At 68.9% G+C, this 114,440-nt stretch carries 101 protein-coding genes (2 of these 101 running past the window's edge); 45 read left to right on the top strand and 56 right to left on the bottom strand.

From position 1 onward, the window contains the following. The 12 genes from E5S66_RS05545 to E5S66_RS05495 form a co-directional block, all read right to left on the bottom strand. Positions 1-1,127, bottom strand: the 5' portion of a protein-coding gene (locus E5S66_RS05545; protein ID WP_138348249.1) for an FAD-dependent oxidoreductase. The gene continues 373 nt to the left of window position 1, outside the view; 1,127 of the gene's 1,500 nt are visible here — the first part of the coding sequence; its start codon is at positions 1,125-1,127; the stop codon falls past the left edge of the window. Positions 1,128-1,157: 30 nt separating this feature from the next. Next, complete coding sequence (gene ku / locus E5S66_RS05540; protein WP_138348247.1) at positions 1,158-2,090, bottom strand: non-homologous end joining protein Ku; 933 nt, start codon at positions 2,088-2,090, stop codon at positions 1,158-1,160. Between the two features lie 14 nt (positions 2,091-2,104). Beyond that, positions 2,105-3,088, bottom strand: a complete 984-nt coding sequence (locus E5S66_RS05535; RefSeq protein WP_138348245.1) for an SDR family oxidoreductase — start codon at positions 3,086-3,088, stop codon at positions 2,105-2,107. A 71-nt stretch (positions 3,089-3,159) separates the two neighbouring features. Beyond that, complete coding sequence (locus E5S66_RS05530) at positions 3,160-3,552, bottom strand: low affinity iron permease family protein (protein ID WP_138348243.1); 393 nt, start codon at positions 3,550-3,552, stop codon at positions 3,160-3,162. A 22-nt stretch (positions 3,553-3,574) separates the two neighbouring features. Further along, the gene (locus E5S66_RS05525; RefSeq protein ID WP_138348241.1) at positions 3,575-4,159 is read right to left on the bottom strand and encodes an RES family NAD+ phosphorylase; all 585 of its coding nucleotides are present in this window, start codon (positions 4,157-4,159) and stop codon (positions 3,575-3,577) included. 34 nt (positions 4,160-4,193) lie between these two features. Next, positions 4,194-4,388: a hypothetical protein gene (locus E5S66_RS05520; protein WP_028838897.1), complete on the bottom strand. Its 195-nt coding sequence runs from the start codon at positions 4,386-4,388 to the stop codon at positions 4,194-4,196. 183 nt (positions 4,389-4,571) lie between these two features. After that, entirely contained in the window at positions 4,572-5,813 is a 1,242-nt protein-coding gene (locus E5S66_RS05515) for a BON domain-containing protein (RefSeq protein WP_138348239.1), read from the bottom strand. Between the two features lie 156 nt (positions 5,814-5,969). Continuing rightward, positions 5,970-6,137: a hypothetical protein gene (locus E5S66_RS13555; RefSeq protein ID WP_171033481.1), complete on the bottom strand. Its 168-nt coding sequence runs from the start codon at positions 6,135-6,137 to the stop codon at positions 5,970-5,972. A gap of 47 nt (positions 6,138-6,184) precedes the next feature. Next, positions 6,185-7,528, bottom strand: coding sequence for a sigma-54-dependent transcriptional regulator (locus tag E5S66_RS05510; protein ID WP_171033480.1), 1,344 nt, complete (start codon positions 7,526-7,528; stop codon positions 6,185-6,187). Between the two features lie 167 nt (positions 7,529-7,695). After that, complete coding sequence (locus tag E5S66_RS05505) at positions 7,696-8,064, bottom strand: ANTAR domain-containing protein (RefSeq protein ID WP_138348235.1); 369 nt, start codon at positions 8,062-8,064, stop codon at positions 7,696-7,698. A 228-nt stretch (positions 8,065-8,292) separates the two neighbouring features. Beyond that, on the bottom strand, positions 8,293-10,812 hold the full coding sequence (ligD, locus tag E5S66_RS05500; RefSeq protein WP_138348233.1) for a DNA ligase D: 2,520 nt from the start codon (positions 10,810-10,812) through the stop codon (positions 8,293-8,295). A gap of 10 nt (positions 10,813-10,822) precedes the next feature. Further along, the gene (locus E5S66_RS05495; protein WP_138348231.1) at positions 10,823-11,425 is read right to left on the bottom strand and encodes a hypothetical protein; all 603 of its coding nucleotides are present in this window, start codon (positions 11,423-11,425) and stop codon (positions 10,823-10,825) included. A 322-nt stretch (positions 11,426-11,747) separates the two neighbouring features. Here E5S66_RS05495 and E5S66_RS05490 point away from each other — a divergent pair, with 322 nt between their 5' ends. Both E5S66_RS05490 and E5S66_RS05485 read left to right on the top strand, forming a co-directional pair. Next, complete coding sequence (locus tag E5S66_RS05490; protein WP_138348229.1) at positions 11,748-12,179, top strand: CBS domain-containing protein; 432 nt, start codon at positions 11,748-11,750, stop codon at positions 12,177-12,179. Positions 12,180-12,298: 119 nt separating this feature from the next. Then, on the top strand, positions 12,299-13,102 hold the full coding sequence (locus E5S66_RS05485) for an alpha/beta hydrolase family protein (RefSeq protein ID WP_138348227.1): 804 nt from the start codon (positions 12,299-12,301) through the stop codon (positions 13,100-13,102). Between the two features lie 20 nt (positions 13,103-13,122). On the opposite strand, the gene otsA is transcribed toward E5S66_RS05485, so the two are convergent. The 6 genes from otsA to E5S66_RS05455 form a co-directional block, all read right to left on the bottom strand. Beyond that, a complete protein-coding gene (gene otsA, locus E5S66_RS05480; RefSeq protein WP_138348695.1) occupies positions 13,123-14,499 on the bottom strand; it encodes an alpha,alpha-trehalose-phosphate synthase (UDP-forming) in 1,377 nt (458 codons plus the stop codon). Beyond that, positions 14,496-16,292, bottom strand: a complete 1,797-nt coding sequence (locus E5S66_RS05475) for a glycoside hydrolase family 15 protein (protein WP_138348226.1) — start codon at positions 16,290-16,292, stop codon at positions 14,496-14,498. The genes otsA and E5S66_RS05475 overlap by 4 nt, the downstream gene beginning before the upstream one ends. Then, entirely contained in the window at positions 16,289-17,047 is a 759-nt protein-coding gene (otsB, locus tag E5S66_RS05470; RefSeq protein ID WP_138348224.1) for a trehalose-phosphatase, read from the bottom strand. Before otsB ends, E5S66_RS05475 begins: the two co-directional genes overlap by 4 nt. Positions 17,048-17,174: 127 nt before the next feature. Continuing rightward, positions 17,175-18,314 carry a DUF3182 family protein gene (locus E5S66_RS05465; RefSeq protein ID WP_171033479.1) on the bottom strand — a complete coding sequence of 380 codons (1,140 nt, stop codon included), beginning with the start codon at positions 18,312-18,314 and terminating at the stop codon, positions 17,175-17,177. Positions 18,315-18,554: 240 nt separating this feature from the next. Further along, positions 18,555-19,316: a flagellar brake protein gene (locus E5S66_RS05460; protein ID WP_171033478.1), complete on the bottom strand. Its 762-nt coding sequence runs from the start codon at positions 19,314-19,316 to the stop codon at positions 18,555-18,557. A 46-nt stretch (positions 19,317-19,362) separates the two neighbouring features. Further along, the gene (locus E5S66_RS05455; protein WP_138348218.1) at positions 19,363-20,688 is read right to left on the bottom strand and encodes a dicarboxylate/amino acid:cation symporter; all 1,326 of its coding nucleotides are present in this window, start codon (positions 20,686-20,688) and stop codon (positions 19,363-19,365) included. A 104-nt stretch (positions 20,689-20,792) separates the two neighbouring features. Here E5S66_RS05455 and E5S66_RS05450 point away from each other — a divergent pair, with 104 nt between their 5' ends. Beyond that, positions 20,793-22,508, top strand: a complete 1,716-nt coding sequence (locus E5S66_RS05450; RefSeq protein ID WP_138348216.1) for an alkaline phosphatase — start codon at positions 20,793-20,795, stop codon at positions 22,506-22,508. A gap of 52 nt (positions 22,509-22,560) precedes the next feature. On the opposite strand, the gene E5S66_RS05445 is transcribed toward E5S66_RS05450, so the two are convergent. Beyond that, positions 22,561-23,013, bottom strand: a complete 453-nt coding sequence (locus E5S66_RS05445) for a CopD family protein (RefSeq protein ID WP_138348214.1) — start codon at positions 23,011-23,013, stop codon at positions 22,561-22,563. A 117-nt stretch (positions 23,014-23,130) separates the two neighbouring features. Between E5S66_RS05445 and E5S66_RS05440 the strand changes: the two genes are divergently transcribed. The 4 genes from E5S66_RS05440 to E5S66_RS05425 all read left to right on the top strand — a co-directional run bounded on the left by E5S66_RS05440 (position 23,131) and on the right by E5S66_RS05425 (position 26,457). Then, positions 23,131-23,724, top strand: a complete 594-nt coding sequence (locus E5S66_RS05440; RefSeq protein ID WP_138348212.1) for a class I SAM-dependent methyltransferase — start codon at positions 23,131-23,133, stop codon at positions 23,722-23,724. 90 nt (positions 23,725-23,814) lie between these two features. After that, positions 23,815-25,116 (top strand): polyhydroxyalkanoate depolymerase, encoded by a 1,302-nt coding sequence (locus E5S66_RS05435; protein WP_138348694.1) that lies wholly within the window; start codon positions 23,815-23,817, stop codon positions 25,114-25,116. A gap of 33 nt (positions 25,117-25,149) precedes the next feature. After that, complete coding sequence (locus E5S66_RS05430; protein ID WP_425472168.1) at positions 25,150-26,094, top strand: peptidylprolyl isomerase; 945 nt, start codon at positions 25,150-25,152, stop codon at positions 26,092-26,094. Between the two features lie 69 nt (positions 26,095-26,163). Then, the gene (locus E5S66_RS05425) at positions 26,164-26,457 is read left to right on the top strand and encodes a hypothetical protein (RefSeq protein WP_028838882.1); all 294 of its coding nucleotides are present in this window, start codon (positions 26,164-26,166) and stop codon (positions 26,455-26,457) included. Between the two features lie 90 nt (positions 26,458-26,547). On the opposite strand, the gene E5S66_RS05420 is transcribed toward E5S66_RS05425, so the two are convergent. From E5S66_RS05420 to E5S66_RS05410, 3 genes are all read right to left on the bottom strand, one after another. After that, complete coding sequence (locus E5S66_RS05420; RefSeq protein WP_138348208.1) at positions 26,548-29,073, bottom strand: TonB-dependent receptor; 2,526 nt, start codon at positions 29,071-29,073, stop codon at positions 26,548-26,550. An 81-nt stretch (positions 29,074-29,154) separates the two neighbouring features. Beyond that, complete coding sequence (locus tag E5S66_RS05415; RefSeq protein ID WP_342777274.1) at positions 29,155-31,200, bottom strand: tetratricopeptide repeat-containing sulfotransferase family protein; 2,046 nt, start codon at positions 31,198-31,200, stop codon at positions 29,155-29,157. Positions 31,201-31,239: 39 nt separating this feature from the next. Then, positions 31,240-31,593, bottom strand: a complete 354-nt coding sequence (locus E5S66_RS05410) for a GFA family protein (RefSeq protein WP_028838879.1) — start codon at positions 31,591-31,593, stop codon at positions 31,240-31,242. Positions 31,594-31,688: 95 nt separating this feature from the next. Here E5S66_RS05410 and E5S66_RS05405 point away from each other — a divergent pair, with 95 nt between their 5' ends. From E5S66_RS05405 to E5S66_RS05395, 3 genes are all read left to right on the top strand, one after another. Then, a complete protein-coding gene (locus tag E5S66_RS05405) occupies positions 31,689-33,887 on the top strand; it encodes a M1 family metallopeptidase (protein ID WP_138348206.1) in 2,199 nt (732 codons plus the stop codon). Between the two features lie 8 nt (positions 33,888-33,895). After that, a complete protein-coding gene (locus E5S66_RS05400; protein WP_138348204.1) occupies positions 33,896-34,786 on the top strand; it encodes a hypothetical protein in 891 nt (296 codons plus the stop codon). A 165-nt stretch (positions 34,787-34,951) separates the two neighbouring features. After that, positions 34,952-35,455 carry a response regulator gene (locus E5S66_RS05395; RefSeq protein ID WP_138348202.1) on the top strand — a complete coding sequence of 168 codons (504 nt, stop codon included), beginning with the start codon at positions 34,952-34,954 and terminating at the stop codon, positions 35,453-35,455. 73 nt (positions 35,456-35,528) lie between these two features. On the opposite strand, the gene E5S66_RS05390 is transcribed toward E5S66_RS05395, so the two are convergent. Then, positions 35,529-36,236: a glycine zipper 2TM domain-containing protein gene (locus E5S66_RS05390; protein ID WP_138348201.1), complete on the bottom strand. Its 708-nt coding sequence runs from the start codon at positions 36,234-36,236 to the stop codon at positions 35,529-35,531. A gap of 269 nt (positions 36,237-36,505) precedes the next feature. Between E5S66_RS05390 and fusA the strand changes: the two genes are divergently transcribed. Both fusA and E5S66_RS05380 read left to right on the top strand, forming a co-directional pair. Beyond that, positions 36,506-38,554 (top strand): elongation factor G, encoded by a 2,049-nt coding sequence (fusA, locus tag E5S66_RS05385; RefSeq protein ID WP_138348199.1) that lies wholly within the window; start codon positions 36,506-36,508, stop codon positions 38,552-38,554. A gap of 66 nt (positions 38,555-38,620) precedes the next feature. Beyond that, entirely contained in the window at positions 38,621-39,232 is a 612-nt protein-coding gene (locus E5S66_RS05380) for a hypothetical protein (RefSeq protein WP_138348197.1), read from the top strand. A 68-nt stretch (positions 39,233-39,300) separates the two neighbouring features. Here E5S66_RS05380 and E5S66_RS05375 read toward each other — a convergent pair whose 3' ends face one another. Then, a complete protein-coding gene (locus E5S66_RS05375) occupies positions 39,301-39,765 on the bottom strand; it encodes an SET domain-containing protein (protein WP_138348195.1) in 465 nt (154 codons plus the stop codon). Positions 39,766-39,876: 111 nt separating this feature from the next. After that, entirely contained in the window at positions 39,877-40,128 is a 252-nt protein-coding gene (locus E5S66_RS05370) for a hypothetical protein (protein WP_138348193.1), read from the bottom strand. 181 nt (positions 40,129-40,309) lie between these two features. Between E5S66_RS05370 and E5S66_RS05365 the strand changes: the two genes are divergently transcribed. The 6 genes from E5S66_RS05365 to E5S66_RS05340 all read left to right on the top strand — a co-directional run bounded on the left by E5S66_RS05365 (position 40,310) and on the right by E5S66_RS05340 (position 46,617). Further along, positions 40,310-41,260, top strand: a complete 951-nt coding sequence (locus E5S66_RS05365) for an alpha/beta hydrolase (RefSeq protein ID WP_138348192.1) — start codon at positions 40,310-40,312, stop codon at positions 41,258-41,260. A gap of 65 nt (positions 41,261-41,325) precedes the next feature. Then, the gene (locus E5S66_RS05360; RefSeq protein ID WP_138348190.1) at positions 41,326-41,775 is read left to right on the top strand and encodes an SUF system Fe-S cluster assembly regulator; all 450 of its coding nucleotides are present in this window, start codon (positions 41,326-41,328) and stop codon (positions 41,773-41,775) included. Positions 41,776-41,786: 11 nt separating this feature from the next. Then, on the top strand, positions 41,787-43,232 hold the full coding sequence (sufB, locus tag E5S66_RS05355) for a Fe-S cluster assembly protein SufB (RefSeq protein ID WP_138348188.1): 1,446 nt from the start codon (positions 41,787-41,789) through the stop codon (positions 43,230-43,232). A 51-nt stretch (positions 43,233-43,283) separates the two neighbouring features. After that, positions 43,284-44,045, top strand: coding sequence for a Fe-S cluster assembly ATPase SufC (gene sufC / locus E5S66_RS05350; protein ID WP_138348186.1), 762 nt, complete (start codon positions 43,284-43,286; stop codon positions 44,043-44,045). Next, positions 44,045-45,304, top strand: a complete 1,260-nt coding sequence (sufD, locus tag E5S66_RS05345) for a Fe-S cluster assembly protein SufD (RefSeq protein WP_138348184.1) — start codon at positions 44,045-44,047, stop codon at positions 45,302-45,304. The genes sufC and sufD overlap by 1 nt, the downstream gene beginning before the upstream one ends. Positions 45,305-45,378: 74 nt before the next feature. Then, complete coding sequence (locus tag E5S66_RS05340; RefSeq protein WP_138348692.1) at positions 45,379-46,617, top strand: cysteine desulfurase; 1,239 nt, start codon at positions 45,379-45,381, stop codon at positions 46,615-46,617. A 60-nt stretch (positions 46,618-46,677) separates the two neighbouring features. Here E5S66_RS05340 and E5S66_RS05335 read toward each other — a convergent pair whose 3' ends face one another. From E5S66_RS05335 to E5S66_RS05310, 6 genes are all read right to left on the bottom strand, one after another. Continuing rightward, on the bottom strand, positions 46,678-47,106 hold the full coding sequence (locus tag E5S66_RS05335; RefSeq protein WP_028838865.1) for a hypothetical protein: 429 nt from the start codon (positions 47,104-47,106) through the stop codon (positions 46,678-46,680). Between the two features lie 9 nt (positions 47,107-47,115). After that, a complete protein-coding gene (locus E5S66_RS05330) occupies positions 47,116-48,300 on the bottom strand; it encodes a hypothetical protein (RefSeq protein ID WP_138348690.1) in 1,185 nt (394 codons plus the stop codon). Positions 48,301-48,647: 347 nt separating this feature from the next. Next, positions 48,648-50,273 carry a phosphoethanolamine transferase gene (locus E5S66_RS05325; protein WP_138348182.1) on the bottom strand — a complete coding sequence of 542 codons (1,626 nt, stop codon included), beginning with the start codon at positions 50,271-50,273 and terminating at the stop codon, positions 48,648-48,650. A gap of 159 nt (positions 50,274-50,432) precedes the next feature. Continuing rightward, on the bottom strand, positions 50,433-52,514 hold the full coding sequence (locus E5S66_RS05320; protein WP_138348689.1) for a M13 family metallopeptidase: 2,082 nt from the start codon (positions 52,512-52,514) through the stop codon (positions 50,433-50,435). Between the two features lie 144 nt (positions 52,515-52,658). After that, positions 52,659-54,053, bottom strand: a complete 1,395-nt coding sequence (locus E5S66_RS05315) for a M16 family metallopeptidase (RefSeq protein WP_138348180.1) — start codon at positions 54,051-54,053, stop codon at positions 52,659-52,661. Then, complete coding sequence (locus tag E5S66_RS05310) at positions 54,050-55,432, bottom strand: M16 family metallopeptidase (RefSeq protein ID WP_138348178.1); 1,383 nt, start codon at positions 55,430-55,432, stop codon at positions 54,050-54,052. The genes E5S66_RS05315 and E5S66_RS05310 overlap by 4 nt, the downstream gene beginning before the upstream one ends. Before the next feature lie 116 nt (positions 55,433-55,548). Between E5S66_RS05310 and E5S66_RS05305 the strand changes: the two genes are divergently transcribed. Beyond that, positions 55,549-56,922: an MBL fold metallo-hydrolase gene (locus E5S66_RS05305; protein ID WP_138348176.1), complete on the top strand. Its 1,374-nt coding sequence runs from the start codon at positions 55,549-55,551 to the stop codon at positions 56,920-56,922. Between the two features lie 27 nt (positions 56,923-56,949). Here the strand turns inward: E5S66_RS05305 and E5S66_RS05300 are convergent, their stop codons facing one another. Both E5S66_RS05300 and rimO read right to left on the bottom strand, forming a co-directional pair. After that, entirely contained in the window at positions 56,950-57,369 is a 420-nt protein-coding gene (locus E5S66_RS05300) for a low affinity iron permease family protein (protein ID WP_028838859.1), read from the bottom strand. A 40-nt stretch (positions 57,370-57,409) separates the two neighbouring features. After that, positions 57,410-58,753, bottom strand: a complete 1,344-nt coding sequence (gene rimO / locus E5S66_RS05295; protein ID WP_138348174.1) for a 30S ribosomal protein S12 methylthiotransferase RimO — start codon at positions 58,751-58,753, stop codon at positions 57,410-57,412. Positions 58,754-58,871: 118 nt separating this feature from the next. On the opposite strand from rimO, the gene E5S66_RS05290 reads away from it, so the two are divergent. Beyond that, positions 58,872-59,540 carry a dienelactone hydrolase family protein gene (locus E5S66_RS05290; protein ID WP_138348172.1) on the top strand — a complete coding sequence of 223 codons (669 nt, stop codon included), beginning with the start codon at positions 58,872-58,874 and terminating at the stop codon, positions 59,538-59,540. Between the two features lie 12 nt (positions 59,541-59,552). Beyond that, the gene (locus E5S66_RS05285; RefSeq protein ID WP_138348170.1) at positions 59,553-59,981 is read left to right on the top strand and encodes an HIT family protein; all 429 of its coding nucleotides are present in this window, start codon (positions 59,553-59,555) and stop codon (positions 59,979-59,981) included. 39 nt (positions 59,982-60,020) lie between these two features. Here E5S66_RS05285 and dcd read toward each other — a convergent pair whose 3' ends face one another. The 3 genes from dcd to E5S66_RS05270 form a co-directional block, all read right to left on the bottom strand. Then, the gene (gene dcd, locus E5S66_RS05280) at positions 60,021-60,596 is read right to left on the bottom strand and encodes a dCTP deaminase (protein WP_138348168.1); all 576 of its coding nucleotides are present in this window, start codon (positions 60,594-60,596) and stop codon (positions 60,021-60,023) included. 64 nt (positions 60,597-60,660) lie between these two features. Beyond that, a complete protein-coding gene (gene apbC / locus E5S66_RS05275; RefSeq protein ID WP_138348166.1) occupies positions 60,661-61,506 on the bottom strand; it encodes an iron-sulfur cluster carrier protein ApbC in 846 nt (281 codons plus the stop codon). A 21-nt stretch (positions 61,507-61,527) separates the two neighbouring features. Further along, the gene (locus E5S66_RS05270; protein ID WP_171033477.1) at positions 61,528-63,153 is read right to left on the bottom strand and encodes a tetratricopeptide repeat-containing sulfotransferase family protein; all 1,626 of its coding nucleotides are present in this window, start codon (positions 63,151-63,153) and stop codon (positions 61,528-61,530) included. 322 nt (positions 63,154-63,475) lie between these two features. On the opposite strand from E5S66_RS05270, the gene E5S66_RS05265 reads away from it, so the two are divergent. The 7 genes from E5S66_RS05265 (at position 63,476) to rnfB (ending at position 72,785) form a co-directional block, all read left to right on the top strand. Then, the gene (locus E5S66_RS05265) at positions 63,476-66,460 is read left to right on the top strand and encodes a TonB-dependent receptor domain-containing protein (protein ID WP_246037153.1); all 2,985 of its coding nucleotides are present in this window, start codon (positions 63,476-63,478) and stop codon (positions 66,458-66,460) included. Between the two features lie 108 nt (positions 66,461-66,568). Next, positions 66,569-68,602, top strand: coding sequence for an alpha/beta hydrolase family protein (locus E5S66_RS05260; RefSeq protein ID WP_246037152.1), 2,034 nt, complete (start codon positions 66,569-66,571; stop codon positions 68,600-68,602). A gap of 161 nt (positions 68,603-68,763) precedes the next feature. Continuing rightward, positions 68,764-69,198: a DUF2147 domain-containing protein gene (locus E5S66_RS05255; RefSeq protein WP_138348160.1), complete on the top strand. Its 435-nt coding sequence runs from the start codon at positions 68,764-68,766 to the stop codon at positions 69,196-69,198. Positions 69,199-69,251: 53 nt separating this feature from the next. After that, a complete protein-coding gene (locus E5S66_RS05250; RefSeq protein ID WP_425472167.1) occupies positions 69,252-69,692 on the top strand; it encodes a DUF2147 domain-containing protein in 441 nt (146 codons plus the stop codon). A 69-nt stretch (positions 69,693-69,761) separates the two neighbouring features. Beyond that, complete coding sequence (gene metG, locus E5S66_RS05245; protein WP_138348158.1) at positions 69,762-71,840, top strand: methionine--tRNA ligase; 2,079 nt, start codon at positions 69,762-69,764, stop codon at positions 71,838-71,840. A 65-nt stretch (positions 71,841-71,905) separates the two neighbouring features. Continuing rightward, a complete protein-coding gene (locus E5S66_RS05240; RefSeq protein WP_138348156.1) occupies positions 71,906-72,316 on the top strand; it encodes a hemerythrin domain-containing protein in 411 nt (136 codons plus the stop codon). 61 nt (positions 72,317-72,377) lie between these two features. Beyond that, positions 72,378-72,785 (top strand): Rnf electron transport complex subunit RnfB, encoded by a 408-nt coding sequence (gene rnfB, locus E5S66_RS05235; protein ID WP_138348154.1) that lies wholly within the window; start codon positions 72,378-72,380, stop codon positions 72,783-72,785. Between the two features lie 10 nt (positions 72,786-72,795). Here rnfB and E5S66_RS05230 read toward each other — a convergent pair whose 3' ends face one another. From E5S66_RS05230 to E5S66_RS05205, 6 genes are all read right to left on the bottom strand, one after another. Then, entirely contained in the window at positions 72,796-73,752 is a 957-nt protein-coding gene (locus tag E5S66_RS05230) for a TraB/GumN family protein (RefSeq protein WP_138348152.1), read from the bottom strand. Further along, the gene (locus E5S66_RS05225; protein ID WP_138348150.1) at positions 73,752-74,705 is read right to left on the bottom strand and encodes a DUF1684 domain-containing protein; all 954 of its coding nucleotides are present in this window, start codon (positions 74,703-74,705) and stop codon (positions 73,752-73,754) included. The genes E5S66_RS05230 and E5S66_RS05225 overlap by 1 nt, the downstream gene beginning before the upstream one ends. Continuing rightward, complete coding sequence (mutL, locus tag E5S66_RS05220; RefSeq protein WP_138348148.1) at positions 74,684-76,474, bottom strand: DNA mismatch repair endonuclease MutL; 1,791 nt, start codon at positions 76,472-76,474, stop codon at positions 74,684-74,686. The genes E5S66_RS05225 and mutL overlap by 22 nt, the downstream gene beginning before the upstream one ends. 76 nt (positions 76,475-76,550) lie before the next feature. Next, positions 76,551-78,020 (bottom strand): N-acetylmuramoyl-L-alanine amidase, encoded by a 1,470-nt coding sequence (locus tag E5S66_RS05215; RefSeq protein ID WP_425472166.1) that lies wholly within the window; start codon positions 78,018-78,020, stop codon positions 76,551-76,553. A gap of 106 nt (positions 78,021-78,126) precedes the next feature. Beyond that, positions 78,127-78,582 carry a tRNA (adenosine(37)-N6)-threonylcarbamoyltransferase complex ATPase subunit type 1 TsaE gene (gene tsaE, locus E5S66_RS05210; RefSeq protein ID WP_138348146.1) on the bottom strand — a complete coding sequence of 152 codons (456 nt, stop codon included), beginning with the start codon at positions 78,580-78,582 and terminating at the stop codon, positions 78,127-78,129. 4 nt (positions 78,583-78,586) lie between these two features. Further along, entirely contained in the window at positions 78,587-80,059 is a 1,473-nt protein-coding gene (locus E5S66_RS05205) for an NAD(P)H-hydrate dehydratase (protein ID WP_138348144.1), read from the bottom strand. 37 nt (positions 80,060-80,096) lie between these two features. On the opposite strand from E5S66_RS05205, the gene queG reads away from it, so the two are divergent. The 11 genes from queG (at position 80,097) to E5S66_RS05150 (ending at position 95,382) form a co-directional block, all read left to right on the top strand. Then, on the top strand, positions 80,097-81,152 hold the full coding sequence (gene queG / locus E5S66_RS05200) for a tRNA epoxyqueuosine(34) reductase QueG (protein ID WP_138348142.1): 1,056 nt from the start codon (positions 80,097-80,099) through the stop codon (positions 81,150-81,152). A gap of 43 nt (positions 81,153-81,195) precedes the next feature. Continuing rightward, entirely contained in the window at positions 81,196-83,445 is a 2,250-nt protein-coding gene (gene parC, locus E5S66_RS05195) for a DNA topoisomerase IV subunit A (protein ID WP_138348140.1), read from the top strand. 99 nt (positions 83,446-83,544) lie between these two features. Then, positions 83,545-84,198 carry a thiopurine S-methyltransferase gene (locus E5S66_RS05190; RefSeq protein ID WP_138348138.1) on the top strand — a complete coding sequence of 218 codons (654 nt, stop codon included), beginning with the start codon at positions 83,545-83,547 and terminating at the stop codon, positions 84,196-84,198. Positions 84,199-84,263: 65 nt separating this feature from the next. Continuing rightward, the gene (gene hemN / locus E5S66_RS05185; RefSeq protein ID WP_138348136.1) at positions 84,264-85,664 is read left to right on the top strand and encodes an oxygen-independent coproporphyrinogen III oxidase; all 1,401 of its coding nucleotides are present in this window, start codon (positions 84,264-84,266) and stop codon (positions 85,662-85,664) included. Positions 85,665-85,725: 61 nt separating this feature from the next. Then, positions 85,726-86,478 (top strand): helix-turn-helix domain-containing protein, encoded by a 753-nt coding sequence (locus E5S66_RS05180; RefSeq protein ID WP_028840113.1) that lies wholly within the window; start codon positions 85,726-85,728, stop codon positions 86,476-86,478. Positions 86,479-86,619: 141 nt separating this feature from the next. Then, positions 86,620-88,869 (top strand): nitric-oxide reductase large subunit, encoded by a 2,250-nt coding sequence (locus E5S66_RS05175; RefSeq protein ID WP_028840112.1) that lies wholly within the window; start codon positions 86,620-86,622, stop codon positions 88,867-88,869. 249 nt (positions 88,870-89,118) lie between these two features. After that, positions 89,119-90,369 (top strand): NnrS family protein, encoded by a 1,251-nt coding sequence (locus tag E5S66_RS05170; RefSeq protein ID WP_138348122.1) that lies wholly within the window; start codon positions 89,119-89,121, stop codon positions 90,367-90,369. Between the two features lie 10 nt (positions 90,370-90,379). Then, entirely contained in the window at positions 90,380-90,790 is a 411-nt protein-coding gene (locus tag E5S66_RS05165; protein ID WP_342777271.1) for a SirB2 family protein, read from the top strand. 17 nt (positions 90,791-90,807) lie between these two features. Next, the gene (locus E5S66_RS05160) at positions 90,808-92,751 is read left to right on the top strand and encodes a pyridoxal phosphate-dependent decarboxylase family protein (protein WP_138348120.1); all 1,944 of its coding nucleotides are present in this window, start codon (positions 90,808-90,810) and stop codon (positions 92,749-92,751) included. Positions 92,752-92,782: 31 nt separating this feature from the next. Continuing rightward, entirely contained in the window at positions 92,783-93,889 is a 1,107-nt protein-coding gene (locus tag E5S66_RS05155) for a PLP-dependent cysteine synthase family protein (protein WP_138348118.1), read from the top strand. Beyond that, complete coding sequence (locus E5S66_RS05150; protein ID WP_138348116.1) at positions 93,886-95,382, top strand: UbiD family decarboxylase; 1,497 nt, start codon at positions 93,886-93,888, stop codon at positions 95,380-95,382. Before E5S66_RS05155 ends, E5S66_RS05150 begins: the two co-directional genes overlap by 4 nt. A gap of 29 nt (positions 95,383-95,411) precedes the next feature. Here E5S66_RS05150 and E5S66_RS05145 read toward each other — a convergent pair whose 3' ends face one another. The 5 genes from E5S66_RS05145 to E5S66_RS05125 all read right to left on the bottom strand — a co-directional run bounded on the left by E5S66_RS05145 (position 95,412) and on the right by E5S66_RS05125 (position 99,104). Then, positions 95,412-95,954: a DnrO protein gene (locus E5S66_RS05145; RefSeq protein ID WP_138348115.1), complete on the bottom strand. Its 543-nt coding sequence runs from the start codon at positions 95,952-95,954 to the stop codon at positions 95,412-95,414. A gap of 121 nt (positions 95,955-96,075) precedes the next feature. Then, positions 96,076-97,428: a sensor histidine kinase gene (locus E5S66_RS05140; protein ID WP_138348114.1), complete on the bottom strand. Its 1,353-nt coding sequence runs from the start codon at positions 97,426-97,428 to the stop codon at positions 96,076-96,078. Beyond that, entirely contained in the window at positions 97,425-98,123 is a 699-nt protein-coding gene (locus E5S66_RS05135) for a response regulator transcription factor (protein ID WP_138348112.1), read from the bottom strand. Before E5S66_RS05135 ends, E5S66_RS05140 begins: the two co-directional genes overlap by 4 nt. 105 nt (positions 98,124-98,228) lie before the next feature. Then, a complete protein-coding gene (locus tag E5S66_RS05130) occupies positions 98,229-98,807 on the bottom strand; it encodes a cytochrome b/b6 domain-containing protein (RefSeq protein ID WP_138348110.1) in 579 nt (192 codons plus the stop codon). A 12-nt stretch (positions 98,808-98,819) separates the two neighbouring features. Continuing rightward, entirely contained in the window at positions 98,820-99,104 is a 285-nt protein-coding gene (locus tag E5S66_RS05125; protein ID WP_138348108.1) for a PepSY domain-containing protein, read from the bottom strand. 183 nt (positions 99,105-99,287) lie between these two features. Between E5S66_RS05125 and ubiU the strand changes: the two genes are divergently transcribed. Continuing rightward, positions 99,288-100,286, top strand: a complete 999-nt coding sequence (ubiU, locus tag E5S66_RS05120) for a ubiquinone anaerobic biosynthesis protein UbiU (RefSeq protein WP_138348106.1) — start codon at positions 99,288-99,290, stop codon at positions 100,284-100,286. A gap of 10 nt (positions 100,287-100,296) precedes the next feature. After that, positions 100,297-101,172, top strand: a complete 876-nt coding sequence (locus E5S66_RS05115) for a U32 family peptidase (RefSeq protein WP_138348104.1) — start codon at positions 100,297-100,299, stop codon at positions 101,170-101,172. Between the two features lie 51 nt (positions 101,173-101,223). On the opposite strand, the gene E5S66_RS05110 is transcribed toward E5S66_RS05115, so the two are convergent. From E5S66_RS05110 to E5S66_RS05080, 7 genes are all read right to left on the bottom strand, one after another. Then, positions 101,224-102,669 (bottom strand): L-aspartate oxidase, encoded by a 1,446-nt coding sequence (locus E5S66_RS05110; RefSeq protein WP_138348102.1) that lies wholly within the window; start codon positions 102,667-102,669, stop codon positions 101,224-101,226. Next, entirely contained in the window at positions 102,666-103,694 is a 1,029-nt protein-coding gene (nadA, locus tag E5S66_RS05105) for a quinolinate synthase NadA (protein ID WP_138348100.1), read from the bottom strand. Before nadA ends, E5S66_RS05110 begins: the two co-directional genes overlap by 4 nt. A gap of 69 nt (positions 103,695-103,763) precedes the next feature. Beyond that, a complete protein-coding gene (gene ubiT, locus E5S66_RS05100; protein ID WP_028838536.1) occupies positions 103,764-104,615 on the bottom strand; it encodes a ubiquinone anaerobic biosynthesis accessory factor UbiT in 852 nt (283 codons plus the stop codon). Further along, positions 104,608-104,991 carry a putative zinc-binding protein gene (locus tag E5S66_RS05095; protein WP_138348098.1) on the bottom strand — a complete coding sequence of 128 codons (384 nt, stop codon included), beginning with the start codon at positions 104,989-104,991 and terminating at the stop codon, positions 104,608-104,610. The genes ubiT and E5S66_RS05095 overlap by 8 nt, the downstream gene beginning before the upstream one ends. Continuing rightward, positions 104,988-106,241: a hypothetical protein gene (locus E5S66_RS05090; RefSeq protein ID WP_138348097.1), complete on the bottom strand. Its 1,254-nt coding sequence runs from the start codon at positions 106,239-106,241 to the stop codon at positions 104,988-104,990. The genes E5S66_RS05095 and E5S66_RS05090 overlap by 4 nt, the downstream gene beginning before the upstream one ends. Before the next feature lie 10 nt (positions 106,242-106,251). Continuing rightward, positions 106,252-106,470 (bottom strand): DUF2249 domain-containing protein, encoded by a 219-nt coding sequence (locus tag E5S66_RS05085; protein ID WP_246037151.1) that lies wholly within the window; start codon positions 106,468-106,470, stop codon positions 106,252-106,254. Continuing rightward, positions 106,467-107,594 (bottom strand): alginate export family protein, encoded by a 1,128-nt coding sequence (locus E5S66_RS05080; RefSeq protein WP_246037150.1) that lies wholly within the window; start codon positions 107,592-107,594, stop codon positions 106,467-106,469. Before E5S66_RS05080 ends, E5S66_RS05085 begins: the two co-directional genes overlap by 4 nt. 283 nt (positions 107,595-107,877) lie before the next feature. Between E5S66_RS05080 and nirK the strand changes: the two genes are divergently transcribed. Genes nirK through E5S66_RS05065 form a run of 3 tightly spaced genes read left to right on the top strand, consistent with a single transcriptional unit; the run spans position 107,878 to position 110,799 of the window. Beyond that, entirely contained in the window at positions 107,878-109,404 is a 1,527-nt protein-coding gene (gene nirK / locus E5S66_RS05075; protein WP_212745322.1) for a copper-containing nitrite reductase, read from the top strand. Positions 109,405-109,408: 4 nt separating this feature from the next. Then, positions 109,409-110,203 (top strand): formylglycine-generating enzyme family protein, encoded by a 795-nt coding sequence (locus E5S66_RS05070; RefSeq protein ID WP_138348091.1) that lies wholly within the window; start codon positions 109,409-109,411, stop codon positions 110,201-110,203. Between the two features lie 11 nt (positions 110,204-110,214). Then, positions 110,215-110,799 (top strand): SCO family protein, encoded by a 585-nt coding sequence (locus tag E5S66_RS05065; protein WP_138348089.1) that lies wholly within the window; start codon positions 110,215-110,217, stop codon positions 110,797-110,799. Positions 110,800-110,869: 70 nt separating this feature from the next. Here E5S66_RS05065 and E5S66_RS05060 read toward each other — a convergent pair whose 3' ends face one another. After that, positions 110,870-112,105, bottom strand: coding sequence for an MgtC/SapB family protein (locus tag E5S66_RS05060; protein WP_138348087.1), 1,236 nt, complete (start codon positions 112,103-112,105; stop codon positions 110,870-110,872). 64 nt (positions 112,106-112,169) lie between these two features. Then, positions 112,170-112,940 carry a helix-turn-helix domain-containing protein gene (locus tag E5S66_RS05055; RefSeq protein ID WP_138348085.1) on the bottom strand — a complete coding sequence of 257 codons (771 nt, stop codon included), beginning with the start codon at positions 112,938-112,940 and terminating at the stop codon, positions 112,170-112,172. A gap of 178 nt (positions 112,941-113,118) precedes the next feature. Here E5S66_RS05055 and ccoN point away from each other — a divergent pair, with 178 nt between their 5' ends. After that, positions 113,119-114,440, top strand: partial view of a cytochrome-c oxidase, cbb3-type subunit I gene (gene ccoN / locus E5S66_RS05050; RefSeq protein WP_028838528.1) — the 5' portion only. 118 nt of this gene lie beyond the right edge of the window; only the first 1,322 of its 1,440 coding nucleotides appear in the window; its start codon is at positions 113,119-113,121; the stop codon falls past the right edge of the window.

Here is a 114,440-nt window from a genome sequence, read left to right as displayed (position 1 = left end):
AGATCGACGGCGGGATTGCCCTTGTCCTGCACCAGGTCGCGGATCAGCCCGGCGGCCACCGTACCCCAGGTCAAGCCGTCGGCGGCAAAGCCGGTGGCGATGAACACGTTGTCGTGCGCGCTGCGGCCGATGTACGGCAGCCCGTCGGCGGAACGCAGCTGCTGCGCCGACCAGCAGTGTTCGAATGTCTCCACCCCGAAATGGCGCCGGGCGAAGCCGCGCAGGCGCTCCAGACGGACCGCTTCGGGCGCCTGCTCGCCGGTGCGGTGCGGCTCGCCGATCACCACCAGGTGCTCGACGCCGGCGTGCCGATAGCGGCGCAGCGAATGTTCGCCATCGCGGAACCAGAAGATCCCGGACGGCATCGCGCCGGCTTCCACCCGCGCCGAAATGCCGTATTCGATGCAAGGCTGCATTTCCGCCTGCACCAGGTTGAAACCGATCGGCGAATGGGTGGCAATGACTATCGCGCCAGCACGGATTTCGCCGTCGGTGGTACGCACCCGGCCTTCGCTGGCATCGATGTCGATGACCCGGGTCTCCTCGAACAGCCGTGCGCCGCGACGCTGCGCCTGCGCAGCCAGCGCCTGCACGTAGGCGCAGGGGTTGCACTGCGCCTGCCCGCGGATCCTCAGCATCCGCCCGGACGCCAGCGCCAGCGGCGGTTCCACCCAGTCGGGCGCCAGCCCGGCCAGCGCCAGCGCCGCGAACTCCTCGCGCAGCGCCTGCAGGGCGTCGCCGGCTTCCTGCTCCAGGCCGATGTGCAGGTCCACCCGTTCGAAGTCGCAGTCCAGCCGCAGCGTTTCCACGTCGCGGGCGATCTGCGCCACCGCTTCGCCACGCAGGCGGACCACGCTGCGCAGGGTTTCCTCACCCCATTTCCCGAGCAGGGTGGCGAGCCCATGCGACAGCGTCGCGTACAGGTTGCCGGTGGAGCGCCCGGTATTGCCGGCGCCGATCCGCGCACTTTCCACCAGCGCCACCGACATCCCCGCCTCGGCCAGCCGCAGCGCGGTGGTCACGCCGGTGATGCCGCCGCCGACCACCGCGACATCCGCCACCTCGGAGCCCTTGAGCGACTCGAAACCCGAGCGCGTATTGCTGGTGCTGGTCCACAGGCTGTTCATGCCATCTCCTTTGGCGGGCGTGGTGGCGTCTCAGCGCGCCGTCCTGGACTTGGCCGCGCGCTTGGCCGGCTTCGGTTTTGCGGCTGCCGCCTTGCCGGGCTTGCCGGCCTTGCTGGCGGTCTTGGCTGGTTTGCGGGCCACCGCCTTGGACGCCGGCGTGCGGCGCTTGGCGTCGATGCTTTTTTGCAGCAGCGACATGAAGTCGACCACGTTGGTGGTGGCGTCATCGCGCAGCGCGGGTTCTTCCAGCGACTTGCGCACCTTGCCGCCCTTGGCCTTGATGCGCTTTTCGATCACCTTCTGCAGGCGCGCGCGGAATTCGTCCCGGTACCCGGCCGGCCTCCACTCGCTCTCCATCGAGGCGATCAGCGCTTCGGCCATTTCCAGCTCGCGCGGGCTGATCCGGTAATCGCCGGCCTTCCCGGCCGGCAGCGCGTAGTCGCCGGCATCCACCAGTTCCTGCGGGTAGCGCATCATCACCAGCAGCAGCGCATCGCCCCGCGGCAACAGCGCGCACAGGTTTTCGCGGGTGCGGATCACGATGCGGGCGATGCCCATGCGGCCGGTGCGCTTGAGGGTTTCGCGCAGCAGCACATAGCCCTTCTCCGCCTTCTTCGCCGGCACCAGCACATAGGGTTTCTCGAAATACTGCGGGCCGATCGCCTCGACGTCGACGAACGCCTCCACGTCGATGGCGTCGTGGCTTTCCGGCGCGGCCGAGCGGATGTCCTCCTGCTCCAGCACCACGTAGCTTCCCTTGTCGTATTCGAACGCCTTGACGATCTCCTTCCACGGCACTTCCTCGCCGGTTTCGGCGTTGACGCGCTCGTAGCGGATCGGCGACTTGTCGCGCGCGTCCAGCATGCGGAACGACAGGTCGGTGGTGCGGGTGCCCGCCATCAGCTGCACCGGGATGTTGAGCAGGCCGAAAGACAGCGAGCCGGACCAGATCGGGCGTGGCATCTTCGTGACCCCCGTCAGCCGCGCGGGCCGCCCATCACCGGCAGCACCACGCCGTTGACGTAGGAGGCGGTGACGGGAGATGCCAGGAACACGAATGCCGGCGAGATTTCCTCCGGCTGCGCCGGCCGGCCCATGTCGCTGTCTGCGCCGAACGTCGCCACCTCTTTTGCGGATTTGTCGGCGGGGTTCAGCGGCGTCCACACCGGGCCCGGCGCCACGCAGTTGACCCGGATGCCTCGCCCCAGCAGGTGGCTGGCCAGCGATTTCGTCCACGCGTGGATGGCGCCCTTGGTGGCCGAGTAGTCCAGCAGCTTGGGGCTGCCGAACAGCGCGGTTTCCGAGCCGGTATTGATGATGCTGCCGCCGCGCGGCAGGTGCGGCACCGCCGCGCGCGCCATGTGGAAATAGCCGGCGATGTTGGTCTGCAGGGTTTCCTGCAGGCGCGCGTCGTCGATGTCCTCGATGCGCTCTGCGTGCAGCTGGAAGGCGGCGTTGTTGACCAGCACGTCGAGCTTGCCGAAGGCCTTGCGCACCTGTTCGACGGCGCGCTCGCAGAAGCTGCTGTCGCGGACATCGCCGGAAATGGCGATGCAGCGGCGCCCTTCGGCTTCCACCGCCGCGCAGGTCTGCTTCGCGTCGTCGTGTTCGCTGAGGTAGAGGATGGCCACGTCGGCGCCCTCGCGCGCGAACAGCACCGCTACCGCGCGGCCGATCCCGGAGTCGCCGCCGGTCACCAGCGCCGCCATGCCGTCCAGCTTGCCGCTGCCGACGTAGTCCGGCGCCTGCCACCGCGGCTGCAGCTCGAGATCGGCCTCCTTGCCCGGCTTGCGCAGGTGCTGCGCCGGCATCGGGTTTTGCGGCTGCCGGCGGCTGCCTGCCTGCACCGCTTTCCTTTTGCCGCCCTCGGTCTTCTTTGCAGCCTTCTTGCGGGGCGCGGCGTCCGCCTCGGCCTGCAATTTTCGCTGGCGGCGCGCAGTGGCGTCTGCTCGGCTGGTCATGGCTGCATCACCGGTTCTTCCGTTGCGTTGAAGGTGCACGACGCCACGTGAAGGAGGCGTCCGCCCAGTGTTCACTCCGCCGGTTTGCCGCGGCGTTTTTCCAGCGCGCAGCCGGCGTTGCGCCCCAGCCGCTCGTAGTACTGGCGCAGCGCTTCCAGTTCGGCTTCTTCCATCCGCCCCAGGTCCATCATCGCGTTGTCCGCGTCCTTTACCGCACGGATCAGTTCGTCCAGCTTGATCTGGATCGCTTCGGTGTCGCGGTTCTGCGCGTTCTGGATCAGGAACACCATCAGGAAGGTGACGATGGTGGTGCCGGTGTTGATGACCAACTGCCATTCGGCGGAATAGTCGAACATCGGCCCGGAAATCGCCCACACAAACACTGCGCCCGCGGCGATGCCGAAGGCGACGGGGTGTCCTGCACAGCGTGATGTTGTCTGGGCAAAGCGGCGAAAGCCTGCCATGTGCGCCTCCTTGCGCTGGAATTCAGATGCGGATGCGCTCATCCACGGTGACCGGCAACAACCGTATTACCACCATCTGCGCGAAATGCGGGTGATCGGGATTGATGAGGACGTTGCATTCGTCCGGGCACAGCGCACTGGGAACGCGCAGCGCCAGCGATTTGCCGGACTTGTGCCAGGTATCGCCGATGGCCTGCACGTGTTCGCGATAGGGCCGCTGGTCCCAGTCCGCCAGCAGTTCGCCTTGCACCAGAATGTCCTGCACCGGCAGGCTGGCCACCGCCAGCACCAGCGACTGCGGGGTGCGGCCTTCCAGATGGGCCATGAATTCGAGCATCGCGCCGGCCGGCGACAACGATGCATAGATCGCCGGGTTCTCGCGACTGGTCCAGCGACCCTCAGCGGCGCTTTCGGCACCGCTGAAGGCCTGGGCGGACTTCCTGTCCTCGACGATGCGATACACGTGGACCCTGCCGTCCCTGGCTGCATCGTCCGTGCTTGCGGGCAGTACGTCGGTTGCCGCGGTGGCGGCGACCGACGAGGTGAACGCCGGCGGGTCACTGGCCGGGAAACTGTCTTCGAGCGCTTCGTCCAGATTCTTGTTCATGGTCTGCCCGTGAGGGGGAGGTTGGCGGGCCGCTTCAGCGGTTGCCGCGCCTGTCGTTGTTCAGGTCGCTGTCGCTGCGGCCCTTGTTGCTGCCCTGCTGCTCGTCCGGGCGCGAGCCGGCGCTGCGCTGGTGCTGGCCCGAGCGCTCGTTGGTGCCGGCGTTCTTCATGCCCTGGTTACGGTCGTTGTCGGTGTGCTGGTTCTTGCCGGTGGGGTTGTTGTTCGGCATGTCCTTGCTCCTTGTTGTTCCGGATCGGTTTGCCCTGCTTGCGCATGGGCATGTTGAGTTATGCAGGTTGCGGGCCAACCGGTGGAGCCCGCTCCCATGCGGTTCTGCGCGTCCTGCCCGCGGTCGTCGCGCGCAAAATCCGCGTTGACGCGCAGGACCTGCACGCGCCGCTGTTCATGGCGCTCACGAAAGCGAGCCCGACCCGCCGCCCGACGACTTGGTGCTGCTGCCGTTCTTGTTGCCGGTGGTCGTGTTCGATGCCGCGCGCAGGTCCGACTGCGACGACGAGCTGGATGCTGACGTCGATGCCGACGCACCGGACGCGATGCGGATGTTGTTGCGCACTTCGCGCACTCCGCTGCAGCCATCGGCCAGGTCTTCGGCGCGATGCTTTTCCCAGCGCTCATCGACACTGCCATTCAGGTTCACGGTGCCGTTCTGCACTTCCACCGTGATGTTGCGGGCATCGACGAAGTCATCGTCCATCAGGCGTTCGTTCAGATCCTCGCGGATGCGCTCGTCGCTGCGGGTGTAGCTGCTCGGCCCCAGGCCGCGCCGGCTCTCGAAGCTGCGGCTCTGGCCGGACTGCTGGCCCCAGTAGCTGGAACCCGAACGCATCCCGCCCTGTTCGCCGTATTCCCGGCCATACACATGGCCCTGTTGCGAGCCGTAGCTGCCCTGCTGCGGATAGCTGCCCTGGCCGTAGCCCTGCTGCGCGTAGCTGCGGCCCTGCTCCTGACTGAAGCCCTGCTGCGGATAGCGGCCCTGGCCATAACCCTGCTGCGCATAACCGCGACCCTGCTCCTGGCCATAACTTTGCTGGGAGTAGCCGCGGCCCTGCTGCTGACCATAACCCTGCTGCGCGTAACCCTGCTGCGCGTACTCCTGGCCATAGCCGGAGCCCTGATAGGCGGAGCCACCCGAGCCGCCGCGCATGTCGTCGTACTGCTGGCTGCTGCCGAAGCCGCTGCCGCGCTCCTGCTCGCGGCCGTAGGTGCGTTCGGCCTCGTCCATGCCGTAGCCGCCGTGGCGGGCCTCGGCGCGATTGCCGTGCTGGTCGTATGGATAGTCGCCACTGCCCAGACCCTGTTCACGCCACGGCGCATGCCGCTGCCCGAATTCGCCGCGCATGTCCGAGGACGCCGACTCGCCATATCCCTGGCTCTGTTGCCCGTATTCCTGGCGCCCGCCAAGGCGATTGCCGTTGCCGGTCATGCCGTTGCGATAGCCGGCCTGCGCACGCGCGCGATCCTGTCCGTGGTTGTCCTGGTTGCGGTCTTTCATTCTGATTGCCCTCATGTTGTCGAGCCAATTGCCCGCCGCGTGCAAGGCGTGCGCTCCCACGTCCCACGCCTCCTTGGCAACCGCCTTCAGTTCGCCGGTGCCGGTGGTGGTCGAATGTCCGCTGGGGATCGAATTGCGCACGGTGTCCTCCTTGTGTTTGCGATGGCGCGGGCCACGACGGCCCGCATCAATACCTACGCAAGCGCCGTGCCAGCTGCGGAACCGAGTGCGGCCGCGGCTTTCAGGACTTCGATCGAAAACCTGCGCGGGCAATTCCTTCCGCGCGATGCAGTTGTGTCAGGCCGGCGTGCAATGGCCGTCGCCAAGCGCGGGCTTTACTGCGAACAGCTGCCGGCACTGCCGGCTGGCCTGCTCCGCACGGGCGATGAATTCCACAGCGCGCGCGGCATCGTCATGCTCCAGCGCATCGCGGGCGATGGACAGCGACAGTTCCAGCACGCTCAAGGCATTGCGCAGCGCGTGTTCGCGCCGTGCTGCGGCGGAAAGGCCGGCTATGCCATCGTTTGGTCGCACCCGGGCCGGCCTTCCTCGGCGGCGATCCGCGCGAGGTGGTTGTGCACAGTGCGCACGCTGATGCCCAGCGCGCGCGCCGCCGCGGTCTTGTCGTTGTCGAAGTGCGAGAGCGTCTTCAGCAGCATGCGGCGCTCCATGTCGGCCATGGTGGTGCCGACGCTGAACACGATGCTGGTATCGGTTTCGCGCAGCACCGCCTGTTGCGCGGACGCCGGCCCCACCATCACCTGGTTGCCGGGCTCGAGCAGGTAGGCGCGCTGCACCGCGCTGCGCAGTTCGCGCACGTTGCCCGGCCACAGGTGCCGCAGCAGCGTCCGCTCGCAGCCGGGCGCCAGCCGCTTGCGCTGGCCATAGCGCGCGTTCAGCCGATCGATGAACGCACGCGCCAGCAGCAGCACGTCGTCGTCGCGATCGCGCAGCGGCGGCATGTGGATGGCGATGTCGGCCAGCCGGTAGTACAGGTCTTCGCGCAACCGGCCCTCGGCTACGGCTTCCAGCGGGTCGCGGTTGGTCGCGGCCACCACCCGCACCGGGACGCGGATGTCGTCGCTGCCGCCAACGCGGGTGATGCAGCCGGTTTCCAGCACGCGCAGCAGGTACACCTGCAGCTGCGGCGGCATCTCCGCGATTTCGTCGAGAAACAGGGTGCCGTGCTCGGCCTGCTCGAACACGCCGATGTGGCGGTTCATCGCACCGGTGAAGCTGCCGCGCTCGTGGCCAAACAGCTGGCTGGCCAGCAGTTCGGCCGGCACCGCGCCGCAATTCAGGGCGACGAATGCGCCGCGGTTGCCGCTGGCCTCGTGCAGGGTTTTCGCGGCCAGCTCCTTGCCGGTGCCGCTTTCTCCGGTCAGCAGCACCGATGCATCGGTCGGCGCGATCCGCAGCAGGGTTGCCACCACTTCGCGCAGCGGGCGCGAACGCCCCAGCAAGCCGGTCCGCATCAGCTGCTGGTCGGAAGCGATGTTGTGCGCGTTCTCGGCGGCGTGCGCGAACATCGCAATCAGCCGCTCCGCCGGCAGCGGCTTGAGCAGGTATTCGACGATCGGCTCGGACACCGCGCGGCGCGCGCTGTCCAGGCAGGGATGCCCGGTGAGCACCACGATCCTGCCCTGCTGGGCAAGGTCGATGTCCTGCAGCAGGTCAAGCCCGCTGCCGTCGGGCAGGTGCAGATCCAGCAGGATGAGATCCATCCGCTGCGCCAGGGCTTCCCTCGCCTGCGCCAGCGTCGGCGCCAGGATCACCTCGCATCCCTGCTGTGCGGCGAAGGCCGCCGCGCATTCCCCGAAGTCGGGATCGTCATCGACGATCAGGATTCTCGCCATTGCATCGACCATGGCGGTGATTCTCTCGCGAGGTGGTTAAACGCCTGCCCGGTTTCACTCACGCAGCTGAATCGATGCCGATCACGCCGTCCACGAATGCGCTACCGCGCGCCGCAGCCAGCACGTTTCGGCGTGGCGATGCCATGCCGCAATCCGGCGTTCGCCCGCTACCGTGGCGCGTCGTGGGCGAACGCGCAGTCGATCAGGCCTTCCACCAGGTCGTGGTAGCAGAACGGCTTGGTCAGGCAGCGCGCATTGCGCGCGTCGCCCACCGACACCGGCCGGTCGCAGGTCAGCAGGAAAGGCAGCCCCCAGCTTTGCGCATCGCGCGCGGCAGCTTCCGGGCTCCCGGTCGAGCGCGTGCCCACCACCAGCGCCTGCGGCGTTTCGCGTCCGCGCGCACGCGCGGCTTCGCTCAGGTTCGAGCACATCGCCACGACGCGAGCGCCGGCCAGGGTCAGAGCATCCGCCAGCACGAAGGCCAGCGTCCTGTCGGGTTCCACCACGAGTACGCGCAGTCCAAGAAGATCACGCATGTGCGCTCCATCCTGCCGGTTTCCCCTGGCCGGCCATCATCCCACCATCGATGCCGACAGGGTTCGCGCGCGCGCACCCCATTCAGCGCAGATTTTTCCCGCCGTTGCAGCTTGTTCAGCGTTCCGGTTTCTGCGCGCTACCGTGCAACCGCTGCGCGCGCCGCGTCGCCGCCTGCCGAGGGCGTGAATGATGGCGGGCGCGCGGCCTGCATGGCCGGCAGCGGCGCCTCAGCCAGGATCGACGATCCGCGACAGGTCCTGCTGCATATCGTCGATGCCGGCCCACGGATGCGCGCGCAGCCGCCGCATCCGCGCCGCCGCGTTGCGCAGGGTGAACTGCGCCGGGCCCTTCAGCCGCCCCAACTCTTCCCAGCGGATCGGCATCGCCACCGGCGCGCCGGTGCGCGCGCGCAGAGAGAACGAGGCCACGCTGGTGGCGCCGCGGCTGTTGCGCAGGTAGTCCACGAAGATCCGGCCCTTGCGCACCTGCTTGGACGCGGTGGCGACGAACTTCAGCGGCTCGGAAGCCGCCAGCGCCTCGGCGAAACCGTGCGCGAACGCCTTCGCCTGCGGCCATGCGCAGGCCGGCCGCAGCGGCACCACCACGTGCAGGCCCTTGCCGCCGGAGGTGCGCAGCCAGCTGGCCAGGCCCAGTTCCTGCAGCCGCTTGCGCAGCGTGCGCGCCGCCGCGACGACCTCCTTCCACGCCACGTCCGGGCCGGGATCGAGGTCGAGCACCAGCCGGTCGGCGCGCTCGGGATCGGCGGCCTGAGCGCCCCAGGGGTGGAACTCCAGCGCGTTGAACTGCACCAGCTCCAGCAGGCCGGCGGCATCGCGCACCACCAGGTAGTCCTCTTCCGCGCCGGACTCCTCGCGCAGGCGCAGGCTGTCCACCTGCTGCATGCCGGCGCCGCCGTGCTTCTGGAAAAAGCACGGCCGCGCCGCGCCTTGCGGGCAACGCACGATCGAGAGCGGGCGGCCGGCGATTTCCGGCAGCAGCCACGGCAGCATGCTGCGGTAGTAATCGAACACCTGCTGCTTGCGGATGCCGTCGTCGGGAAACACCACCCGCTGCGGATGGGTGACGACGATCACCTCTTCCGTCGCCTTCTTGCTGGCCATGGTCTTGCCCTCGGTCTTCGCCGTGGAAGCCGGCGCGCGGTCGCGGTCGCGCAGGTCGGCGGCGGTCTTGTCGGCACGCATCGCCTTCAGCGAGGCCTGCCGCAGCAGGCCGTTGCCGCCGATACCGCGATAATTGGCCTCCACCACCAGCTGCGGCGCGACCCAGCGCGCACGGCGCAGTTCGGGATCGGCCACCTCCACCCGCGCGGTCGGTTCGCGCTGGCCCTCGCCCAGTTGCTTTGCCAGCTGCAGCAGCAGCGCGTCGCTGAAGCCGCTGCCCAGCCGGCCGACGTAGCGCCAGCCGCGCCCTTCCGGCGTGGCCAGCAGCAGCGCACCGATGCCGACGCGGCTGCCCTTCGGCGCGCTGTAGCCGACCACCGCGAATTCGTCGGCAAGCACGTGCTTGGTCTTGCGCCATTCCGGCGAACGTCCGGGGTGGTGGGCGCGGTCCGCACGCTTCGACACGATACCTTCGAAGCCCTGTTCGCAGGCCAGCCGCCAGGCGCGCTCGCCCTCGCCCAGCACGTGCGAGCTGTAGGCCAGGTGCGGCGGCGGCGCGTCCAGCACTGCCTCCAGCAGCGCCTTGCGCTCGACCAGCGGCGCGCCGGACACGTCCACGCCGTCCACGTGCAACAGGTCGAACAGCACCAGCGACAGGCCGGCGTTCTTCTCGCCGGACAGGGTGGCCTGCAGCAGGTTGAAGTCCGCCTTGGTGCCGCTGCCGGCAATCAGTTCGCCATCCAGCGCGGCGTCGCCGAGCTTCAGCGCCTCGATGGCGGCCACGATCTCCGGCAGCTTCGGCGACCAGTCCAGCGCGTTGCGGGAATACAGCCGCGCCTTGCCATCGGCCACCGCCACCAGCAGGCGGTAGCCGTCCCATTTCAGCTCGTGCAGCCAATCGTCGCCGGCCGGCGGCGCATCGCCCAGCCGGGCCAGCTGCGGCGCGAAGTAGCCGCCGTGAAAACGCAATGGCTTCGCGCCGGACAGTTGCAGCGCGCGCTTCGACCAATCGCGCTTGCGGCGCCGTTTGGCCGCTCCCGGCGGCGTGGTCCGCTGCACCTTGGCCGGCTTGCCGGCACCGGCGCGCTTGATGTCGGCGGCCGGCGCCGCGGTCACGTCGCCCAGCAGGTCGTCCGCTTCCAGCGTGCCCGCGTAGCCGTCCTTGTCCTTGAACAGCAGCCACTGCACCTGCCGGCCGGGCTTGCTGGAGCGGACCAGATGCCAGCCGCCCTTGAGCTTGTCGCCGAACAGCTCGAAGCGCAGATGGCCCTTGGCCAGCTGCGCCTGGGCGTCGCCGTCGGTGGACCAGTAGCCGGCGTCGAACCGGGCGACGTGGCCGCCGCCGTACTGGCCCTTGGGGATGTCGCCCTCGAAGCCGGCATAGGTCAGCGGATGGTCCTCCACTTCCACCGCCATCCGCTTCACCGCCGGGTCGAAGCTGGGCCCTTTCGGCACTGCCCAACTCTTGAGCACCCCGCCCACCTGCAGGCGAAAATCGTAATGCCGGCGCGAGGCATGGTGCAGCTGCACCACGAAGATGGCGCGCTTTGTCCCAGCGGACCGGCCGGTCGCGGGTTCCCGCGTCTTCGAGAACTCGCGCTTGCGCCGGTATTCGACGAGGCTCACGCCCGCGGCATCACATCATCCGGTCGCGCGCGTGCTCCGCGCGCGCCGCGCCGATGGCGGTCTGCACCTTCTTCACTTCCTCCGGCGGCGGCAGCACGGCCGGCATGCCCAGCGCCTGGATCCACAGCTCACGGCACCAGCCCTTGGTGTGGTAGAGGTGCTCGTCCTCCTGGTTCTCCACTTCCTCGTAGGCCTGCTTCAGCAGCTTCGCGCCACTGGCGCGGGTCTCCCCGACCTTGCCGATCAGCTCCCAGTTCAGATGGTCCTTGGTTTCGGCCAGCACCACGCATTCGGCGGCGACGATCTCGGCCGCGGCCGGGTCGCCGGCCGCGATCGCGGCGTTGATCGAATCCACCAGCGCCGCGCCCAGCCCGGCCACCACTTCGCGACCAGGGCTCATCTCCTCGGTGTCCATGCCCAGCTGGGCGAACACGTCGGTGAGGATGCGCTCGTGGTTGGTGGTCTGCTCCAGGTAGTGCTTCCACTCCTTGCGCAGATCCTTGTTCTGCGCGGCCTCGATGGCGGCGGTATAGATCTGGATGCCGCCGCGCTCGGTCTCCAGCGCCTGCAACAACAGTTCGTGGATCTGACGGCTCTCTGCCTGCTTGGCCATGGTGGTTCTCCTGCGGTTTGGGGGAAGAGTGGTTGTAGGCCTGCCGGTGTGCAGGCGTGGTCAATGCGGCTGCGACGGGCTGATCCGATGCGGGCCGCCGCCGGTCAACTGCCGCAACTCCCGTGCCAGCGTCCGCGACGCTACCGGCCGTCGTGCGCCGTGAGGGAAGCGTGCATCCGCTGCTTCCGCGCGCAACGTTTTCGCACCCGGCAAGCGCCGGCGAAAGACCCGCTGAACAAGCCGCGACAAGGGCTGCAACGTTCACGCCACTGCAACCCGCGGCGCGCAATCCTGTGACGCCCCCCCCAGCAGGAGTACGCCCATGCAGAACGTGAGTTCCATCATGACCAGCAACCCCGCCTTCTGTCGTATCGACACGCCGTTGCACGCGGTGGCGCGGCTGATGATCGACAACGACTGCGGCGGCATCCCGGTAGTGGACATGGAAGGCAAGCCGCTGGGCTTCGTGACCGACCGCGACGTCGCCGTGCGGATCGTCGCCACCGGCCATTTCGAAGCCTCCAGCATCGCCGGCGACGCGATGAGCGCGCCGTGCAAGACGGTGAACACCAATACCAGCCTGCAGGAATGCACCAAGCTGATGGAATCGGAAAAGATCCGCCGTGTGCCGATCGTGGACGACGACGGCCGCCTGTCCGGCATCGTGTCGATCGCCGACCTGGCGCTGGCCGGCAAGGACAGCGCGACCGCGGAAGTGGTCAGCGAGGTCTCGAAGCCCGGCCTGCCGCACTGACGGCTGCGCCCACAACCGCCCGGGGAATGTCGATGCAGCACCAGCATGATGGCTGCCGCACGCGCGCCGGCGACGCCCCGCTGGGCGCGAAGTGACGGCGGGCGCGAACGGATTCGGCGATGGACATCCACCTCAACCGGTTTTCCATCGCGGTCGAACCCGACGATGCGGTCGATGCCACCTTGCTGGCGCCGCGGCCGGAGCTGCCCGGCATCCTGTTCGTGCACGGCTGGGGCGGCAACCAGGAGCAGGATCTCAGCCGCGCCAAGCAGCTCGCCGGCCTGGGCAGCGTATGCCTGACCTTCGACCTGCGCGGCCACCGCGCCTACGCCGCGCGCAAGGAAACCATCACCCGCGCGCAGAACCTGCACGACCTCTGCGCCACCTACGACTGGCTGGCGGGCCAGCCGCAGGTGGATGCCGGCGCCATCGCCCTGGTCGGCGTCAGCTACGGCGGCTACCTGGCGGCGCTGCTGTCGGAACTGCGGCCGGTGCGCTGGTTGGCGCTGCGTTCGCCGGCGCTGTACCTGGACCGCGACTGGGACCTGCCGAAGGCACGCCTGCACGACGACCCGGAACTGTTCCGCTACCGTCGCCGCGAGGTGGAAGCCGACGACAACCGCGCACTGCGCGCCTGCGCCGCCTTCACCGGCGATGTCCTGCTGGTGCAGGCCGAACACGACGAGATCGTGCCGCAGCCGGTCATCGACAACTACGCGCGCGCCTTCCACTCGACCCGTTCGCTGACCCGGCGGCTGATTCCGGGCGCCGACCACGGCTTCAGCAGCAAGCCCGCGCAGCGCCAGTACACTGAAGTGCTGGAGGCGTGGATGACCGAAATGATCATCGGTGCGCGCAGCATGATCGCCGCCGGGAAGGTCCGCGACGACAAGCAGCAGCGGCGCGCCGGCCAGGGTCTTTGATCGCCGCGCGCGTTTCGCGGTCAGCTGCGCGGCACGGCCCGCAACGCGGCCAGGAAATCCTCGCACCAGGCGTGGATGTCGTGGCGCGCAACCGGCTCCATCATCGATTGCCAGCGCTCGCGCCGCTCGGCCAGCGGCATCGCCGCGGCGCGCGCGAACGCGTCGGCCACGCCATCCAGATCATAGGGATTCACCAGCAGCGCGCCTTCCAGCTCGGCGGCGGCGCCGGCGAACATCGACAGCAGCAGCACGCCCGGATTCTCCGGGTCCTGCGAAGCCACGTATTCCTTCGCCACCAGGTTCATGCCGTCGCGCAGCGGCGTGACCACGCCGATCGCCGCCAGCCGGTAGAACCCGGTCAGGGTGGCGTGGGCGAAGTTGCGGTTGACATAGCGCAGCGGCGTCCACTCCGGGTCGGCGTGGGTGCCGTTGATGTGGCCGGCGATGCCTTCCAGCTGGTCGCGCAGCAGCCGGTATTCCTGCACCTCGCCGCGCGAGACCGGCGCGATCTGCAGGAAGGTCATGCGGCCGCGGTCATCGGGATAACGCTCGAGGTAGCGCGCGAAGCCGCGGAAGCGCTCGGGCAGGCCCTTCGAATAATCCAGCCGGTCCACCCCGATGGCCAGTTCGCGCCCGCCCATGCTCGCCTGCAGCTGGCGCACCGCCGGCTTCGACACCGCCGCCGCGGCCTGGCTGGCGATCCGCCGCGCATCGATGCCGATCGGGAACGCGCCGACCCGCACGCTGCGTCCGTCGGCCAGGCGCAGGCCATCCTCGCCGACGAGGGTGGCGCCGCCGAACAGCCGCGCGTAGCTGCGGAAGCGCTCGGCGTCGCGCCGGGTCTGGAAGCCGACCAGGTCGTGCGCGTACAGCGCGCCGAACAGCAGCGCGTGGTCCGGCAGCGAGGCGGCGATGTCCGCCGACGGCATCGGCACGTGCAGGAAGAAACCGATCCGGCAGCGGATGCCGCGCTCGCGCAGCATCGCCGCCAGCGGGATCAGGTGGTAGTCGTGGATCCAAACGGTATCGTCGTCGCGCAGCAGCGGCGCCAGCCGCTCGGCGAACAGCGCGTTGACGCGGCGGTAGCCGACGCGCGTTTCGCGCGCGTAGTCCACCAGGTCCAGGCGGAAGTGCAGCAGCGGCCACAGCGTGCGGTTGGAGAAGCCGTTGTAGTAGGCGGCCACGTCCTGCCGCGACAAGTCGAGGGTGACGTAGCGGATGCCGCGCTCGGTCTGCTCGTGCAGCGCGCCGCTGTCCTCGCGCACGCTCTTGCCGCTCCAGCCGAACCACAGCCCGCCGCGCGCGGCCAAGGCCGCCTGCAGCCCCACCGCCAGCCCGCCGGCTGCGCTCTCGCCGGGCAGCGCCACCCGGTTGGAGACCACCACCAGCCGGCTCACAGCGCGTCCGTCCACGGCCGCGACAGCCGCATCGCCGCCATGATCAGGCCCACGTGCGAATACGCCTGCGGGAAATTGCCCCAGGCCTCGCCGTCCTCGAAGGCCATGTCCTCCGACAGCAGGCCGAGGTGGTTGCGGCGCGCCAGCACGCGTTCGAACAGCTGCCGCGCCTCGTCGTGGCGGCCGATCGCCGCCAGCGCATCGATGTACCAGAACATGCAGATAGTGAAGCTGGTTTCCGGCACCCCGAAGTCATCGGCGGCGACGTAGCGGAACAGCCCGTCGCCGCGCTTGAGTTCGCGCCCGATCGCTTCCACCGTGGCGACGTAGCGCGGGTCGTCGGCCGGCACCAGGCCGATGTCGGCCAGCAGCAGCAGCGAGGCGTCCAGATAGGTGCTGTCGAAGGAGGCGCTGAACCAGCCGACGTCGTCGCGCCAGGCGCGTTCCAGCACCTTGGCGCGGACGATTTCCGCGCGCTCGCGCCAGTAGCCCGAGCGTTCCGCCAGCCCCAGCCTTGCCGCGACCCGCGCCAGCCGGTCGCAGGCCGCCCAGCACATCGCCGCGGTATAGGTATGCACCTCGGCGCGACCGCGGAATTCCCACAGCCCCGCGTCGGGCACGTCGTGCAGGGCGAACGCGCGCTCGCCCAGCGGCTCCAGCCGGGCGAAGGTGGCGATGTCGCCGGGATCGGCCAGGCGCTGGTCGAAGAACAGCTGGGTGGTCGCCAGCACCACGCTGCCGTACACGTCGTGCTGCTTCTGCAGCCAGGCCAGGTTGCCGCGCCGCACCGGCCCGGCGCCGCGGTAGCCGGCCAGCGATTCGATTTCCTCTTCGTGCAGCGCGGTTTCGAAGGCGACCCCGTACAACGGCTGCAGGCTGCCGTCGTGGGTGGCGATGTCGAAGATGTAGCGTAGGAATTCTTCCATGCTGCGGGTCGCGCCCAGCCGGTTGAGCACGCGCACCACGAAGCCGGCATCGCGCAGCCAGCAATAGCGGTAGTCCCAGTTGCGCGACGAGCCCGGCGCCTCCGGGATCGAGGTGGTCATCGCCGCGATGATCGCGCCGCTGTCCTCGTACTGGCACAGCTTCAGGGTGATGGCGCTGCGGATCACCGCGTCCTGCCATTCCAGCGGGATCGACAGGTAGCGCACCCATTCGCGCCAGTAATCCAGGGTGCGGTTCAGCGCTTCCTCGACGTAGCCGTCGATCGAGCGCGCCAGCGGTTCGTCCGGCCCCAGCACCAGGTGCAGGCGGTGGTTGAGCACGAACGAAAGCTGTTCGCGGACGAAGCGCACCGGCACGTCGGTGGTCAGCCGCAGGGTCATCTGCGGCAGCAGCCAGCGGAGGTGGTTGCTGCCCCAGGTGCTGTCCGGGATGCGCGCGCCCCAGTCCGCCAGCGGCCGCGCCCGCACCCGGATGCGCGGCGTGCCGGCCAGCGGGGTGATCCGCCGCACCAGCGACACCGGACGGTAGAAGCGCGCGTTCTGGTGCCAGCGCGGGGCGAAGTCGATGATCTCCACCGAGCCGCCGCGACTGTCGTGCAGCACCGTGCGCAGCACCGCGGTATTGGCGATGTAGTGCTGCTCGGCCCGCTCGAAGTCTTCCAGCTCGATGGCGAAGTCGCCGCCCGGATGTTGGCGCGGCGACAGCAGCGCGCAAAAAGCAGGGTCGCCGTCGAACGCCGGCAGGCAGCCCCAGACCACCCGCGCCTGCGCATCGATCAGCGCGGCGAAACTGCCGTTGCCGACCACGCCGAGGTCGAGGCTCTGCGCCGTTGGAGTGTCTTCGTTCATGCCGCCTCCTGCAGCCAGCGCCGCACGGCGGCCGGGTCGGCCAGCCGGTGTGTCGCCAGCGTCGGCTGGCGGTTGCCGACCACGATGCTGATGCCGTCGCGCCGGTTGACCAGCGCGAAGCCGTGCTCGTCGGTGAGATCGTCGCCGGCAAACACCGGCCGCCGCCCGGCGAACGGCGGCTGGGCCAGGAACGCCGCGATCGCGGCGCCCTTGTCGGCGCCGTCCGGGCGCAGCTCCAGCACGCAATCGCCCGGCTGCAGCCGGTAGCCCGGCAGCCGTGCCAGCGCCAGCGCGGCGAAAGCACGCACGCGCGGCTCCGCTTCCGGCTCGGCGCGCCAGTGCAATGCCAGCGCGCGGCCCTTGTCTTCCACCCGCGCGCGCGGATGCGCGGCCAGCCACGCACGCGCATCGGCCACCACCGCGGCCCAGGCCGCCGGCTCGACCGCAGCCGCGGGCTCCGCCTGCGGCAGGGCCGCGCCGCGCAGCTCCACCCCGTGCAGCCCGCCCGCCGGAAACCGCGCCGGCGCGAACAGCCGGTCGATGCCGGCGATGCCACGCCCGCTCACCAGCGCCAGCGCGCCGTCGAGCCGCTGCGCGATCAGCGCAAGCTGCGTCGACAGCGACGGCGGCACGCGGACCAGGTCGGGATCGTCCTCGAATTCGAGCAGGCAACCGTCCACGTCGAGGAACAGTGCCCAATGCTCGGACAGCGGCGGTGGTGCGGGCAAGGGTGCGTCGGTCTCGGCAGCGGGCATGGGGGTACCGGAAGGGAACATGCTGCGGCGCCGCCGGCGATCTCGGGCGATGGCGGACGGCACGCTGCTGCAGTTGTACCCGGCCGGGTGTTGCGGAAATGTCATGCCGCGCGGGCGCGACGGCGACTCACGCCGCCAGGCCGGCGCTTTCCTCCTCGACGATGCGCGCGTACTTGCACGGCGAACGCGCGTCGCCGCGCCATGTCATTACCGCGCCCGCCGGGACGCGCTCGCCGGCGAAGCTTTCCACGGTTTCGGCCACCACCCGTTGCAGCCCCGGCAGCAGGGTGAAGCGTTCGATCGCCAGCAGTTCGGCCATGCTCGCGCCGCCGAAGCGCCACGACTGTTCCAGCACCCCGTGGTGCCGCCGCCCCAACCGGTCGACCCCGGCAATCACGTCGTAGTTGCAGCGGCTGGCCACCACCCCGTAGGCATGGCGGATGACCGCGTCGTAGCGGCTGGCCGCCTGCACCGCGGTGCGCGCCTTGCCCGGGCGCTGGGTCGCTTCCAGCTCGGCGAAGCCGCCGCGCACCACCTCCAGCCGCGAGCCGCCGTACCCGGCCACGCCCTGCGGGGTGATGAGGTTGCGCTGGGTGCCGACATAGGCGATGCGATGCCCGCCCGGCAGGGTGCTGAAGCCGACGCTGAAGGTGGTCGATTCGGCGAGGTCGCGTTCCAGTACCAGCCCCTGCTGCAGCGACTGCGGCGATGCCGCATCCAGCCAGTTGCCCAGTTCCTCTCCGCTGCGGACCACGCGCTGGCCCTGCCCGCCGCGCTCCTGCGGGTGCTTCAGGCGCACCGCGCCGCCGCGCAGCAGTTCCAGCCCGGCGGCCAACGCGTCATCGCGGCAGAACACCGACCAGCCCGGCAGCGTGCAGTCCTCCAGGCCGATGATGTCGATCCAGCCCTTCGGCGCCGCGGCGCGACGGCCGCGGCGCGGATGGCTGACCAGCTTGGTGGCGACCCAGGCCGCCGGCACGATCCCGCCCCACAGCTGGCTGCCGTCGCTGACGCCCAGCGCCGACGCTTCGGGCCGCAACAACGTGGAGGAGGGAATCCAGTAGCGGCCGCACGGAGGCAGCGGCGCTGCCGCCGCCACCCGCCGGGCGCCGAACAGCTCGGCCAGCCGGCCGGCCGCGCATTGCAGCACCGCCAGCTCGTGCGGGTCGCGCCCGTCGCCGCATTCCGCCACCGAAATCTCGACCGGCAGCGCCGACCACCGGGTTGCCGTCGTCCTCGTCACCTGCTGCCGCAGCGTTGCAGTCATCCCGATGTCCTCGTGCGTGGTCAGCGGACTTGAAAACGCCGCCTTGCCTCGGGATTGTGGCGAGGCGTGGATGACGGGAATCCCACCAAACGCCGCCCCCTGCAGCGCCGGTAGTGCAGATTTTTCCCCCTTTCGCAGAATGTTCAGGGAACCCGGCCTCATTTCTCACCGGACCATCGCGTCCGTCCGGCAACAAAAAACCCGCCAGCGGCGGGTTCCGGAAATGCCTGTCCTGCCGCGCTATTCCAGCCCGCGCCGGCGCGCCAGCTGGTCGCGATCCAGCTGCATCAGGTAGCGGAACAGCTTGCGCTGCGCCGCGGGAGTAAGCCCGACGAACTCGCAGCCGGCCTGCGCCGCGTCATAGCCGATATGGCCGCGCGTCAGCACGTGGCGGATCTGCAGGTTCACTTCCACCTCGCCGATATCCGGCAGCTCGATCCGGCAGCCCTCCAGCACGTCGCCGGTCTTGAACGTGGCTTCCGCGCGGGTTGCAACGATGGCCAGCCCGCCGCCGCCGATGTCGCGGATGCTGGCCCGGACCTCATGGCCGCCGTCGGGCAGGCGCAGGTGACAGACCAGAGTGCCGCTGGGCGGTTCGCGCCGCATGAACTCGCGCCGCTGCAGATACAGCATCCGCGCCGGCAATGACAGCCGCAGCGCCGGCTTGTCCTCGAAGCTGTCCAGCCAGGCCGGGCCGGCGGAAAAACGCAGCGCGGCGCGGTCGATGCTGCCTTCGATGCGCAGCAGGTGCGCGCCCATCCAGTCATCCAGCAGCTTGCGGCTGGACGGCACGTCGATCCACAGCGAGGCCTCGTCCACCCGCAGCAGCATGGTCGCCATGCTGTGGTCGCTGCCTTCCGCGCGCACCGTCAGCGCACAGCGTTCGCCCGCCAGCCGCTGCAGGTGGTGGCGGATCTCGCCGAGGTCGTGGACGTAGAACTTGTCGTAATAGCCGTCCAGGTCGGCCGCGTCCAGCTCGGAAGGGGGCGAAACTTCGCTCATCATCCAAGCTTAACGGCTCGCCGGCGGCGATGCTTGATCGCGGCGCTCACTCCGCGTCGGCCAGGTCGCCCTCGCGCACCCCGACATTGGTGGGCGCCGCTTCGTAGATGTCCCGGTCCAGCAGCCCGGTTTCCCGCGCCACCAGCACCGGCACCAGGATCTGCCCGGTCACGTTGGTCATGGTGCGCATCATGTCCAGCACGCGGTCGATGGCATACAGGTAGCCGATGGTTTCCAGCGGCAGCCCGGCCGCGCTCAGCACCACCGTGGCCATGATCACCGCCGTGCCGGGCACGCCGGCGGTGCCGAAACTGCCCAGCACCGAGGCCAGCGCGATGATCAGGTACTGCGACAGCGACAGCTCGATCCCGGCGTACTGCGAAATGAACACCGCCGCCAGCGCCGGGTAGATCGCGCCGCAGCCGTCCATCTTGATGGTCGCGCCCAACGGCACCGCGAACGCCGCGTAGTCCTTGTCGACGCCCAGGTTGTGGGTGACGCTGCGCAGCGACGCCGGCAGCGCGGCATAGCTGCTCGACGCCACGAACGCCACCTGCATGCCCGGCGCGGCGCCGCGGAAGAACTTCAGCGGATTCAGGCCGTGCGCCAGCAAAAGGCCGCTGTACACCACCACGATGTGGAAGGCGCAGGCAAGGTACAACGCCACCACGAAGCTCAGCAGCGGGCGCAGCTGCTCGAAGCCGTAGCCGCCCACCAGCGCGGCGATCAGGCCGAAGGTGCCGAACGGGGTGAACTCCAGCACGTAGCGGGTCACCTGGATCATCACGTCGCTGGCTTCGCCCACCAGCTTGCGCACCCCCGTGACCTTGTCGCCCAGCTTGACCATCGCGAAGCCGACCAGGCCGGCGAAGAAGATCACCTGCAGCACGGTGCCGCTGCGCGGCACCAGCACCTTGGTGCCGTCGGCCAGCTTGGCGGTGGCGGCGCCGCCCAGCGCCTGGAACGGGTTGGCCGGCACCAGGTTGAGCAGCATGTCCAGCGCGCCCGGCACGTCCTTGGGCTTGTAGTCGGAGGCGATCTGCAGCACGCCGACGCCGCTGCCGGGCTGGATGATCCAGCCGAACAGCAGGCCCACGCCCACCGCCAGCACGGCGGTGAAGGCGAACCAGGCGAAGGTGCGGCCGGCCAGCGCGGCGATCGACTTCTGCCCGCTCAGCGAGGCCACCGCGTTGATCACCGCGAAGAACACCAGCGGCACCGCGATCATCATGATCAGGGTGACGTAGAGGTCGCCGATCGGCCCGAACCAGGTTTCCGCATCCTTGCCGAACGCCCAGCCGGCCAGCGCACCGAACACGAAGCCCAGCACCACGCGCTTCCAGAACTTGATGCGGAACCACCAGTCGAACATGCGCGTAACCCCGGGAAAGACCGTCGAACGATACCGGAGCGCCGCCCCGGCGTCAGCGCCATCCGCGCAACACTGCGGACATGGTGACCATTCATAATGGCGCGATGACCAATCTGCATCTGCGCCTGCTGCCGCTTGCCTGCGGCCTGACCCTCGCCGCCTGCGCCGGCACCCCGCCTGCGATCGCGCCGCCCGCCGCCAACGTGATGGTGGAAGTGCCGGCAGTCGTCCATCCCGGCGGCGAAACGCCGGCCTGGTGGTATCGCAACGGCGCCGCGCAGGCCGCGCAGCGCGGCGCCATGGCCGGCCGCGCCCGCAACGTGATCGTGTTCCTCGGCGACGGCATGAGCCTGGCCACGGTGGCCGCCGCGCGCATCCTCGAAGGCCAGCGCAACGGCGGCAGCGGCGAGGAGCATCTGTTGTCGTGGGAAAGCTTCCCCGCCACCGCGCTGGCCAAGACCTACAACACCGATGCGCAGACCCCCGATTCGGCCGGCACCATGACCGCCATCACCACCGGGGTGAAATCGCACATGGGCGCCATCGGCGTGCATGCCGGCGACAAGAACGACTGCGCCGGCAGCCTGGGCAAGCACGCGCAGACCTGGCTCGAATTGGCCGACGCCGCCGGCATGGCCACCGGCATCGTCACCACCTCCCGGATCACCCACGCCACCCCGGCCGCCACCTACGCGCATGTACCCAACCGCAACTGGGAGAACGATGCCGCGCTGCCGGCAAACGCGGTGGCCGAAGGCTGCAAGGACATCGCCCGCCAGCTGATCGAGGCGACGCAGGACGGGCGCGGCCCATCCATCGTGCTGGGCGGGGGGCGCAAGGAATTCCTCACCAGCGCGCAGGCCGACCCGCAGCAGCCCGACAAGCACGGCCTGCGCCGCGACGGCCGCGACCTGATCGCCGAATGGCAGCGCGCCCACCCGCAGGGCGCGTATGCCACCAGCGCCGCGCAGCTCGCCGCCACGGCCGGCGCGCCCAGCGTGCTGGGCCTGTTCAACCACGACCACATGCAGTACGACCGCGACCGCATCGCCAGCGGCGCAGGCGAACCCAGCCTGGCGGAAATGACCCGCACCGCCATCGCCCATCTGTCGGGCAAGGGCGAGGGCTACGTGTTGATGGTGGAAGCCGCGCGCATCGACATGGCCCACCACGAGGGCAATGCGTTCCGCGCGCTCGACGACACCATCGCGCTCTCCGACGCGGTGCGCGCGGCGATGCAGGCAACCTCCGCCGACGACACCCTGATCCTGGTGACGGCCGACCACGCGCACACCCTCGGCTTCGTCGGCTATCCCGCCCGCGGCAACCCGATCCTGGGCAAGGTGCGCGGCAGCAACAGCTTCGACGGCGAGCCGGGCAAGCTGGCGCTGGATCTCGATGGCCAGCCCTACACCACCCTCGTCTACGCCAACGGCCCCGGCAACACCGGCGCCAGCGACGCCCAGCCTGCCGGCCCCAAGCGCTACCCGCACTGGCCGAAGCAGCAGCTCGCGCCCGCCAGCGGCCGCCCGGACCTGGCCGACGTTGACACCACCGACCCGGATTACCTGCAGGAAGCGCTGGTGCCACTGGGCGCCGAAAGCCATGGCGGCGACGATGTCGGCGTCTGGGCACGCGGCCCGGGCAGCCAGGCCGTGCGCGGCACGCTGGAGCAGAACGCGCTGTACCACATCATCGTGCAGGCCACCCCGCGCCTGCGCGCGACGCTGTGCGCGAAGCGGCTGTGCGACGGCAACGGCGTGCCGGTGGAGCTGCCGCGGATCGAAACCTTCCGTCAGCCGCCGCCGGCCCGGCCCTGACCGGGATCCGGCTTCGCGAGTGCTGTCCGTACGCCGCGAAGCCGACGGCGGATCAGAACGGCTTGGCCAGCACCAGCCAGACGATCGCCACCAGCGCCGGCAGCGGCAGCTCGTTGAACCAGCGCAGCGCCTTGCCCGACGGCAGCGTCCGGCCGCGCTCGACGCCCTTCAGCCAGCGCCCGCTGACGATGTAGAACGCGAACAGCAGCACCACCAGACCCAGCTTGGCATGCAGCCACGCGGTGCCCGCGCCGACCATGGTCGGGAACGCCGGCAGCACCCGGTAGCCCAGCCACAGCACCAGCCCCAGCACGAACGCGATGCCGAACATCACGTGGCCGAAGCGGTACAGCCGCCGCCCCATCAACAGCAGCCGCGCGCGCACCTCCTGCGACTCGCCGGCCTCGGCGATGTTGACCAGGATCCGCGGCAGGTAGAACACCGCCGCCATCCAGGCGATCACGAACACCAGGTGGAAGGTCTTGGTCAGCAGGTAGTAGGCCATGCGGTCGCTCCGGAATGTTTCAATTCGCCGTGCCCGCGCGGGCGCGGGCCGATGCGCCTTCGCCGCCGCCGCTGGCGCGACCCTCGACGATGACAACCGGCGGATGATACGCACACGATGACCAAGACCTACGACCGCGCCTACTTCGACCGCTGGTACCGCCACGGCGGCATCGGCCACGCCGCGCGGCTGGCGCGCAAGGTGGCGCTGGCGGTGGCGACCGCCGAATACCACCTGGAGCGGCCGATCCGCAGCGTGCTGGACATCGGCTGCGGCGAGGGTGCGTGGCGCGCGCCGCTGCTGAAGCTGCGCCCGCACGCGCAGTACCTGGGCTTCGACAGCAGCGACTACGCCATCGCCCGCCATGGCCGCCGCCGCAACCTGCACCACGCGCGCTTCGCCGATTTCGAGCATCTTCGCCCCTGCCCGCCCGCAGACCTGCTGGTCTGCAGCGACGTGCTGCATTACCTGGACACCCGCGAACTCGACCGCGGCCTGCCCGCGCTGGCCGAGCTGTGCGGCGGCGTGGCCTTCATCGAGGCGTTCGCCCGCGGCGACGGCGCGGAGGGCGACGAACACGGCTTCAAGCAGCGCAGCGCAGCGTTCTATCGCCAGCGCCTGCGCGCGCTTGGTCTGCGCCCGCTGGGTTCGCACTGCTGGCTGTCGCCGGCGCTGGTGCCGCACGCCACCGCGCTGGAACTGCCGGACTGATCGGCGGAACCGGGATAGCGATCACGGCCCCGTCATTCCCATGGGTTATGCTGCACTGCCGCAATCCGGGGCGACCCAAGACTCACCATGCTGCTGTACCAACTGCACGAATTCTGGCGGGCGGGCCTTGCGCCCTATACCTATTGGGCCGACGCCGGCGCGAAGATGTATTCCGCGCAGGACAGCTGGCTGTCGGCGCTGCCCGGCGCACCCCGCACCGCGGCCGCGTTCGAGTTGATGTACCGGCTGGGCAAGGATTACGAGAAGCCCGAATTCGGCATCCACCAGATCGAGGTGGAAGGCCTGTCGATCCCGGTGGTCGAGCGCGTGGCGCTGGAGAAGCCGTTCTGCCGGCTGCTGCGCTTCAAGCGCTACCACGACCAGGCCGACGGCCTGGCGCGGATGAAGGACGACCCCACCGTGCTGGTTGTCGCCCCGCTGTCCGGCCACCACGCCACCCTGCTGCGCGACACCGTGCGCACCCTGCTGGCCGACCACAAGGTCTACATCACCGACTGGACCGACGCGCGCATGGTGCCCGCCAGCGAAGGCGCGTTCACCCTCGACGACTACATCGCCTACGTGCAGGAGTTCATCCGCCACATCGGCGTCGAGCGCCTGCACGTGATCAGCGTCTGCCAGCCCACCGTGCCGGTGCTGGCGGCGATCTCGCTGATGGCGGCGCGCGGCGAGGCGCTGCCGAAGTCGATGACGATGATGGGCGGGCCGATCGACACCCGCCAGTCGCCCACCTCGGTCAACAACCTCGCCACCCGCCAGCCGCTGTGGTGGTTCGAGAACAACGTCATCCACACCGTGCCGGCCAACTATCCAGGCGCCGGCCGCCGCGTGTACCCGGGCTTCCTGCAGCACCTCGGCTTCGTGGCGATGAACCCGGAGCGTCACTCGACCTCGCACTGGGACTTCTACCAGGACCTGGTCAAGGGCGACCTCAGTTCGGCGCAGTCGCACCGCAAGTTCTATGACGAGTACAACGCGGTGCTCGACATGCCCGCCGAGTACTACCTCGACACCATCCGCACCGTGTTCCAGCAGCAGCTGCTGCCGCGTGGGCTGTGGGACGTGGCCGGCGAGCGGGTCGACCCCTCGAAGATCCAGGGCTGCGCCCTGCTCACCATCGAGGGTGAGCTGGACGACATTTCCGGGCAGGGCCAGACCCGCGCCGCGCACGAGCTGTGCACCGGCATCGCCGACGCCGACCGCAAGCACCTGACCGTGGCCGGGGCCGGCCACTACGGCATCTTCAGCGGCCGCCGCTGGCGCACCCAGGTGTATCCGCAGGTGCGCGCCTTCATCGCCGCGCATGCCGGCAAGCCCACCGCGCCGGCGGTGAAGGCACCGCCCGCGAAAAAGGCCACGCCGCGCCGCTGACCTGCGCACCGGCGGCACCGCTGGCGGCTATGCTTGCCGCTTTCGCCGAGGATGACCGCCATGCGCCACGCCCTGCTCGCCTTCGCCGTTGCCGCCACCATCGCGGTACCCGCCATCGCCGCGGACGGCGCTCAGCCGCCCAAGCGCAAGTCGGCGCAGGAGATCATCGACGCCGCCCCGGCCAGCGCCTGGCGCAGCCTCGACCCGGCCAACACCCTGTACATGGAGCTGCCGTCCGGGCGGGTGGTGATCGAGCTGGCGCCGGGCTTCGCGCCCGAGCACGTGGCCAACATCAAGGCGATGGCCAAGGGCGGCTTCTGGGACGGGCTGACCATCTACCGCTCGCAGGACAATTTCGTGGTCCAGTTCGGCGATCCCGACGGCGAGGAAGCCGGCAAGGCCAAGCCCTACCCGGCCGGCACCAGGACCCATCTGCCGGCGGAATTCACCCGCAGCGACAAGGGCGTGCGCTTCGACCGCCTTCCCGACGTGGACGGCTGGGCGCCGCAGGTCGGCTTCGCCGACGGCATGCCGGCCGCGCGCGACCCCAAGACCGGCAAGCTGTGGATGGCCCACTGCTACGGCGTGCTCGGCGCCGGCCGCAACAGCGCGCCCGACAGCAGCATCGGCGCCGAACTCTACGTCGTCATCGGCCAGGCCCCGCGCGCGCTGGACCACCAGCTGACCGTGGTGGGCCGGGTGGTCAAGGGCATGGAACTGCTCAGCGTGACCCCGCGCGGGCCGGCGCCGATGGGCTTCTACGAGAAGCCGGAACAGCGCGCGCCGATCGTGTCGATCAAGCTGGCCAGCGAGGTGCCCGAGGCGCAGCGCACCCCGCTGCAGCTGCTGCGCACCGACAGCCAGGCGTTCATCGACGCCACCGAGGCGCGCCGCAACCGGGTGGACGACTTCTACACCCAGCCTGCCGGCCACATCGACCTGTGCAACGTCAGCCTGCCGGTGCGCCCGGCCCCGTGAGCGGCGCCATCACCCGGCGTTCGCCTGGCTCCGCCTAGCCTGCGCCTTCCTTCCCTGGAAACCGCCACCATGCCCATGATGCGCATCCGCCTGACCGGCAGCGAGGACGATGTCCGCGCGATCAGCAACCTGTTGCAGAGCCTGGACGGCATCGAGCACGTCGAGGAAGTCGACGACCTGATGCCGCACATGGACGACGCCGATTCCAGCTCGGCGGGGCTGAGCGACGTCGAGGGGCCGGATACCCATGAACTCGAGATCGACGCACCCAACGCGGCGGCCGCGCAGAAGGTGCGGCAGACGGTGGAGGCGCTGGCGTTCGACCTCGACGTGGTCGCCGAATTCGAACAGGACGAAGGCTGAGGCCACCCGCAGCGCCACCGGCCTGTGCATCACGAACGGAAAAGGCGGCCGAGGCCGCCTTCTCCGTTGCATCGTCCGGTCGGCGCCGGATCAGAACTCCTTGCTGACCCGCACCCCGAACGTGCGCGGCTGCGCAATCACCGTGTAGGGCTCCGCGCCACAGGTCAGCGCGGCGCACTGGGCGAACCGGCTCATCTGCGCGCGCTCGTCGAAGGCGTTCTTCAGGAACAGGTCGACCGACCAGCTGTCCTTGCGCCAGCCCGTCGACAGGTCGACCAGCGTGTAGCCATCGAGATAGCCCAGCAACGCGGTTTCGGCACCGCGCATGTCCACCCGCCGCTTGCCCGCGTGCGACAGCGAAGCCTGCCAGTACGCCTCGCCCGAGCCCAGCTCGAAGCTGTAGCGGGCACTCAGCGCACCCTTGAAGCGCGGCGTCACCGGCAGCGAGGTGCCGGCCGCGGCCTGCGGGCCGTCCACCGCATCGCCGTTCGGGTCCAGCGTGCCGGCAGGGCAGACGGTTTCCGGCTTGCCGTCCGGCTTCAGCCAGCCGCAGAAGTTCTCGGTCAGCTTGGCGTCGTACCAGGCGAAACTGCCGGTGAACTGCAGGTTGTAGGTGGCCGCCCAGCTCAGGTCCAGTTCCACGCCATCGATCCGCGCCTGGTTGGCGTTGCGGATTTCGGTCAGCCCGTTCTGGCCCAGGTAGGAGAACTGGAAGTCCTTCCAGTTCTCGCGGAACACCGCGCCATTGAAGATCAGCGTGCCGTCCGCCCACGAGGTCTTCCAGCCGGCCTCGTAGTTGGTTAGGAAGTCGGAGACGTACGGCGGCAGCGTGCCGCGACGGTTGATGCCGCCGGGCCGGTAGCCCTGCGACCAGGTGGCGTACACCAGCTTCTTGTCGTCGATCTTCCAGGTGGCGTTGAGGCGATAGGTGGCGTCGTTCTCCTTGACCTGTTTGTCCACCACCTTGCACGGGGCGCCGTCGTACGGCTCCCAGTTCGAGGGCGCGCCGTACTGCGCCAGGCAGCCGGCCTCGCCGTAGCGGTCGGCCGGATCCAGGCTGCTGCCGGAGGAATAGCCGTTGGCGAAGCCGAAGTAGCCCTTCAGCCCGTTCTCGGAGCGGAACCAGCGGCCGCCCGCAGTCAGTTCCAGCTTGTCGGTGGCATCGAAGCTGACCTGGCCGAACACCGCCTGGTCGCGGTCGCGGCGATCCTGCTGGGTCAACCAGATGGTTTCCGGCCAACCGCTCACCGACAGATCACTCGCCAGGCCGTCGATGCGGTAGCGCTGCTCGATGTCGTGGCTCTGCTGCTGCCAGAACAGGCCCGCCACCAGCCGCACCCGGTTGTCCTGCGGCGAGGCGATGCGCAGCTCGTGGCTGGTGCGCTTGTAGCCGTCCTTGGCATCGATGTGCTGGGCCGGGTTGATCAGATCGCCGTTGTCGTCATAGAAGTAGGCGCCGTAACCGGCCAGCGCGTCATACCAGTAGCCGTAGTCGCTGTAGTCGGACGCGGAATCGACGTCGCGCTTGAGGTGCGAGAACACGTAGGTCAGGTCGAAGTTGCCGATCTTGCCTTCCACCGTCATTGCCGCCTGGTACCAGCGGTCGTCGGAGAACTCGGGGTAGAAGTGCTTGACCGCCATCTCGCCGCTGGAAGCGTCGTAACCGGCGGCGGCGCTGCCCACCATCGGGTCGATGCCGGCGCTGCCGTAGGCCTTCTGCTTCTGCGCGATGACGTGCGGGGTGATGGTCCAGCGGTCGTTGATGTCGAAGCGCAGCGCCGCGCGCATGCCGACGGTATCGGCGGTGTTGTAGTTCTTCTCCGCCAGGTCGGCGTTGTCGTCGACGATGCCCGAGGTGGGATAGGTGCGGGTGCCGTGCAGGTTGTCGACATAGCCGGCGTCGTGCTTCTGCCAGCCCACCAGGCGCACCGCCGCGGTGTTCTCCTTGATCGGCAGGTTGACGAAGCCTTCCAGCACGTGGCCGATGCCGCCGCCGTCGATGGCGTTGACCTCCGCTGCCACGCCGGCCGAGAACCCGGACGGATCGGGCTTGCGGGTGATGATGCGCACCGTGCCCGACTGCGAGCTGGCGCCGTACAGAGTGCCCTGCGGACCGGCCAGCGCCTCGACCCGGTCGATGTCGTACATGTGGATGTCGAGCGCACCCTGGATGGTGGTGATCGGCTGCTCGTCCAGGTACATGCCCACGCTGGGCTGCGAGCCGGAGTGGTTGCCGTCGCCGCCGCTGGCCACGCCGCGCATGTACACCTGCACGAAGCCCGGTCCGGAGAACACGCCGCCGCCGGCGGTGCCGTAGCTCAGGCTGGGGATCATCTTGGCGTAGTCGGCGAACGAAGCGACGTTCTGCTGCTCGAGCTGGGAATTGCCCAGCACCTGCAGGCTGATCGGCACCTTCTGCAGGTTTTCCTCGCGCTTCTGCGCGGTCACCGTGACGGTATCAAGGGTGCGTGCCTCGCGCTCCTTCTGCGGCGGCGCGGCATCCTGCGCCCAAGCCGGCGCGGCGAACGCCAGCGCCACCGCGGCGGCCAGCGGGATCCTGCGGAAACTGCGGTATGTATCGCCGTTACGCCGGCGATTGCGTTTGCTTGCTTGCATCGTGGACTCCCCTCCAGTTGTGGCACTCATCGTTGTTGTGCGGTGTCGCAGCCCCCCTGCCGCTCGACCGATTACGCACCTTCAGCGCCAGGCCGGCAACTCCGCGGCCGGCGGCACCGCCGGATAGCGGGTCAATACCGGCCCCAGCGCCTGTTCCAGCGGCCCCAGCCACGGCGCGAAATGCCGCCACTGGTCCAGCCCCTCGCGGTAGATCGGCCGGCGCACCTGTTCGGAACTGGCGGTGCGCACCGCCCGCTCGTTCTCGAAAAAGCGCAGGCAGCGCTGGTCGAATTCCAGCCCGCAGTAGTCCAGCAGCGCGCGCACCTGCGCCTCGGTGTCGGCCACCATGTCCTCGTAGATCACGCGGTGGACGCGGCCCGGCAGCACTTCGTCGAAGTGCGCCATCAGCGCCACGTAGTCGGCGTAGTAGTGGCCCATGTCGGCCAGACCGTAGCTGAAGGCCTGGCCGCGGGCGAAATGCTGCTTGAAGTTGGAGAAGCAGCAGGCCAGCGGGTGCCGGCGCGCATCGATGATCTTCGCGTTCGGCAGGATCGCCTGGATCAGGCCGACGTGGGCGAAGTTGTTCGGCATCTTGTCGATGAACAGCGGCCGTCCCTCGCGCCGGTGCGGCTGCGCCCGGCGCAGGTAGTCCCGGCCCAGCGTTTCCAGCTCGGCGCGGTCCAGCCCGGCCAGCACGTCGTGATAGGAGGTGGTCTCCGGATTGCCGTCGCGCTGGCGCAGCTCGCGGGTGATCGCGATCAACGCCGGCAGCTCCATCGTGCCTTCCACCCGCGGGTGGCTGGAGAGGATCTGCTCGATCAGGGTGGAGCCGGCGCGCGGCATGCCGACCACGAAGATCGGATCCGGGGCCGTGCACCCCGCGCCTTCGCGCTCGGCGAAGAAGTCGCGGGTGTAGGTGCGGATGGCGCGGCGGGTGCGCTCGCGGCCCAGCGCGGCGTCGAACGGCAGCTGGCTGCGCCGCAGCGCGTTGCCACGGGCGTAGTGGACGAACGCTTCGCCGTGGTCGCCGGCATCCTCCATCGCCTTGCCGAGCGCGAACTCGAAATGCAGGCGGGCGTCGTCGTCGAGGTCGTTGCGGCGCAGCTGCGCGCGCATCGCCTCGATGTCGGCGGCGTCGAAGCGCACCGTCTTGAGGTTGGCCAGGCTCCACCACGCGCCGCCGAAGCCGGGGTTCAGCGCGATCGCGCGGCGGTACGCGGCCACCGCATCGGCGCTGCGGTTGGCGGTCTTGAGCGCATGGCCGTAGCCCAGCCAGACCTGCCACTGGGCCGGGGCGCGCGCCAGCACGGCTTCGTAGGTGTCGATGGCACCGTCGAAATCGCCCAGCTTGCCCAGCACCACCGCGCGCATGTTGCGCAGCGGCTGGTTGCCCGGATCGCGCTCCAGCAGGCGGTCGATCTCGGCCAACGCCTCGGCGTGGCGGTTGCCACGGTTGAGCACGGCGGCGTAGTTCTGGCGCGCGGCATCGAAGCCGGGCGCGCGCTCCAGCGCATGTTCCAGCAGCAGCGCGGCTTCCTCGTTGCGGCCCAGCCGCACCGCCAGCTCGGCCAGCATGCGCAGCGCCGCCACGTCGCCGGGCTGGCGCGCCAGCCGCGCACGCAGGCGGGTTTCGGCCTCGGGCAGGTCGCCGCGGGCCAGTGCATCGGCGGCCACCATCAGCGCCGGATCGTGCGCGCTGTGGCGCACATGCTGGAGGTAGGCGGCATCGGCGCCGTCGTCGTCACCGGCGGCGAAACGCAGGTCGGCCAGCGCCAGCCAAGCACCGGGCAGGGCCGGCTGCAGCGCCACCGCGCGCTCGGCGCAGGTCAGCGCGTCCACCCGGCGGCCGGCGCCGGTGCGCGCCCGCGCCAATTCCAGCCAGGTCATCGCCGAGCGGGGCTGCGCGCGTGCCAGCCGGTCAAGCCGCTGCTGCGCGGCGTCGAAGTCGCCGCGTGCGGTGTCAGCCATGCCCAGCAGCAGTTCGGCAGCGGGATGCCCGGGCGCCACCACCAGCACCTCGCGGGCCTGCTCCGCGGCCAACGCGGGGTCGGCGGCCAGCAGCTGCAGGGCGTTCGCCAGCGCGCGCTCGACGTCGGCGGTCGGTGCCGGGGCGGTCATGGTCTGCATGCGCGTCCCCGTCCCATGTCCGTCGCCCGTCCCTGCACGTCAGCGGCTTGCGCCGTCGTAGGCGGTGACCTTCAGCGACGACAGGTCGAGGTCCGGCAGGCAGCGCAGATTGACCGCCGCCATCGCCTCGCCGCTGCGCGGATCGATGCCCTCGCTGAAGGGCGCCACCCCGCAGGTCGGGCAGAAGTGATGGTGGATGGCATGGGTGTTGAAGGTGTAAGTCGCCATGTCGGCTTCCGGCGTGCGCAGCACCAGCGCCTCGCGCGGGAAGAACGCCAGCAGGCCGCCGCGGCGGCGGCACAGCGAGCAGTTGCAGTCGATGGCCGCCTCGATCGGGCCTTCAACGGTGAACGCGATCGCGCCGCAATGGCAGCTGCCCTGGTGGATTGTCATGCCCTCTCCCGTCGGCCGTGACTACCGGCATGTTGCCACGTCCCGCCGCTTCGCACATCGTGGCGGCAACCTTGCCCGCATTCACCGGAGAACCCATGCACAGCCAACGGGTCGCAGTCGCCCTGTCCACCTTGCTCGCGCTGTCATCGGTTCCATTGCTGGCCAAGACTCCCGTCGCTGCCGCGCCCGGCGCGTCAGCCACCAGCTGCCCCGCCATCCCGCTGGCCGCCGCCGACGCAGGTGCGGTGCGCGCACCCAGCGGCGCGGACGCCTGGGGCGGGCCGCGCAAGGCCGACGCCGCCACCCTGTCGGATCGCGTGGCCTCGTATTCCATCGACGCCGAGCTGGACCCGGTCAAGCACACCCTGCGCGGCAAGCAGCAGCTGAGCTGGCGCAACCGCAGTGCGCAGCCGGTATGCAGCGTCTATGTGCACCTGTACCTCAACGGCTTCGACGGCCCCGGCAGCACCTTCATGACCGAGCAGCGGGCCAGCAGCAGCGGCTTCCGCAGCAACGTCGCCACCAAGGACGGCGAGTACGGCTACATCCGTCTCGACAAGGTGGTGCAGAACGGCGCGCCGGCGAAATGGAGCTTCGTGCAGCCGGACGGCGGCCCGAAGACCGACCGTAGCGTGGTCCGCATCGACCTGCCGCAGCCGGTGGCGGCGGGGGCAACCACCACGCTGGACATCGACTTCTTCGACCAGCTGCCGCGGGTGGTGGCGCGCACCGGCTACTACGGCAGCTTCCACCTGATCGCGCAGTGGTTCCCGAAGATCGGCGTGCTGGAACTGCCGGGCGAGCGTGGCGCCACCGCGCCGCGCTGGAACGCGCACGAGTTCCACCTGCACAGCGAGTTCTTCGCCGATTTCGGCAGCTACGACGTGCGCCTCACCGTGCCGAAGGACTACACCGTCGGCGCCACCGGCCAGCAGGTCGGCGCACCGGTGACCAAGGACGGCAAGACCACCCACCGCTACGTCCAGCACGACGTCCACGACTTCGCCTGGACCGCCGACAGGCGCTACGCCAAGCCGCTGGTGAAGACCTGGCAGGGCCCGCGCGGACCGGTCGAGGTCAAGGTGCTGTACACCCCCGACTACGCCTCCAACGCGGAGCCCGTGCTGCAGGCCACCATCGACTCGCTGGACTATTTCTCGAAGACGCTCGGCCCGTACCCGTACAAGACCGCCACCGCGGTGGTGCCGCCCTACGGCGCCGACGAAGCCGGCGGCATGGAATATCCGACCTTCTTCACCGCCGACAGCACCAAGATGGTGGAACCCGGCAGCATCGGCCGCTGGATGCTGGACTTCGTCACCGTGCACGAGTTCGGCCACGGCTATTTCTACGGGATCCTCGCCTCCAACGAGTTCGAGGAACCGATGCTCGACGAGGGCATGAACGAGTACTGGGACCAGCGGATGATGACCGCGCGCAGGCAGGACCTGGCGCTGGAGCGTCCGTGGACGCGTTGGCTGGGCATCGGCACCCGCCTGGCCCCGTTCGACATGGAACGGCTGGGCGCCAGCCTGTCCGACCCGGCTGACCCGCTGGGCCGCAACTCGTGGGCGCGCCTGTCCAGCGGCAGCTACGGCACCGTGTATTCGCGCACTGCCACCGCCATGCGCCAGATCGAGATGCTGGTTGGCACGCCGGCGATGGAACGGGCGATGAAGCTCTATTACGAGCGCTGGAAGTTCCGCCACCCCTCGCTGGCCGACCTGCGCGAGGCGCTGGCCGAGGGCACCGGCAAGCCGGCCATTGTCAACGGCGCGTTCGATGCCTACTTCTACGGCACCGGCCGCACCGACGACCGCATCGAAAGCCTGTCCAGCCGCGAAGTGCTGCCGCTGCCGGGCTACCACGAGTACAAGGGCAAGCCGGTACTGGTCGATGGCAAGGCCATCGACAAGGCCATCGAGAAGCGCCGCAAGGCCTGGAAGGACAAGCACCCGGAAGCGAAGGACGGAGAAGGCGCCTTCCCCTACCGCACCGTGGTGGTGGTGCGTCGCGACGCGATCAAGCCGCCGCAGACCCTGCGCATCAGCTTCGCCGACGGCAGCCACCGCGACTTCGCGGTCACCTCGCAGGAAAGCTGGCAGCGCTTCGTGGTGACCACGCGCGCCAAGGCGACCTCGGCCCAGCTGGATCCGCAGGGACTGCTGCGGATGGATGCCAGCCGCCTCAACGACAGCCGCACGCTGGAGTCGCAGCCGGCCGCGGCACGCCGCTGGTTCGGCGATTTCACCGCCCTGCTGCAATCCTTCTTCGCCCTGCTGGCCACCATCTGAGGCGCGCCATGAACATCACCAATCGTCCGCTGCGTGCCCGCTCCGCCCTGCCCCGCGCCCTTGCCGGCGCCCTGCAGTGGCGCCTCCTGCTGCTCTGGGTAGTGGCCGCCCTGTGCTCCTCCCTGCTCGCCACGCTGCCCGCATGGAGCTGGCTGGGCGGCCTGCTCGACCACTCGCTGCAGGCGCCCGCCATCGCCGCGGGCACCGCGCCGACGCTGCTGGTCGAAAGCCTGATGGCGGAAGGCGCGCCGCTGGCGGTGCTGTCCGAAGGCATCTGGAACAGCGCAATCCTGATGCTGCTGCTGTCGCCGCTGCTGGCCGGCGCCACCGTCGTCGCCGCACGCAGCCCCACCCCATTGCGCTTCGGCGAGCTGCTGCGCGGCGGCATCGGCGAATACGGCCCGATGCTGCGCCTGCTGCTGTGGTCGGTGATCCCGCTCGGCGCCGCCGCGGCGATCCTGGCGGCCGGCGTGGGCCTCAACGGCAAATTGCACGAAGAGGCCATCGTCGCCGCCGACGTCGAACAGGGCCGCAACATCGCGCTGGCGGTCGGCGGCCTGCTGTTGCTGCTGGCGCACGCCGGCATCGAGGCCGGGCGCGGCTGGCTGGCTGCCGATGCGCGGCTGCGCTCGGCGTTCAAGGCGTGGTGGCGCGGGGTGAAGCTGCTGTGCCGGCGCCCGCTGGCGGTGCTTTCCGCCTACCTGCTGCCGACGGTATGCAGCCTGCTGCTGGCGCTGCTCGCGGTGGCGCTGCGCCAGCGTGTGGACGCCAGCGGCCTGGGCGGTTTCGTGCTGGCGCTGCTGCTGGGCTGCGCCATCGCCGGCGCGCTGGCCTGGGGCAAGGTGGCGCGGCTGTTCGCCCTGCGCGCGCTGGCGGAGGACGCCCACGCCCGCCGTTGACCCGGCGGGTTCACGGTAAGATGCCGCCCGGGGACAATCTGGGGAAGCCGCGGCGTGGGATTTTTCGACCTGTTCAAGCGTGTCCGCCCACAGCAGGGCGGATCGGCTGCGGCGCCGACGCCCGCGGCAAGGCCTGCTTCACCGGCCACGGAAGCTGCGTCGCAGTTGCAGGCGGATGCGGACAATGCCGAAGCCGCGCACGGCGGCGTCCTCGAGCGTCGCGAGCGCGAGCGCCGCAACGCCCGCCCGGGCCTCCGCATCCTGGTGGTCGACGATTCGCCGACCATCGTCGCCCTGCTCAAGCGGATGCTGCTGCAGAACCATTTCGAAGTGCTGGTGGCCTACGACGGCGAGAGCGCGCTGGAGATCGCCCGTCGCGAACACCCCGACCTGATCTTCCTCGACATCGTCCTGCCCGGCATCGATGGTTTCAGCGCGCTGCGCAAGCTGCGCCGGGATGAAGTCACCCACGACGTGCCGATCATCATGATCAGCGGCAACGCCCAGGCCACCGAGCAGTTCTACGTGCAGCGCATCGGCGCCGACGACTTCATGAAAAAACCCTTTTCGCGCGCGGAAGTGTTCAGCCGCATCGAGCACCTGCTGGACGAACAGGGCGTGCCGCGCCACGCCAACCGCCGCACCGAGATCGCTGCGGCCACGCGCTGAAGGCGCACCCCAGCGCCGGCAAAAACGAAGAAGGGGCCGCAGGGCCCCTTCTCCATTCGTGCGATCAAGACGCTTACTGCGGCTCCACCCCGACCAGCACGCGGACACGCTCGCCCGGGTGGTAGTCCATGCGCCGGGTGTAGCGGCGGCCGTTGTACTCGTAGGTCACGTCGTATCCGCCGGCACCGCCATCGCGATAGCCCGAACCCGGATAGCCACTGCGTACCGGCTCGGGATCGCAGACCCGCACCGTGCCGACCTGGCGGCGACCGCGCTGGTTCTGGTCGTAAATCTCGCGCCCGGCCATGCCACCCAGCATCGAACCCACCGCCGCCGCGGCGTAGCTGCCGCTGCCGCCGCCGACCTTGCTGCCCAGCACCGCGCCGGCAATGCCACCGACCACGGTGGCGACGTTGCGCCCGGTCTCGCCGCCATAGCCATAGCGTCCATCGTTGCGGCCGTCATAGCCGCCGTAGCGACGGTCGTAGCCATCGTTGCGATAGCCATCGTAGCGGTCGTCGTTGCGATAGCCGCCGTCGCGATAGCCATAGCCGCCGGCAGTGGTGGTTTCGTAGCAGCGACGGTCGCTGCCGTAGCCCTGGCGATAGCCACTGCCGCCCAGCACCGGGTCGACCCGGATCACCCGCGCGTAGTCGTAATAACGGTCGCCTTCGGCCTGGACCGAACCGTCGTAACGGCCGTAGCCCGCCGACTGGGCGAACGCGACGTTGCCGCCGGCGGCAAGGCCAAGGGCGAGCAGGCTGGCGATAACACGCTTCATGGCAGTTTCCGGTCGCCGGGAAAGGGAAAGGGCCGGCGCGGTTTGCAGATTGCGCAGACATGCTTGACGCGAAGCTGAACCGGGCGTGCGCGGGCAAATCCGTTTAGCGCGGCGACAGCCGTCCGATGCTGCAGCGCAAGACGACAATCGCCGCCGCTGCGCTAAGGTGAATGCCCGCCATGACCGCCCGCCGAGCGCCCAACGCTCCGGCGCGAAACGCGGACAGCCATGACGCCACGTCCATTCGCACGCGAAGGAGGAACGGGCTCATGTCCTATTCGACCCAACAAATCCGCAACGTGGCCCTGGCGGGCCACCCCGGCGCCGGCAAAACCACCCTGTTCGAAGCCCTGCTGCATGCCGGTGGCGCACTCCAGACGGCAGGCACGGTGGAACGCGGCAATACCGTGTCCGACTTCGATCCGCTCGAACGCGAACGCGGCCATTCGATCGATGCCGGCATCGCCAGCGTGGACCGCGGTGGGCTGCACCTGAACCTGCTCGACACCCCCGGCTATCCCGATTTCCGCGGCCCCGCGCTGGGCGCGCTGGCGGCGGTGGAAACCGTGGCGGTCGTGGTGGATGCCGACACCGGCATCGGCCACGGCACCCGCCGGATGATGGAGTACGCCAAACAGCGCGGGCTGTGCCGCGCCATCGTGATCAACAAGATCGACCATGCCGGCCACGACCTGGCCGCGCTGCTGGACCTGCTGCGGGTGGAATTCGGCGCCGAGCTGCTGCCATTGAACCTGCCGGCGGACGACGGCGCGCGGGTGGTCGATTGCTTCCGCAGCCAGCAGGGCGAAAGCGATCTTGGCGCGGTGGCGGACTGGCACCAGAAGATCATCGACCAGGTGGTGGAGATCAACGAAACGGTGATGGACCATTACCTCGACGTCGGCGAGGGCGGCCTGTCCGGCGCGGAGCTGCACGACGCCTTCGAGCAGTGCCTGCGCGAAGGCCACCTGGTGCCGGTGTGCTTCGTCTCCGCGCGCAGCGGCGTGGGCGTGCCGGAATGGCTGGACATCGCCGAGACGCTGTTCCCGCATCCCGGCGAAGCCAACCCGCCGCCGTTCGTGAAGGGCAGCGGCAACGGCGCGCAGCCGGTCGATGCGCGCCCCGACCCGGACGCGCACGTCATCGCCGACGTGTTCAAGATCGTCAACGACCCGTTCGTCGGCAAGCTGGGCATCTTCCGCGTCTACCAGGGCACGGTGCGCAAGGACATGCAGCTGTTCGTCGACGACGGCCGCAAGCCGTTCAAGGTGGCGCACCTGTTCCGGCTGCGGGGCAAGGACCATATCGAGATCAGCCAGGCGGTTCCCGGCGACATCGCCGCGGTGGCGAAGATCGACGAACTGCATTTCGATGCGGTGCTGCACGATTCGCACGACGAGGACCACATCCACCTCGCGCCGATGGCATTCCCGAAGCCGATGTTCGGGCTGGCGGTGGAACCGGCCAGCAAGGGCCAGGAACAGAAGCTGGCGACCGCGCTGCACAAGCTGGCCGAAGAAGACCCGGCGTTCGCGGTCGAGCACAACGGCGAAACCAACGAGACGGTGATCCGCGGCCTGTCCGATCTGCACCTGCGGGTGATGCTGCAGCGACTCAAGGATCGCTTCGGGGTGGAGGTGAACACCCATCCGCCGCGCATCGCCTACCGCGAAACCATCAGCGGCAGGGCCGATGGCCACCACCGGCACAAGAAGCAGACCGGCGGCGCCGGCCAGTTCGGCGAGGTGTTCCTGCGCATCGAGCCGCTGCCGCGCGGCGCCGGCTTCGAGTTCGTGGACGAGGTGAAGGGTGGCACCATCCCCGGCCAGTTCCTGCCCGCGGTGGAAAAAGGCGTGCGCCAGGTGCTGGCCGGAGGCGCGGTGGCCGGCTTCCCGATCCAGGACGTGCGGGTGGTGGTCTACGACGGCAAGCATCATCCGGTGGACAGCAAGGAGGTCGCCTTCATCGCCGCCGGCAAACGTGCCTTCCTCGATGCCATCGGCAAGGCGCAGCCGCAGGTGCTGGAGCCGATCGTGGAGCTGGAAGTCAGCGCACCCGAGCAGCACATGGGCGATGTCAGCGGCGGTCTTGCGTCCAAGCGCGCCCGCATCAGCGGCACCGACACCCTGCGCGGCGGCGACATCCTGATCCGCGCGCAGGTGCCGCTGTCGGAACTGGAGGGCTATGCCGCGGAGCTGAAATCCGCCACCGCCGGGCGCGGCCGCTACGCGCTGGACTTCAGCCACTACGAACCGGTGCCGGCGCCGATGCAGAAGAAGCTGGCGGAGGCGTACAAGCCCCACCACGACGAGGACTGAGCGCTCCGTCGCAGCTGGTTTCACGGATGCGCGCTATCGTGCGCGCATCCGCTTCCGGACCACGCCATGCACCGTTTCCGTCTCCTGTCCGCCGTGCTGCTGGCCGCGCTGCTGGTCGCCTGCGGCGACCGCGAACCCGCCGGCGAAGACGCCACTCTCACCGAAGAGAGCCTGCCGAAGCCGGAGGCGAACGGCGGCTCTGCGACCGGCATGCCCGCGCCCCGCGCATCGACCCCCGACCCCGGCCGCGTCGAAGACGCCCAGCCCGCCCCGGCGACGCCAAGCGACGGCATCGCGCCATCGACCACCGACGCATCCACCGCCCAGACCGAGCCGGGCGTCGAAGCCGCGGTCGCGGTGTTGCGCGACTACTACGCCGCCATCAACGCCCGCGACTTCGCACGCGCGCATGCACTGTGGCGGCAGAATCCGCAGACGGCGGCGCAGTTCGCCGACGGCTTCGCCGGCACCACCGGGGTGAGCGTCGAGATCGGCGCGCCGGGGCCCATCGACGCGGGCGCCGGCCAGCGCTTCATCGAAATCCCGGTGAAGCTGGCCGCCGGCCAGAGCGACGGCCGCATCGACCACTACACCGGCCGTTATGTCCTGCACCGCAGCGTGGTCGAGGGCGGCGATCCGGGCTGGCGGATCGAACGCGCGACCCTGGCGAAGCAATAGGGCGGCGACCGCCTCACGGCTTGCACCAGGCGCTGGCCCCGCGCAGGAAAGCGATACGCCGCAAGCGCTCAGCGCTTGGGCTTGAGCATGGTGCCGGTGCAGTCCTTCGAGCCGCAGCGGCAGGCCCAGATCTTCTTCAGCCGCGGGGTGTGGCGCTCTGCCAGGGTGATGCCGTAGTCGTAGGTCAGCTCTTCGCCGGGCTTGATGGCGCGTACCGCCTCGATGAACACGCGCGACCTCTTCGGCTCGGCCTCGTCCTCCACCATCACCGCCTCGCAGTTCGGCGCGCAGCTGTGGTTGATCCAGCGCGCGTCGTTGCCCTCGAAGTTGGCATCGATCACCCAGTCCTCGTTGAGGGTGAACAGGAAAGTGTGGCCACTCTCGATGTCGCCGCTGTCGCCGGCGTCCACCTCTTCGTGGCTGCGGCGGCGGCCCTTGTATTCGATCAGGCGCTCGCCCTTGTCGATCGGCAGGGCGGCGAATACGCCGTTGCCGTGGATGGCGGACTTGCGGGTGGCGATCTTCTTCGGCATCGGTGCGGCGCGGCTTGGGGAAGGGCCATTGTGCCCAGCCGCGCCGTTCCCGTCACCGCGTGTCCGACCGATCGACGCGTGCACTCGCCATCGATCCGCGGCGGCTGCCAGTCAGCGCAACAGCCAGCCGGCGGCGCCGCTCCAGTACAGCGCCATGCCGATGCCGAACAGCGTCCACAACAGCTTCCTGGCGCTACGCCCCACCCGCCAGAGCAGGAACACGGCGCCGCCCACCAGCAGCCAGCGCAACAACCGCGAACGCTCCGGACCGGGGGCGGCGCTGGCCGCGCGCTCCACCAGTTCTCCCACGCTGGCCTGCAGCTGGTCGGCGAATGCCGTGCGGGATCGGGTCTGGGTCTGCATGGGACTCTCCTGCGTCCGGATTGGACGCCGCCCATTTTCCGCAGCCGTGTTGCCGGCGGCAGGGGACGTCGTCAGCCATCGCGGCTGACAGCTGTCATCCGTGGAACCTGCGCGCCCCCGCGTCAACGGCCGGCGGCTTCGATGCGTTGCCGCTGTGTCCCCCAACGCAGGAACGCCCGCCATGTCCCAGCGCCTTCCCCTCTTCGTCGGCCTGCTCGCGCTTTGCATGCTCGCCACCACCAGTGCCCCGCTGCCGGCACAGCAGCGGCTGCGCGAACGCATCCTGCAGCGGCAGCAGCCGCAATCCGAAAACGCCGGCCGTGGCGAACGCGCGTCGCTGCCACCGGGTGTGCGCGTCGAACGCGAGATCGCCTACGGCCCGGATCCGAGGCAGCGCTACGACGTCTACCTGCCGGCCCGCACGCGGCCGGATGCGCCAATCCTGTTCATGGTCCACGGCGGTGGTTGGCGCCGCGGCGACAAGCGCATGCCCAGCGTCGTCGGCAACAAGGCCGCCTACTGGCTGCAGCGCGGCTTCGTGTTCGTGTCCGCCAATTACCGGATGCAACCCGATGCGGATCCACTCGCGCAGGCCGGCGACGTGGCGGCCGCGCTGGCCTCGGTGCAGCGGCGCGCCCGCCAGTGGAACGCCGATCCGGCGAAGACGATCCTGATGGGCCATTCCGCCGGCGCGCATCTGGTGGCGCTGCTGGGCAGCGATCCCGGTCACCTGCTGCAGGCCGGCACGCATCGTCCGCTGGGCGTGGTGCCGCTGGACAGCGGCGCGCTGGACGTCCCCGCGCTGATGAACCAGCCGCGGCTGCCGCAGCTTTATCGCGATGCGTTCGGCAGCGATCCGGCTTACTGGCGCTCGGTCTCGCCGCAACAGCAGCTTGCACGTGGCGCGCTGCCGATGCTGCTGGTCTGCTCCAGCGGCCGCCGCTTCCCGACTTCTCCCTGCGCCGAGGCCCGCGGCTTCGCCGCTCGCGCCGCCGCCCTGTCGGTGCCGATGCAAGTGCTGCCGGAAGCGCTGGAACATGGCGAAATCAACGACCAGCTGGGCCAGCCATCGGCCTATACCGACGCCGTTTCGGCATGGATCCAGCGCGCCTTGATGCAGGTCAGGCGCTGAAACTTGGCGGCGGGGGCGCCAAAACGTACAATTTCAGTCCAGATTCCCCCGCCTGCCCAACCGCCATGCTCCGCGTCACCCGGCTGACCGATTACGCCACTGTTGTCATGACCGTACTTGCCGCACGGCCGGATGCGGTGCTGAGCGCACCGGAGCTGGCCGAACGCGCCGGGCTGGAAGCGCCCACGGTGGCCAAGGTACTCAAGCCGCTGGCCGCCGCCGGGCTGGTGGCAGGCTTCCGCGGCGCCAACGGCGGCTACCGGCTGGCGCGCCCGGCCGAAGCGATCAGCCTGTTCGAAATCGTGGAAGCGATGGAAGGCCCGCTGGGGATGACCGAATGCAGCGTGCCCAGCGGCCAGTGCGGCATCGAGCACAGCTGCGGCGTTCGCGCCAACTGGCGCCGCATCAACGACGTGGTGGCCGAAGCGCTGGGCAACATCTCGCTGGCGCAGATGCTGGAACCACCGCAACGACCCGCGCGCGGGCGCATCGCCGCCCGCCTGACGCGGGCCTGAGGAACACCCCCATGAACGAACCGCAGAACGCGCAGATCCACGCCCAGCTGGGGCGCAAGTACGATGCCGGCTTCATCACCGACATCGAAACCGATTCGCTGCCGCCGGGCCTGAGCGAGGACATCATCCGCGCGCTTTCGGCCAAGAAGCACGAGCCGGAATGGATGACCCAGTGGCGGCTGGAGGCCTACCGCCACTTCCTGACCATGTGCCAGCCCGATTGGGCGAAGCTGCAGATCGGCCCGATCGACCTGCAGGCGCTGAGCTACTACAGCGCGCCCAAGGGCCCGAAGTACAAGTCGCTGGACGAGGTGCCGAAGGAACTGCTGGACACCTACGACAAGCTGGGCGTGCCGCTGCACGAGCGCGCCAAGCTGGCCGGGGTGGCGGTGGACGCGGTGTTCGACTCGGTCAGCGTGGGCACCACCTTCAAGAAGGAACTGGCCGCGGTCGGGGTGATCTTCACCTCGATGAGCGACGCCATCCTCAACCACCCGGAGCTGGTGAAGAAGTACCTCGGCACCGTGGTGCCGGTGGGCGACAACTACTTCGCCGCGCTCAATTCGGCGGTGTTCTCCGACGGCAGTTTCGTCTACATCCCCAAGGGCGTGCGCTGCCCGATGGAGCTGAGCACCTATTTCCGCATCAACGCCGGCCACACCGGCCAGTTCGAGCGCACCCTGATCATCTGCGAGGACAAGGGCCACGTGTCCTACCTCGAGGGCTGCACCGCGCCGATGCGCGACGAGAACCAGCTGCACGCCGCGGTGGTGGAGCTGGTGGCGCTGGACGATGCCGAGATCAAGTACTCGACGGTCCAGAACTGGTACCCCGGCGACGAGAACGGCGTTGGCGGCATCTACAACTTCGTCACCAAGCGCGCCGAATGCCGCGGCGCGCGCAGCAAGGTGACGTGGACGCAGGTGGAGACCGGCAGCGCGATCACCTGGAAGTACCCCAGCTGCATCCTCACCGGCGACGACTCCACCGGCGAGTTCCACAGCGTGGCGCTCACCCACCATTACCAGCAGGCCGACACCGGCACCAAGATGGTGCACATCGGCAAGCGCACCAAGTCCAAGATCGTCAGCAAGGGCATCAGCGCGGGACGCGGCCAGAACACCTACCGCGGACTGGTGAAGGTCGCCGCCGGCGCCGACGGCGCGCGCAACCACACCCAGTGCGACAGCCTGCTGATCGGCAAGACCTGCGGCGCGCACACCTTCCCCTACATCGAGGTGAAGAACCCCAGCGCCACCGTCGAACACGAGGCGACCACCTCGAAGATCAGCGACGACCAGCTGTTCTACTGCCGCAGCCGCGGCATCGGCCAGGAAGACGCGGTGTCGATGATCGTCGACGGCTTCTGCAAGCAGGTGTTCCGCGAACTGCCGATGGAATTCGCGGTGGAAGCCAAGAAGCTGCTGGACGTGACGCTGGAAGGCGCGGTCGGCTGATTTTCTCCATCCCCCAGGGGACGGACTCGAAAGGACCTATTGGAAACGCACATGCTCAAGATCACCGACCTCCACGCCACCGTTGCCGGCAAGGAAATCCTCAAGGGTCTCTCGCTCAGCGTTGCGGCAGGCGAAGTGCACGCCATCATGGGCCCGAACGGCGCCGGCAAGTCCACGCTGGGCAACATCCTGGCCGGCCGCGACGGCTACGAGGTCACCGCCGGCACCATCGAGTTCGACGGCAAGCCGCTGCTCGATCTCGAGCCGGAAGAGCGCGCCGCCGCCGGCGTGTTCCTGGCCTTCCAGTACCCGGTGGAAATCCCCGGCGTCAACAACACCTACTTTCTGCGCGCGGCTTTCAACGCGCAGCGCAAGGCGCGCGGGCTGGAAGAACTGGACTCGATGCAGTTCCTCAAGAAGGTGCGCGAGAAACTCGCGGTGCTGCACCTGAAGGACGAACTGCTGCATCGCGGCGTCAACGAGGGCTTTTCAGGCGGCGAGAAGAAGCGCAACGAGATCTTCCAGATGGCGCTGCTGGAACCGAAGCTGGCGATCCTCGACGAAACCGATTCCGGCCTCGACATCGACGCGCTGAAGGCGGTGGCCGATGGCGTCAACGCGCAGCGATCAAACGAGCGTGCCTTCCTCGTCATCACCCACTACCAGCGCCTGCTCGACTACATCAAGCCGGACGTGGTGCACGTGCTGGCCAACGGCCGCATCGTCGAAAGCGGTGGCCCGGAGTTGGCGCTGCAGCTGGAAGAGCACGGCTACGACTGGATCAAGAACCGGCTGGCGCCGGAGGCCGCCTGATGGGCGCCCTGCTCGACTCGCTGGCCGCAGGCTTCGAGGGCGACGCCAGCCGCCGCGCGCTGCTGGACGAAGTGCTGCGCGACGGCCTGCCGCAGCGCGCGGAAAGCTGGAAGTACACCTCGCTGCGCCAGCTCGAGCGCCGCAGCTTCGCGCAGGCGCAGGCGGTGGCCATCGATGCCGCGCTGCTGGCCGCGATCCCGGCGCCGCGCATCGTCTTCGTCAACGGGCATTTCGATGCGGCATCGAGCGATTTGTCGGCGCTGCCCGCCGGCATCGAGGCAGGCCCGCTGTCGCGGCTGCTGCAAGGCGATGATCCGCGCGCGGTCAACTTCCTCGAACGCCGCTACCAGCGCATCGACGAACCCTTTGCCCGCCTCAACGCCGCGTTTGCACGCGAAGGCGCGGTCATCCGCGTCGATGCCGGGGTGCAGGTGGCATCGCCGCTGCATATCGTCCACGTCGGCGCGCCGCAGGACGGCGGCGATGCGGCCTGGCATCTGCGCCACTTTATCGAACTGCGCGAAGGCGCATCGCTGCAGCTGGTGGAACACGAACTGGCCGCGGGCGAACACGCCCACCTCGGCAATGCGATGCTGCATGCGCACGTCGCCCGAGGCGCACGCCTGTCGCACGTGCGCGTGCAGGACGCCGCCGCGCGCGCCAGCCTGTTCGCGCGCACCGACGCGGTGCTGGCAGGCGACGCCGGCTATGCGCGTACCGACCTGGAGCTGGGCGCGGCGCTGTCGCGACACGAGCTCAACGTGCGGCTGGAAGGCGATGGCGCATCGCTGCAGGCCGATGGCGTGCTGCTGGCCGACGGCCGCCGTCACGTCGATACCCGCCTCGGCATCGAACACCTTGCCCGCGACAGCCGCTGCAACCTGACCTGGCGCGGCCTGGCCGGCCAGCGCGGGCGCGCGGTCTTCCACGGCGGCATCACCATCCATCCCGGCGCCGACGGCACCGAGGCCGACCTGTCCAACAAGAACCTGCTGCTGTCCAACGAGGCGGAGGTCGACACCCAGCCGGTGCTGGTGATCAATGCCGACGAGGTCAAGGCCGCGCACGGCGCCACGGTTGGCCAGCTCGATGCCACCGCGCTGTTCTACCTGCGTTCGCGCGGCCTGCCCGAGCCGCAGGCGCGCGCACTGCTGACCGGCGCGTTCTGCCGTGAGGTGCTGAACGCGATCAGCGACGACACCACGCGGGCACTGGCCGACGCCGCATTGGGACGCGCGCTGGCGAAGCTGGGCGCGTGAACGTGAACGGCGAAAAGCAACCCCTCCCCAACCCTCCCCTGCAAGCTGGGGAGGGGGCTGTGTCTGACGCTCCCCTGCACGCAGGGGAGGGAGACAGGCCCATCGACTGGGCGGCGGTGCGCGGCGACTTCCCGCTGCTGCAGCGGCAGGTCCACGGCAAGCCGCTGATCTATTTCGATGCCGCCAACACCGGGCAGAAGCCCGAGGTGGTGATCGCCGCCACCGACGACTTCTACCGCCGCCACAACGCCAACGTCAGCCGCGCGGTGCACGCACTCGGCAGTGAGGCCACCGAGGCCTATGAAGGCGCACGCGACAAGCTGGCGCGCTTCCTCAACGTGCGCACCGACGAGCTGATCCTGTGCAGCGGCACCACCTTCGCCATCAACCTGGTGGCGTATTCCTGGGGCCTGCCGCGGCTGAAGGCCGGCGATGCCATCCTCGTCACCCGCATGGAGCATCACGCCAACATCGTGCCGTGGCAGCTCATCGCCCAGCGCACCGGCGCCACCATCAAGGTGGCGGAGCTGCAGCCGGACGGCAGCCTGGATCTTGATGCGCTGCATGCGGCGATGACGCCGGACGTGAAGCTGCTGGCGCTGGCCCACGTCAGCAACGTGCTCGGCACCATCAATCCGGTGACCGGGATCTGCCGTGAAGCGCGCAAGCGCGGCATCGTCACCGTCATCGACGGCTCGCAGGCCGCACCGCACATGCCGGTGGACATCGCCGCCATCGGCTGTGACTTCTACGCCGTCACCGGCCACAAGATGAGCGGCCCCACCGGCACCGGCGCGCTGTGGGCGCGGCGCGAGCACATCAATGCAATGCCGCCGTTCCTGGGCGGCGGCGAGATGATCAAGGAGGTGCGTTTCGACGGCACCGTGTTCAACGAAGGCCCGCACAAATTCGAGGCGGGTACGCCGAACATCGCCGGCCATGTCGGGCTCGGCGCAGCCTGCGACTATCTGGCCGGCATCGGCATGGCCAATATCGCCGCGCGCGAACAGGCCCTGCTGGCGCATGCCACCGAAGAAATGCTGAAGATCGACGGCCTGCGCCTGTATGGCACCGCGCCGCACAAGGCTGCAGTCATCAGCTTCGCGATCGCGGGCACGCATTCGCACGACCTTGCCACCCTGCTCGATCTCGAGGGCGTGGCGGTACGCAGCGGCCAGCACTGCGCGCATCCGCTGCTGCAGTGGCTGGGCGTGGGCACCACCTGCCGCGCCTCGCTGGCGTTCTACAACACGCACGAGGAAATCGATGCGTTCGTCGCGGCGCTGCGCAAGGTGAAGCGCCTGCTGGCATGAAAAAACCCGCGTCGCATGGCGCGACGCGGGCTTCAGGATGCCCGGTGGATCCCGTCGGGATCAGGGCTTGAACACGACCTTGACGCTGCCGTCCACGGCGGCATCGCTGATGTAGCCCACCGCCGCCGGATTGTCGCCCAGCGCTGCCTTGACCGCCGCATCGCCCGACACCTTGCGCGGCGGCTGCGCCTTGCCGGTGAAGGTGAGCTGCGACCAGTACGCCTTCATCTGCGCGGCGGACTTGTCGGCCACCTTGTCGTAGAACTCGTTGCGCACGGCCGCGCCTTCCGCTTGGTCGATCGGCTTGGCCACCCGTCCGTTGGGCAGGGCGTCGGTCTTGGCCATGAAGATCTGCGCCACCTGCGCCTTGCTCAGCGAGGACACATCGCTTTTCGACGACATCACCACCACCACGCCGGCCTGCGCCACCGAGGTGACCGACAACAGGACGGCCAGCAGGGCCATGCGCCGCTTGAAAGGAAGATTCATGGATTCACCTCAGAAGACGAAGTCGACGGAGGCCGACAGCAGGCTGTAACCGCGGCCCGGCTGGAAACCCGGCTGGATGTTGTCCAGGCTGCCGAACGAACCGGCATGGTTCTGGACGCGGCTGGCCTGGAACTTGACGGCGACATTGTCGCGCACGTCCCAACGCAGCGCCGCCGAGTAGCTGTGGCGGTTGGCGTTGTTGCTGGCGACGGCGCCGTTGAGCAGGCCGAACGGGTCGAGCGCGCCCGGCATTTCCTGCCCGCGCACGTCCACGTGCGCCACCGTCAGCGACGGCGTCAGGCTGCCATGGCGATAGCCCACGCTGGCGTAGCCCGAGGTGGTCTTGCCGCTGATCGACGGCGCGTAGTCGGCGCGGATGACCTCGCTGCGCAGGAACCAGTCGCCCGGATCGTAGCTGTAGCCGATGCCGCTGAAGCTGCCGTCCACGTCGCGCGGGTCGAGCCGCGTGGCCATCGCCGCCAGCGCCGGGATCGGCAGATTGCGATAGGTATCGAACAGCGCGTCGATGTCATCGGTGACGTACTGCACGCGCCCGAGGATGTGGCTGGCGCGGAAGCTGGACGCGCCCTTGTCCACCGTCACGGCCACGCCGCGCATGGCGTTGACTTTGGCCTTCTCGGAATCGATGCGGCCGTAGAAGCCCTGGATGCCGATGACCGCGTCGCCGGCGCTGATGTTGTACTGCCCTTCGATGCCATCCATCGGCAGCAGGTAGTTGTAGACCTCCTGCGGCGGGCGCGCCCACGGCATCGCATAGCCGACGCGCTGGTACTCGGACAGCATGTACAGCGGCGCCGAAATGCGTCCGAGGCGGGCGCTGAAAGCGGACGAGAAGCGGTACTTGACGTGCGCCAGGGTGATCTCCGGGCGGTACGACTTGGTCACCGCGTACTCGCTGACGGCCTGCACCACGCCGGTGAAGTTGTCAGTGAAGTTGGCGTTGAACTGCACGCCGACCCGCGAGTCCAGCCTGCCGGACGTGGCATCGCTGGCACCGACGCCGCGGTCGGTCTGGAAGTCGGAGGTCACGTCGGCCTTGTCTTCGCTGGAATGGGCGACGCCCAGCGTGCCGAAGCCGCTCAGCTTGAAGCGGTCGTCGCCATCCTGCGCCTGTACGCCCTGCGCGAGCGCAAGGCCGATCGCCAGCGCGATCCATTGTTTTTTGAGTTGCATGGGCATGCCCTTGTTCTGGCTGTGGGGGGAGGTCCGGTCACATCGAACCGGCCGCGTCCGTTATCCAGACGCAGCCGTATGGCCTCGCCCCGGATAACGGCGCCCGACCTGCGGAGTTGAGCGCCATCCGCCTGAACAGCGATGGCGATCACGGTTGCGGCCGGCCCAACCCGGCTCTGGCCGGCACGTGCGAGCCTTGGCGACAGCAGACCCCGGCACTGTTCCAACGGTTCACCGCTGCGGCCGGATCGAACGCCGCGACGGCAGCATCAGGCGGATGGCTGCGTGGCCCGATCCGCCCTTTGCCGCATGTCAGCGGCAAGCCGGCGTGTTCCTTGAAGCGCGCCTCAGCGCGCCCGGCAATCGGCCAGCAGGTCGCGCTGGCGGCGGTACACCGACGTCTGCACGTCGAATACCCCCAGCACGGTCGAGAATAGGTGGTCGTGGCTGGCGGGACGCTTTGCCGTCTCGCGCAGGCAGGCCGCGTCGAGCCGCTCGCCGGCGACAAAACCGGGCGACATCCACAGCGTCATCGGCACGTGCAGCTGCGGCTTGGGCGCGATCGAGTAAGGCGCGCCGTGCAGGAACAGCCCGTATTCGCCCAGCGATTCGCCGTGATCGGACAGGTACAGCATCGCCGCGTCGTGGCCCTGCTGCTTCGCCAGCAGGTCGATCAGCTGGCCAAGCACCGCATCCGAATAGAGGATCGCGTTGTCGTAGGCATTGATGATTTCCTGCTGGGTGCAGCGCCCCAGCTCCGCGGTGCGGCAGACCGGCGTCCAGCGTTCGAACTTCGGCGGATAGCGTTCGAAGTAGTTCGGGCCGTGGTTGCCCAGCATATGCAGCACGATCAGTGCATCGCCGGGAACGGCGTCGACCCTGGCCTGCAGGCCGGACAGCAGGATCTCGTCGAAACAGCGTCCGTCCGCGCACAGCGCGGCGGCATCGGCAGGGCCCATCGTCTCCGAGCGCTGGCGGACGCAGATGCCCTTGCAGCCGGACTGGTTGTCGCGCCAGAGCACGTCCACGCCGGCGCGGGCAGCCACATCGAGCAGCGATTCATGGCCGCGGATGGCATCGCGGTCGTAGCGTTCGCGTCCGAATGGCGAAAACATGCAGGGCAGCGACACCTCGGTGCTGGTGCCGCAGGCGGTCACGTCGGGGAAATTGATCACGCCGCGCGCGGCCAGTTCCGGGGTGGTCTGGCGGGCGTAGCCGTTCAGGCCCCAATGATCACCGCGCACCGTTTCGCCGACCACCAGCACCAGCAGCCGCGGCCTGCGTGCCAACGCCTCGGGCGGGCGCCGCGCATCCGCGCCGACCGCCTGCACCGGCCCGCGCACTTTCGACGGTTGCAACACCCGCACCAGCGAGACGATGTAGTTGCCGGGGGTGATCTTGTAGCGCAGCGCGGGGTCGCTGCGCATCAGCGAGAACACGCCCTGCGAGGACACCCCGAGCGCACCCGCGGCCAGCAGCGCCATCGCCAGCAGGAAGCCGGCGCGGCGCAGCAGCGCGCGCCGCCAGCTGCGCGCCGGCAACGGCCGGGTCAGCAGCACCGCCACGGCCGGCAGCACGCCCAGCAGCAGCGCATGCAGGAGCATCCGCACCGACACCAGCTCGCGGCTCTCGGCCGGGTCGGTTGCCAGCACGTTGCGGATCATTTCCGGATCCAGCACCACCGCGTAGCGGGTCATGTACCAGTGGGCGAACGCGCTCACCACCAGCAGCAGGGCCAGCATCGGCCGCGCCAGCCTGCCCCAGCACAGCAGCCCGAACAGCAGCGCGTGCAGCGCGAACACCGCCACGCCCAGCGAAAGCAGCACCCGCAGCGAACCGCTGCCAGCCTGCACGGCCCCCCACAGCGAGCCGTTGAGGACAAGCACGAACCAGGCGCTGGCCAGCGCGGCCAGCGCTTCCGTGGACACGCGCGGACGCCACCAGGGGCCATCGCCGCTGGTGCGCAGGCGCATGTTCCGCAACAAATCCGTCACGCCGTTCTCCACCCGCAGTGGGTTCAATGGTATTGGCGCGCGACACTACCACCCGCGCAGCGTCCCGCCCAGCCGGCGGTCCCGCCGGATGCATCCGCATTCCGGCGGGATGTATCGGCTATGGCGCGCCGCCAGGCGCTACCAGATCACCACCTGCTGGCCGTCCGCGCGCACCATCGCATCGCCCGCCTTGCAGCCGAACGCACTGGCGAAGGCCGGCAGGTTGGACGGCGCACCGATCGCGCGGAAGTTGGCCGGCGCATGCGGGTCGGTGGTCAGCCGCACCTTCAGCTCTTCCGGGGTGAAGTTGCGGCGCCACACCGTGCCCCAGTTCAGGAAGAAGCGCTGGTCGCGGCTGAGGCCGTCGGCCTTCGGGTCGTCCTTGCCTTCGGTGGCCTTGCGCATGGCGTCGTAGGCGGTGGCCAGGCCGCCCAGGTCGGCGATGTTCTCGCCCAGGGTCAGCTTGCCGTTGACGTGCTGGCCGGGGCCGGCCTCGTAGCCGTTGAACTGCGCGATCAGCTTGTCGGTGCGGCCGGAGAAGCCCTTGGCATCCGCCGGGCTCCACCAGTTCTCGAACTTGCCGGTGGCGCCGAAGCGGCTGCCCTGGTCGTCGTAGCCGTGGGTCATCTCGTGGCCGATCACCGCGCCGATGCCGCCGTAGTTCATGGCGTCGTCGGCAGCTGCGTCGAAGAACGGCGGCTGCAGGATGGCGGCCGGGAACACGATCTCGTTCTGCAGCGGATTGTAATAGGCATTGACCGTCTGCGGGCTCATGCCCCACTCGGTCCGGTCCACCGGCTTGCCGATCTTGCCCAGCATCCACTGGTAGTTGAACGCGTTTGCGGCCAGCACGTTGCCGATGTAGCTGTCGCGGCCGGTGGCCAGCCCGCTCCAGTCGCGCCACTTGTCCGGGTAGCCGATCTTGGGCGTGAAGCTGGCCCACTTTTCCATCGCCTTGGCCTTGGTGGCGTCGCCCATCCAGGCCAGCCCGCCGATCCGCACCTTGAGCGCCTCCGACAGGTTCTTCACCAGTTCCTGCATGCGTGCCTTGGCTTCCGGCGAGAACGCGACCTTGACGTAGATCTGTCCCAGCGCCTCGCCCGCACTGTCATTGAGCGTGTCCAGGACGCGCTTGCCGCGCTCCTTGATCTCCTTCTGGCCGCGCATGGCCTTGCCGTAGAAGTTGAAGTGCTCATTGGCGAACGCGTCGGCCAGGTACGGCGAGGCGCCGTCCACGGTATGGAAGCGCAGGTAGCTCTGCCACTGCGCGGCCGGCACCTCGGCCAGCATCTTGCTGACCTCCTGGTGGAAGGCGGGAATGGCCAGCGAGAACATCTTCGGCGCCGCGATGCCCTGCGCTTCGAAGAACTTCGTCCACGGGAAGTTGGGGGTCAGCTTGTCGGCGTCGGCCGGGCTGACCGGGTTGTAGAACAGCGAAACGTCGCGCGACATCTCCTCGCTGGACTTGGACACCTTGGCCAGCCGGGTCTCGAAGGCCACCACGTCCTTGGCCTGGGCCGCGGCGTCTGCGGCCGCGACGCCGGAAAGTTCCAGCACCTTGGCGACGTGGGCCTGGTAGGCGGCCAGCTTGTCGGCCTTGTCCTTGTCGAAGTAATAGCCGCGGTCCGGCAGGCCCAGGCCGCCCTGCGCGGCGTAGGCGATGTTCATCGACGGGTCGTTGAAGTCCGCTTCCGGGGCGAAGCCGAACAGCAGGTTCTCGCCCTTGGCCGCGCTGCTGCGCAGGTAGTCGGCGATCTTGTCCTGGCTGTCGAGCGCGGCGATCGCGTCCAGCCGCGACTGCAGCGGCGCAATGCCCTGCGCGTTGATCTTCGCCGCATCCATGCCGGTGGCCCAGAAATCGCCGACGATCTTGTCGATGCCGCTGGCGTTGGCCCTGGCCGCGGCCTGCTCGGCCAGCTGCCGCTGCACCGCCTGCGAGCGCTCATCGAGCATTTCGAACGCGCCCCAGCTGGTGCGGTCGCTTGGAATCGCGTTGGCGGCCAGCCACTTGCCGTTGACGTAGCCGCCGAAATCGGCGCAGGCGTTCTTCGCCGGATCAAGATCGCCGGGCAGGAAGCGGTTGACCGGCGGCAGCTTGGATTCGTCCAGCGTGTAGGCGGCCGGATCGGCCTTGGCGTCGCCCGCGCCGGCGCTGGCGGCCGGTTCGGCCGGCTTCTGGCAGGCGCCCAGCGCCGCGGCGATGGCGAGGGACAGCAGCAGGGATTTCGGGGTATTCACGGCAGGCGGCTCCGGCGAGGCGGGAAAGAAAAAAAGACGCGGCACCTGGCCGCGTCTTCGGACTGTATCGGCTGCCCGGCGCGCGGGAGGGTGCCGGAGGTCATGGCCGCCGGCACCGCCCCGCGTTCAGGGTGAGAAGCGCGGATCGGTCAGCTTCATCTCGGTGACCGGGCCGTAACCCTGCATCACCGTGCGGATCTTCGCCGCATCGCCGATCGCCACGATCACCAGATCCGGGCTTGCCGGGAACACCGCGCGGGCGGCTGCCACCTGCGCCGGGGTGGCGGTCGCGACCTGGCCGAGGTAGCCGTCGATGTAGTCGCGGCCGTCGCCGTACAGGACCAGCCAGGCGATCGCACTGGCCAGTTGCGGCGCGGTTTCCATGCCCGGCGCGAATTGCCCGGCGATGTAGTTCCGCGCCGACTGCAGGGTGGCGGCGTCCAGCCCGTCCTTGTGCAGGCGGTCGAGGGTGGCGATGGCCAGGTCGATCGCGGCCTTGGTCGAGTCGGTCTTGGTGAAGCTGGTGATCTGCGCGGCACCCGGCTGGCGCGGGCGCGGCAGCAGTGCGCTGGCACCGTAGGTCAGCCCGGATTTCACCCGCAGTTCGGTGTTGAGCATGGAGGTGAAGCGGCCGCCGAACGCGGTCTGCACCAGGTCCTGCGCGGCGCGGGCGGGGTCGCTGCGCTGGCTGCCGACGTTGCCCAGCGAAAAGTACGTCTGGGTGGCGCCCGGCTTGTCCACCAGCAGCACGCGGCGGCCGCTTTCCTTCGTCTTCGCCGCCACCTGCGGCAGCGCCCCTTCGGCCTTGGCCCAGCCGCCGAACGCCTGCTTCACCTGCGCGATGACGGCGGCGGGATCGAAGTCGCCGGCGATCGAGATGATCAGGCGGTCGCCACCCATCTGCTGGCGACGGAACGCCTGCAGGTCATCGAGGGTGATGGTGGCGAGGCTGGTCTCGTCGCCCCCTGCAGGACGCCCATAGGGGTGCCCGCGGAACAGCCAGCCGCTGGCATACAGGCCGATCAGCCGGCGCGGGTCGGAATCCTTGGCCGTCGCGATCCCGTCGATGGCGCGCTTGCGCAGCTTGTCGAACTCGGCCGGCGCCATCGCCGGACGCAGCAGCGCATCGGCCAGCAGCGACAGCATTAGCCCGGTGTCCTTCGACAGGAACTGCGCGTTGGCGGTGAGCGCCTCGCTGGAACTGCCGAAGTCGAGGTTGCCGCCGGCGCCATCCACCGCCTGCGCGAACGCCAGCGCATCGCGGCTGCCGGCGCCCTTGGACAGCATTTCCGCCAGCAGGTCGGCGGTGCCTTCCTTGCCGGCCGGGTCGGCCAGCGCACCGCCGCGCACCAGCACGGTGGCCGCGACCATCGGCACGTCCTTGCGCTGGGTCAGCAGCAGGGTGGCGCCGTTGTCCAGTTGCACGGTCTGGTAGTCCGGCAGCTTGATGTCGGCGCCAGCCGTGGCGCTGCCGAAGGCGAATGCGGCCAGCGCCGCGAACACGAAACGCAGGCCGCTCATCGTGCGCCCTCCTGGTTGGCCGCGGGCGCGGCGACGGGTTGCAGCAGGCCGGTGGTGCGGTTCTGCCTGCGCAGGATCTTCGCGGCCAGCGCCTGCACCTGGGCGGCGGTGACGGCTTCGAAGGCGGCGGGTTCGTCGAAGGCCTTGCGGTAGTCACCCTCGAACACCTCGGCGGTGCCCAGTGCGCGGGCCTTGCCGTTGATGGTGGCCATGCCGCGCCAGAACGCGGACAGCTGCAGGTTGCGGGCCTTGTCCAGCTCGGCGGCGGTCACCCCGCCGCGGGCGATCTTCGCCAGTTCGTCGTCCAGCAGCGCCTCGGCCTTCGCCAGGTCGCCGCCCGGCGGCAGCATCGCGTACACCCACAGCAGGCCGGGGTCGAAGCCGGCTTCGGCGAACGCACCGGCGTTCACCGCCGCCTGTTCGCGCTCGACCAGCCGCTGGTGCAGGCGCGAGGAGTCGCCGCGCGCAAGGATCGTGGTCAGCAGCTCCAGCGCCGGATAGTCCTTGCTGCCGGCGCCGATGCCGCTGTGGAAGGCGTAGGCCAGGATCGGCGACTGCGCATCGCCGCGCTCCACGGTGATGCGGCGCTCGCCCAGCTGCTCCGGCTCCACCGTGGTCACCGGCGTCGGTTCCGGCTGCCGCGGCAGCGCGGCCAGGTACTTGTCGGCCAGCGCGAACACCTGCGCCGGTTCGACATCGCCCGCCACCACCAGCACCGCGTTGTTCGGCGCGTAATACGTCCTGAAGAACTGCTTGAGGTCTTCGGTCTTCCAGCGCTCGATGTCGCTGGGCCAGCCGATGGTGGGGATCTGGTAGGGATGCGCGACGTAGGCGGTGGCCTGCATCTGCTCCATCAGCGTGCCCATGCTGTCGTTGTCGACGCTGGAACGGCGCTCGCTGTAGACCACGCCGCGCTCGCTCTCCACCACCTTGGGGTCGAACGACAGGTTGGCCATGCGGTCGCCTTCGAGGTCGAAGATCGCCTCCAGCGCGCTGGACGGGAACCAGTCCGTGTAGATGGTCAGATCGTTGCTGGTGCTGGCGTTGTTGCTGCCGCCGGCGGCTTCCATGGTGCGGTCAAACTCGCCCGGGGCGCGCCTGGTGGTGCCGTTGAACATCATGTGCTCGAAGAAGTGCGCCAGCCCGGTGATGCCGGCGTGCTCGTTGCGGCTGCCGGCCTTGTAGAAGGTGTAGTAATTCGCGTTGGGGATGTCGTGGTCCGGCCAGACGATGATCTTCAGGCCGTTGGCCAGGGTCTTGCTGGAGATGGTCTCGCTGCCGGGAACGGCGGTCGCCGGCGCGGCGACCGATGTGGCGGCGTGGGCGGCGCAGGCCGCGGTGCCCAGCGCTAACGCACAGGCGATGGAGAGCAGGCGCATGGTGGTTTTCCGTTTTGCAAGCCGCATACCTTGCCGCAATCGCGCGCGCTCGGCCATCTGCCGGAAGTGGGGGTTGCTGGGTTAACCTGCGGCAACGCAACCAATCGGGCAAACGCATGCGCGTGCATTTCCACGGAGCGGCCGGTGAAGTCACCGGCTCGATGCATCTGGTCGAAGCCGCGGGCAAGCGCATTCTTCTCGACTGCGGCCTGGTCCAGGGCAGCCCGGAAGCCGACGCCCGCAACTTCGCGCCGTTCCCGTTCGACCCCGCCGACATCGATGCGCTGATCCTAAGCCATGGCCACATCGACCACGTCGGCCGCGTGCCGCGGTTGACCCTGTCCGGCTTCAACGGACCGATCTACGCGCAGGCCGCCACCGTCGACCTGCTGCCGATCATGCTGATGGACTCGGCCTCGCTGCAGGAAAACGATGCCGAGCGCAGCAACCGCAAGCGCAAGCCGGGCCAGCCCAAGGCGCTGCCGCTGTACACCCGCGAGGACGTGCGCGGCGCGCTGTCGCAGCTGCGCCCCCTCCCCTATGCGGCGCGCACCGAGCTGTTCCCCGGCATCGAGGTCGCCTTCCGCGACGCCGGCCACATCCTCGGATCCAGCATCGTCGAACTGTGGGCCGACGGCAGGAAGCTGGTGTTCTCCGGCGATCTTGGCATGCGCAACGCGCCGATCCTGCGCGATCCCGTGCAGATCGCCGAAGCCGACCTGCTGCTGCTGGAATCCACCTACGGCAACCGCAACCACCGCGAGCGCGACGAAACCGTGCGCGAACTTGGAGAGATTTTCGACGCGGCCTGGCGCGAGGGCGGCAACGTGCTGATCCCGGCGTTCGCGGTGGGCCGCACGCAGGAACTGCTGTACTGGTTCGCCCGCCACTGGAACGACTGGGACATGTCGCGCTGGCGGATCTTCCTGGACAGCCCGATGGCCTCGAAGGTGGTGCAGGTGTACGACCGCCACCACGCCCTGTTCGACGCCGAGGCGCGCGAGGTCTGGCGCGGCACGCCCAACCCGTTCCGGCTGCCCAACCTGCGGGTCACCGAGACCGCCGAGGAGTCGATGGCGATCAACCGCATCCACGGCGGCGCGATCATCATTGCAGGCAACGGCATGGCCAGCGGCGGCCGCATCCTCCACCACATGCGCCAGTGCCTGCCCAAGCGGCAGACGCGGATGGTGTTCGTCGGCTTCCAGGCCGAAGGGACCATCGGCCGGCGGCTGGTGGACGGCGCGCGCTGGGTGCGCATCCACGGCCACGACGTGCGCGTGAATGCCCACCGGCACACTGTGGGCGGGCTGTCCGCGCACGCCGACCAGCATGGCCTGCTGGACTGGTACGCCGGTTTCAGCACGCCGCCGCCGGTGGCGCTGGTGCACGGCGAGGATCTTGCGCGCGAGGCGCTGGCCGGCGAGATCCACGAAGCCCACGGCGTGCAGGCGGTGCTGGCGCGGCCGGGGATGCAGCTGGAGGTCTGAACCGCGACGCCCGCCGGCAGCGACGCCTCAATCGGAGTCGTTGACTTCCGGGGTGCCGCGGTCGGTTTCCTCGCCGCCGAGCTTCCGCGCACTTCGGGCCAGCGCGACATAGCGGGCGCGGAATACATCGAGTTCGCGCTCTTCCAGCTCTTCCAGGTCGAGCAGCGCATTGTGCGCACCGCGGGTGGCGCGGATCAGCTCGTCCAGCTTGAGCTGGATCGCCTCGGTGTCGCGGTTCTGCGCGTTCTGGATCAGGAACACCATCAGGAAGGTGACGATGGTGGTGCCTGTGTTGATCACCAATTGCCAGGTGTCGCTGAAGCCGAACAGCGGCCCGGTGAGGATCCAGACCAGCACCACCAGCAGGGCCAGCGTGAAGACCGGCGGCCGGCCGGCGGCGCGCGAGGCCCACTTGGCCACGCGGCTGAACAGATGCGACGGCGACATCGGGAGCTCCTTGGCAGGGACGCCGGGAGTATGCCGCGGCTCAGTCGTTGTACTCGACTTCCCCGTACAGGTCGTGCTCGTCGCTGCCCATGATCCGCACCATCGCGAATTCGCCGGGCACCAGGCCGGCTTCACGGCCGTCCTGGACCTGCACCAGGCCGTCGATCTCCGGCGCATCGGCCATCGACCGGGCGATGGCCAGGTCGCCGTCGATGGCGTCCACGATGACCTTCTGCACGCTGCCGACCTTGGCCGCGAGCCGCGCTTCGGAGATAGCCGCCTGCCGCCCCATGAAGCGGGCCAGGCGCTCCTGCTTCACGTCTTCATCGACGGGATCCGGCAGGTCGTTGGCCTTCGCGCCTTCGACCGGCGAATAGGCGAACGCGCCGACGCGGTCCAGCTGCGCCTCGTCGAGGAAATCGAGCAGCTCCTCGAACTCCTGCTCCGTCTCGCCGGGGAAGCCGACGATGAAGGTGGAACGAAGGGTGAGGTCCGGGCAGATCGAGCGCCAGCGCTGGATCCGCTCAAGCGTCTTGTCCACCGCGCCGGGCCGCTTCATCAGCCTGAGGATGCGCGGGCTGGCGTGCTGGAACGGGATGTCGAGGTACGGCAGCAGCTTGCCGTCGGCCATCAGCGGGATCACGTCATCCACGTGCGGGTACGGATACACGTAGTGCAGGCGCGTCCACACGCCGAGTTCGGACAGGCCTTCGCACAGCGCCTTCATCCGCGTCTCGTACACATTCGTGCCCCACAGCCGCGGCGCGTACTTCAGGTCGACGCCGTAGGCGCTGGTGTCCTGCGAGACCACCAGCAGTTCCTTGACGCCGCCCCGCACCAGTTTTTCGGCTTCGCGCAGCACGTCATCCACCGGCCGCGACACCAGGTCGCCGCGCATCGACGGGATGATGCAGAAGCTGCAGCGGTGGTTGCAGCCTTCGGAAATCTTCAGGTACGCGTAGTGCTTGGGCGTGAGCTTGAGGCCGTAGTCCGGCAGCAGATCCACGAAGGGGTTGTGCGTCGGCGGCACCGCGGCGTGCACCGCATCCATCACGCTGGCGTAGTCCTGCGGGCCGCTGATCGACAGCACGCCCGGATGCGCCTGCCGGATCACGTCCGCGCGCTTGCCCAGGCAGCCGGTGACGATGACCTTGCCGTTTTCCGCCATCGCCTCGCCGATGGCGTCCAGCGACTCGGCCACCGCGGAATCGATGAAGCCGCAGGTGTTGACCACCACCACGTCGGCATCGTCGTAGGCCTGTACCAGGTCGTAGCCCTCCCCCCGCAGCTGGGTGAGGATGCGCTCGGAGTCCACCAGCGCCTTGGGGCAGCCGAGGCTGACGAAGCCGACTTTGGGATTGGCGGAGGCGGGGGTCTGGGACATGGACATCGTGGACGCTGGCCGGCGGGGGGTCCGCCGCGGGCCGCGTAGTATACCGGCGGGGGGCTGGCGGCCCGGCCCCACAGGCGTACTATCGCGGCAAGCGGAGGGAGCCAACCCCATGAGCGAGTGGATGTCCCTGGAAACCCCGAGCGGCCGCATCCGCGCCTGGCTCGCGAAACCGCACGTACCGCCGCGCGGCGCGCTCGTGGTGGTGCAGGAAATCTTCGGCGTCAACAGGCACATCCGCGCGGTCTGCACCACCTTCGCCGAGCATGGCTACGTGGCGATGGCGCCGGCGCTGTTCGACCATTTCGAACACGACGTGCAACTGGACTACGACCCGGACGGCGTGCAGCGCGGCCGCGAACTGGTGGAGCGGCTGGGCTTCCCGCGTGCGCTCGAGGACATCCACGCGGCCGCCGCGCAGCTGCAGGAATACGGCAAGGTCGGCGTGGTGGGCTATTGCTGGGGCGGCACCGCCGCCTATCTGGCCAACACCCGCCTGTCGCTGCCGGCGGTCAGCTACTACGGCGCGCGCACGGTGCCGTTCCTCGACGAACAGCTGGACGCGCCGATGATGTTCCACTTCGGCGAGCACGACCCCAGCATCCCGCAGGCCGACGTCGAGCTGCACCGCCAGCGCCATCCCGAGGCCGACGTCCACGTGTATCCCGCCGGGCACGGCTTCAACTGCGACCAGCGCGGTGATTTCCACCGTCCCAGCGCCGAACTCGCGCTGGATCGCACGCTGGGCCTGTTCCACCGGGCGCTGCGCCCGGCCTACTGAGCCGAGGACGCCATGAGCCGTTCCCAGCCGCCATCGCGCTACGAACTGCACCCGCAGCTGGCCGACGACACCGCCCCGGTCTGTGACCTGTCGGTCTGCGAGGTCCGGCTGATGGACGATGCCAACCACCCGTGGCTGGTGCTGGTGCCGAAGCTGGCGGGCGCGGTGGAGATCATCGACCTGACCCCGGCGCAGCGCACCCAGCTCAGCGCCGACATCGACGCCGCGGCGCGCGCGCTGAAGGCGCTGTTCAAGCCGCACAAGCTCAACGTGGCCGCGCTGGGCAACCAGGTGCCGCAGCTGCACGTCCACGTCATCGCCCGCTACACCGACGACATCGCCTGGCCGCGCCCGGTCTGGGGCGCGGCCAACGCGCGGCCGTACGCGCCGGAACAACTCATCGAACGGGTCAGCGCGCTGCGCGCGGCGCTGGCGCGGTAACCGCCGGCACCCGGGAGTTCCCGGGTTGCCGCGCATCGCTCAGGTGCGCGGCAGGGTGACCCCGGTCTGCCCCTGGTACTTGCCGCCGCGGTCCTTGTAGCTGGTCTCGCAGACGTCGTCGGCATCGGACTGGAAGAACAGCATCTGCGCGACGCCCTCGCCGGCGTAGATGCGCGCGGGTAGCGGCGTGGTGTTGCTGAACTCGAGCGTGACGTGACCTTCCCACTCCGGCTCCAGCGGGGTCACGTTGACGATGATCCCGCAGCGCGCATAGGTGCTCTTGCCCAGGCACACCACCAGGGTGTCGCGCGGGATGCGGAAGTACTCGACGGTGCGCGCCAGCGCGAAGGAATTGGGCGGGATGATGCACTCGTCGCCGACGATATCGACGAAGCTCTTCGGGTCGAAGTGCTTGGGATCGACGATCGTCGAGTTGATGTTGGTGAACACCTTGAATTCACGCGAGCAGCGCACGTCGTAGCCGTAGCTGGAGGTGCCGTAGCTGACGATGCGCTGGCCATCGGCAGCCTGCTTCACCTGGCCCGGCTCGTACGGCTCGATCATGCCGTGCTGCTCGGCCATGCGGCGGATCCAGCGGTCGCTCTTGATGCTCATGCGGATGTTCCAGGTGCGGAACCCGCGATTTTACGGACTCGCCTACGGATTTGCGCGCCCCGGATCAGCCGAGCAGCGAGGCCATGATCCCGGTGCGCACCTTCGGCCGCCTGTCCAGCTCGGCCAGCAGCGCCCGCGCGGCCGCGCGATAGGCCTGCGCCGCTGGGGAATCCGGCTGCGCGGCGACGATCGGGGTACCGGCATCGCCCTGTTCGCGGATGCCGGTCTCCAGCGGCAGCGCGCCCAGCTGCACCACCCCGTACTGCTCGGCCATCTTCCTGCCGCCGCCCTCGCCGAAGATGCGCTCGGCGTGGCCGCAGTTGCCGCACACGTGCACCGCCATGTTCTCGATCAGGCCGAGCACCGGGATGTTCACTTTCTCGAACATCTTCAACGCCTTGCGCGCGTCCAGCGTGGCGATGTCCTGCGGCGTGGTGACGATGACCGCACCGGCCACCGGGATCTTCTGCGCCATGGTCAGCTGGATGTCGCCGGTGCCCGGCGGCAGGTCCACCACCAGCACGTCCAGATCGCCCCAACGCGTGTCGTTGAGCAACTGCGAGAGCGCCTGGGTGGCCATCGGCCCGCGCCAGATCATCGGCGTGTCCTGGTCCACCAGCAGCCCGATCGACATCGCCTCCACCCCGTGCGCCAGCATCGGCGTGATGGTCTTGCCGTCCGGACTGTCGGGACGGCCGGACAGACCCAGCATCATCGGCACGCTGGGGCCGTAGACGTCGGCGTCGAGGATGCCGACCTTCAATCCCTCCGCGGCCAGCGCCAGCGCCAGGTTCACGGCAGTGGTGGACTTGCCCACCCCCCCCTTGCCGGAGCCGACGGCGATGATGTTGCGGACATTGGCGAGCGGTTTCAGTTCGCCCTGGACGGCGTGGGAAGGCAGGCGGGACATGGGAGCAGAATTCTCTGGGGTTTAGACAACCGGGTTGCCATTGGTATCGAGGATGCCGGCATCCTCGAGGATACGCACCAGGGGCCGGAGCTTCTCCAGATGGCGACGCGAGCTGTTGACGGATCGCGTGTGCACCGGCTCGCGGACTTGCGCGGCGCTGGCGGTAGCGAACACCCCGCTCTCAGGCACTTCAAGTGCCCTCGGCGTCCACTCCAGTCCGCACCAGTCGTAAATGCGGCGCCCCTGGGCGGCGGTATCCATCACCAGTTCCTCGTAATGAACATCCAGAATCGCCCCCGGCATCACCTCGTGCCAGTGCTGCATCAAGCGGCGGTATTCGACGTAGTACTGCGCCAACTCCTCGAGATCGTAAGAAAAGTCGTACGCTTTGAAGAACAGGGTCTTGTAAATGGCATAGCACGTATCCAGCGGATCTCGAACCAGATGGATGATCCGCGCATTCGGCAATGCCTTCCGGATCATGCCGCAGTACAGGAAATTCGCTGGCAACTTGTCGATGAACAGCGGACTATCGCCGGCCTTCAGGCGCGCGGCCTGCATGTACTCTTGGCCGAGCGCCTCGAAGTCGATACGAAGCGCGGCTTGCGTTTCCGACAGTGACGGGTGCTGCTCCCGCACGCGCTGCATGGCGCGCGAGAGCTTTGCACCGAATTCCATCAACTCACCCGCATTGGTAACTTTGCCGGACTGCAACAGGATGCGCTCGGTCAAGGTGGTCCCTGTACGCGGCATGCCGAGGATGAAAATCGCGCCAGCCTCGCCATGCCCGGGTTTCGACTTGGCGATGGCGCCCGCATCCATGACGGTGCGGATCTCGCGAAGCCCTGCGGCAACCGTCGACACGTCGTAGTCGATGAGGCCGCGCCGCTTGCGTGCTCCTTCCGCCAGCGCGGCGAACGCGCCATCGTGGTCATCAAGATCCTCGCGCTCCTTGGCCAGCGCATAGAGCGCCCCCACCTCGTCCTCTTCTCGGCGAAACCCGCCCTGCAGCAGGTTTTCCAGGCGCTCGACATGGTTGGCGCCAAGCGTCTGCTTGCGCAACGTGGAACGCAGATAAAGCACGGCCCCAGAGTGCGGGGTAATATCCAATAGCGCATCGAGATCGCGCTCGGCACCTCCGGCGTCACCGCTGTAGAAGCGGGCGATGGCAAGATCGTATCGCCACGCAGGAACTTCTTCGCCTGACACCGCCAAGGCACGCTCGTAATGCCGAACCGCGTCCGGCAGGCGGTTATGGTTGAAGTAGAACTTGCCCAACTGCCACAGCAAACGGGCATCCTGCCCCGCGGCGAGGGACAACTCGTCCATCAGTGCCCAGGTTTCATCGCCGCGGTGCGCGCGGGCGAGCAGCCAAGCCTTTTTGAGCTTGTGCTGGGGATTTGGGCTCAGCGCGATTGCCCTGTCGATCCAATCCAGTGCGGCGGAAAAGTCGCGGCTGACGTTATGCGCCTCGGACAGGAGCACGGCCACCTGATCCGCATCGGGATAGGCTTCAGCCAGCCGAAGCCCTCCGCGAATGGCGTCTGCGTGTTGACCACGTTGCAGTAGCGAGATCGACTCCGCGAGTGCCTGCCGCAGATCCGCGCCGGGAGCACGGGGTGTTTGCGGATGAAAAAATGCATTCATAGTGAGCAAGTCTATACGCATCGCACGCCACAACCGCGCGCCATGCACCTCTGACAACACCTGGACGCGCTGCCACACGGCAGCGGCTGCCAAGCGTGCACGCTCGTCCAGCGGGTCTGAACGCAGCCCCGCTGGCAATACGCATGCCAACTTGATTACGGCTCGGTGGCGACACCCTGAAATTTTCGTTAAGATCGGGCCAAGCCTTAGACGGCTTGTACAGCAGCACTTTCAATTCTTTGATTTTTAAGGGGGATTCATGTCCATTCGTACCCACGCCAGGTTCAAGCGAGCCCCACTCGCTCTCGCGCTTGTTGCGGTGATGTCCCTCCCGGCCGGTTCCGCATTCGCCCAGAGCACCACTGCTGGCGATCAGGACAAGGCCTCGGAGGCGTCGTCCGATACACAAAAGAAGGCTGAGAAGGTTGAGACGCTCGATGCGATCGTCGTCACCGGTTCCCGCATTGCACGGGACACCTTCAACTCCGTTTCGCCGGTGACCGTGATCAACCGCGAAGAAGCCACGATGGCGGGCTTCACCTCCACCGCAGGCGTGCTGCAGAGCAACGCGGTGACCGGCGGCACCGACCAGATCAACAACGCGTACGGCGGCTATGTCGTCAATGGCGGCCCCGGCGTCAACACCCTCTCACTGCGTGGCCTCGGTGCCACCCGCACCCTGCTGCTGCTGAACGGTCGTCGCGTCGCGCCGGCGGGGTCGCGTGGCGCGGTGGGCTCGGCAGACTTGAACGTGCTGCCGAACATCATGATCGACCACATCGAAGTGCTGAAGGACGGCGCGTCGTCGATCTACGGCTCCGACGCGGTGGCCGGCGTGGTCAACATCATCACCCAGCCGAAGGTAGACGGCGTCACCATCGAGCTGCAGAACAACGGCACGGAAGCGGGTGGCGGCACCGAGAACCGCGTCTCGATCAAGGGCGGCAAGACCGCTGACAACTGGCGCATCTCCGGCTCGCTGGAGTTCTACAAGCGGTCGGCCGTTACCTATGCCGATCGCGATTTCTCTTCCGGCTGCCCGACGCCGATGGTCGGCCGCCGCGCCGACGGCAGCTTCGGCGCGGACGATTACATCGATCCGATGACCGGCGAGCCGAAGTGCTGGACCCTGGATGCCGGCGGCGTGACCGTCAACACCCTGGGCACCGCCTATCTGCTTGGCCGTCCGGGCCAAGGCAGTCTCGGCTACTACGGCACCTACTATCCGGAAGATCTGCCGGGTCTGGGCGGGCTTGATTACTTCAACCGCTGGCGCCCGAACTCCGGCGTGACCGATGGCGACCTGCCGGGCTTCGAGGGCGTGGACTACTACGGCCGCGACAGCTTCGATCCGCGCATGCTGGAAGAGCACCTGCTCTCGCCGACCAACAACTACACCGCGTTCCTGCAGGGCGGCCTGGATCTGAACGCGCTGGGCGATGCCGAGCTGTACTTCGAAAATCTGGCCAGCCGCCGTCGTTCGAATCAGGTTGGCTTCCTGCAGCACACCATCGATTACGCCGTCGGTAGTCCGCTGCTGGGCGACCTGTCCTGGCTGCCGCGCATGGCCGGCGCGCCTGCGGACGGCTCGACGGGCGGCCGTCCGATCGCCGCACGCGCGTTCCTCGGCTGGGGCCTGTACAAGAACAAGCAGGAAGTGGACTTCAACCGTGCCACCGTGGGCCTGCGCGGCAATCTGGGCAGCTCCTGGAAGTACGACGTGTACGCCAGCCACGCCCGTTCCTTTGCCGACTACTACACCGAAAACCGCCTGACCGACCGCTACCGCAACACCTTGAACGTGGTGTCGGACGGCAACGGCGGCTTCATGTGCGCCGACGCCGCGGCCCGTGCCGCAGGCTGCGTGGCGGCCCCGATGCTCAGCACGTCGGTGCTGGCCGGCAACCTGCCGGCGGCCTACAAGAATTACGTGATGCAGTGGACCCACGGCACCACGGAATACACGGAAAAGACGTTGAACGCTGGCGTCAATGGGCCGATTTTCGACCTGCCGTACGGCACGATCTACGGTGCGTTCGGCGTCGAGTACCGCGATGCGGAAATCGACGATACGCCGGATCCGAACTCCGTCGCCAACAATCTGTACGGCTTCACCGCTTCGCAGCCGACCCGTGGCAAGGACGCCGTGAAGGAAGCCTATGCGGAGCTTCAGGTGCCGCTGCTGTCGGGCATCCGTTTCGCGCAGGAGCTGAGCCTGAACCTCTCGGGCCGCGTCACCGATTACGACTCCTACGGTAGCGACACCACCTACAAGATCGGCCTGATGTACACCCCGATCAGCGCGCTGTCGTTCCGCGCTTCGCACGGCACCTCGTTCCGCGCACCGGCGCTGTTCGAACAGTTCCTGGGTGCCACCAGCGGCTTCAACGCCGCCAACGGCGACCCCTGCAACGCCTGGGCGAGCAAGACCCCCGAGAGCAATGTCTACGTCAACTGCTCCTCGCTCGGCCTGGCTCCGAACTTCGACCAGAAGAGCAGCATCAAGGTGCTGACCAAGGGTGGCGCGGAAACTGGCTTGGCGGCTGAAACCTCGGTGGCCACCACTGCGGGCATCGTCTTCCAGCCGGAAATGCCGGAATGGTTCGGCACCTTGTCGCTGGCTGCGGACTACTACGACATCCAGGTGGACAACGGCGTTGCACGCCTGAGCGGCGCGCAGGTACTGGGGCTTTGCTACAACAGCCTGCCGGCGGAATTCACTGCGGGCACCGGTTACTGCGGCTTGGTCCAGCGCGCTGCTGACAACACCCTGTCGGTCACCACCGGCTACGTGAACGTCTCCACCGACATCGTCCGCGGCTGGGACTTCACCGCACGCTATACCCGCGACATCGGCCCGGGCTCGTTCCGCGCCAACCTCGCCGTCTCGCACTACCTGGAGCAGTCCGGCCGCACCTTCCCGGACAGCCCGCTGGTCGACAACAACGGGCGTCTGTACTCGCCCGATTTCACCGGCCAGCTGGACATGAGCTACAACGTGCGTAACTGGAACTTCCGTTACGGCGTGGACTGGGTCGGCAAGATGAGCGACTACGAGTACTACCAGAAGAACGGCATCGACTACACCGATGTCTACAAGATGGATACGGCCAACTACTTCTCGTCCAACGCATCGGTCCAGTACCGTGGCGACAAGTGGTCCGTTACCGCCGGCCTGCGCAACCTGACCGACAAGCGCCCGCCGCAGGTTTCCTCGGCTGTGGCTGGCGTGGGCAACACCATGCTGTACAGCGGTTACGACTGGCTGGGCCGTTCGTACTTCCTCAACTTCACGAAGTCGTTCTGATCCAATCGGCGTTGATCGCCATCGAACCGCTGCTCGAAAGAGCGGCGGTTTTTTTTTACATGCCGCGTCGTTGTATCCTTGCGCGTCAGTATTCCAAGGGGAACAAAATTGAAGGGGATTTTCCTTGCGCTTGCCGCGGGTGCCTTGCTTGCATCGGGCGCACAAGCCGCTCCGCCACAGAAGCCAACCATCCAGCAACTTGCCGCATTCCCGCAATTCTCCAATTTCGTGCTGTCTCCCGATGGCCAGCACATCGCGGCCCTTCGTGGCCGTGGTGAGGACCAGGTCATCGCCGTGTGGAAGGCGGATGCGTTGGACCAGGCCCCTACCCTGATCGGCGCGCAACGGATGAAGATCACCGGCGTGTCCTTCATCAAGAACGACCGCCTTGCCGTGAGCTTCTGGCAACCCTTCGACCTGCGCGGCGAAGGCGTGACCAAAACCTTCATTTCCAAGCTGATGATCACGGACCTGCAGGGCAAAAAGTGGAACGAACCCATCAACCAGGGCCGAGCCATGAGCAAGGCCGGCGAGTTGATGCAGTCGCTCTCCAACCCAACGGTCCTGAGCCGCCTTCCGAACGATCCCCACCATATCCTGATCGTCAATAACTACGGCAGCAGTTCGGGGGACGTGTATCGCATCGATCTCCGGGACTACACCTCGGAGCGCGTCCAGATGTCGGAACGCAGCGTGGGTGGCTACATCGTCGACCAGGACGGCGCGCTTCGCGCGCGTCTGAAGCAGGACATTGATGGCACTGGCGCATATGTCTCAGCTGAGTTCCGCAATGCCAAGACGGGTGCATGGGAAGAGCACTTCCGTTCCTACGTGAAGGACCGTGACCAAACCTCCATCGTAGGCATCAGCCGCGATCCGAACATCGCATATCTGCTGACCAATGTTGGTCAGGACAAGTCGGCGATCTACGAGTACGACATTGCTGCGCGCCAACGCAAGGACCTGGTGTTCCAGCATCGTTTCTTCGACGCGAGCGGGGTGGCGGTGAACCCGTACCACGCCGCCGGCGATGGCTTCGGCGAACTGTTGGGCATCGTTTACAACGGGCCTCGCGGCGACGACATGGAGCTGACATCGCCCAAGCTGCGCGCCCTGGATGCCGGGCTGCGGAAAGCGCTAGGCATTCAGAATCGCAAGATGACGGTTGTCGACCCCGCTACGGGTAGTCGTGCCGAAATCGATTACGCGATTGAAAAGAACATTTCCGTCAACAGCTACACCCCGGACTTCTCCAGCCTGATCGTCAAGGTGGACGGGGCTGCCACGCCTCCGGAGTACTACCTGTTCCGCAACGGCCAGCTCACGCTGCTGGCCAAGAGCTATCCGGACATTGATCCTCGCGCACTTGGAAGCACGGAGCTCGTTTACTACAAGGCGCGCGACGGGCTGGACATTCCGGCCTTCCTGACCAAGCCGAACCCCGAGCTGTGCGGCGCTGGCCCGTGGCCGGCGGTGGTTCATCCGCATGGTGGGCCATGGGCGCGTGACACCATGGATTTCGATGGCTCCATGTGGGTGTCGCTGATGACGTCCCGCTGCATGGCGGTGCTGCGCCCGCAGTATCGCGGCTCCGCGGGCTGGGGTCGGAAGCTGTGGATGGCTGGCGACGCCGAATGGGGACAGAAGATGCAGGATGACAAGGACGACGGCGCCAAGTGGCTGCTCGACCAGAAGCTGGCGATCCCGGGCCGCATCGCCATGTTCGGGTTCTCGTACGGCGGCTACGCGGCGTTCGACGCCGCCATTCGTCCGGCGGGCACCTACAAATGCGCCATCGCAGGAGCGGGCGTCTCCGACATCCGCCGCATCTGGTCACGCTTCTACACCAATCCGTTCTTCCGTCAGGCGCAGGCGCCTACGGTGAAGGGCGTCAGTCCGGTAGATCAAGCCGCCAACATCCAGATCCCGATCATGGTGTACCACGGTGAGCGCGACCAAACGGTGCCGATCGAGCAATCCGAGTGGTTTGTCGAAAAGGCCAAGACGTCCGGCAAGCCGGTGGTGTACCACGCGATCGCCGACTATGCGCACGGCCCTGCATGGAGCCGCCAAATCATGGCCGACCAATTGGGCTACATTGAGGACTACCTGCTCAACGATTGTGGCGGCGGCGGCCTCTGACTCCAGCCCTGCGCCCCCAAGAACCCCGCCGCAAGGCGGGGTTTTTTCCTGCTGAATTCCCGGCATCCCGGTGCGGCCAGCAGGTTCTCCATACGCCTTCGGATGGGTTATAAAGCGCAAAGGGGCGCGTCGCGTCCCGCAGCTCCCGTGGAGGGAAGTTCATGCGCAAGATGATCCTGACAGCGGTGCTGGCGTCGCTTTCGTTCGCGGCGACCGCGCAGCACTCCGCCACCTCGCCGGTCGGCAAGTGGAAGACCTTGGACGACAAGACCGGCAAGGTCATGACGATCTCGGAGGTCTACGAGGCCAAGAACGGCACGCTGGCCGCGAAGATCGTGGAAGCGGTCGGCGTTCCCGCCACCTGCACCACCTGCAGCGGGCAGCACCAGAACAAGCCGATGGTCGGCATCGTCACCCTGTGGAACCTGAAGGCCAACAAGGACGGGACCTGGGGCGGCGGTAACGGCTACAAGCCGTCGGAAGACCGCAACTTCACCGCCAAGTCGATCAAGCTGGTGGATGGTGGCAAGAAGCTGGAAGTGAAGGGCTGCGTGGCCTTCATCTGCCGCACCGCCACCTGGGTGCGGGTGGATTGACCACCCTCCGCGCGCCATCCGGACGGCCCGTTTCCCGGGCCTTTTCCGGCGCGTTGCGCCAGTGGGGGCGCGCGATCTTCGCCGGTCTGCTGCTGGCCATGGCCGCCGCCGCGCCCGCGCAGGAAGCGCCACTGGGGCGCTGGAAAACCATCGATGACGCCACCGGCAAGCCCAAGTCGGTGGTGGAGATCTATCGCGCCCGCGACGGCAGCATCGCCGGCCGGGTGGTCGACATCCTTGACCTCAAGGACGGCCCGAACCCGCCCTGCAAGGCCTGCAAGGGGCCGTTGCGCGGCAAGCCTATCCGTGGGCTGGTGATCCTGTGGGGGCTGCGCGCCGATGGCGACGGCGGCTGGTCGGGCGGGCGCGTGCTCGATCCCGAGAACGGCAAGGATTACCGCGCCAAGCTCGCACTGCTGCAAGGCGGCCGCGCGCTGGGCATGTCCGGCTGCATCGCGATGTTCTGCCGGCAGCAGGTGTGGCGGCGCGAGTGAGCAGCAAAGGCGGCCGGTCGCCGCGGTAGCGCATGCGATAATCGGCGCCCCCTCACGCGCCTCATGCCCATGCCCCGCTCCGCGCTTGTCACCAACGCCCTGCCCTATGCCAACGGCCCGCTGCATCTGGGTCACCTGGTCGGCTACATCCAGGCCGACATCTGGGTGCGGGCGCGGCGGATGCGCGGCGACACGGTGCACTACGTCTGCGCCGACGATACCCACGGCACGCCGATCATGCTGGCCGCCGAAAAGGCCGGCACCACGCCCGAGGCCTTCATCGCCGCGATCCAGCAAGGCCATGAGCGCGACTTCGCCGCCTTCGGCGTGGCCTTCGACCACTACGACTCCACCAATTCGACCGCCAACCGCGCGTTGACCGAACAGATCTACACCCGCCTCGACGCCGGCGGCCACATCGCCCGCCGCAGCGTGGCGCAGTTCTTCGATCCGGCCAAGGGCATGTTCCTGCCCGACCGCTACATCAAGGGCACCTGCCCCAACTGCAAGGCCGCCGACCAGTACGGCGACAACTGCGAGGTCTGCGGCGCCACCTACGGCCCAACCGACCTGATCGACCCGAAGTCGGTGGTCTCCGGCGCCACGCCCGAGCTGCGCGATTCCGAGCACTACTTCTTCGAGGTCGGCCGCTTCGAGACCTTCCTGCGGCAGTGGCTGGGCAGCGACACCATGCTGCCGGGGGTGAAGGCCAAGCTGATGGAATGGCTGGACGCCGACGGCGGGCTGCGCGCCTGGGACATCTCGCGCGACGCGCCGTATTTCGGCTTCGAGATCCCGAACGCGCCCGGCAAGTATTTCTACGTCTGGCTGGACGCGCCGATCGGCTACCTGTCCAGCTTCCGGAACCTGTGCGCGAAGAACGGAGCCGATTTCGACGCCTTCCTGAAGCCCGGCAGCCACGCCGAGCTGCACCACTTCATCGGCAAGGACATCGTCAACTTCCACGGCCTGTTCTGGCCGGCGGTACTGCACGGCGCCGGCATGCGCGCACCCACCCGCCTGCACGTCAACGGCTATCTGACCGTGGACGGCGCCAAGATGAGCAAGTCGCGCGGCACCTTCATCATGGCGCGCACCTACCTCGATGCCGGGCTGGACCCGGAGGCGCTGCGCTATTACTTCGCGGCGAAGTCCTCGGGCGGCGTGGACGACCTTGACCTCAACCTCGCCGATTTCACCGCGCGGGTGAACAGCGATCTGGTCGGCAAGTTCGTCAACCTCGCCAGCCGCTGCGCCGGCTTCATCGACAAACGCTTCGGCGGCGGGCTGGCGGACGCGCTGCCGGATCCGGGCCAGTACGCGCGCTTCGTCGCCGCGCTGGAAGGCGTGCGCGAAGCCTTTGAACGCAACGATGCGGCCGCCGCCATCCGCCAGACGATGGCGCTGGCGGACGAGGCCAACAAGTACATCGACGACCGCAAGCCGTGGGTCATCGCCAAGCAGGAAAGCGCCGATGCCGAGCTGCAGAGCGTGTGCACGCAGGGCCTGAACCTGTTCCGCGTGCTCGCCGCCGCGCTGGCGCCGATCCTGCCGCGCACCAGCGCGCAGGCGGCCGCTTTCCTCGGCGCACCGGTGAACGGCTGGGGCGATCTCGACGCGCCGCTGCTCTCGCACGGCATCAACGCCTACACACCGTTGTTCACCCGCATCGACCCGAAGCAGATCGAGGCGATGGTGGACGCATCGAAGGACACGCTGGCCGCGCCCATGCCCGCGGTAGCCACGAAGAACGCGGAAGCGAAACCAGTGAAGAAGGAAGAAGCACCCACCGCCGCGCCGGCCGCCGACGCCGGCAGCTACATCGGCCTCGACGACTTCGCCAAACTCGACCTGCGCATCGGCAAGGTGCTGGAATGCGGCTTCGTCGACGGTTCCGACAAGCTGCTGCGCTTCCTGCTGGACGCGGGCGAACTGGGCCAGCGGCAGATCTTTTCCGGCATCCGCGGCAGCTACGGCGAGCCGGAATTGCTGGTGGGCCGCAGCGTGGTGTTCATCGCCAACCTCGCGCCGCGCAAGATGCGCTTCGGCCTGAGCGAAGGCATGATCCTGTCCGCCGGCTTCGATGGCGGCGCGCTTGCGCTGCTGGACGCCGATGCGGGTGCGCAACCCGGGATGCCGGTGCGCTGAGCGCAACATCGGACTCACTGTGAAGGTCCATACTTCCACGCACCGGTTTCGCCTTTGATAGACCGATGAACACCAGCAGCATCAGGAGCGACCACGAAGCCCTCTACGCCAGCATGGACGAGCTGCGCCGGCTGCTGGCGACGGGCGTTGCGGAGAGCGCCGATGCCCTCTTCGTGGAGCTACGCAAGCTCAGCGCCACGATCAAGCTGCACCTGGCGATCGAGGACCGCATGTTGTACCCGGCACTGGCCAACGCCAGCGATGCGCAGGTCGCCGTCATCGGCAAGCGCTTCCAGCACGAGATGGGCGGGCTGGCAGCGGCCTATGAGGACTTCGCCGCGCGCTGGGACACGACCATACGGATTGGCGCCGAGCCCGAACGCTTCCGGGACGAAGCCGCCAGCCTGCTGGATGCGCTGCATGCGCGCATCCAGCACGAGGACCGCGAGCTGCTGCCTCTCGCCGAGTCGCTGTGAACGATCCGGCCTGCGCGCGCCACCGCGCCGCTCGGCCCGCGCCAGGCAACGGCAGCGCACCATGACCGATCTCGTCGAACGCCTAGACCGCCTGCTGCCGCAGACCCAGTGCGGGCAGTGCGGCTTCGACGGTTGCCACCCCTACGCCGAGGCGATGGCCCGCGGTGAAGCCGGCATCGACCATTGCCCGCCCGGCGGCGATGCCGGCGCGCGTGCACTGGCTGCGGTGCTGGGCGTCGCGCCGCGGCCCTATGATCGCAATCGCGGCATGCACAAGCCCGGCGAACTGGCCTTCATCATCGAAGCCGACTGCATCGGCTGCACCAAGTGCATCCAGGCCTGCCCTGTGGACGCCATCCTTGGCGGCCCCAAGCACATGCACACCGTGCTGGACGCGCTGTGCACCGGCTGCGAACTGTGCGTGCCGGCCTGCCCGGTGGATTGCATCGTGATGCAGGCTGGCGCATAGCGCCCGCGCCTCAGTCCGCTGCGCAGCTGTCGCAGATCCGCTCGACCGTGTAGCCCTTCGCTTTCAGCTGTTCCACCAGCCCGTCGCTGCCCAGCAGGTGCAGGGAGCCCACCACCACCAGCGTGTTGTCCTTCTTCGACTCGGACAGGCGCTTCTCCACCTGCGGCAGCCACGCGCGGTTGCGCTCCACGTCGAGCAGGCGGTAGCTCTCCGGGGTCTTTTGCGCCATCTCCGCGCGCATCCCGCTGTCCAGCTTGGCCACATCGCCCGCGCGCCACCAGGCATGCATGTCGTTCATCTGGCGGACCGCTTTCTGCGGGTCGGACAGGAATTCGTCCATGCCCTGCGCCTGCTCGGCGTAGGGCACCGCATCCATCGCGCGCATCTGGTCTTCCACCGTCTCCAATCCCGCTGCCGGCTTGCCGGCATCACTCGCACGCGCCATCAGCTTGCGGTCCAACCCCAGCTCCTGGCTGAAGCCCATCGCGCGGGTGACGCCCAGCACCAGGCCCAGGCTCACCGCCCACGGCTCGCTGTGCTCCAGCGCCTGCACGCTGCCGCCGCCGGCCGACACCAGCGTGGACAGCTTCTCCAGCGTCGGCTTGGGCAACACGGTGCTCAGGCTCTTGCCATCCTCGTAGGCCATGTACTTCTGCATCACCGCCATCGAATCGGGCGCGGTCATCGCCGCCGGGTCGATCTCGAACAGCAACGAGGCGCTGTCGTCGAAGGCGCGGTCCACTTCCACCGGCAGCGGGTAGTCGTCGGCCTTGAGCAGGTGGAACGAGCCCAGCAGATAGACGGAATTGTCGGCGTCGGACACCTTCCACAACAGCGGACGTTTGGCGTCCGCCTGCGCTTGCGCCGGTTGCGGCTGTGCCGGCGGCTGCGACTGCTCGAGCTGGACCGCGACGGCAGCGGGAACCAGCAGGGCGCACAGCAGGAAGGCGGGCAATCGGAATTTCATCAGGCGTCCTTGGAAGGGGATTCGGGCTTGCGATAGTTTTTCTCGCCCGCTTCCACCCGCAGGTCCAGCCGGTTTTCCGGCGGCGGCAGCGGGCAGGTGGCGAACGGGGTGAATGCGCACGGCGGGTTGTGGGCGCGGTTGAAATCGAGCGTCAGCCGGCCCTGCGCATCCGGCATCGGCGCGTCGATGAAGCGTCCGGCGCCGTAGCTGCCATGGCCGCTGGTGCGGTCGGCGAAGACCAGGAACAGCGTGCCCTCGCCCTGGTCCAGCGCCTCCAGCCGGAACGGCGTGCCGTTGCGGGTGAACTCGACCACGCCGGGGTTGGGAATCTCGTCGGTGGTGCCGATGATGTTGGCGATCGGCAGGGTCTTGCCGGGCGTGTGCGGGATGAAGCGCGCCTGCACCCGCCACTGTGGGCCACCCGGCCAGTACTGCAGGCCGGCGAAATGCACCCGGCTGTCGGCATCGCCGTGCTTGACCCGCAGCGCCAGCCGGCCACCGCGCTCGATCACCGTGGCCAGCCCCTTGCCGTCGTCGAACCCGATCACGCTGGGGCCGCCGGCGTCGACATCGCTGCGCAGCGCGCCGCCCTTGCCGGGCTCGCCATCAATGGTGACCGCCGCATCGGCCACGAAGCGCGCCTTGCCGTCGCGCACGCTGAACACGCCCAGATGCGGCGGGCCCAGCAGCAGGCGGATGCCGTTGTCGGCGGCGCTGCCGACGCGATGGCTGCCGCGATCCAGCCAGTGCAGGCCGACCAGGCTGGCCCAGCCGTCAGGCTTGGTCAGCTCGGCCAGACGCTGCGCGCGCCATGCGCTTTCGGAGGCAGCGAACTCGGCCGCGGCCTTCGCCTTCGCGGCTTGCTGCGCCGCGCCGGGCTCGGTGGAGCGATTGCAGGCAGCCATCGCCAACGCGGCGACAACCAGCAGGATCAACGTCCGCGCAGGAACCATTTGTCCATCTCCGCCAGCGAAAAACGCGTCCACGTGGGGCGGCCGTGGTTGCACTGGCCGGATCGTTCGGTGGCTTCCATCTCGCGCAGCAGCGCGTTCATTTCGGGAATCGTGAGCCTGCGGTTGGCGCGCACCGCGCCGTGGCAGGCCATGGTGGCCAGCAGTTCGTCGCGGGTCTCGGCCACCCGGCGGGTGTTGCCGTGTTCGCGCAGGTCGGTGAGCACGTCGCGCAGCAGCGCTTCCACATCGCCGTGGGCCAGCAGCGCCGGCACGCTGCGCAGCAGCAGCGACTGCGGGCCGCTGCGCTGCACCTCGAAGCCGAGTTGCGCCAGCGTGTCGGCTTCGCGCTCGGCGATATCGGCCTCGCGTTCGGACACCGCCAGGCTGCTGGGCACCAGCAGCGGCTGGGTGCGCAGCCCGGCGCCGTCGTGCGCGGCCTTCAATTTTTCGTAGCCGATGCGCTCGTGCGCGGCGTGCATGTCGACCACTACCAGGCCCTCGGCGTTCTCGGCAAGGATGTAGATGCCGTGCAGCTGGGCGACGGCGAAGCCGAGCGGCGGCATGCCGCCGGGCGCGTCGTCCGGCATCGGCATCGCAGCCAGCGGCTGCGTCGATGCGGCATCGGCGCGCGGCGCATACAGCGCGGCATAGGCGGCGGGCGCATCGCCCACACGCAGGCCCATGGCCTGCTGCTGCGGCGGCGACGGCATCGACCAGCGCGGCGCGTCCGCGGCAGGCACCGACATCGGCGGGGTGGGCGCGGCCATGCTGCCGGCGCGGGTCTCGGCCAACGCGGCGTGCAGGCTGCGGTAGACGAAGTCATGCACCAGGCGCGACTCGCGGAAGCGCACCTCGTGCTTGGCCGGGTGCACATTGACGTCGACGCCGCGCGGGTCCAGTTCCAGGAACAGCACGTAGGCCGGATGGCGGCCGTGGAACAGCACGTCGCTGTAGGCCTGCCGCACCGCGTGGGCGATGTTGCGGTCGCGCACGCTGCGGCCGTTGACGTAGAGGTACTGCTGGTCGGCACTGGCGCGGTTGTACGCGGGCTGCGCGATCCAGCCGTGCAGGCGCATGCCGGCGCCGGCGTGGTCCACGCGCAGCGCGTTGCGGGCGAACTCCTCGCCCAGCGCCTCGTGCAGGCGCACGTCGCTGAGCAGGTGGCCCTCGCCCTTCCAGCGCCGCGACGGCTTGCCGTTGTGGCTGACCCGGATCTCCACGTCGGGCCGCGCCAGCGCCAGCGTGCGCAGCCACTCCTCGATATGCGACAGCTCGGTGCGCTCGGCGCGCAGGAACTTGCGCCGCGCCGGCACGTTGAAGAACAGGTCGCGCACTTCCACCGTGGTGCCGTGCGGATGCGCGTTCGGCGCGACTTCGCCCAGCCTGCCACCATCGATGCGCAGCTCCGCACCATGTTCGGCATCACGCCTTCGCGAGGCGAGGCGGAAACGGCTGACCGAGGCCACCGACGGCAGCGCCTCGCCGCGGAAGCCGAGCGTGGCCACCGCTTCCAGATCATCGATGGAGGCGATCTTGCTGGTGGCGTGGCGGCTCACCGCCAGCGGCAGCTCCTCCGGCGCGATGCCGCCGCCATCGTCGCGGATGCGGATCAGGCGGGTGCCGCCTTCCTCGAGGTCGATGTCGATGCGTTTGGCGCCTGCGTCCAGCGCGTTTTCGACCAGCTCCTTGACCACGGAAGCGGGTCGCTCGACGACCTCGCCGGCGGCGATCTGGTTGATCAGGGTATCGGGGAGTTGACGGATGCTCACCCGAGGATTCTAGCCGGCCACGCACGCCGTATCCGGCGCATGGCGGAACACATCGGACGCGGCGACGGTCGCGACGTCAGGGACTGCCGCCGGCGCCCACCGCGGCGATGTCCAGCGTCCGACCGCCCGACGGGATCTGCGCCGACTGGCGGGCCTGCGCGCGCGCCGCGTACAGCGTACCCGGCGGCGGCTGGCGCGAGAAATAGCGGTCGACACCGTCCAGGATCGCGCTGGCGAGGGTGCGCTGGAAGGCCGGGTCGGCCAGCCGCTTCTCTTCATCGGGGTTGGAGATGAAGGCGGTTTCCACCAGCATCGCCGGCATCTTGTCGGAGGTGCGCAGCACCGCGAAGTTGGCGCGCTCGACGTCCGGCTTGTGGTTGTTGCCGACGCGCTTGAGGCCGCCCAGCACATGCTCGGCGGCGTCTTCGGACGCCTTCATGTTGCCGCTCTGGGTGAGATCCAGCAGCACCGAGGTCAGGGTGTTGTCGGCCACGCGCACGCGCTCGCCGCCGATGATGTCGGCGGCGTTCTCCTTGTCGGCCAGCCAGCGCGCGCGCTGCGAGGACGCGCCGCGGGTGGACAGCACGTAAACCGAGGAACCGCGCGCGCCGCGGTTCTCGGCGGCGTCGGCGTGGATAGACAGGAAGATGTCGGCGCGGTTGGCGCTGGCACGGCGGGCGCGATGGTTGAGGGGGATGTACATGTCGCTGTCGCGGGTCAGGAACGCCTTCAGCCCCGGGGTGGCGTTGACCTGCCGGGCCAGCTCGCGGGCGATGGCGAGGGTGATGTCCTTCTCGCGGGTGCCGTTGGGGCCGTGTGCGCCGGGATCCTGCCCGCCGTGGCCGGCATCGATGGCAACCACCAGCGGGCGGGTACCCGCCTGCGGCAGCGGCCGGGGGGCGGGCACGTCCGGCGCGGCCTGCTGCACGGAAGGGCTGGCGGCAGGCGGCGGCGTGGGCGTCGTGGCGACCGTGGTCTTGGCGGGCACACCCTGCGTCGGCATCGCGGCAGTGGCGAAGGCGGCGATGGGATCGCCGGCGGGCGTGCCGGTGGACGGCGCCGGATCTGCGGTCACGGGCTTTTCGGTCGTGGCAACGGCGGGCGTGGCGGCGGCGGCAGTGGCCGGCACGGACGCCGGCGCCGGATCACCGGGCCATTCCAGCACCAGCACGGTGCCGGACGCGGCGGTATCCAGCGTGGTCGGGATCGCCCTGACCTTGCTGGCCAGGTCGAACACCACCCGCACCGTGCCCGGGACGGGCTGCCCCGTGCGCACGGCCTTGACCATGCCGGCGGCCGCCGGCAGCGCCAGGCCGCGCGCCAGATGGCTGGAGGGGAAATCCACCGCCAGCCGCTCGGGATTGGAAAGCGGGATCAGCCGGTACTCGCCGGCCTTGTCCAGATGCAGTTCGGCGCGCGTGCCGGTGGCCCCGGTCTCGATACGCAACTGCTTGATTTCAGAAGCATTTACATGAGAACAGGCGAACGCGGCCAGCAGCATGGCTGCCGGCAAGACGCGATTGCAGCGGTTCCCCATCGGACGCATGGCCGGGAGTTAAGCACCTGTCGAGATCAGACGCAAGCACTTTTCCCTGAATAATCCGTGACCTGCAGAACTTTCCTCGACCCGTGCAGAGCTTGCACCCGCAACTTCAGGTCATGCCGATCGCCGCCAGCCACTGCCGGCCCATCGCGGTCCGCGCATCCAGCCGGCAGCGACGGCCGTCGCCGTCCACCGCCAGCGCGATGTCCAGGTCCACCGGCGGCAGCGCGCCCTGCCCGCGCTCCGGCCACTCCACCAGCCACAGCCGGGCTTCGGCCGGATCGAGACCGAGGAATTCCAGTTCGCCCGGACTGCCGATCCGGTACAGGTCCAGATGCAGGGCCAGCCCGCCGGCCGGCAGCGCGTACTGCTCGACCAGGGTGTAGGTGGGGCTGCGGATGGTGCCGGTGACGCCGAGCGCGCGCAGCAGCGCGCGTGCCAGGGTGGATTTGCCGGCGCCGAGGTCGCCGTGCAGCTGGATCACCGCGCGCTCGGGCAGGGTCTGCGCCAGCCGCGCGCCCAACGCTTCGGTGGCGGCGGCATCGGAAAGATGGAAATCGGACATCCCGCTATCGTCGCACCGGATTGGCCAGCCTGCGCAACCACGGCAGCAGGTCGGACGGCAGCAGGCCGCGTTCGCCGTCCTCGCGCGCGGCCGCATCGCCCGCGGCGGCGTGCAGCAGCGCACCGGCGACCGCCGCGTCATGTGCATCGAAGCCTTGGCCGCGCAGCGCCGCGACCACCCCGGTCAGCACATCGCCCATGCCACCGGTGCCCATGCCGGGATTGCCGGCGCAGATCACCGCGGGCGGGTGGCCCGCGGCCTGCACGATGCTGCCGGCGCCCTTCAGCACCACCGTGCAGTCAAACCGCGCCTGCAGTGCGACGGCCGCCGCGAAACGATCGCGCTGCAGCTCCGCGGTGGTGCAGCCAAGCAGGCGCGCGGCCTCGCCCGGATGCGGAGTGACGATGTCGTCCGCCCGCAGTGGTGCGCCCGTCGACGCCAGCAGATTGAGCGCGTCGGCATCCAGCACGCGCGGCTTGTTGCAGGCCAGCGCGGCATGGAACAGGGCGCGGCCCCATTCGCCCTGCCCAAGCCCCGGACCAAGTGCCAGCACGTCCGCGCGCGCCAGCAGCGGCAGCAGTTCCGCCGTGCCTTCCACCGCATGCGCCATCGCTTCCGGGCAGCGCGCCAGCAGCGCCGGCACGTGCGCTTCGCGAGTGGCAACGCTGACCAGACCCGCGCCGCTGCGCAGCGCCGCCTGCGCGGCCAGCAGGATCGCGCCACCGCTGCCGGCATCGCCGCCGATGCACAGCACGTGGCCATTGCGGCCCTTGTGGCCATCGCGCGGGCGCAGCGGGAAGAAGCCGGCCAGCGCGTCGCCGCGCCAGGCCAGCGCGGTCGGCGCGATGCCATCGAACGCCGACGCCGGCAGCTCCAGCGTCGCCAGCTCCAGTTCGCCGCAGTGCTCCAGCGCCGCGCCGGTGCGCAGGCCGCGATGGCGGGCGAGGAACTGCAGGGTGCAATCGGCATCGATCGCCGCGCCCGGCGCGCTGCCGGTGTGGGCATCGATGCCGCTGGGCACGTCCAGCGCCAGCACCGGCGCGGGATGCGCGTTGATGGACGCGATCAGCGCGGCGGTGGTCGCGTCCGGCGCACGCGCCAGGCCGATGCCGAACAGGGCATCGACGATCAGATCGGCATCGCCCAGTTCGCTGCCGATGATCCCGCCAGCCGCGAGATAGTCCGCACAGGCGCGCCGGGCCAGCTCACTGGCCGGCTCGGCCAGGCGCAGCACACGCACCTCGCGGCCGGCCTCGTGCGCATGCCGCGCCAGCACGTAGCCGTCGCCGCCGTTGTTGCCCGGCCCGCAGGCAACCACGATCCGCATTGCCCGCGGCCAGTGCTTGAGCGCGCAGCGCCAGCCGGCCTGCCCGGCGCGCGCCATCAGCGCGAACGCATCGCCGTCGCACAGCGCGGTGCCGCGCGCCTCCAGCGCACGCAGCGCGGCGGGGTCGAACAGCGGCAGCGGAGCGTGCATGGCGGCGGTTCCCGGGTGCGAACCTATAATTTGCGCCATGTCCACGCCCGACTACAACGCACTTGCCGCGCGCATCCGCACCCTTGCGCACGACGCCGGCTTCCAGCGGGTAGGCATCACGGGGGTGGAGCTCAAGCAGGACGAGGCGCACCTGCTCGACTGGCTGGGCCAGCAGCTGTACGGTTCGATGGAATGGATGGCGCGCCACGGCGCGATGCGCGCCCGTCCGGCCGAACTGCTGCCGGGCACGATCCGGGTGATCTCGGTGGGGCTGGACTACGGCAAGGACCCGGACGCCGCCTGGGCCAACCTGCGGGAACACGAACGCGCCTTTGTTGCCCGCTACGCGCTGGGCCGCGACTACCACAAGCTGATGCGCAACCGCCTGCAGAAGCTGGCCGAGGTGGTGCAGGCGGAGATCGGCCCGTTCGGCCACCGCGCCTTCACCGATTCCGCGCCGGTGCTGGAACGCGCGCTGGCGCGCAACGCCGGGCTCGGCTGGATCGGCAAGCACACCTGCCTGATCGACAGGGACGGCGGCAGCTGGTTCTTCCTCGGCGAACTCTTCGTCGACATCCCCCTGCCCATCGATCCGCCCGCCACCGCCCACTGCGGCAGCTGTACCCGCTGCATCGACATCTGCCCCACCGGCGCGATCACCGCGCCCTACCGACTGGATGCGCGCCGCTGCATTTCCTATCTCACCATCGAACACGAAGGCAGCATCGACGAGGAACTGCGCCCGCTGATGGGCAACCGCATCTACGGCTGCGACGACTGCCAGCTGGTGTGCCCGTGGAACAAGTTCGCCAAGCGCAGCGACGAACCCGACTTCCGCGTCCGCAACAACCTCGACAAGGCCAGCCTGGCCGAGCTGTTCGCGTGGGAGGAAGACGAATTCCTGCGCCGCAGCGAGGGCAGCGCGATCCGCCGCAGCGGCCACGAGCGCTGGCTGCGCAACATCGCCATCGCCCTTGGCAACGCGCCGACCACGCCGGAGCTGCTGGCCGCGCTGGAAACCCGCCGCAACCACCCCTCGGCGGTAGTGCGCGAGCACGTGGAATGGGCGCTCCGCCGCCACGACGCGGCCTGAGCGCGACTGCCGGCCACCGCCGCGCTGGCCTTAGAATGGCCAGATGACCGACGATCTCCTCCGCTCCACCTTCCACGGTTTCGAACAGATCCCCCTGCGCGAATACGCCGAACGCGCCTACCTCGACTACTCGATGTACGTGGTGCTGGACCGTGCGCTGCCGTTCATCGGCGACGGCCTCAAGCCGGTGCAGCGCCGGATCATCTATGCGATGAGCGAGCTGGGCCTGAACGCCTCCGCCAAGCCCAAGAAATCCGCCCGCACCGTCGGCGACGTGATCGGCAAATACCACCCGCACGGTGATTCCGCCTGCTACGAGGCGATGGTGCTGATGGCGCAGCCGTTCTCGTGGCGCTATCCGCTGATCGAAGGCCAGGGCAACTTCGGCTCCAGCGACGACCCCAAGTCGTTCGCGGCGATGCGCTACACCGAGTCCAAGCTCTCGCCGATCGCCGAAGTGCTGCTGGGCGAGCTGGGCCAGGGCACGGTGGACTGGACGCCCAACTTCGACGGTACCCTGGAAGAGCCCACCTGGATGCCGGCACGGCTGCCGCACCTGCTGCTGAACGGTACCACCGGCATTGCCGTGGGCATGGCCACCGACGTGCCGCCGCACAACCTCAACGAGATCGTCAGCGCCTGCGTGCGCCTGCTGGACGACCCCGACGCGACGGTCCGCGACCTGTGCGAACACGTGCGCGGCCCGGACTATCCCACCGCGGCGGAAATCATCACCGCGCCTTCCGACCTGCTCAACCTGTACGAGACCGGCAACGGCAGCGTGCGTGCGCGCGCCGTGTTCGTGAAGGAACACGCCAACATCGTCATCACCGAGCTGCCGCACCAGGTCAGCCCGAGCAAGGTGATCGAACAGATCGCCGCGCAGATGCGGGCCAAGAAGCTGCCGTGGCTGGAGGACATCCGCGACGAGTCCGACCACGCCAACCCCACCCGCATCGTGCTGATCCCGCGCAGCAACCGGGTCGACGCCGAACAGCTGATGGGCCACCTTTTCGCCACCACCGATCTGGAAAAGAGCTTCCGGGTCAACATGAACGTGATCGGGCTGGACGGCCGTCCACAGGTGAAGAACCTGAAGATGCTGCTCAGCGAATGGCTCAGCTTCCGCCAGACCACCGTGACCCGCCGGCTGAAACATCGGCTGGACAAGGTCGAGCGCCGCCTGCACCTGCTCGAGGGCCTGCTGGTGGCCTTCCTCAACCTCGACGAAGTGATCCGCATCATCCGCACCGAGGATGAGCCGAAGGCGGTGCTGATGGCGCGCTTCCGGCTGTCCGAGGACCAGGCCGACTACATCCTCGACACCAGGCTGAAGCAGCTGGCGCGGCTGGAGGAAATGAAGATCCGCGGCGAGCAGGACGAGCTGGCGGCCGAGCGCGAAAAACTGCTGGCCACGCTGGACAACAAGGCCAAGTTGAAGAAGCTGATCAAGGACGAGCTGCTGGCCGATGCCAAGAAGTTCGGCGATGCCCGCCGCAGCCCGTTGGTGGCGCGGCAGGCCGCACAGGCGCTGGACGAGACCGAGCTGGTGGCCAGCGAGCCGATGACCGTGGTGGTCAGCGACAAAGGCTGGGTGCGCGCCGCCAAGGGCCATGACATCGATGCCGCCGGCCTGTCCTACCGCGAGGGCGACCGCCTGCTGGCGGCGGTTCGCTCGCGCAGCAACCAGCAGGTGGCCTTCCTCGATTCCACCGGCCGCACCTACTCGACGTCCGTGCACACGCTGCCCAGCGCGCGCGGCAACGGCGAACCGCTGACCGGGCGCTTCTCGCCGGCGCCGGGCGCCAGCTTCGAGGCGCTGGCCAGCGGCGGCAACGACGAGCGGCTGGTGATCGCCTCCAGCCATGGCTACGGCTTCGTCACCCGCTTCGAGAACCTGACCAGCCGCAACAAGGCCGGCAAGGCGCTGCTGTCGCTGTCCGAAGGCGGCCACGTGCTGCAGCCGGCGGCGGTGGCCAGCGTCGAGGTCGACCGGATAGTTGCTGTCACCAGCGCCGGCCATGTGCTGGCCTTCCCGGTGGCCGAGCTGCCTGAACTCGACAAGGGCAAAGGCAACAAGATCATCGAAATCCCGAAGGCCAAGCGCGGCACCGAGAAAGTGGTGGCGATCGCGGTGGTGCCCGAGGGCGGCAAGCTGCTGGTGCAGTCCGGCGCCCGCACCATGACCTTGGCCTTCCGCGACCTCGATCCCTACCTCGGCGCCCGCGGCTCGCGCGGCGGCCTGCTGCCGCGCGGCTGGCAGAAGGTGGACGGGTTGGCCGTCGAAGCCTGAACACTGCATCGACGGCGAGACCACCGGGTGTTTCGCGTAGCGGCATTCCAGCCGCAGCGAAATGACCGGCGGTAGGCGCCGTCGAGCGAGGAGACACGAATGCACCCTGATTTCTGGCACCAGCGCTGGCAACAAAACCAGATCGGCTTCCACCAGCACACCCCCACCCCGCTGCTGCAGAAGCACTGGCCGGCGTTGGGCGTGCCCGCCGGCGCCCGGGTTTTCGTGCCGCTGTGCGGTAAATCGCTGGACATGGCCTGGCTGGCGGCGCAGGGACACCGGGTGCTCGGGGTGGAGCTGTCGCGGCTGGCGATCGAGCAGTTCTTCGCCGAACACGGCCTGCAGCCCGCCATCGAGGACAGCCGCTACGGCACGCATTTCCGCGCCGGCGACATCGAGATCATCTGCGGCGACGCCTTCGGCCTGGACGCGGAGCTCCTGGCCAGCTGCAGCGCCGTGTTCGATCGCGCCGCCCTGATCGCGCTGCCGCCGGCGTTGCGCCGGAGCTACGCGGGCGAACTGCAGGCGCGCCTGCCCGCTGGCTGCCGCGGCCTGCTCATCACCCTGGAGTACCCGCAGGCCGAACGCGATGGCCCGCCGTTCGCGGTGCAGGAGCAGGAAGTGCGGGAGCTGTACGCCGACGCATGGCGCGTTGAGCTGCGCGAGCGTCGCCCGATTCCGGCCGACCACCCGGGTTTCGTGAATGGGGTGTCCAGCCTGCAGACCGCCGTCTACGCGCTGCAGCGCCGGTGAAAGCCCGCCACGCGGGTTGATCCGGATCAATTCGCATCCCTGCCAATCTGCCCTAAGCTGCACCCATGCATTCCCAGCACATCGCCTTCGATGCCGGCCTGTTGCGCCGCTATGACCGGCCCGGTCCCCGGTACACCTCGTACCCGACCGCGCCGCAGTTCGCCGCGGACTTCGGCGAGGTCCAGCTGCGCGAGGTCGTGCAGGCCAGCAACGAGGAGCCGATCCCGCGCCGGCTGTCGCTGTACGTGCACGTGCCGTTCTGCTTCAGCCCCTGCTTCTACTGCGGCTGCAACCGCATCATCACCCGCGATCTGGCCCGCGGCGAGGCCTACCTGGCCCGGCTGCACCGCGAGATCGCGCTGGTCGCGCCGATGTTCGACCGCGACCGCGAGGTGATCCAGCTGCATTTCGGCGGCGGCACCCCCAACTTCCTCACCCCGCAGCAGCTGGGCGACGTGGTGGATGCGCTGCGCCGGCAGTTCCATTTCGCCGAAGCCGGCGACCGCGACATCTCCATCGAGATCGACCCGCGCTTCTGCGAGCCGGGCTGGCTGCCGGAACTGGCCAAGATCGGTTTCAACCGCGCCAGCCTGGGCGTGCAGGACTTCGACCCGAAAGTGCAGGAGGCGGTCAACCGCATCCAGAGCGTGGAGGAAACCCGTGCGGTGGTGGACGCCAGCCGCAAGGCGGGCCTGCGCTCGGTCAACATCGACCTGATCTACGGCCTGCCCGGGCAGAACCTGGAAGGCTTCGGCAAGACCCTCGACATCGTCACCGAGATCCGCCCGGACCGCCTGGCGGTGTACAGCTACGCGCACATGCCGCATCTGTTCAAGCCGCAGAAGCAGATCGACGAAGCCCTGCTGCTGGATGGCGAGGCCAAGCTGGCGCTGCTGCAGCTGGCGGTGGAAAAGCTCTCGGAGGCCGGCTACGTCTATGTCGGCATGGACCATTTCGCCCTGCCCGACGACGACCTGGCCCGCGCACAGGCGCGCGGCGGCCTGCATCGCAACTTCATGGGCTACACCACCCACGCCGACAGCGACCTGGTGGGCCTGGGCGTCTCCGCGATCAGCCATATCGGCAACAGCTTCAGCCAGAACCCGCGCGACCTGCCCTCGTGGGAAGGGGCGATCGACGCCGGTCGCCTGCCGGTGTTCCGCGGCATGCGCCTGAGCGAGGACGACGAGCTGCGCGCCGACCTGATCCAGTCGCTGATGTGCCAAGGCGAGATCCCGATGGCCGCGCTGGAGCGCCGCTACGGCATCCGCTTCGAGGAGTACTTCGGCGAGGAAATGGAGCGCCTGCGGCCGCTGGCCGAGGACGGGCTGGTGCGGGTTTTGCCCGGGCGCATCGAAGCCACCTCGCAAGGACGGCTGCTATTGCGTAACATTGCCATGTGCTTCGACCGATACCTGGCCCCGCCCGAACCCGACGCCCGGCCGCGCTTCTCCCGCGCGATCTGACCCGTCCCCGCGATATCGACGCCAGACCGGTTCCGGGGCGTTGCCCCAGCGGGTGCCCGCGATGAGCAATCTGCCGTTTCCGCGGCTGGGCCCGCAGGTCCTGTCCGACGATGGCGACGAACTGCAGTTCTGCACCACCTGCGCGTTCTCCCACGCCTGCCTCTCGCAGGGCATGGACAAGAGCGCGCTGAAGGAACTGCACGTGCTGGTCGAGCACATCGGCCCGTTCCACGCCGGCGACTACCTGTTCCGCGAGGGTGACCCGTTCGAGGCCATCGCCGCGGTGCGCGCCGGCAGCGTCAAGACCTGCGTCACCGACCGCGAAGGGCACGAACACGTGCTCGGGTTCCACTTCCCCGGCGAAGTGATCGGTCTCAATGCCATCGACGGCCACCGCTACCCTTGTGACGCGATCGCGCTGGACACAGTGATGCTGTGCCGCTTCTCGTTCCCGAAGATCTCGGTGCTGGCGACCCGCGTGCCCGGCGTGCAGCGCGAGCTGTTCCGCCTGCTCAGCCGCGACATCGGCCGCGCCGCCCTGCTGGCCGGCGACTGGAGTGCCGACCAGCGCGTGGCGGCATTCCTGGTCGGGATGTCGCGCCGGCTGTCCGCGCGCGGGTTTTCGTCCACGCGCTTCCAGCTGACCATGGCCCGCACCGACATCGCCAACTACCTGCGGCTGGCGCCGGAAACGGTGAGCCGCGTGCTGCGCCGGATGCAGGACGACGGCGTGCTGGCGGTGGAGCGGCGCGAAGTGGAACTGCTGGATTCCAGCCGCCTGGAAACGCTGGCGGCGCCGATCCTGCGCGAGTGAAGCGGCTAACCGAAACACTCCCAATCGCCTGATCGGCGCGATCCTCGCAGGCAGTTGACGCAAGTCATGGTGCAGCGCGGCGGATCGGCCGACGATGCCGTCGCTCGTTCAATCGCTTGTTCAACTCCCGGGAGAGACGCAATGTCCATCACCAAACGGCTATGGCTGGGCTTGGGGGCCCTCCTGGCCGCAAGCTTCGCCGTCATGCTTTGGCTTGGCGTGGATCTGATCCATACCAAGCCCCCCATTCCAGATCGCGTCGTTGCGGCCAACGGCCAGGTGCTTTACACCAAGGACGACATCCAGAAGGGCCAGCAGGCCTGGCAAAGCATCGGCGGCCAGCAGCTCGGCTCCGTCTGGGGCCATGGCGCCCTGATCGCGCCCGACTGGTCGGCCGACTGGCTGCACCGCGAAACCGTGGCGATGCTGGAACTGCAGGCACGCGCCGATACCGGCCAGTCCTACGACAGCATGGACGAGACCGAAAAGGCCAAGATCCAGGCCAGCGTCAAGCCGCAGATCCGGACCAACACCTACGACGCGGCCAAGAACGAAATCGTGGTCAGCAACCAGCGCGCGCAAGCGATCAGCGCGGTGGCTGCGCACTACGAGAGCCTGTTCTCGAACGATCCGGCCACGCACAAGCTGCGTGAAGCCTACGCCATGCGCGAAGGCACGATGCCGGATGCGGACAGCCGCCGTGCGATGACCGGCTTTTTCTTCTGGGCCGCATGGGCCACGGGCACCGACCGCCCCGGCTACGAGAACCGCACCTATACCAACAACTGGCCGTATGAGCCGCTGATCGGCAACAAGCCGACCTCGGACAACTTCATCTGGTCGGTGTTCTCGATCCTGTTCCTGATCGGCGGCATCGGCCTGCTGGCCTGGCACTACGCCGCCTACCATCGCAAGGAAGATCTGCCCACGCCGCCGGAGAAAGACCCGCTGCAGGGCATCACCATCACGCCCTCGATGAAGGCGACCGCCAAGTATTTCTGGGTGGTGGTGGCGCTGTTCCTGTGCCAGATCCTGCTGGGCGCAACCACAGCGCACTTCCAGGTGGAAGGCCAGGAAGCCTATGGCTTCGCGATTTCCGAAATCCTGCCCTACTCGCTGACCCGCACCTGGCATACCCAGCTTGCGGTGCTGTGGATCGCCACCGCATGGCTGGCCACCGGCCTGTACATCGCGCCCGCGGTTTCCGGCTATGAGCCCAAGTACCAGCGCCTTGGCGTGAACTTCCTGTTCGTCTGCCTGTTGATCATCGTGGTCGGCTCCTTCGTCGGCCAGTGGTTCGCGGTGATGCAGAAGATGGACATGAAGTACAACTTCTGGTTCGGCCACCAGGGCTGGGAATACGTCGACATCGGCCGCTTCTGGCAGGCGTTCCTGTTCATCGGCCTGCTGCTGTGGCTGCTGCTGATGGGCCGTTCGCTGTGGCCGGCGCTCAAGCGCAAGGACGAGATGTCCTCGATCGTGGGCCTGCTGTTCCTGTCAACCGTCGCCATCGCCCTGTTCTACGGCGCGGGCCTGATGTGGGGCGAGAAGAGCCACATGTCGGTGGTCGATTACTGGCGCTGGTGGGTCGTCCACCTGTGGGTGGAAGGCTTCTTCGAAGTGTTCGCGGTGGCGGTGCTGAGCTTCCTGTTCGTGAAGCTGGGCCTGCTGCGTGGCAAGTCGGCGACGATCAACGTGCTGTTCGCCACCATCGTGTACATGGCCGGCGGCGTGCTGGGCATGTTCCACCACCTGTACTTCTCCGGCACCACCACCGCAGCGGTAGCGCTGGGCGCCAGCTTCTCGGCGCTGGAAGTGGTGCCGCTGGCGCTGATCGGGCTTGAGGCTCACGAGACCTGGAGCCACAGTCGCGCCACGCCGTGGATGGAACGCTACCGCTGGCCGATCATGTTCTTCCTCGCCACCAGCTTCTGGAACCTGATCGGTGCCGGTCTGTTCGGCTTCCTCGTCAACACCCCGATCGCGCTGTACTACATGCAGGGCATGAACCTGACCGCACTGCATGGCCACACCGCGCTGTTCGGCGTGTACGGCATGCTCGGCATCGGCCTGATGCTGTTCTGCCTGCGCGGCCTGCGTCCGCAGGTGCAATGGCCGACCGGCCTGCTGCGCGGCGCGTTCTGGTGCTTCAACATCGGCCTTGGCCTGATGGGGCTGCTGACCCTGCTGCCGCTCGGCGTGCTGCAGCTCAACGCGGCGCTGGAGAACGGTTACTGGTTCGCCCGCTCGGCCGAGTTCATGAACCGCCCGATCATCGACATGCTGGTGTGGATGCGCATGCCGGGCGACATGGTGTTCGCCAGCGGCGCGATCCTGCTGGCCCTGTTCGTGGCCATCAAGTGGCTGAAGCCGAAGCTCGCGGCGAACTGATCCTTCGCCTCAAGCGACAAGACCACGGGGACGGCCAAGGCCGTCCCCGTTTTGTTTGGGCGCTTCGACCGTGCACCCGGGCTTCAGCCCCGCGACCCGACGAGCGCGGCCGGTTGGCTCCGCTCCCGCAAAGGTGCCGCAGCGGCGCGGGGCGCGATGCCGGTCTTCCCTCGCCCGTTGCCGACCGGCGGCCCCGGCGATCTGACCTGAATCAAGGCAGGCATCACCCCCGCGCGCGACACTTCCGGCATGGACAGGAACCTTCGCAACGACGCCGCCGGCGGCCTTTCACCCGCCCTGCTGGCGGAAGCCCCGCACCGGCTGCTGTTCTTCGTCGGCGCGGTCAACGTGCTGCTGGCGATGAGCTGGTGGCTGCTGTGGCTGATCGACGCGCGCTGGGGCGCCATCGGCCTGCCCACCGGCACGCCCTTCGGCGGCTGGATGCACGCCTTCGTCATGCAGTACCAGCTGCTGCCGCCGTTCATGTTCGGCTTCCTGCTGACCACCTTCCCGCGCTGGACCGGCACCCCGGACCTGTCGCGCTGGCATTACGTGCCGGTGGGGCTGGGCCTGCTGGGCGGGCAGCTGGCGGTGGTCGGCGGCATGCTGTCCGGGCAGGCGGCGATGGTCCACATCGGCGTGGTGATGTCGCTGGTCGGCTGGGCCTACGGCCTGTCGCAGCTACTGCGGGTGCTGCTGGCCGAGCGCCGCGCCGGCAAGGGGCCGACCTGGCACGCCTGGTCGTGCTTCGCCGCGTTGTTGTTCGGGCTTGCCGGCCTGCTGCTGATGGCGGCGCACCTGCACGGCGCCGGGCCGTGGGCGGTGACGGTGCCGATCAAGTTCGGCACGTTCGGGCTGCTGCTGCCGGTATACGCGACGGTGGCGCACCGGATGTTCCCCTTCTTCGCCGGCAATACCGTGCCGGGCTATCGGGCGTGGCGGCCGATGTGGGTGCTGGCATCCCTGTGGGCGCTGCTGCTGGCGCACCTGGCGCTGGAACTGGCGCATGCCAACCGCTGGCTGTGGCCGGTGGATGCGCTGCTGGCGGTCGGCAGTGCGCTGGTGCTGCTGCGCTGGTGGCCGCGCGGCAAGGCGCCGGGGATCCTGTGGGTGCTGTTCCTCGGCTTCGCCTGGCTGCCGGTGGCGTTCGCGCTGTATGCGGTGCAGAGCGCCCTGTATGCCGCCGGCGGCGAGTTCGTGCTTGGCCGCGGGCCGGCGCATGCGCTGTTCATCGGTTTCTTCGGCAGCCTGCTGGTGGCGATGGTGACGCGGGTGACGCAGGGCCATTCCGGCCGGCCGATGGCGATGCCGGCGGTGGGCTGGTTCGCCTTCGCCGCGCTGCAGCTGGTGGCGGTGACGCGCGTGGCCGCCGAAGTCGCCCCGGATTCCTATTTCTGGCAGGTGGTCGCCGCTGCCGGCTGGCTGCTGGCGTTCCTGCCGTGGGTGCTGCGCTCGCTGTCGATCTACCTGCATCCGCGCGCCGACGGGCGCCCGGGCTGAGGACCTGCGCATGTCGCCGATGATGGAGTTCTACCCGCAGGTCAAGTGGACGCACGTGCACGCGGTCATGTGCAGCGGCGCGATCTTCGCGCTGCGCGGCGGTGCCGCCCTGCTGGGTGCGCGCTGGCCGCGCCACTGGCTGCCGAAATACACCAGCTACACCGTCGACACGATCCTGCTGACCTCGGCCACCATGCTGTTCTCGATGCTGCCGAAGGCGATGTTCGCCAACGGCTGGCTGTCGTTGAAGCTGGCGCTGCTGGTGGTCTATGTGGTGCTGGGCGTGCTGGCGATGCGCGAGAAGCGCAGCCGCACGCAGCGCGCCGCCTTCTACGTGGCCGCGCTGGCCACCTTCCTGTTCATCTACGGCATCGCCCGCGCGCATCATCCCGCCGGCTGGCTGCTGCCGCTGCTGGGCTGACTTCCCCGGAGCCTTCGATGCAATCCGCGACGCCTTCTTCCGCCGCGCAGCCGCGCGTGCCCGACGCCTGCTTCCTCGGCCCCTACGGCGAAAACGATTCGCTGCTGGAAAAACTCGTCGTCGAGTTCCTGCGCGACCACGTCTACTGGCGGCGCAATTTCCATCCCGAAGACCCGCCGGCGATCTCCACCGCGGCGGCGCAGCATCCGGAGTACCAGGCATTCGAGGCGCGCATGCGCCGCGAGCTGCACCAGCTGTCGGCGGCGCTGAAGAAGTCGGTGCCGTTCCACAGCCCGCGTTACATCGGCCACATGGCCTCCGACCTGCTGTTGCCCGGTCTGGCTGCGCAGATCCTGACCCTGCCCTACAACCCCAACAACGTCTCCGAAGATGCTGCGCCGGTGACGGTGGAGCTGGAGGTGAAGGTAGGCCTGCAGCTGGCCGGAATGCTCGGCTACGTCAACGACCCGGCGCGGCCCGACTGTGCCTTCGGCCACCTGACCTCGGGCGGCACCCTGGCCAATTACCAGGCGCTGCGGCTGGCGCTGGCGCAGAAGGCATTCCCGGTGGCGCTGCTGGCGGCGGGCGTGCCCGAGCTTGATCTGCCCGAAGACGTCTGGAGCGCGTTCAACCTGCATCCGCACCAGGCCACCGTGCTGGTGGACCGCTGGGGCCAATGGCTGGCACAGGCAAGCGCGGGCGAGCGCCGGCGCTGGCAGGCGCGCGTGCAGGGCGAGCGCATCGAGCAGCGCGGGTTGGCGGGTTTCTTCGCCGCCCATCCCACTCTGAAGCTGCCGAAGGTGCTGGCACCGATCACCGCCCATTACTCGTGGAGCAAGGGCTGCAAGCTGCTGGGGCTGGGCCGCGCCCAACTTGAACTGCTGCCGGAGCGCGGCATGCGCATCGACGCCGACGCGCTGGAAACCACCCTCGAGCGTTGCCTGCGCGAGCGCCAGCCGGTGCTGATGGCGGTGGCGGTGATGGGCACCACCGAATACGGCACGATCGACCCGATCGACGCGGTGGTGGACGCACGCCAGCGCTTCGCGGCGCGCGGGCTGGGCTTCGCGGTGCACGTCGATGCCGCCTGGGGCGGCTACCTCGCCACCCTGTTCCGCAACGAGGACGGCAGCCTGCGCGCGCGCGAGGAGATCGCCGCCGGCTTCAGCGCGTTCCCGTCGGCGGAGGTCTATTCCGCAATCGCCGCGCTGGGCGATACCGATTCGGTGACGGTGGACCCGCACAAGCTCGGCTACCTGCCCTACGGCACCGGCGCCTTCATCTGCCGCGACCACCGCGCGGTGGCGCTGCTCTCGGAGGAAGCCGACTACGTGTTCCACGGCCAGGCGCCGAAGGATTACATGGGCCGCTACCGCAGCCTCGGCCAGTTCATCCCCGAAGGCTCCAAGTCCGGGGCGGCGGTGGCCGGCGTGTACGTCACCCACAAGGTGCTGCCGCTGGACCACGCGCATTTCGGCCGGCTGCCGGCGCAGACCATCCGTTCCGCCGAAGCCTTCCACGCACGTGCGCTGCGCTTCGCCGACGACCTGCGCGACGTGGTCCGCGCGGTGGTGCCATTCGCGCCCGACAGCAACCTGGTGTGCTTCGCGCTGAACCCGACCGGCAACCGCGATGTGGCGGTGGCCAACGCCTTCGTCCGGCGCGTGCATGACGAACTGCGCATCGATCCCAGCCGGCCGCTGCAGGACAAGCAGTTCTTCGGCTCGGTGACCACGCTGCGGCCCGACGCGCTGGGCGAGACCGAGACCCGCCGCATTCTCGACGCACTGGGGCTGGATCCGGCGACGCTGGGCGAGGATGGCGGCGACCGGCTGATGATCCTGCGCCATACGCTGATGAACCCGTACCTGATCGACCACGAGAACGGCATCAGCTACATCGACCTCTATTTCGAGCACCTTGGCGCGCGGGTGCGGGCGCTGCTGGCGGCGGGAAATTGAGGATCGGCCGCGGACGCGGGATCATGGGCGCATGAACACGCCCACGACCCGCTCCGATTCGGCCGCCCGCGCCTGGGTGCGCAACGCCCTCGCCCTGCTGGAACAGGAGGCCACGCGCTCGGCCGACACCCACCTGCTGCGGCTGGATTTCCCCGGTTTCCCGGACATCGCCTTCTACTTCAAGGACGAGGCCAGCCATCCCACCGGCAGCCTCAAGCACCGGCTGGCGCGTTCGCTGTACCTGTACGCGCTGTGCAACGGCCGGCTGCAGCCGGGGCAGACGGTGGTGGATGCCTCTTCCGGCAGCACCGCGATTTCCGAAGCCTGGTTCGCGCGCCTGCTGGGACTGCCGTTCATCGCGGTGATGCCGGCCTGCACCGCGCCGCAGAAAATCCTCGACGTGCAGGCGCTGGGCGGGCAGTGCGATCTGGTCGAAGACCCGGCGCAGGTGCACGCGCGCGCCGCCGAGCACGCCGCCAACGGCGCCTGCCACCTCGACCAGTTCGGTCTGGCCGAACGCGCCACCGACTGGCGCGGCAACAACAACATCGCCGAATCCATCCTCGGCCAGCTCCACCGCGAACCGCAGCCGGAGCCGTCGTGGATCGTCTGCGGCGTGGGAACCGGCGGCACTTCCGCCACCATCGGCCGCTACCTGCGCTACCGCCGCATGGACACCCGTCTGTGCGTTGCCGAGCCCGCCGGCAGCGGTTACGTGCACGGCTGGCGCGAACGCAGCCGCGACGCGGTGGCCAGCCGGCCCACGCGGATCGAAGGCATCGGCCGCCCGCGGGTGGAGCCCGGCTTCATCTTCGACGTGGTCGATGACGTGATCGAAGTCGAAGACGCCGCGTCCATCGCCGCCGCACTGCAGCTGGAAGAACTTCTGGGCACGCGCTACGGCGGCTCCTCCGGCACCAACTTCGCCGCCTGTCTGCAGCTGGCTTCGGACATGCGCGCGCGCGGCGAACGCGGCAGCATCGTCACCCTCCTGTGCGACCGCGGCAAGCGCTACCAGCAGACCCTGTTCGATCCCGGCTGGCGCGACGCGCACGGCCTCGACATCGCGCCATGGCAGCAGTCGCTGGCCACGGCACTGGCCACCGGAACATTCACCCCACCCGACGGTTCTTCATGAGCTTCCACGACCTGCGCGCCTACCTTTCCGCACTCGAACGCCACGGACGCCTGCAGCGCGTCGGCGCGCCGGTCGATCCCGAACTCGAAACCACCTCGCTCAGCCTGCGCGCCCTGCGCGAAGGCGGGCCCGCGCTGCTGATGGAACATCCCGTCGGCAGCGACCATGCCTACCTCGGCAATCTGTACGGCCATCGCGACCGCATCGAAGCGGCGTTGGCCGGACGCCCGCTGGCCTCGCTGCGCGAACTCGGCGAGCTGCTGGCGGCGATCCGCGAACCGCGCTGGCCGTCCAGCCTGCGCGACGCATTGAGCAGCTGGCCGGAGCTGGCGCAGCTGGCGCACGTGGCGCCGCAGAAGGTGCGCGAAGCCGCGTTCCAGCACGAAACGCTGGAAGGCGACGACGTCGACCTGTCGCGCCTGCCGATCCAGCGCTGCTGGCCGGAAGACGCGGCCAAGCTCATCACGCTTGGCCTGGTCGTCACCCGCGGCACCCGCAAGCCGCGCCAGAACGTGGCGATCTACCGCCAGCAGGTGATCGGCAGGAACCGCATCATCATGCGCTGGCTGCCGCACCGCGGCGGCGCGCTGGACTTCGCCGACTGGAAGGCCACCCATCCCGGCAAGCCGTTCCCGCTGCTGGTGGCGATCGGCGCCGATCCCGGCACCCTGCTGGCGGCGGTGGCGCCGATTCCCGACACCCTGTCGGAATACGAATTCGCCGGCCTGCTGCGCGGCGAGCGCACCCGCGTCTGGCCCAGCAAGCTGACCGGGCTGGATGCGCCGGCCGGCTGCGAGATCCTGCTGGAAGGCTTCATCGACCCGGCCGAAACCGCACTGGAAGGCCCGTTCGGGGACCACACCGGCTACTACAACGCGCAGGACCATTTCCCGGTGATGACCATCCAGCGCATGCACCTGCGCAAGGACGCGATCTACCAGGGCAGCTACATGGGCCGCGCGCCGTTCGATGAGCCATCGGTGATGGCGATGGCGCTGAACGATGTGTTCGTGCCGCTGCTGCGCAAGGTGTTCCCGGAAATCGTCGACTTCTACCTGCCGCCGGAAGCGTGTTCCTACCGCATCGCGGTGGTGTCGATCCGCAAGCAGTACCCCGGCCACGCGCGCCGGATCATGATGGGCATCTGGTCGTACCTGCGCCAGTTCACCTACACCAAGTTCGTGATCGTCACCGACGAGGACATCGACGTGCGCGACTGGTCGCAGGTGATCTGGGCGATCTCCACCCGCGTCGACCCGGTTCGCGACAGCGTGCTGATCGACAAGACCCCGATCGATTACCTCGACTTCTCCAGCCCGACCCCGAACCTCGGTTCGAAACTGGGGCTGGATGCGACCAACAAATGGCCGGCGGAAACCACGCGCACGTGGAGCAAGCCGATCCAGCTGGATGCCGCGGTGGAAAAGCGCGTGGATGCGCTGTGGCGCGGGGTGGCGGCCGGCAAACAATCACCGGCCGCCGCAACCCCGTAGCGAAGCAGGCTCCGCTCGAACGAAACGGCTCAGTTCGCCGCTTCGCTCCAGTCATGGTCGTCGAACAGCTGCGGATACTGCGCCAGCGCTTCCTGCATCGGCGCCAGCTCCGCCTTGCCGAACTTGCCCGCACGCGCGGCGTTGGCGCCGGCGATGAACTTCGTCAGCAGCCCGTGCAGGGCGGCGTCGGCCTCCGGCTTGAGCTTGCAGTTGGCGATCATGTCCTTGATCGCGGCGTCGATCTTCGCCACCGCGTTGTCGCGCTGGACATCGTCCAGATGACCCATCTCGTAATGGTTGAGCGTCTCGGTGGCTTCGCGCAGGTTGCGCATGCCGGCGCGCAACGGCGCATCCGTCTCCCAGCGCTGGCCGTCAGGCAGCGCGGTGACAGCGGCCGTTTCGCCTGCATGCCCGGCATGGGCGTCGGCGGGCGCTGCAGCGGATTGCGTTGCGGCCTCAGTCGCGGCTGCGGCATGGTCGTCTTGTGCGTCGGGCGCGGGCGCCGCCTGGCACGCACCCAGGGAAACCGCCACGCCGATGGCCAGCACCAGCGAACGTGGGACGTGCCGCATGGACATCGGCGGGAAGGGAAGCATCGTGAACCGCATGGTCAAACCTCCAGTGGTGTTCGGGCGTGTCGCTCTTGCCCATTGCGAAAATGTCATGTCCCCATGGCGCGGGCCATGACCCAAGTCAACGGTGGTGCGCCTGCAGCGGCAACCGCAGCGTAATGCGCGCGCCGCCCAGCGGCGAACGCTCCGCGGCCAGCGCGCCGCCGTGCAACGTGGCGATGGCATGCACGATCGAAAGCCCCAGCCCGCTGCCGCTGCCGGAGCTGCGCAGGAACCGCTCGCCCAGCCGGCGGGCCTGGTCAGCGGGCATGCCGGGGCCGTTGTCGTCGATGTTCACCTCGGCCATCCCGCCTTCCGCACGCACGCCGATGTCCACGCACCCCGGTGTGCGGCCGTGGGCGATGGCGTTGTCGATAAGGTTGTGCACGGCGATATCGAGCAGGCCCGCACTGCCCAGCACGACGACATCACCATCCGCGGCAAACGACAGAGCCACGCCCCGCGGAATCGCGCGCTCGCCCGCTTCGGCCACGGCGGTGCGCACCAGCGCCGCCAGCGGCAGTGCGGCGGCATCGGGCAGCGCTTCCAGCGACTCCACCCGTGCCAGGGTCAGTAATTGCGTGACCAGCCGCTCCATGCGCTGCAGGCCCTCACCCGCACGCTGCAGATGCTGCGCGCGGCTCGCGGCATCGGCGGTTTCGCCGGCAAGATCGAGCTCCAGCTGCAATACCGACAACGGATGGCGCAGCTCGTGCGCGGCGTCGGCAGTGAACCGGCGCTCGCGCGCGAGTGCGGTATCCAGCTTGGCGACCAGCGCATCGACCGCCCGGGTCAGCTGGAGCAGCTCGGCGGGAACGTCGGTGCGGGTCAATGTCGGCGTGCGCGCAGGTTGCGCATCGATGGCGCGGGACACCGATCGCAGCGGCGCCAGTCCGCCGCGCAAGCCCAGCCACGTCGCCAGCGGCAGCAACAGCAGCAGCGCCAGCAGCGGCAGCAAGGTGCCGCGCAGCAGCGCCGAAAGCAGTTCATCACGGTCGTGCAGCGGCGCGGCGACCTGTATCCAGTGCCGGCCGGACGCATCCCAGCGCTGGTAGACGCGCCAGGTTTCGCCGGCGTGGGCCATGCTGTGGAAATGTGCCGCTGCCTCGTCGAGCTCGAGCGGCGGCAGGCTGGAGGCGTCGAGCAGCACCCGGCCGCTGCGGTCGCGAACCACGATCTCGGGGCGCGGCCCTTCGTCCTCGTGTTCGGCAACCGCGATCGCTGCCCCGTCGCCCCGCGCCGCCAGCGCCGCGTCGGGCACCGAAGCGATCACCGCCAGCACGCTCGCGCCGGTGCGCTCCAGCTCGCGGTCGAACATCTCCGCGGTCTCGTGGCGCGCACCCTGCGCCAGCCACAGCCCTGCGCCAATCCACAGCGCGACCACCGGCAGCCCGACGAACCACAGCAAGCGCCGCTGCAGCGAGGGACGCTTCATGGCGACTCGCCTTCGTCGTCCGCCAGCGGCGTTTTCGCCGGCGGAAACAGCGCATAGCCGACGCCGCGCAAGGTGCGCACCCAGCCCGACCCCAGCTTGCGGCGCAAATGGTGCACGTGCACTTCGATGGCATTGCTCGCCACCTCCTCGCCCCAGCCGTACACGGCCTCCTCCAGCTGGGCGCGCGACAGCGCCCGCCCGGGATGCGCGGCCAGCGATTCGAGCAGGGCGTATTCGCGCGGCGACAGTTCCAATGGGCCGCCAGCGAGGCGCGCGCTGCGGTTGGCCGGATCCAGTTCCAGCGCGCCCACGCGCTGCACGGGGGCGGCATCGCCGGTGGAACGCCGCAGCAGTGCGCGCACGCGCGCAGCCAGCTCATCGAGATGCACCGGCTTCACCACGTAATCGTCGGCGCCGCAGTCCAGGCCGGCAACCCGGTCGTCCAGGGCATCGCGCGCGGTCAGCAGCAGTACCGGGGTGGCATCGCCGCGACGACGCAAGGTGCGCACGACCTCGACGCCGGTCATGCGCGGCAGGTTCCAGTCGAGGATGGCCGCGGCGTAGGGCGTGCCGTCGAAGGCATGCAACGCGTGCAGACCGTCCTCCACCCAGTCCACGGCGTGACCGAGGTGACGCAGGCCATCGGCCAGAGCGCGGCCCAGCGCGCGGTCGTCTTCGGCTAGGAGCAGGCGCATGGGCGCACCTTAGGCCGGCCCGGAACGGGCAGCCTTGATCTGGAGCAAACCGCCGGCGTGCCTTCGCCCACCGCATCGGGTGGGCGAAGGGTGATCGGCGCGACCTCAATCCGGCGCATTGTCGAGCGCGCGCTTGCGGCCATGCACCATCGCGGCGATCAGGTTCTCGCGGTAGTGCCAACTCTCGACGATGGCCGCCAGCACGTGCACGCCGACCAGCGCAAGCAGACCGTAGGCCAGGGCTTCGTGCAGTTCCTCCAGCCATTCGACGCCCCAGTAGGCATCCAGCGTCTGCATCCAGCCGGTAACGCCCACCGCGGCCACCCAGGCCATCAACAGCAGGATCATCACCGCCGCCGCCGGATTGTGTCCCAGCCTGCGCTGCGAGCGGCCAGCAAGCCGCTGCCGCAGATAGGTGGCCACCGACCGCGGCCCGCGCACCCAGTCTCCGAAGCGTGCATGGCGCGAGCCCAGCAATCCCCACAGCACCCGGAATCCGATCAGCCCGAGCGCCGTGTAACCCAACCAGCGGTGGGCGGTATCGCCCTCCTCCACCAGGAACGCGCCGAGGATGCACGCCGCCAGCGACCAGTGGAACAGCCGCACCAGCGGATCCCAGACCTTGACCGTCGGAGCCGGCGTCGCCGCCGGCTCATTGTTCGCATGCCGCAGGATGCTGTCCATCACGAATCTCCGTCAGTCGTCGATGTTTTCCTTGACCACCTTGCCGTTGGTGGGGTCGTAGTAGATCTCCACCCGGTTGCCGGCCTTGTCCTTGCCGTAGATCTCGTAGCAGCTGCCCGACACCTTGAACTTGTCGATGACGTAGCCGGCGCTGGTGATCCGGTCCTGCATGGTTTTCTCCGGCAGCCACTTGCTGCGCGGCGCGTCGGTGCATTTGGGACCGGCGATGGCAGCCGGCGCGAACAACGCGGCGGTCACGGTGGCCAGGGTGATGACGCTGAGCAGGGGGGCCTTCATGTCGTCTCTCTCAAGAAGTGGGCGGTTTGCCCACGGACGCATTCCACCGCCGCCGGCTTATGGGCGCCTTAAGGCCGGGCCGGATTCGGGTTTCGTTCAGCGGCGGCCAACCCGATTGACGCAAATCAATGACGCCCCCGGCCCCACGCAAGACCATTCACGCTTCCCCAGTGGGAGCTTCCCATGCAATTGGTGTGTCCCGCCGGCAACCTGCCGGCCCTGCAGGCGGCGGTGGATGCCGGCGCCAACGCGGTCTACGCCGGCTTCCGCGACCAGACCAACGCGCGCGCCTTCCCGGGGTTGAACTTCAGCGACGACGAACTGCGCGCCGGTATCCGCTACGCGCATTCCAGGAACGCCAAGGTCTACCTGGCGCTGAACACCTATCCCGACAGCGCGCGCCTGCGCGACTGGCACGCGGCGGTGGACAAGGCCGCCGGGCTGGGCTGCGATGCCATCATCGCCGCCGAAATGGCGGTGCTGGACTATGCCGCGCGCACCCACCCCAACCTGCCACGCCATCTTTCCGTGCAGGGCAGCGCCACCACCGCGCCGGCGCTGCGCTATGCGTTCGAGCGCTTCGGCATCTCCCGCGCGGTGCTGCCGCGGGTGCTGTCGCTGCAGCAAGTGGAGCGGCTGTGCGAGAAGTCGCCGGTGGCGTTGGAAGTCTTCGCCTTCGGCAGCCTGTGCATCATGGTGGAAGGCCGCTGCCAGCTGTCCAGCTACGTCACCGGCGCATCGCCCAACCGCCACGGCGTGTGCTCGCCGGCCAAGTTCGTGCGCTGGGACGAACAGGACGACGGCAGCCGCAGCGTGCGCCTCAACGACGTGCTGATCGACGAATTCAAGCCCGAGGAGCCGGCCGGCTACCCCACCGTGTGCAAGGGCCGTTTCGAAGTCGGCAACGAAGTTTTCCACGCGCTGGAAGAACCGACCAGCCTCAACACGATGGAGCTGCTGCCGCGCCTCAAGCAGATCGGCGTGGTCGCGCTGAAGATCGAAGGCCGCCAGCGCGGCGTGGCCTACGTCAGCTCGGTCACCCGCACCTGGCGCAAGGCGATCGACCAGGTCGTCGCCGATGAAGCGCACTGGCAACTCAAGCCGGAATGGCAGGCGGAGCTGTCGCGCCACGCCGAAGGCCACCAGACCACGCTGGGCCCGTACCACCGCGCCTGGCACTGAAGGAACCCCGATGAAACTGAGCCTTGGCCCGCTGCAGTATTTCTGGCCGCGCGAGCGCACGCTGGCGTTCTACCGCGAGGCCATCGACTGGCCGGTCGACATCGTCTACCTGGGCGAAACCGTGTGCAGCAAGCGCCGCGAGCTGCGCACCGCCGACTGGCTGACGCTGGCCGAGGAGCTGGCCGCTTCCGGCAAGCAGATCGTGCTGTCGACGCTGGCGCTGATCGAAGCCGAATCCGAACTCAGCGTGCTGGACCGGCAGATTTCCCACGGCGGCTTCTGGATCGAGGCCAACGACCTGTCCGCGGTGCAACTGTGCAAGGAGAAGGGCCGGCCGTTCGTGGCCGGCCCCACCCTCAACGTCTACAACCACCGCGCACTGGCACTTCTGGGCGAAGACGGCCTGCGCCGCTGGGTGCCGGGCGTCGAACAGGGGCGCACGTTGATTGGCGAACTGAAGGACGGCGTGCTGGCCGACGGCGGCAGCATGCCGGAACTGGAAGTGATCGCCTGGGGCCGGCTGCCGCTGTCGTTCTCGGCGCGCTGCTTCACCGCGCGCGCGCTCGACGTCCCGAAGGACCAGTGCGGCTTCCGCTGCATCGACTACCCCGACGGCATGCCGCTGGCCACCCGCGAAGGCCGCCCGTTCCTGCGCATCAACGGCATCTCGGTGCAGGGCGAGGAAATCACCGACCTCGGCCCGGAACTGCCGGAGCTGCGCGCGCTGGGCGTGGACATCCTGCGCCTGTATCCGCAGGCCGAAGGCATGGAAGCAATCGTGCGTCACTTCGACGCCGCCCGCAGCGCCAGCGAAGCGCCGGCGCGGATCGGCGAGCGCAACGGCTACTGGCACGGCGAGCCGGGCATGCGGATGTCCGCGGCCTGAGCCGCGACGAGTTTCGGGGGGCACAGGGACGTGCCCGTTTTCACGGCGGGATCAGCCAACCGGCGGCGCATCGCTGCGGTAATGCGCGCCCAGACTTGCAGTCCGCCGCAGCGCCTCGCCCAGCATCCGCTGCGCCAGTTCGCCCTGCCAGCCGGATCCGGCCAGCTCCGTGCAGTCCTGCAGCGCCGCCTGCAAGGTCGCGCCGCTGCGCAGCGGCCCCATCGCCTGCATCATCAGCGCACGCAGGTAGTCCAGCTGCGCGGCGTCCAGCGACGGCTTGCGCCGCACCATCCGGAAACTGCCGCGCGGCTGCCCGCCATCGGCCAACGGGCGCAGCAGCGCGCCCAGGCGGCGCCCGAATACCACGCCCTCCAGCAGCGAATTGCTGGCCAGCCGGTTGGCGCCGTGCACGCCGTTGCAGGCCACTTCGCCCACCGCGAACAGGCCCGGCAGCGAACTGTGGCCATCGGCATCGACGGAAATTCCGCCCATGTGGAAATGCGCCGCCGGGGTTACCGGGATCGGCTGCACGCGCGGATCGATGCCGTGATCCATGCAGGCCTGGAACACGGTGGGGAACCGCTGCGGGAACGCGGCGCCGACCTTGTGCGCATCGAGCCACGCGCCACCATCCCGGCCGGCCTGCCAGACCCGCCGCGCCACGATGTCGCGCGGGGCCAGGTCGGCCAGCGGATGCACGCCGTCCATCAGCGAAGCGCCATCGGTGCCCAGCAGGCGCGCGCCAGCGCCGCGCAATGCTTCGGTCACCAGCGGCAGGCTGTGCAGGCCAGGCAGCGCCATCGCGGTGGGATGGAATTGCACGAACTCGAGATCGCGTGCGGCAGCGCCTGCGGCCAGCGCCAGCGCCAGCCCGTTGCCATCGGCGTCGGCCGGGTTGCTGGTCTGCGCGAACAGCCCGCCGATGCCGCCGGTTGCCAGCACCACCGCGCGCCCGTGCAGCGCTTCGCGGCCGCCGTCGGCACGGGTGACGCAGACGCCGCAGACCTGCCCATCGCGCAGCACCAGCCCATCGACGTCCACCCCGACACGGCGCTCGATGTGCGTTGCCGCGCGCGCGGCGGCGACCAGCGCCTCCATCACCTTCGCGCCGGTGGCATCGCCGCCTGCATGGACGATGCGCGCGCGGTCGTGGCCGCCTTCGCGACAGAACTGCAGGCGGCCGTCAGGTTCGCGATCGAAGGCCACGCCGATGTCCTGCAGCCAGCCCACCGCATCGCCGGCATTGATGGTCAGCAGGTCGACGATGGCCGGATCGTTGTGGAAGCCGCCGGCCACGCAGGTGTCGCGTGCGTGCGCCTGCGGGCTGTCGCCGGGATCGATGGCTGCCGCGATCCCGCCCTGCGCCAGCGCACTGGCGGCGCCCCGGGTGCCGGACGCGCGCGCCAGCAGCAGCACCGGCGCCGGCGCGGCGGCCAGCGCCGCCGACAGCCCGGCGATGCCGCCGCCGACGATGATGATGGGCGCGGGCGCGCTCACACCCGGTCGCGACGCCCCACCGCCAGCATCCGCGCCAGCGCGAGCCGCGCGGCGACGGCCACGTCGTCGGGCACGGTCACCTCGTGCTTGAGGTCGCGCAGGCAGGCGTGGATGTTGGGCAGGGTGATCCGCTTCATGTGCGGGCACAGGTTGCAGGGCTTGATGAACTCCACCTGCGGGAACTGGTTGCGCAGGTTGTCGGCCATCGAGCACTCGGTGATCATCGCCACCCGCGCCGGCTTTTCCTTTTCCAGCCACTTGCCCATGGCGCTGGTGGAGCCGACGAAATCGGCCTCGGCCAGCACTTCCGGCGCGCATTCCGGATGCGCCACGATCTTGGCGTCGAAACGCTCGCGGGTGTGGCGCGCTTCCATCGCGGTGAACTTCTCGTGCACCTCGCACACGCCGTTCCACAGCACCAGCTCGATGCCGGTCTGCTGCGCCACCCACGAACCGAGATAGCGGTCGGGCAGGAAGATCACCTTGTCCACGCCGAACTCGGCGGCGATTGCCTCCACCACCTGCACCGCGTTGGCGGAGGTGCAGCAGGCGTCGGACTCGGCCTTCACCGCCGCGCTGGTGTTGACGTAGCTGACCACCGGCGTGCCCGGATGCTGCGCACGCAGCGCGCGCACGTCGGCGGCGGTGATCGAGGAGGCCAGCGAACAGCCGGCTTCCAGATCCGGGATCAGCACGGTCTTGTCGGGCGCCAGGATCTTGGCGCTCTCGGCCATGAAGTGGACGCCGCACAGCACGATCAGGTCGCTGTCGCAGCCAGCCGCGGCCTGCGCCAGCGCCAGCGAATCGCCGGTGATGTCGGCCACGCCGTGGAAGATTTCCGGCGACTGGTAGCTGTGCGCCATGATCACCGCGCCGCGCTGGCGCTTGAGTTCAAGGATGGCGTCGATCCACGGCAGGTGCAGCGGCACCTCCATGCACGGGATCAGGCGTTCAAGCTTCTCGACCAGCGGCGCGTGGCGCGCTTCGAGTGCGGGATGCCAGGACGGCGCGACGGATGCGTTCATGTGCTCTTCGGATCGGGGACGGGCAACACCCGCGCGACGGCCGCACGGGCGACGGGAACAGGGCGGCGCTCAGGCTTTCGCGCGATAGGCGCCGCGGGCGGCGCGGGCGAAGCGGGCGCCGCGGTTGAGGGCGATGCGCAGGCCCAGCGGCACCGTTTCCCACGGCAGCCGGTCCAGCATGTTGCGCGCGGTCAGGCCCAGCTCGACGTCGCCGGTGAGCACCAGCCGGCGCTGGAAGAACAGGGTGTCGGCGTCCTCCAGCCGGCCGGCCAGCAGCAGCAGGTCGGTGGCGGTGCCGCGCACGGTGGCTTCGGCGGGTGCATCCACCACCACCAGCTGCTGGCCCTGCAGTTCCACCACCCAGCGCAGGCCGAGATCGCTGACCTCGATGCCCAGCCGGCGGCCGGCCATGAAGTCCAGGGTGCCGTCGGCCATCGGCGCGGCCAGCACTTTCGCCATCGCCCGTTCCAGCAGGCGTTTCTGCGTGGACGGCGGCAGTATCCGCAGCAGCGGCGCGATGCGGCGCGGCGGCGGCACCAGCCGCAGCAGCGGATGCGCCGGGGCCGGCGCGGAATCGGTATGGATGTGCATGATGGTCGCGATCATGCGGCCATCGCCGGGGGCCGCTCCTTGATCCAGATCAGATTGCAGCCCCTGCGCCCGGCAGGCGTCGCCGATCGCCAGCGCCAGCACCCCGCTGGCGGTGGCCGGGGCCACCCCCAGCACGCCGGCCAGCGTTTCCGCACGCTGGTGGACGCGCTGCTCGCGCGCATCGTCGCGGCCCTGCATGCCGGCGCCGGCCTTGAGCCGCCCGGCCAACCGCGCCAGCCGCGCACGCGCCGCCAGCAGCAGCACCAGCCCGTCGTCCACGCCATCGATGGCCAGCCGCACTGGCGTCAGTCCCGGAGCGCGTTCACGCATCGTCGTTTCCCTCCGCCAGCGCATGCGCCGCCGGCAATACCTGCTGCAGATAGACCGCGTCGGCCTGTTCGCCATCGAAGTCGGCGTGTTTGCGTTTCTTCACCCCATAGTCGGACAGCACCAGGTGGGTGTCGGCCACGACCCCGGCATTGGCCAGGCAGGCCGACACGCATTCGAGCACGCAGCCATCCAGCGCCAGGATCGGGCGCTTGCTGCGCGCGGTGCGCACCAGCCCGGCCACGCCGCCGCCAACACCGGCAATGCAGGACATCTCCGCCGCACCGGCGCGATCCAGCTGCAGCGCCAGGTGGTTGGCCATCTGCGCCGCGCTGGAACAGCCCGAACACGAATACACCAGCGGCAACGGTTTGCTCATCCCTGCTCCTTCAATCCGCGGATGAAGCGGGTACGGCGCCAGTCGACCCCGCACAGCGCGACGAAGCCTGCCGCATGCGCCAGCAGCAGCGCGCTGCCGGCCAACCGCGCCAGCGCAGGATGCGCCGTGGCGGCAAGCAGCGCCAGCGCGGACAGCCAGTGCAGCACCAGCACGATGGCCTTGTCGCGCGTCGGCAACAGCAGCTGCACGCCGGGCAGGCGCACCCCGCGCCCGCAGTGCCGCTGCAGCTCGATCCAGCCCAGGAAGGCGGAAATTTCCAGCTGCATGCCGGTGACCAGCAGCGGCAGCCCGATCGCAAGGGCCAGCATGCCCGCCAGCACCTGGTTAGCCTCGCCGCCAACCAGCAGCGCGCAGGCGGCCGCGGCCAGCGCGGCGAAGCCCGTCATCCAGAAATACGTCAGCGGCGCGCGCCGCAGCTTCGGGGCACGCAACTGCGCCAGCAGACCGCCGAGGGCGACGGCCAGCACCAGCAGCCCCGCGCCCATCCGCAGCGCCGGCGCCGATTCGCCGCACAGCGCCATGATCAGCGCCGCCAGCAGCAGCGCGTACAGCGCCAGTTGCCACCCCGCCTGCAAGCGCGCAGGCACCGCGGCCACGCCCTGGAACATCGGCATCACCACCCGCGCCACCGCCACCAGCAGCGCCAGCACCCAGCCCAGCACGCCCCAGCCGGCGTGCGCATCGGTCAGCGGCAGCAACGGCAAGCGCCATGTACCCGCAACCGCCAGTGCCAACGAAAACCCGAGCAGCGCCGCCACCAGCCCGCCGGCAAGCGCGCAACCAATCCCCCAGCGCAGCAGCGCCTGCCCTGCAGCACCGGCCAGCCCCGGCAGCACCAGCGCCACCAGCAGGACGAACGCCGCCACCAGCAGCAGGCCGCCCCAGTGCGGCGACAGCAGGGCGGGCTGGCGCAGCGCCAGCACCAGCAGCAGCGCGCCGGCATTGAGCAGCGCGTGCAGCAGCCACGCCGCGGGCCGCCCGCCGCGCACGCGCGCACCAGCCGCCACCGGCAGGAACTGCAGCAGGCTGCCGAACATCGCATTGCCCAGCACGCCCAGCGCCAATGCGTGCACCAGCGCCAGGGTGGCGCCGCCCCAGCGCGACGCGAATGCCGTGCCGCCATCGACCGCCAGCAGCATGCCGGCCACCACGCCCCACAGCGACGCCGACAGCAGGAACCGCCGCGGCGTCGCCGGCGGCGGCGCCTGCTGCATCGCCAGCTTGGTCATCGCACCGACATCAGGCAGCGGGGCGCAGGATCGCCACCCAGGTGCCGTGATCCACACACGGCTCGGCGCGCCAGTGCAGGCCGCGCGATTCCAGCGCCTCCAGCAGCGGCGCCGGCAGCAGCGGGGTCAACACCTCCAGCGCCTGCCCCGGCTGCAGCGCATCGGCCGCGGCCAGTGCCTGCAGCAGCGGTTCCGGCGCCGGCAGCGCGCGCAGGTCCAGTGTTTTCATGGCGCCAGCGCCCGCGTGCCGCGCCATTCCACCTGCAGCCACAGCTTGCGGTTGTCGCGCGAAAACCCATCGGCGCGATAGTCGGCCAGCTTGACCAGCCCGCTCAGGCCGCCGGGCAGCGGAAAGCCCAGCGAAGCATTCCACTCGCGGCCGTAGCGCAGGCCGCCGACGTCGGCGCGATAGTCGTGCCAGGCCAGCGCCCAGCCCAGCCTGTCGTCCAGGCGGCCGCTGCCGAACTTGCCGCTCGCGCCCAGATAGCGATCTTCCAGCCCCTTTGCCGGGGTGGTGCCGAACTGGTCGTCCCAACCGTTGAACGCATGCAGGGTGGCCAGCGGCGACTGCACCGCCACCATGCCATTGCTGCCCAGCCGCTCCCAGCCGGCGCGCAGGGTGGTCTTGCCGCGGGTCCAGCTGGGTTCCAGCAGCCAGTAGTCGAGGCTGAAATCGGCCGGGTTGCGCGCATGGTCGGTCTGCCGGGCGTATTCCGCGGTCCAGCCCAAGCCCTGCCCGCCATTGCCGGCGGCGCCGCTCCAGCGCAAGCCATAGGTAGCGGTGGAAGCAGCGGCCACATCGCGGTCGTCGTGCAGATAGGCATAACCGACCAGCTGCTGCGCGCCGCGCTTCCACGCAAGGTTGAGCAGATGGCTGTCGAGGTCGCGCTCGCGCGCCAGCCGGTTGATCGCCTTGTCGCCGGCGACCCGGTGTACGCGGTCCAGCCAGTAGTACTGCAGCGCCAGGTCCGCGCGCGGCTTCCACTGCGCGCCCAGCGCATCGAAGCTCTGCTCGTTCTGCCGCCAGCCGACGGCGCCCACCCAGCGCTGGTTGTCCAGCGCGATGCGCTGCCGGCCGGCGGTGAAACCGCCCTGCGCGCCCCGCCAGCTGACCCAGGCCTGGTTGAGTTCGGCGCCGGTCGGGTCCAGCACCGCCGGGTACGCCGCCTTGCCGTTTGCGCCGCTGTTGTAGCTGCCGGCGCCGGCCACGCCTTCGCCTTCCAGCAGCACGGTCCAGCCGGCCGCGGGGGCCAGCCTCAAACCGGCGCGCAGGCGCACAGTGCTGGCGTTGGCATCGCGGCTGGAACCTGCGTCCCCCACCTGCTCGTGGCGCAGGCGCAAATCCCATTCCAACGCCGCTTTCGGAGGCTCCGACGCATGCAGCGGAAAGCCCGCTGTCAGCGCAATGACAAGAATGCAAATCACTCGTGTATGGTTCGCCATGCGGGTGCCGGGAAAGGGTGCATGGCGCAAGGTTCTGCGCTTCACACGGGCCGCATGTTGATGCAGGTCAAGAGGTGGCGTGACCGCCCGCCAGCCGCCCGCCGGTTTTGATTTGGATCAACATCAGAAACCCCGTCGACGAACGATGCTTGCCGCCAACAACGACACATCACTCCAGAAAGGTAAACACAACATGAAACCCGCAGTCCGGTATGCCACCCTGGCCTTGGCCGTCGCGGCCACCCTGGGCCTGTCAGCCTGCCGCATCGAGCAGCCGAACCCGGCCCCGAACGGCGCCGTCCACCAGGACGAAACCGGCGGTTCCGCCAAGGGCGACTTCGGTCCGCCGGTAGGCGAGCCGGTCCAGGCCGTGCTGACCTCGCCCCCGCTGGTGCCGCCGGCAACCGGCCGCAGCGCGCCCGCCAAGGTGATCGTCTCGCTCGACGTGGTCGAGAAGGACATGGAGATCTCCGAAGGCGTGAGCTACACGTTCTGGACCTTCGGCGGCACCGTCCCCGGCAGCTTCATCCGCGTGCGCCAGGGCGACACGGTGGAATTCCACCTGCGCAACATGCCGGACAGCAAGATGCCGCACAACATCGACCTGCACGGCGTCACCGGCCCCGGCGGCGGCGCCGCGGCCAGCTTCACCGCGCCCGGACATGTCAGCCGCTTCAGCTTCAAGGCGCTCAATGCCGGCCTGTACGTCTACCACTGCGCCACCGCGCCAGTCGGCATGCACATCGCCAACGGCATGTACGGCCTGATCCTGGTCGAGCCGCCGGAAGGCCTGCCGAAGGTCGACCGCGAGTACTACGTGATGCAGGGCGACTTCTACACCACCGGCAAGTACCGCGAGAAGGGCCACCAGGGCTTCAACATGGAGAAGGCCATCGACGAGAACCCGACCTACGTGCTGTTCAACGGCATGGAAGGCTCGATGACCGGCGACAAGGCGCTCAAGGCCAAGACCGGCGAGAAGGTGCGCCTGTACGTCGGCAACGGCGGCCCCAACCTGGTGTCCAGCTTCCACGTCATCGGCGAGATCTTCGACAAGGTCTGGTACGAAGGCGGCACCCGCTTCCAGGAGAACGTGCAGACCACGCTGATCCCGGCCGGCGGTGCGGCGATGATGGAATTCCACATGGAAGTGCCGGGCAGCTACGTGCTGGTCGACCACAGCATCTTCCGCGCCTTCAACAAGGGCGCGCTGGCGATCCTCCAGGCCGAAGGCAAGGAGCGCAAGGACATCTACTCGGGCAAGGAAGTGGATGCGGTCTATCTGGGTGACCAGGTCGCCGGCACCAGCCGCGCCCCGGTATCGGTGGCCGCTGCCTCCGCCAAGGCCGGCACCCTGACCAAGGACGAGCAGATCGCGGCCGGCAAGGTGGTGTTCGCCGGCACCTGCTCCACCTGCCACGGCGCCGACGGCAAGGGCATGGAAGGCGTGTTCCCGCCGCTGGCCGGTTCGGACTACATCAAGGCCAATCCGAAGCGCGTGCCGGAGATCATCCTGCACGGCCTGGTCGGCCCGGTGAAGGTCAACGGCAAGGACTACAACTCCAACATGCCGCCGATGAGCCAGCTGACCGATGACGAAGTGGCCAACATCGCGACCTACGTGCTGAACAGCTGGGGCAACCCGGGTGGCCAGGTCAGCAAGGCCGAAGCCGCCGCCGCCCGCGCCGCCAAGCCGGCCAACGCCTCGGACGGTCACTAAGGCCATGCGCAAACGACTGACCGCCCCGCTTCTCGTTCTGGGCCTCGTCGTCCTGCCCCTCGCCGGCCTCGCGGCCGGCGTGGTGGCGGGGCGGTATGCCGGGCTGCCGGGCGGCCAGTTCAAGTCGGTACTGCGCTACGAGGACGCCAAGAACGGCGTGCGCATCAAGCCGTTCGCGCTGATGCGCAAGCCGGTGACCAACGCCGACTTCCAGGCATTCCTGAAGCGCCATCCGGAGTGGCGGCGCGACCGGGTGTCCAGCGTGTTCGCCGAAGCCCGCTACCTCTCGCACTGGGCCGGGCCGGATACGCTCGGCCCCAATGCGCTGCCGGACCGCCCGGTGGTCTGGGTCAGCTGGTTCGCGGCCGATGCCTACTGCAGCTGGCTGGGCGGGCGCCTGCCGACCTGGAACGAATGGGAATACGCCGCCGCGGCGGATGAAACCCATACCGATGCCCGCCAGGATCCCGCCTGGCGCGAACGCATCCTCGGCTGGTACTCGCGCTCGTCGCGGGAAGCCCTGCCCAGGGTAGGCATGCAGGCACCCAACACCTACGGCGTGCACGACCTGCACGGGCTGGTCTGGGAATGGACCGAGGACGCTTCCTCACTGATGGTCGACAGCGACAACCGCACCCAGGGCGACCCCGACAAGGGCAAGTTCTGCGGCGCCGGCGCGCTGTCGATGGACGACCGCGAGAACTACGCGGTGATGATGCGGGTGGCGATGCTGTCTTCGCTCGAAGGCCGCGATGCCACCGCCAACATGGGCTTCCGCTGCGCCAGGAGCGCACCATGACAATGCCTTCAATGAAACACCTGCTGCGCGGCCTCGCCGCCACCGTGCTGCTCGGCTTCGCCAATCTGGCTGTCGCAGGCCAGCCCGCCCCGCCGCTGCCAGGCGATTCGATCTACCAGCTGCCGCTGCCGCTGACCGACAGCCAGGGCCAGACCCGCGACTGGCGCACGCTGCGCGGCAAGCCGCGGCTGGTGTCGATGTTCTACACCTCCTGCCAGTACATCTGCCCGCTGATCATCGAATCCGGCAAAGCGGTCGAGCGCCAGCTCACCCCGGCCCAGCAGAAGCGACTGGATGTGCTGCTGGTCAGCATGGATCCGGCCCGCGACAATCCTGCCGCGCTGAAGAAGGTGGTCGACCAGCGCAAGCTGGATCTGAACCGCTGGACGCTGGCCGCGCCGCCCGCGAACGACGTGCGTTCGGTGGCCGCGGTGCTGGGCGTCCGCTACCGCCAGCTGGCCGACGGCGAGTTCAACCACAGCAGCATGCTGATCCTGGTCGACGCCAACGGCCGCATCCTCGCCCGCACCGAGAAGATCGGCACCCAGCCGGACCCGGACTTCGTTGCCGCGGTGCGCAAGGCCGTGGGCGGCTGAGCCACCTCGGTCCCGCGCAGCGGGACTGGCAATACAGACGGCACAGGGCGCGGCTTCGGCCGCGCCTTTTTCAGCTCAACCGCAGCGTCAGCATGAAGGCCAGCAGCATGGCGACGATGCCGGGCAGCAGCCGCAGCGCGTAAGCTCTCCCGCCGCTGGCCCAGGCCAGGCCAAATTTGGTGGCCGAATTGGTCGCCAGCCCCAGCGCAATCCCGGTCAGCGCAACGTCGGCTTCGATGCGTCCGGCGGCTACCAACTGCGCCGCCGAGGCGGCCGCGGCGTGCGCATCGGCCAGGCCCGACACCGCCATCACCGCCCCCAGCGCGACCTCGCCCAGCCACGCCTGCAACCACGCCGCGACCAGCATCACCGTTGCCAGCAGCGCCACGAACAGCAGCGCCTGCCTGGGCTCGAAAGCGCGCCCTTCCGGCGCCTGCAGGTCCGCCGGCACGTCGCGCGCGGCGCGCGCCGCAACCAGCGCGAAGGCCGTCACCGCCAGCCCGGATGCCAGCAGCGCCGGCCACAGCCGCGCCAGCAGTGGCGGTGACATCAGCCCCACCACCACGCCGAGCTGCACCACCGTGCTGATGTTGGAAATCATCCCTGCGCCCGCGCAGGCGCTGGCCAGCGCCGGTTCACGCCGGGCGCGTGCGCCCATGCTGGCGATGGTGGCCGCACTGGACGCGAAGCCGCCGGCGAAGCCCGCCAGCATCAGCCCGGTGCGTGCGCCATAGGCCCGCTTGGCGATGTGGCCCAGCGCGCTGATCGCCATCACGATCACCGCAAGCAGCCACAGCTTGCGCGGATTGAGCACCGCCCATGGATCGATGGCGCGATCCGGCAGCAGCGGCAGCACCACGGTGGCCGCCGCGGCCAGCAGCAGCGCGTCGTGCAGCTCCTGGTCGGTCAGCACCTGATGGACGAAGTGGTGGGCGCGGGTCTTCATCGCCAGCAGCAGGGTCACCGCCACGCCCAGGCCCGCCGCCAGCACCAGCTCGCGCATCGCCAGCACGCCCAGCAGGAATACCAGCAGCATCGCGGTTTCGGTGGTCAGACCGGGATCGCGACCGCGGCTGGCGCGGTAGCCGGCCAGCGCCGCCAGCACCACGAACGCGCCGCCCAGCGCGATGCCGATGCCGCCGATGCGCTCGGCGATCGCCCCGGCCAGCGCGATCAGCGCGAACGTGCGCACCCCGGCCACGTCGTGGCCGTCGTCGGCGCGCCGGCGCTCGCGCTCCACGCCCACCAGCAAGCCAAGGCCCAGCGCCACTGCCAGGCCGCGAAGGATGTCCAGGTCCGCCATCATTGATGCAGCTTCGCGGAACCCCCGCCGGCCGGCAAGCCCGGCGCGGAGACGCCGCCGCTATCGATCAGGCGCGGTCGCGTTTGCGCGGCTGCGGGCTCGCCCCATCGCTGCCGCCGTTGGCGGCCAGGCACAGCGCCGTTTCGTCGACGATGCGCACCCGCCGGCCGCGCACCTCGATCACCCCGTCCTCGTGCAGGCGGCTGAAACCGCGGCTGACGGTTTCCAGCACCAGCCCCAGGTAGCGGGCGATCTCGTCGCGGCTCATCGGCAGCTGGAAGTCGTCGCAGGGCCGGCCGATGCGCCGGTAGCGCTCGCTCAGGCCGTGCAGGAACAGGGCGATGCGCTCGCTGGCCTGGCGCCGCGACAGCACGTCGACGTGGTCATGGTCGCGATCCGCACTTTGGCCGATCACGCGCAGCAGCTGCTGCTGCAGGCTGGGCAGCTTGGCGGCGATGGTCGCCAGCTGCGAGAACGGCAGCTCGCACACCCGCGAATCGCTCAGCGCAACCGCTTCGCAGCGGTGCTGGCCACTGCCGATGGCATCCAGCCCGAACAGCTCGCCCGGCAGGTGGAAGCCCAGTACGTGCTCTTCGCCGGCCGGGTTCACCACCACCGTCTTGAAGCTGCCTTCGCTGGCCACGAACACCGCCCGCAACGGATCGCCGGTGCGATACAGGCTTTCGCCCTTGGCCAGCGGCTTGCGCCGCTGCACCACCGTGTCCAGCCTGCCGAGATCTTCCGCGTCGACACCCGCGGGCAGGCACAGCATCTGCAACGAGCATTCCGCGCAGGTGCGCCGCAGTCGTGCCAGATTCAGCGGGATCGGGTCGCTCATGACTTTGCGAATGCCTGCAAATCGGGAAGGCTAGGGCTACAATTATCGCTGATCCTGCCACCAGTTGCCCGGCTTACACCGCCCGCCACGACTGCGATAGACCCCATCAATTTGACCCACGTCAAGCCCCGATCTTCGAGGCCTGACTAGCATGTTCATGTTCACTCCGGAGACCCGCATGCAAGCCATCACCGGCACCTACAACGACAAGGTGGTGCACCAGTTCGCGGTCGCAACCGTGTTCTGGGGCATCGTCGGCATGGCCGTCGGCGTCCTCTGCGCCGCGCAGCTGTACTGGCCCGCCCTCAATTTCGACATCCCGTGGCTGACCTACAGCCGGCTGCGGCCGCTGCACACCAACGGCATGATCTTCGCGTTCGGCGGTTCGGTGCTGTTCGCCACCTCGCTGTACGTGGTGCAGCGCACCTGCCACGTGCGGCTGATTTCCGACAAGCTGGCCAGCTTCGTGTTCTGGGGCTGGCAGGCGGCGATGCTGGGCGCGGTCATCACCCTGCCGCTGGGCATCACCCAGAGCAAGGAATACGCCGAGCTGGAGTGGCCGCTGGACCTGCTGATCGCGATCGTCTGGGTGGCCTACGGCTGGCTGTTCTTCGGCACCATCGTCAAGCGCCGGGTCAAGCACATCTACGTCGCCAACTGGTTCTACGGCGCCTACGTGATCGCGGTGGCGCTGCTGCACATCGTCAACAACCTGGTGATGCCGGCCGGGCTGTGGAAGTCGTACTCGGTCTACAGCGGCGCGGTCGATGCGATGGCGCAGTGGTGGTACGGCCACAACGGCGTGGCGTTCCTGCTCACCGTCGGCTACCTGGCGATGATGTACTACTTCGTGCCCAAGCAGGCGCAGCGCCCGATCTACTCCTACCGCCTGTCGATCGTGCACTTCTGGGCACTGATCTCGATCTACATGTGGGCCGGCCCGCACCACCTGCACTACACCGCGCTGCCGGACTGGGCGCAGTCGGTGGGCATGGTGTTCTCGGTGATCCTGCTGGCGCCCAGCTGGGGCGGCGCGATGAACGGCATCCTCACGCTGTCCGGCGTGTGGCACAAGCTGCGCACCGACCCGATCCTTAAGTTCCTGATCGTGGCGATCAGCTTCTACATGATCGCCACCTTCGAAGGCCCGCTGCTGTCGATCAAGACGGTCAACTCGCTGTCGCACTACACCGACTGGACCGTCGGCCACGTGCACGCCGGCACCCTGGGCTGGGTGGCGATGATTTCGATCGGCTCGCTGTACGCGCTGTATCCGCGCCTGCTGGGCCTGCCGGGGATGTACTCGACCAAGCTGATCGACACGCATTTCTGGATGCACACCATCGGCGTGGTGTTCTACATCGTCTCGATGTGGATCGCCGGCATCACCCAGGGCCTGATGTGGCGCGCCACCAACGCCGACGGCACGCTGACCTACAGCTTCGTGGAGTCGCTGGTCGCCACCTATCCCTACTACCTGGGACGCCTGCTGGGCGGCCT

Source organism: Thermomonas fusca (genome assembly GCF_005862345.1).
Taxonomy (GTDB): Bacteria; Pseudomonadota; Gammaproteobacteria; order Xanthomonadales; family Xanthomonadaceae; genus Thermomonas; species Thermomonas fusca.
Note: the sequence above shows the minus strand (reverse complement) of the source record. Positions and strands in the feature narration are given on the sequence as shown.

Coding starts and splice junctions, on each gene's coding strand:
- ku (WP_138348247.1), bottom strand. CDS start 2,090: ATGCCACGCCCGATCTGGTCCGGCTCGCTGTCTTTCGGCCTGCTCAAC.
- E5S66_RS05535 (WP_138348245.1), bottom strand. CDS start 3,088: ATGACCAGCCGAGCAGACGCCACTGCGCGCCGCCAGCGAAAATTGCAG.
- E5S66_RS05530 (WP_138348243.1), bottom strand. CDS start 3,552: ATGGCAGGCTTTCGCCGCTTTGCCCAGACAACATCACGCTGTGCAGGA.
- E5S66_RS05525 (WP_138348241.1), bottom strand. CDS start 4,159: ATGAACAAGAATCTGGACGAAGCGCTCGAAGACAGTTTCCCGGCCAGT.
- E5S66_RS05520 (WP_028838897.1), bottom strand. CDS start 4,388: ATGCCGAACAACAACCCCACCGGCAAGAACCAGCACACCGACAACGAC.
- E5S66_RS05510 (WP_171033480.1), bottom strand. CDS start 7,528: ATGGCGAGAATCCTGATCGTCGATGACGATCCCGACTTCGGGGAATGC.
- E5S66_RS05505 (WP_138348235.1), bottom strand. CDS start 8,064: ATGCGTGATCTTCTTGGACTGCGCGTACTCGTGGTGGAACCCGACAGG.
- E5S66_RS05495 (WP_138348231.1), bottom strand. CDS start 11,425: ATGGCCAAGCAGGCAGAGAGCCGTCAGATCCACGAACTGTTGTTGCAG.
- E5S66_RS05490 (WP_138348229.1), top strand. CDS start 11,748: ATGCAGAACGTGAGTTCCATCATGACCAGCAACCCCGCCTTCTGTCGT.
- E5S66_RS05485 (WP_138348227.1), top strand. CDS start 12,299: ATGGACATCCACCTCAACCGGTTTTCCATCGCGGTCGAACCCGACGAT.
- E5S66_RS05475 (WP_138348226.1), bottom strand. CDS start 16,292: ATGAACGAAGACACTCCAACGGCGCAGAGCCTCGACCTCGGCGTGGTC.
- otsB (WP_138348224.1), bottom strand. CDS start 17,047: ATGCCCGCTGCCGAGACCGACGCACCCTTGCCCGCACCACCGCCGCTG.
- E5S66_RS05465 (WP_171033479.1), bottom strand. CDS start 18,314: ATGACTGCAACGCTGCGGCAGCAGGTGACGAGGACGACGGCAACCCGG.
- E5S66_RS05460 (WP_171033478.1), bottom strand. CDS start 19,316: ATGAGCGAAGTTTCGCCCCCTTCCGAGCTGGACGCGGCCGACCTGGAC.
- E5S66_RS05455 (WP_138348218.1), bottom strand. CDS start 20,688: ATGTTCGACTGGTGGTTCCGCATCAAGTTCTGGAAGCGCGTGGTGCTG.
- E5S66_RS05450 (WP_138348216.1), top strand. CDS start 20,793: ATGACCAATCTGCATCTGCGCCTGCTGCCGCTTGCCTGCGGCCTGACC.
- E5S66_RS05445 (WP_138348214.1), bottom strand. CDS start 23,013: ATGGCCTACTACCTGCTGACCAAGACCTTCCACCTGGTGTTCGTGATC.
- E5S66_RS05440 (WP_138348212.1), top strand. CDS start 23,131: ATGACCAAGACCTACGACCGCGCCTACTTCGACCGCTGGTACCGCCAC.
- E5S66_RS05425 (WP_028838882.1), top strand. CDS start 26,164: ATGCCCATGATGCGCATCCGCCTGACCGGCAGCGAGGACGATGTCCGC.
- E5S66_RS05420 (WP_138348208.1), bottom strand. CDS start 29,073: ATGCAAGCAAGCAAACGCAATCGCCGGCGTAACGGCGATACATACCGC.
- E5S66_RS05415 (WP_342777274.1), bottom strand. CDS start 31,200: ATGCAGACCATGACCGCCCCGGCACCGACCGCCGACGTCGAGCGCGCG.
- E5S66_RS05410 (WP_028838879.1), bottom strand. CDS start 31,593: ATGACAATCCACCAGGGCAGCTGCCATTGCGGCGCGATCGCGTTCACC.
- E5S66_RS05405 (WP_138348206.1), top strand. CDS start 31,689: ATGCACAGCCAACGGGTCGCAGTCGCCCTGTCCACCTTGCTCGCGCTG.
- E5S66_RS05400 (WP_138348204.1), top strand. CDS start 33,896: ATGAACATCACCAATCGTCCGCTGCGTGCCCGCTCCGCCCTGCCCCGC.
- E5S66_RS05390 (WP_138348201.1), bottom strand. CDS start 36,236: ATGAAGCGTGTTATCGCCAGCCTGCTCGCCCTTGGCCTTGCCGCCGGC.
- fusA (WP_138348199.1), top strand. CDS start 36,506: ATGTCCTATTCGACCCAACAAATCCGCAACGTGGCCCTGGCGGGCCAC.
- E5S66_RS05380 (WP_138348197.1), top strand. CDS start 38,621: ATGCACCGTTTCCGTCTCCTGTCCGCCGTGCTGCTGGCCGCGCTGCTG.
- E5S66_RS05375 (WP_138348195.1), bottom strand. CDS start 39,765: ATGCCGAAGAAGATCGCCACCCGCAAGTCCGCCATCCACGGCAACGGC.
- E5S66_RS05370 (WP_138348193.1), bottom strand. CDS start 40,128: ATGCAGACCCAGACCCGATCCCGCACGGCATTCGCCGACCAGCTGCAG.
- E5S66_RS05365 (WP_138348192.1), top strand. CDS start 40,310: ATGTCCCAGCGCCTTCCCCTCTTCGTCGGCCTGCTCGCGCTTTGCATG.
- E5S66_RS05360 (WP_138348190.1), top strand. CDS start 41,326: ATGCTCCGCGTCACCCGGCTGACCGATTACGCCACTGTTGTCATGACC.
- sufB (WP_138348188.1), top strand. CDS start 41,787: ATGAACGAACCGCAGAACGCGCAGATCCACGCCCAGCTGGGGCGCAAG.
- sufC (WP_138348186.1), top strand. CDS start 43,284: ATGCTCAAGATCACCGACCTCCACGCCACCGTTGCCGGCAAGGAAATC.
- sufD (WP_138348184.1), top strand. CDS start 44,045: ATGGGCGCCCTGCTCGACTCGCTGGCCGCAGGCTTCGAGGGCGACGCC.
- E5S66_RS05335 (WP_028838865.1), bottom strand. CDS start 47,106: ATGAATCTTCCTTTCAAGCGGCGCATGGCCCTGCTGGCCGTCCTGTTG.
- E5S66_RS05330 (WP_138348690.1), bottom strand. CDS start 48,300: ATGCAACTCAAAAAACAATGGATCGCGCTGGCGATCGGCCTTGCGCTC.
- E5S66_RS05325 (WP_138348182.1), bottom strand. CDS start 50,273: ATGCGCCTGCGCACCAGCGGCGATGGCCCCTGGTGGCGTCCGCGCGTG.
- E5S66_RS05315 (WP_138348180.1), bottom strand. CDS start 54,053: ATGAGCGGCCTGCGTTTCGTGTTCGCGGCGCTGGCCGCATTCGCCTTC.
- E5S66_RS05310 (WP_138348178.1), bottom strand. CDS start 55,432: ATGCGCCTGCTCTCCATCGCCTGTGCGTTAGCGCTGGGCACCGCGGCC.
- E5S66_RS05305 (WP_138348176.1), top strand. CDS start 55,549: ATGCGCGTGCATTTCCACGGAGCGGCCGGTGAAGTCACCGGCTCGATG.
- E5S66_RS05300 (WP_028838859.1), bottom strand. CDS start 57,369: ATGTCGCCGTCGCATCTGTTCAGCCGCGTGGCCAAGTGGGCCTCGCGC.
- rimO (WP_138348174.1), bottom strand. CDS start 58,753: ATGTCCCAGACCCCCGCCTCCGCCAATCCCAAAGTCGGCTTCGTCAGC.
- E5S66_RS05290 (WP_138348172.1), top strand. CDS start 58,872: ATGAGCGAGTGGATGTCCCTGGAAACCCCGAGCGGCCGCATCCGCGCC.
- E5S66_RS05285 (WP_138348170.1), top strand. CDS start 59,553: ATGAGCCGTTCCCAGCCGCCATCGCGCTACGAACTGCACCCGCAGCTG.
- dcd (WP_138348168.1), bottom strand. CDS start 60,596: ATGAGCATCAAGAGCGACCGCTGGATCCGCCGCATGGCCGAGCAGCAC.
- apbC (WP_138348166.1), bottom strand. CDS start 61,506: ATGTCCCGCCTGCCTTCCCACGCCGTCCAGGGCGAACTGAAACCGCTC.
- E5S66_RS05270 (WP_171033477.1), bottom strand. CDS start 63,153: ATGAATGCATTTTTTCATCCGCAAACACCCCGTGCTCCCGGCGCGGAT.
- E5S66_RS05265 (WP_246037153.1), top strand. CDS start 63,476: ATGTCCCTCCCGGCCGGTTCCGCATTCGCCCAGAGCACCACTGCTGGC.
- E5S66_RS05255 (WP_138348160.1), top strand. CDS start 68,764: ATGCGCAAGATGATCCTGACAGCGGTGCTGGCGTCGCTTTCGTTCGCG.
- metG (WP_138348158.1), top strand. CDS start 69,762: ATGCCCCGCTCCGCGCTTGTCACCAACGCCCTGCCCTATGCCAACGGC.
- E5S66_RS05240 (WP_138348156.1), top strand. CDS start 71,906: ATGAACACCAGCAGCATCAGGAGCGACCACGAAGCCCTCTACGCCAGC.
- rnfB (WP_138348154.1), top strand. CDS start 72,378: ATGACCGATCTCGTCGAACGCCTAGACCGCCTGCTGCCGCAGACCCAG.
- E5S66_RS05230 (WP_138348152.1), bottom strand. CDS start 73,752: ATGAAATTCCGATTGCCCGCCTTCCTGCTGTGCGCCCTGCTGGTTCCC.
- E5S66_RS05225 (WP_138348150.1), bottom strand. CDS start 74,705: ATGGTTCCTGCGCGGACGTTGATCCTGCTGGTTGTCGCCGCGTTGGCG.
- E5S66_RS05215 (WP_425472166.1), bottom strand. CDS start 78,020: ATGCGTCCGATGGGGAACCGCTGCAATCGCGTCTTGCCGGCAGCCATG.
- tsaE (WP_138348146.1), bottom strand. CDS start 78,582: ATGTCCGATTTCCATCTTTCCGATGCCGCCGCCACCGAAGCGTTGGGC.
- E5S66_RS05205 (WP_138348144.1), bottom strand. CDS start 80,059: ATGCACGCTCCGCTGCCGCTGTTCGACCCCGCCGCGCTGCGTGCGCTG.
- queG (WP_138348142.1), top strand. CDS start 80,097: ATGTCCACGCCCGACTACAACGCACTTGCCGCGCGCATCCGCACCCTT.
- parC (WP_138348140.1), top strand. CDS start 81,196: ATGACCGACGATCTCCTCCGCTCCACCTTCCACGGTTTCGAACAGATC.
- E5S66_RS05190 (WP_138348138.1), top strand. CDS start 83,545: ATGCACCCTGATTTCTGGCACCAGCGCTGGCAACAAAACCAGATCGGC.
- hemN (WP_138348136.1), top strand. CDS start 84,264: ATGCATTCCCAGCACATCGCCTTCGATGCCGGCCTGTTGCGCCGCTAT.
- E5S66_RS05180 (WP_028840113.1), top strand. CDS start 85,726: ATGAGCAATCTGCCGTTTCCGCGGCTGGGCCCGCAGGTCCTGTCCGAC.
- E5S66_RS05175 (WP_028840112.1), top strand. CDS start 86,620: ATGTCCATCACCAAACGGCTATGGCTGGGCTTGGGGGCCCTCCTGGCC.
- E5S66_RS05170 (WP_138348122.1), top strand. CDS start 89,119: ATGGACAGGAACCTTCGCAACGACGCCGCCGGCGGCCTTTCACCCGCC.
- E5S66_RS05165 (WP_342777271.1), top strand. CDS start 90,380: ATGTCGCCGATGATGGAGTTCTACCCGCAGGTCAAGTGGACGCACGTG.
- E5S66_RS05160 (WP_138348120.1), top strand. CDS start 90,808: ATGCAATCCGCGACGCCTTCTTCCGCCGCGCAGCCGCGCGTGCCCGAC.
- E5S66_RS05155 (WP_138348118.1), top strand. CDS start 92,783: ATGAACACGCCCACGACCCGCTCCGATTCGGCCGCCCGCGCCTGGGTG.
- E5S66_RS05150 (WP_138348116.1), top strand. CDS start 93,886: ATGAGCTTCCACGACCTGCGCGCCTACCTTTCCGCACTCGAACGCCAC.
- E5S66_RS05145 (WP_138348115.1), bottom strand. CDS start 95,954: ATGCGGCACGTCCCACGTTCGCTGGTGCTGGCCATCGGCGTGGCGGTT.
- E5S66_RS05140 (WP_138348114.1), bottom strand. CDS start 97,428: ATGAAGCGTCCCTCGCTGCAGCGGCGCTTGCTGTGGTTCGTCGGGCTG.
- E5S66_RS05135 (WP_138348112.1), bottom strand. CDS start 98,123: ATGCGCCTGCTCCTAGCCGAAGACGACCGCGCGCTGGGCCGCGCTCTG.
- E5S66_RS05130 (WP_138348110.1), bottom strand. CDS start 98,807: ATGGACAGCATCCTGCGGCATGCGAACAATGAGCCGGCGGCGACGCCG.
- E5S66_RS05125 (WP_138348108.1), bottom strand. CDS start 99,104: ATGAAGGCCCCCCTGCTCAGCGTCATCACCCTGGCCACCGTGACCGCC.
- ubiU (WP_138348106.1), top strand. CDS start 99,288: ATGCAATTGGTGTGTCCCGCCGGCAACCTGCCGGCCCTGCAGGCGGCG.
- E5S66_RS05115 (WP_138348104.1), top strand. CDS start 100,297: ATGAAACTGAGCCTTGGCCCGCTGCAGTATTTCTGGCCGCGCGAGCGC.
- nadA (WP_138348100.1), bottom strand. CDS start 103,694: ATGAACGCATCCGTCGCGCCGTCCTGGCATCCCGCACTCGAAGCGCGC.
- ubiT (WP_028838536.1), bottom strand. CDS start 104,615: ATGCGTGAACGCGCTCCGGGACTGACGCCAGTGCGGCTGGCCATCGAT.
- E5S66_RS05095 (WP_138348098.1), bottom strand. CDS start 104,991: ATGAGCAAACCGTTGCCGCTGGTGTATTCGTGTTCGGGCTGTTCCAGC.
- E5S66_RS05090 (WP_138348097.1), bottom strand. CDS start 106,241: ATGACCAAGCTGGCGATGCAGCAGGCGCCGCCGCCGGCGACGCCGCGG.
- E5S66_RS05085 (WP_246037151.1), bottom strand. CDS start 106,470: ATGAAAACACTGGACCTGCGCGCGCTGCCGGCGCCGGAACCGCTGCTG.
- nirK (WP_212745322.1), top strand. CDS start 107,878: ATGAAACCCGCAGTCCGGTATGCCACCCTGGCCTTGGCCGTCGCGGCC.
- E5S66_RS05070 (WP_138348091.1), top strand. CDS start 109,409: ATGCGCAAACGACTGACCGCCCCGCTTCTCGTTCTGGGCCTCGTCGTC.
- E5S66_RS05065 (WP_138348089.1), top strand. CDS start 110,215: ATGAAACACCTGCTGCGCGGCCTCGCCGCCACCGTGCTGCTCGGCTTC.
- E5S66_RS05060 (WP_138348087.1), bottom strand. CDS start 112,105: ATGATGGCGGACCTGGACATCCTTCGCGGCCTGGCAGTGGCGCTGGGC.
- E5S66_RS05055 (WP_138348085.1), bottom strand. CDS start 112,940: ATGAGCGACCCGATCCCGCTGAATCTGGCACGACTGCGGCGCACCTGC.